The organism is Psychrobacter sp. APC 3279 (genome assembly GCF_030407795.1).
Taxonomy (GTDB): Bacteria; Pseudomonadota; Gammaproteobacteria; order Pseudomonadales; family Moraxellaceae; genus Psychrobacter.
In genome coordinates this window covers 1-97,300 of sequence record NZ_JASDCR010000014.1, presented here as the reverse complement: position 1 = coordinate 97,300, position 97,300 = coordinate 1, and the positions used below count along the sequence as shown (strand labels likewise).

Annotated in this window: 81 protein-coding genes; 43 read left to right on the top strand and 38 right to left on the bottom strand. The window is 43.5% G+C overall.

Annotation, left to right across the window (positions count from 1 at the left end):
* A partial coding sequence (locus tag QL898_RS09200; RefSeq protein WP_290176581.1) for a Na+/H+ antiporter NhaC family protein occupies window positions 1-425 on the top strand: 425 nt, incomplete at its 5' end.
* 68 nt (window positions 426-493) lie between these two features.
* Here QL898_RS09200 and QL898_RS09195 read toward each other — a convergent pair.
* Both QL898_RS09195 and QL898_RS09190 read right to left on the bottom strand, forming a co-directional pair.
* On the bottom strand, window positions 494-1,240 hold the full coding sequence (locus QL898_RS09195; RefSeq protein ID WP_201547233.1) for a siderophore-interacting protein: 747 nt from the start codon (window positions 1,238-1,240) through the stop codon (window positions 494-496).
* 66 nt (window positions 1,241-1,306) lie between these two features.
* Window positions 1,307-3,490: a TonB-dependent siderophore receptor gene (locus tag QL898_RS09190; protein ID WP_290176580.1), complete on the bottom strand. Its 2,184-nt coding sequence runs from the start codon at window positions 3,488-3,490 to the stop codon at window positions 1,307-1,309.
* A 432-nt stretch (window positions 3,491-3,922) separates the two neighbouring features.
* Between QL898_RS09190 and QL898_RS09185 the strand changes: the two genes are divergently transcribed.
* The gene (locus tag QL898_RS09185) at window positions 3,923-5,425 is read left to right on the top strand and encodes a PepSY domain-containing protein (protein WP_290176579.1); all 1,503 of its coding nucleotides are present in this window, start codon (window positions 3,923-3,925) and stop codon (window positions 5,423-5,425) included.
* Window positions 5,426-5,594: 169 nt separating this feature from the next.
* On the opposite strand, the gene QL898_RS09180 is transcribed toward QL898_RS09185, so the two are convergent.
* Both QL898_RS09180 and QL898_RS09175 read right to left on the bottom strand, forming a co-directional pair.
* Window positions 5,595-7,382, bottom strand: a complete 1,788-nt coding sequence (locus QL898_RS09180) for a multidrug ABC transporter permease/ATP-binding protein (RefSeq protein WP_290176578.1) — start codon at window positions 7,380-7,382, stop codon at window positions 5,595-5,597.
* Window positions 7,383-7,478: 96 nt separating this feature from the next.
* Window positions 7,479-9,782, bottom strand: a complete 2,304-nt coding sequence (locus tag QL898_RS09175) for a TonB-dependent receptor (protein ID WP_290176577.1) — start codon at window positions 9,780-9,782, stop codon at window positions 7,479-7,481.
* A gap of 395 nt (window positions 9,783-10,177) precedes the next feature.
* Between QL898_RS09175 and QL898_RS09170 the strand changes: the two genes are divergently transcribed.
* Genes QL898_RS09170 through QL898_RS09155 form a run of 4 tightly spaced genes read left to right on the top strand, consistent with a single transcriptional unit; the run spans window position 10,178 to window position 14,172 of the window.
* On the top strand, window positions 10,178-11,494 hold the full coding sequence (locus QL898_RS09170; protein ID WP_290176576.1) for an NAD(P)-binding domain-containing protein: 1,317 nt from the start codon (window positions 10,178-10,180) through the stop codon (window positions 11,492-11,494).
* Window positions 11,491-12,378: a bile acid:sodium symporter family protein gene (locus QL898_RS09165; RefSeq protein WP_290176575.1), complete on the top strand. Its 888-nt coding sequence runs from the start codon at window positions 11,491-11,493 to the stop codon at window positions 12,376-12,378. The genes QL898_RS09170 and QL898_RS09165 overlap by 4 nt, the downstream gene beginning before the upstream one ends.
* Window positions 12,371-13,333 (top strand): SDR family oxidoreductase, encoded by a 963-nt coding sequence (locus QL898_RS09160; protein ID WP_290176573.1) that lies wholly within the window; start codon window positions 12,371-12,373, stop codon window positions 13,331-13,333. Before QL898_RS09165 ends, QL898_RS09160 begins: the two co-directional genes overlap by 8 nt.
* A 17-nt stretch (window positions 13,334-13,350) precedes the next feature.
* Window positions 13,351-14,172 carry an SDR family oxidoreductase gene (locus QL898_RS09155; protein WP_290176572.1) on the top strand — a complete coding sequence of 274 codons (822 nt, stop codon included), beginning with the start codon at window positions 13,351-13,353 and terminating at the stop codon, window positions 14,170-14,172.
* A 280-nt stretch (window positions 14,173-14,452) separates the two neighbouring features.
* Here QL898_RS09155 and QL898_RS09150 read toward each other — a convergent pair whose 3' ends face one another.
* Complete coding sequence (locus QL898_RS09150) at window positions 14,453-15,469, bottom strand: bile acid:sodium symporter family protein (protein WP_290176571.1); 1,017 nt, start codon at window positions 15,467-15,469, stop codon at window positions 14,453-14,455.
* A gap of 176 nt (window positions 15,470-15,645) precedes the next feature.
* Between QL898_RS09150 and QL898_RS09145 the strand changes: the two genes are divergently transcribed.
* A complete protein-coding gene (locus QL898_RS09145) occupies window positions 15,646-17,253 on the top strand; it encodes a phosphatase PAP2 family protein (RefSeq protein WP_290176570.1) in 1,608 nt (535 codons plus the stop codon).
* Between the two features lie 95 nt (window positions 17,254-17,348).
* Window positions 17,349-17,996, top strand: a complete 648-nt coding sequence (locus QL898_RS09140) for a glutathione S-transferase (protein ID WP_290176569.1) — start codon at window positions 17,349-17,351, stop codon at window positions 17,994-17,996.
* Between the two features lie 47 nt (window positions 17,997-18,043).
* On the opposite strand, the gene QL898_RS09135 is transcribed toward QL898_RS09140, so the two are convergent.
* The 4 genes from QL898_RS09135 to QL898_RS09120 all read right to left on the bottom strand — a co-directional run bounded on the left by QL898_RS09135 (window position 18,044) and on the right by QL898_RS09120 (window position 22,548).
* The gene (locus QL898_RS09135; RefSeq protein ID WP_290176568.1) at window positions 18,044-18,307 is read right to left on the bottom strand and encodes a hypothetical protein; all 264 of its coding nucleotides are present in this window, start codon (window positions 18,305-18,307) and stop codon (window positions 18,044-18,046) included.
* A gap of 626 nt (window positions 18,308-18,933) precedes the next feature.
* On the bottom strand, window positions 18,934-19,779 hold the full coding sequence (locus QL898_RS09130; RefSeq protein WP_101204500.1) for an IclR family transcriptional regulator: 846 nt from the start codon (window positions 19,777-19,779) through the stop codon (window positions 18,934-18,936).
* 220 nt (window positions 19,780-19,999) lie between these two features.
* Window positions 20,000-21,250 carry an MFS transporter gene (locus QL898_RS09125; RefSeq protein ID WP_227679212.1) on the bottom strand — a complete coding sequence of 417 codons (1,251 nt, stop codon included), beginning with the start codon at window positions 21,248-21,250 and terminating at the stop codon, window positions 20,000-20,002.
* A gap of 143 nt (window positions 21,251-21,393) precedes the next feature.
* The gene (locus QL898_RS09120; protein ID WP_101204502.1) at window positions 21,394-22,548 is read right to left on the bottom strand and encodes an acyl-CoA dehydrogenase family protein; all 1,155 of its coding nucleotides are present in this window, start codon (window positions 22,546-22,548) and stop codon (window positions 21,394-21,396) included.
* A gap of 329 nt (window positions 22,549-22,877) precedes the next feature.
* Between QL898_RS09120 and QL898_RS09115 the strand changes: the two genes are divergently transcribed.
* The 7 genes from QL898_RS09115 (at window position 22,878) to QL898_RS09085 (ending at window position 31,284) form a co-directional block, all read left to right on the top strand.
* On the top strand, window positions 22,878-23,654 hold the full coding sequence (locus QL898_RS09115; RefSeq protein ID WP_290176566.1) for an enoyl-CoA hydratase: 777 nt from the start codon (window positions 22,878-22,880) through the stop codon (window positions 23,652-23,654).
* 131 nt (window positions 23,655-23,785) lie between these two features.
* Window positions 23,786-25,351 (top strand): 3-hydroxyacyl-CoA dehydrogenase, encoded by a 1,566-nt coding sequence (locus QL898_RS09110; RefSeq protein ID WP_290176565.1) that lies wholly within the window; start codon window positions 23,786-23,788, stop codon window positions 25,349-25,351.
* A gap of 72 nt (window positions 25,352-25,423) precedes the next feature.
* A complete protein-coding gene (locus QL898_RS09105; protein ID WP_290176564.1) occupies window positions 25,424-26,626 on the top strand; it encodes a 3-oxoadipyl-CoA thiolase in 1,203 nt (400 codons plus the stop codon).
* Between the two features lie 168 nt (window positions 26,627-26,794).
* Entirely contained in the window at window positions 26,795-28,468 is a 1,674-nt protein-coding gene (locus tag QL898_RS09100; RefSeq protein ID WP_290176563.1) for a fatty acid--CoA ligase, read from the top strand.
* 167 nt (window positions 28,469-28,635) lie between these two features.
* Complete coding sequence (locus QL898_RS09095) at window positions 28,636-29,115, top strand: thioesterase family protein (RefSeq protein WP_290176562.1); 480 nt, start codon at window positions 28,636-28,638, stop codon at window positions 29,113-29,115.
* A gap of 164 nt (window positions 29,116-29,279) precedes the next feature.
* Window positions 29,280-30,314 carry a hypothetical protein gene (locus QL898_RS09090; protein WP_290176561.1) on the top strand — a complete coding sequence of 345 codons (1,035 nt, stop codon included), beginning with the start codon at window positions 29,280-29,282 and terminating at the stop codon, window positions 30,312-30,314.
* Between the two features lie 142 nt (window positions 30,315-30,456).
* Window positions 30,457-31,284, top strand: a complete 828-nt coding sequence (locus QL898_RS09085) for a hypothetical protein (protein WP_290176560.1) — start codon at window positions 30,457-30,459, stop codon at window positions 31,282-31,284.
* Between the two features lie 37 nt (window positions 31,285-31,321).
* On the opposite strand, the gene QL898_RS09080 is transcribed toward QL898_RS09085, so the two are convergent.
* The 5 genes from QL898_RS09080 to QL898_RS09060 form a co-directional block, all read right to left on the bottom strand.
* Window positions 31,322-32,317, bottom strand: coding sequence for a glycosyltransferase (locus QL898_RS09080; protein WP_201547198.1), 996 nt, complete (start codon window positions 32,315-32,317; stop codon window positions 31,322-31,324).
* A 46-nt stretch (window positions 32,318-32,363) separates the two neighbouring features.
* Entirely contained in the window at window positions 32,364-33,665 is a 1,302-nt protein-coding gene (locus QL898_RS09075; protein WP_201547197.1) for a hypothetical protein, read from the bottom strand.
* Window positions 33,665-34,960 carry a glycosyltransferase gene (locus QL898_RS09070; RefSeq protein WP_290176559.1) on the bottom strand — a complete coding sequence of 432 codons (1,296 nt, stop codon included), beginning with the start codon at window positions 34,958-34,960 and terminating at the stop codon, window positions 33,665-33,667. The genes QL898_RS09075 and QL898_RS09070 overlap by 1 nt, the downstream gene beginning before the upstream one ends.
* 158 nt (window positions 34,961-35,118) lie before the next feature.
* On the bottom strand, window positions 35,119-36,630 hold the full coding sequence (locus QL898_RS09065; protein WP_290176558.1) for a glycosyltransferase family 2 protein: 1,512 nt from the start codon (window positions 36,628-36,630) through the stop codon (window positions 35,119-35,121).
* Window positions 36,631-37,101: 471 nt separating this feature from the next.
* A complete protein-coding gene (locus QL898_RS09060) occupies window positions 37,102-37,977 on the bottom strand; it encodes a LysR substrate-binding domain-containing protein (RefSeq protein ID WP_290176557.1) in 876 nt (291 codons plus the stop codon).
* 112 nt (window positions 37,978-38,089) lie between these two features.
* Between QL898_RS09060 and QL898_RS09055 the strand changes: the two genes are divergently transcribed.
* Window positions 38,090-38,806, top strand: a complete 717-nt coding sequence (locus QL898_RS09055) for an SDR family oxidoreductase (protein ID WP_265089143.1) — start codon at window positions 38,090-38,092, stop codon at window positions 38,804-38,806.
* Between the two features lie 150 nt (window positions 38,807-38,956).
* A complete protein-coding gene (locus tag QL898_RS09050; protein WP_201547193.1) occupies window positions 38,957-39,835 on the top strand; it encodes a DMT family transporter in 879 nt (292 codons plus the stop codon).
* A gap of 225 nt (window positions 39,836-40,060) precedes the next feature.
* Here the strand turns inward: QL898_RS09050 and QL898_RS09045 are convergent, their stop codons facing one another.
* Window positions 40,061-40,981: a homocysteine S-methyltransferase family protein gene (locus QL898_RS09045; RefSeq protein WP_290176556.1), complete on the bottom strand. Its 921-nt coding sequence runs from the start codon at window positions 40,979-40,981 to the stop codon at window positions 40,061-40,063.
* 419 nt (window positions 40,982-41,400) lie between these two features.
* On the opposite strand from QL898_RS09045, the gene QL898_RS09040 reads away from it, so the two are divergent.
* Complete coding sequence (locus QL898_RS09040) at window positions 41,401-42,357, top strand: hypothetical protein (RefSeq protein ID WP_201547189.1); 957 nt, start codon at window positions 41,401-41,403, stop codon at window positions 42,355-42,357.
* A 254-nt stretch (window positions 42,358-42,611) separates the two neighbouring features.
* Here the strand turns inward: QL898_RS09040 and QL898_RS09035 are convergent, their stop codons facing one another.
* Together QL898_RS09035 and QL898_RS09030 are read right to left on the bottom strand one after the other, a co-directional pair.
* The gene (locus QL898_RS09035; protein ID WP_290176555.1) at window positions 42,612-43,739 is read right to left on the bottom strand and encodes a zinc-binding dehydrogenase; all 1,128 of its coding nucleotides are present in this window, start codon (window positions 43,737-43,739) and stop codon (window positions 42,612-42,614) included.
* Between the two features lie 127 nt (window positions 43,740-43,866).
* A complete protein-coding gene (locus tag QL898_RS09030) occupies window positions 43,867-44,544 on the bottom strand; it encodes a glutathione S-transferase family protein (protein WP_290176554.1) in 678 nt (225 codons plus the stop codon).
* Between the two features lie 464 nt (window positions 44,545-45,008).
* Here QL898_RS09030 and QL898_RS09025 point away from each other — a divergent pair, with 464 nt between their 5' ends.
* Both QL898_RS09025 and QL898_RS09020 read left to right on the top strand, forming a co-directional pair.
* A complete protein-coding gene (locus QL898_RS09025; protein WP_290176553.1) occupies window positions 45,009-45,923 on the top strand; it encodes a LysR family transcriptional regulator in 915 nt (304 codons plus the stop codon).
* Window positions 45,924-46,352: 429 nt separating this feature from the next.
* Window positions 46,353-47,441, top strand: a complete 1,089-nt coding sequence (locus QL898_RS09020; protein WP_290176552.1) for a hypothetical protein — start codon at window positions 46,353-46,355, stop codon at window positions 47,439-47,441.
* Between the two features lie 204 nt (window positions 47,442-47,645).
* On the opposite strand, the gene cueR is transcribed toward QL898_RS09020, so the two are convergent.
* Together cueR and QL898_RS09010 are read right to left on the bottom strand one after the other, a co-directional pair.
* Window positions 47,646-48,038 (bottom strand): Cu(I)-responsive transcriptional regulator, encoded by a 393-nt coding sequence (cueR, locus tag QL898_RS09015; protein ID WP_290176551.1) that lies wholly within the window; start codon window positions 48,036-48,038, stop codon window positions 47,646-47,648.
* Between the two features lie 106 nt (window positions 48,039-48,144).
* Window positions 48,145-50,607 (bottom strand): heavy metal translocating P-type ATPase, encoded by a 2,463-nt coding sequence (locus QL898_RS09010; RefSeq protein WP_290176550.1) that lies wholly within the window; start codon window positions 50,605-50,607, stop codon window positions 48,145-48,147.
* 436 nt (window positions 50,608-51,043) lie between these two features.
* Here QL898_RS09010 and QL898_RS09005 point away from each other — a divergent pair, with 436 nt between their 5' ends.
* Window positions 51,044-51,757: a hypothetical protein gene (locus QL898_RS09005; protein WP_290176549.1), complete on the top strand. Its 714-nt coding sequence runs from the start codon at window positions 51,044-51,046 to the stop codon at window positions 51,755-51,757.
* Between the two features lie 87 nt (window positions 51,758-51,844).
* Here the strand turns inward: QL898_RS09005 and QL898_RS09000 are convergent, their stop codons facing one another.
* Window positions 51,845-52,753: a LysR family transcriptional regulator gene (locus QL898_RS09000; protein WP_201566464.1), complete on the bottom strand. Its 909-nt coding sequence runs from the start codon at window positions 52,751-52,753 to the stop codon at window positions 51,845-51,847.
* A gap of 161 nt (window positions 52,754-52,914) precedes the next feature.
* Here QL898_RS09000 and QL898_RS08995 point away from each other — a divergent pair, with 161 nt between their 5' ends.
* The 3 genes from QL898_RS08995 (at window position 52,915) to QL898_RS08985 (ending at window position 56,058) form a co-directional block, all read left to right on the top strand.
* Window positions 52,915-53,361 (top strand): DoxX family protein, encoded by a 447-nt coding sequence (locus QL898_RS08995; protein ID WP_290176548.1) that lies wholly within the window; start codon window positions 52,915-52,917, stop codon window positions 53,359-53,361.
* Between the two features lie 88 nt (window positions 53,362-53,449).
* Window positions 53,450-54,277 carry a class III extradiol ring-cleavage dioxygenase gene (locus QL898_RS08990; RefSeq protein WP_290176547.1) on the top strand — a complete coding sequence of 276 codons (828 nt, stop codon included), beginning with the start codon at window positions 53,450-53,452 and terminating at the stop codon, window positions 54,275-54,277.
* A gap of 272 nt (window positions 54,278-54,549) precedes the next feature.
* Entirely contained in the window at window positions 54,550-56,058 is a 1,509-nt protein-coding gene (locus tag QL898_RS08985; RefSeq protein WP_290176545.1) for a carboxylesterase family protein, read from the top strand.
* A 125-nt stretch (window positions 56,059-56,183) separates the two neighbouring features.
* Here QL898_RS08985 and nirD read toward each other — a convergent pair whose 3' ends face one another.
* The gene (gene nirD / locus QL898_RS08980) at window positions 56,184-56,534 is read right to left on the bottom strand and encodes a nitrite reductase small subunit NirD (protein ID WP_290176544.1); all 351 of its coding nucleotides are present in this window, start codon (window positions 56,532-56,534) and stop codon (window positions 56,184-56,186) included.
* Window positions 56,535-56,698: 164 nt separating this feature from the next.
* The gene (nirB, locus tag QL898_RS08975; protein ID WP_201547160.1) at window positions 56,699-59,299 is read right to left on the bottom strand and encodes a nitrite reductase large subunit NirB; all 2,601 of its coding nucleotides are present in this window, start codon (window positions 59,297-59,299) and stop codon (window positions 56,699-56,701) included.
* A 526-nt stretch (window positions 59,300-59,825) separates the two neighbouring features.
* On the opposite strand from nirB, the gene QL898_RS08970 reads away from it, so the two are divergent.
* The 5 genes from QL898_RS08970 to cobA all read left to right on the top strand — a co-directional run bounded on the left by QL898_RS08970 (window position 59,826) and on the right by cobA (window position 69,727).
* Window positions 59,826-61,448 (top strand): NarK family nitrate/nitrite MFS transporter, encoded by a 1,623-nt coding sequence (locus QL898_RS08970; protein WP_356638904.1) that lies wholly within the window; start codon window positions 59,826-59,828, stop codon window positions 61,446-61,448.
* Between the two features lie 16 nt (window positions 61,449-61,464).
* The gene (locus tag QL898_RS08965) at window positions 61,465-63,621 is read left to right on the top strand and encodes a protein kinase (RefSeq protein ID WP_356638901.1); all 2,157 of its coding nucleotides are present in this window, start codon (window positions 61,465-61,467) and stop codon (window positions 63,619-63,621) included.
* Between the two features lie 52 nt (window positions 63,622-63,673).
* Window positions 63,674-65,152, top strand: a complete 1,479-nt coding sequence (locus QL898_RS08960; protein ID WP_290176542.1) for an FAD-dependent oxidoreductase — start codon at window positions 63,674-63,676, stop codon at window positions 65,150-65,152.
* Entirely contained in the window at window positions 65,149-68,658 is a 3,510-nt protein-coding gene (locus QL898_RS08955; protein ID WP_290176540.1) for a nitrate reductase, read from the top strand. The genes QL898_RS08960 and QL898_RS08955 overlap by 4 nt, the downstream gene beginning before the upstream one ends.
* A 205-nt stretch (window positions 68,659-68,863) precedes the next feature.
* Window positions 68,864-69,727 (top strand): uroporphyrinogen-III C-methyltransferase, encoded by an 864-nt coding sequence (cobA, locus tag QL898_RS08950; RefSeq protein ID WP_290176583.1) that lies wholly within the window; start codon window positions 68,864-68,866, stop codon window positions 69,725-69,727.
* Window positions 69,728-69,891: 164 nt separating this feature from the next.
* Here the strand turns inward: cobA and QL898_RS08945 are convergent, their stop codons facing one another.
* A complete protein-coding gene (locus QL898_RS08945) occupies window positions 69,892-70,767 on the bottom strand; it encodes a LysR family transcriptional regulator (protein WP_290176539.1) in 876 nt (291 codons plus the stop codon).
* A gap of 182 nt (window positions 70,768-70,949) precedes the next feature.
* Here QL898_RS08945 and QL898_RS08940 point away from each other — a divergent pair, with 182 nt between their 5' ends.
* The gene (locus QL898_RS08940) at window positions 70,950-72,089 is read left to right on the top strand and encodes an alkene reductase (RefSeq protein WP_290176538.1); all 1,140 of its coding nucleotides are present in this window, start codon (window positions 70,950-70,952) and stop codon (window positions 72,087-72,089) included.
* Window positions 72,090-72,198: 109 nt separating this feature from the next.
* A complete protein-coding gene (locus QL898_RS08935) occupies window positions 72,199-72,420 on the top strand; it encodes a hypothetical protein (RefSeq protein WP_290176536.1) in 222 nt (73 codons plus the stop codon).
* Between the two features lie 35 nt (window positions 72,421-72,455).
* Here QL898_RS08935 and QL898_RS08930 read toward each other — a convergent pair whose 3' ends face one another.
* The 7 genes from QL898_RS08930 to QL898_RS08900 all read right to left on the bottom strand — a co-directional run bounded on the left by QL898_RS08930 (window position 72,456) and on the right by QL898_RS08900 (window position 78,079).
* A complete protein-coding gene (locus QL898_RS08930) occupies window positions 72,456-72,923 on the bottom strand; it encodes a DUF305 domain-containing protein (protein WP_227679181.1) in 468 nt (155 codons plus the stop codon).
* 43 nt (window positions 72,924-72,966) lie between these two features.
* Window positions 72,967-74,007: a copper resistance protein B gene (locus QL898_RS08925; RefSeq protein WP_290176534.1), complete on the bottom strand. Its 1,041-nt coding sequence runs from the start codon at window positions 74,005-74,007 to the stop codon at window positions 72,967-72,969.
* Window positions 74,008-74,032: 25 nt separating this feature from the next.
* Window positions 74,033-75,733 (bottom strand): copper resistance system multicopper oxidase, encoded by a 1,701-nt coding sequence (locus QL898_RS08920; protein WP_290176533.1) that lies wholly within the window; start codon window positions 75,731-75,733, stop codon window positions 74,033-74,035.
* 120 nt (window positions 75,734-75,853) lie between these two features.
* Window positions 75,854-76,498, bottom strand: a complete 645-nt coding sequence (locus tag QL898_RS08915; RefSeq protein WP_290176532.1) for a DUF411 domain-containing protein — start codon at window positions 76,496-76,498, stop codon at window positions 75,854-75,856.
* Window positions 76,499-76,637: 139 nt separating this feature from the next.
* Complete coding sequence (locus tag QL898_RS08910; protein WP_290176531.1) at window positions 76,638-77,231, bottom strand: cytochrome c; 594 nt, start codon at window positions 77,229-77,231, stop codon at window positions 76,638-76,640.
* Between the two features lie 89 nt (window positions 77,232-77,320).
* Window positions 77,321-77,617: a hypothetical protein gene (locus QL898_RS08905; protein WP_290176530.1), complete on the bottom strand. Its 297-nt coding sequence runs from the start codon at window positions 77,615-77,617 to the stop codon at window positions 77,321-77,323.
* A 177-nt stretch (window positions 77,618-77,794) separates the two neighbouring features.
* Window positions 77,795-78,079: a hypothetical protein gene (locus tag QL898_RS08900; RefSeq protein ID WP_201547142.1), complete on the bottom strand. Its 285-nt coding sequence runs from the start codon at window positions 78,077-78,079 to the stop codon at window positions 77,795-77,797.
* A gap of 219 nt (window positions 78,080-78,298) precedes the next feature.
* On the opposite strand from QL898_RS08900, the gene QL898_RS08895 reads away from it, so the two are divergent.
* From QL898_RS08895 to QL898_RS08885, 3 genes are all read left to right on the top strand, one after another.
* Window positions 78,299-79,021 (top strand): heavy metal response regulator transcription factor, encoded by a 723-nt coding sequence (locus tag QL898_RS08895; protein ID WP_201547140.1) that lies wholly within the window; start codon window positions 78,299-78,301, stop codon window positions 79,019-79,021.
* 1 nt (window position 79,022) lies between these two features.
* On the top strand, window positions 79,023-80,570 hold the full coding sequence (locus tag QL898_RS08890) for an ATP-binding protein (RefSeq protein ID WP_290176528.1): 1,548 nt from the start codon (window positions 79,023-79,025) through the stop codon (window positions 80,568-80,570).
* 235 nt (window positions 80,571-80,805) lie between these two features.
* Window positions 80,806-81,933, top strand: a complete 1,128-nt coding sequence (locus QL898_RS08885; protein ID WP_201547138.1) for a M14-type cytosolic carboxypeptidase — start codon at window positions 80,806-80,808, stop codon at window positions 81,931-81,933.
* A 66-nt stretch (window positions 81,934-81,999) separates the two neighbouring features.
* Here QL898_RS08885 and QL898_RS08880 read toward each other — a convergent pair whose 3' ends face one another.
* Both QL898_RS08880 and QL898_RS08875 read right to left on the bottom strand, forming a co-directional pair.
* On the bottom strand, window positions 82,000-82,983 hold the full coding sequence (locus QL898_RS08880) for an EamA family transporter (protein WP_290176527.1): 984 nt from the start codon (window positions 82,981-82,983) through the stop codon (window positions 82,000-82,002).
* Window positions 82,984-83,183: 200 nt separating this feature from the next.
* Entirely contained in the window at window positions 83,184-84,563 is a 1,380-nt protein-coding gene (locus QL898_RS08875; protein WP_290176526.1) for a PLP-dependent aminotransferase family protein, read from the bottom strand.
* 265 nt (window positions 84,564-84,828) lie between these two features.
* Here QL898_RS08875 and QL898_RS08870 point away from each other — a divergent pair, with 265 nt between their 5' ends.
* Window positions 84,829-86,010, top strand: coding sequence for an MFS transporter (locus QL898_RS08870; protein ID WP_290176525.1), 1,182 nt, complete (start codon window positions 84,829-84,831; stop codon window positions 86,008-86,010).
* A gap of 172 nt (window positions 86,011-86,182) precedes the next feature.
* Here the strand turns inward: QL898_RS08870 and ampC are convergent, their stop codons facing one another.
* Window positions 86,183-87,358: a class C beta-lactamase gene (ampC, locus tag QL898_RS08865; protein WP_290176523.1), complete on the bottom strand. Its 1,176-nt coding sequence runs from the start codon at window positions 87,356-87,358 to the stop codon at window positions 86,183-86,185.
* A gap of 455 nt (window positions 87,359-87,813) precedes the next feature.
* On the opposite strand from ampC, the gene QL898_RS08860 reads away from it, so the two are divergent.
* Together QL898_RS08860 and QL898_RS08855 are read left to right on the top strand one after the other, a co-directional pair.
* Entirely contained in the window at window positions 87,814-90,171 is a 2,358-nt protein-coding gene (locus QL898_RS08860; RefSeq protein WP_290176522.1) for an ATP-binding protein, read from the top strand.
* A gap of 33 nt (window positions 90,172-90,204) precedes the next feature.
* On the top strand, window positions 90,205-91,143 hold the full coding sequence (locus tag QL898_RS08855; RefSeq protein ID WP_290176521.1) for a response regulator: 939 nt from the start codon (window positions 90,205-90,207) through the stop codon (window positions 91,141-91,143).
* Window positions 91,144-91,289: 146 nt separating this feature from the next.
* On the opposite strand, the gene QL898_RS08850 is transcribed toward QL898_RS08855, so the two are convergent.
* A complete protein-coding gene (locus QL898_RS08850) occupies window positions 91,290-91,493 on the bottom strand; it encodes a hypothetical protein (RefSeq protein ID WP_290176520.1) in 204 nt (67 codons plus the stop codon).
* Between the two features lie 25 nt (window positions 91,494-91,518).
* On the bottom strand, window positions 91,519-91,668 hold the full coding sequence (locus tag QL898_RS08845; protein ID WP_290176519.1) for a hypothetical protein: 150 nt from the start codon (window positions 91,666-91,668) through the stop codon (window positions 91,519-91,521).
* A gap of 342 nt (window positions 91,669-92,010) precedes the next feature.
* On the opposite strand from QL898_RS08845, the gene QL898_RS08840 reads away from it, so the two are divergent.
* The 4 genes from QL898_RS08840 (at window position 92,011) to QL898_RS08825 (ending at window position 94,449) form a co-directional block, all read left to right on the top strand.
* On the top strand, window positions 92,011-92,655 hold the full coding sequence (locus tag QL898_RS08840; protein WP_290176517.1) for an SDR family NAD(P)-dependent oxidoreductase: 645 nt from the start codon (window positions 92,011-92,013) through the stop codon (window positions 92,653-92,655).
* 36 nt (window positions 92,656-92,691) lie between these two features.
* Window positions 92,692-92,874, top strand: coding sequence for a hypothetical protein (locus tag QL898_RS08835; RefSeq protein WP_290176516.1), 183 nt, complete (start codon window positions 92,692-92,694; stop codon window positions 92,872-92,874).
* Window positions 92,875-93,000: 126 nt separating this feature from the next.
* A complete protein-coding gene (locus tag QL898_RS08830) occupies window positions 93,001-94,050 on the top strand; it encodes a zinc-binding alcohol dehydrogenase family protein (RefSeq protein WP_290176582.1) in 1,050 nt (349 codons plus the stop codon).
* Between the two features lie 93 nt (window positions 94,051-94,143).
* A complete protein-coding gene (locus tag QL898_RS08825; RefSeq protein ID WP_290176515.1) occupies window positions 94,144-94,449 on the top strand; it encodes a putative quinol monooxygenase in 306 nt (101 codons plus the stop codon).
* Between the two features lie 166 nt (window positions 94,450-94,615).
* Here QL898_RS08825 and QL898_RS13835 read toward each other — a convergent pair whose 3' ends face one another.
* Together QL898_RS13835 and QL898_RS08820 are read right to left on the bottom strand one after the other, a co-directional pair.
* Entirely contained in the window at window positions 94,616-94,828 is a 213-nt protein-coding gene (locus tag QL898_RS13835; RefSeq protein ID WP_356638933.1) for a zinc-binding dehydrogenase, read from the bottom strand.
* A 34-nt stretch (window positions 94,829-94,862) separates the two neighbouring features.
* Window positions 94,863-95,336 (bottom strand): helix-turn-helix domain-containing protein, encoded by a 474-nt coding sequence (locus QL898_RS08820; RefSeq protein ID WP_290176514.1) that lies wholly within the window; start codon window positions 95,334-95,336, stop codon window positions 94,863-94,865.
* A gap of 102 nt (window positions 95,337-95,438) precedes the next feature.
* On the opposite strand from QL898_RS08820, the gene QL898_RS08815 reads away from it, so the two are divergent.
* Both QL898_RS08815 and QL898_RS08810 read left to right on the top strand, forming a co-directional pair.
* Window positions 95,439-96,167, top strand: a complete 729-nt coding sequence (locus tag QL898_RS08815; RefSeq protein ID WP_290176513.1) for an SDR family oxidoreductase — start codon at window positions 95,439-95,441, stop codon at window positions 96,165-96,167.
* A gap of 56 nt (window positions 96,168-96,223) precedes the next feature.
* The gene (locus QL898_RS08810; RefSeq protein ID WP_290176512.1) at window positions 96,224-96,811 is read left to right on the top strand and encodes a 2-hydroxychromene-2-carboxylate isomerase; all 588 of its coding nucleotides are present in this window, start codon (window positions 96,224-96,226) and stop codon (window positions 96,809-96,811) included.
* A gap of 118 nt (window positions 96,812-96,929) precedes the next feature.
* On the opposite strand, the gene QL898_RS08805 is transcribed toward QL898_RS08810, so the two are convergent.
* Window positions 96,930-97,157: a hypothetical protein gene (locus QL898_RS08805; protein ID WP_238052580.1), complete on the bottom strand. Its 228-nt coding sequence runs from the start codon at window positions 97,155-97,157 to the stop codon at window positions 96,930-96,932.
* Between the last annotated feature and the right edge of the window lie 143 nt (window positions 97,158-97,300).

Below are 97,300 nucleotides of genomic sequence, written 5' to 3'. Positions count from 1 at the left end.
TAGGTGGTCTGTTAACGGCATTAGGGATTTTGCCAGCACTGCTATCTGGTATTAAGGACACATTGACGACATCAGGGCGAGCGATATTTGCGGCAGCGATGTCGGCACTAAGCATTAACGTGCTGATTGGTGAGCAGTATTTGAGTATTCTATTATCAGGTACGGCATTCCGGTCGACGTTTGAGCGTTTACACCTACATCCAAAGAATTTGTCGCGGACGATTGAGGATGCGGGAACGGTGATTAATCCATTAGTGCCTTGGAGTGTGTGCGGGGTGTTTATCAGTCAGGCGTTAGGGGTGCCAGTATTAGATTACTTGCCTTATGCATTCTTCTGTTATTTGTCACTGCTATTGACGCTGCTATTCGGGTTCACGGGGCTGACGATTAGTAGAGTAAAAGAAGAAAAGGTGGTCGAAGCGTGATAGATAATGATTGATAAAAAAAGGTGGGGCTAATATTAGCCCCACCTTTTTTGTTTCGAAATACGTAACTACTGATCTTCCGTTTGCGCATCCTGACTTTTGACGATTTTATGCTGATCCTCTGTGCTATCCACTTTCCAGTAGCTAGAAATATATAAATGCGTCTTTGGTATCGCGCACTCAACTTTGAAGTACTGACGCAGTGCACGCATACTATGAAATTCACACGCTGTCCAAACAGCAGGTTGACCATCAAGCCAGTTCAAAGATTTAACACAGTCCAGTAAAGGGCTATCGTCTGCATTTGAATGCGCATTAATCACCCAATGTATCTCGACATTCTCTGGTTTTTTGAGCGTCTGACGATCTGCTTCAGTCGTCACTTCAAGTACTGCGTAACCACGAGCCTCAGTAGGTAACTGGGCTAAGTTAACCGTAATCGCTGGTAGAGCGGTCATATCACCGACTAATAAAAACCAATCTGCTTCATTGTTGATGAGCTTCTTTGGCCCTGGACCACCTATCAGAATTTGATCGCCGACTTGCGCATTTCGTGCCCATGCCGATGCAGGTCCTTCCGTCTCATGTAAAGCAAAATCAACATCTATTGCGTCATCACGTTGCACGCTTACCGTATAAGTGCGCATCAGTGGGCGGCTACCTGCATCTTGAGGGAATATCAGTTTGATATAAGCACTTTCTTGATCGATAGGAAAATCAACCATGCCAGTACCGCCAAGCGTGATGCGGCACATATTTGGCGTAATGTATCTAGTGCCAATAACTTCTAGTACTCTTGGAGTAGGTTTTGCCATATTGTGCTTTCCTTCTAACAACGAGTTGGCTTGCTAATAGAACCAACCCGCTGCGGATAAATTTGATTAAAAGTTGGCTTTTAGACTGACTGTCATTTGACGTTCAGGGCCCATCCAGCAGTTATTGATGTCGTAACAAGCACCAACATAGGTCTTATCGAACAGATTGTTGATACTAGCACCCACAGCCAGCATAGGGTTGATCTGATAGCTGCCGCCGACATCTACCAGCGTCACACTGGGTAAGTCATCAGAGTTTTGCTTGTCAATCTGCATACCGTCTTCGTAGCGAATGCCAGCATTTAGAGTGAGTTTGTCTGTGGCATAGTAGTCTGCCCATAGCGTGGCTTTGTGTTTGGCAGTTTGGGCAGGGGTGTTACCGACTACATCAGGGTTAATCTCTTCTTTTGTAATTTCAGCATCGGTGTAGCTATAGCTTGCGGCCACGTCTACCCAGTCATTTAACATATGACTGCCTGATATCTCAAAGCCTTTAGATGCAATTTCACCAGTTTGGGTTTGATTTCTATAGTTAACGTAATCTGACACCACGACATTTTTTTGTGTGATGTCAAATACAGCAAGTGTTCCTTGAGTGGCACGATCTTTTGACAAGTACTTCACCCCGGCCTCTAGCTGATCGGCAGTGGTTGGCTCAAACGGCTCATCAGTAATAAAGTTACTACCGACTACTGGCTGGAATGACTGCGAGTAGCTAGCAAACGGCGATAAGCCATTATCAAAATCATAGATAGCAGCAAGACGTCCGCTGGTTTCTGATGCATCGTTACCAAATGTTTCGGTACTATAAACAATACCTTGAGATGCTTCGGTTTTTTCAGTAGTGCTCTCAAAATCATCATGACGTAGACCTGCTACGACTGTTAAGTCTTTCCACTTCATTTCGTCTTGCACATAAAAACCAAGCTGACTTTGCTCAATATCTTGTGTCTGGCGATAAGCGTCTAATGGTAACGTGGTGGTATCGATCTGCGAAAAGTCTGGATTAGACAGATCTATGTTTGGCGTACCAGCCGCCCCAGCATTGTAGTAAGTGGCGTCGCTATCCGTCTCTTGATACTCAATACCGAACAGCAAATTATGTGAAGTGTCGACGATATCAAATTGATAAGCCAGTTGGTTGTCCGTGGTCCAGTTGTTCATGCTTTCATCGGTTGTGTAAGCTATACGATCTAGAGTCGTGTCACTACCCGGCACAAATCCTTCTAAAGAGTGATACGTATTACGCTGCTCTGCTTCGGCGTCGGTATAGCGCGTGATATGTTTAAAAGTCAACTTATCATTGATATCCCAGTTTACGGTGACGCTTGGCATAAATACTTCTTTACTAAACTTATTCCATTCATCGCCTGCATAAGCGTCACTATCGAGTTTGCCATAGCTTGCATTATAGACAGTACCGACAGCAGGTAATGGGGTAGATGGTACCATCTCTGGATCGTCTTGATAAAACAGATTAGCAAGTACAGACACATCATCAGTTGCTTGCCACTTAAGCGATGGGTTTACCAATAAACGCTCTTCTTCCGTGGTTTCCATCTGGCCATCTTTTTGACGTTTTAGCGCAACAAATCGATAATCCAAAGTGTCTGTGATAGGCCCCGTGCTATCGACGGCCACTTCTTTTAGGTTTTGATTACCGAGACGTAGCTGTACTTCGTTTTCTTGAGTGCTCTTAGGCGCTTTTGCTATTTGGTTCACCATGCCACCTGGGGCAGCATAGCCATACAGTGAAGATGCTGAGCCTTTCACCACTTCTACTGCTTCAGTCGCATAGATATCTACTTGAGGCATCAGGTTCCACGCACCATCATAAGGCAGTCTTAGACCGTCATAAAAGTTTGAATAGGTCTTAAATCCGCGAATGTTGTATTCGTCAAAGATAGAGACTGTACCGCGGCTCTCAGCGCTTACACCTGGTTCATAACGTAATGCAGCATTGACACTATCTGCCTGACGCTTTTGCAACAGGTCTTGATCGATTCTGGTATAACTCATTGGTGCGTCGTTTGGGTCCAATGCAGTTTTGGTGCCAGTACTACGATAGCCATCTGAGTAGACGGTAATAGCATCTAAGGTAGCTGATGGTGTAGCAGCCTCATCGTTTTCAGTGTTGTTTGTCGTCTCTACAGCGTAAGCGGCGTGACTCATACCCATGATCAGGCCAATTTGTACTGCTGTGGTGAGATATTTTTTGCGAATGACGTTATTGGTTAGATGAGACCGCATCAGCTTTCCTCTTAGACTAAAATGATTAAATATTATTTGTGAAAGTTAAAGCAAAATTATAACGACGCTAATAATAACACTAATGATAATTATTATCATTAAAAAATTACAACGAGCCAGTTTTGAGAAGTATTTGCACGATTTAAGACAGGTAGAGACGCAGTATTACAAATAGAGTCACGCAGATTTACTGTTTTGAACGAGATGTTTTAAATAATGGTTTTTGTCAGATTTTTCTCGTATTATGCAGCAGCATTCTGAATACAATTATTTACATTAGAGTTTTTACATCGCTGTATTGCAGTCATCATACGGCGTCATGCTAGTTCTTTGCGAGACTTTTTAAGATTGGTCTTGCAAGCAGATGTATCATTATTATCGATAGGTTTACATTGTTTATTGAGCAACCAAAGATTGTTTAAGGTCACATTTATGGACACACCCTCCAACCAATCCACCAACAACCAGCGCTATTTCACAGTGTGGCGTTGGCATTTTTATGCAGGCATTTTTGTTGCTCCTTTTTTAGTTGTCTTAGCGATAACGGCGCTCGGTATGCTGTTTATGTCCAACACAGTAGGACGTGATAACGACCGCTTAACGGTTGTCGTGCCAGAGTCTACGGTTCAAGCACCTGTCTCTACTCAAGCAAAAAACGCGCTGAGCACCTTGTCTGATAGCACACTGGTTAAATATATTGCCCCTCGTGATACCGATACGGTGGCTTTATTTCAGATAAAATCAGACGACCAAAGCAATATGGTGGCAGTCAACCCTTATACGGCTGACATCGTCCAAAGTGTGCCTACCAGTAGCGGTCTTTATAGTACGTTTAACGATATTCACAGTGATTTGCTGATTGGTAAAGTTGGTGATTATTTGTTAGAAACGGCGGCATCATTGACTATTTTGATGATTTTGTCTGGTTGGTATCTGTGGTGGCAAAAACGTAAATCAGTCAAAGCCATGTTTATTCCTAATGACACTGCGCCTAATAAGAAAAAACGCTCATTTATCCGTACTATTCATGCCACGCTCGGTAGCTGGATATCTGTGTTACTGCTGTTTTTTTGTATATCAGGAATGGCGTGGGCAGGTGTATGGGGTGAGAGAGTCGTGCAAGCATGGAGTCAGTTTCCTGCAGGGAAATGGGGCGTGGCACCAGTGCCTGTCTCTATCGACCACAGTCAGCATCAGGCTGGTATGGATATGGACAACGCCGATGCTGCGCCCCATGTTCATGGATCGACGCCTGCTGTCGTGCCTACGCATGGCAGTGTCTTGAACTCGGGTACAGCCAAAGAAGTACCTTGGGTGCTTGAGCTGACACCGATGCCCGTATCTGGCACGACCATGGGGAAGGATGGTATTGCGCCTAATATACCCATTATGATTGATACCGTAGATCGATTTGCTCGTGAAATTGGGTTTAACGGGCGTTATCAATTGAACCTACCACAAGGTAGTACAGGTGTCTGGACTATTAGCCAAGACTCAATGAGCTATGATATGAAAAGTCCGACAGCAGATCGTACGGTACATATCGACCGCTATTCGGGCAATATCTTGGCGGATATACACTATGATGATTACAATGCTTTTGGTAAGTTTATGGCGGCAGGTCTCGCACTGCATATGGGCACGCTCGGCTGGTGGAGCTTACTGGCCAATGTGCTGTTTTGTCTATCGGTGATTGCCATGTGTGTGAGTGGCTATGTCATGTGGTGGCAGCGTCGCCCGCGTCATGCTAGTGAGTATCGCGGCCTCAACCCGCCAGCGCGTGGGCAGCGTTTTACCGTTTGGTGGCCGCTCGCTATTCCATTATTAGTTGTGGCTATCATATTCCCGACTGCTATTATTGCAATTATAGCTATCGCGCTATTAGACTTCTTGGTGATTTCTCGAGTTGGGTTTTTGCAGAAATGGTTAAAATAAGCGCATAGCAGAATACAGCTGTTCCTTATATAGTAAAAGAGCGCCTTATAGTAAGGCGCTCCTTTTTTTGCTTAAAAAATGCTTAGATTAACTGCCATTTAGCTTAAAGTTGATCAAACGTTTTATGGGATTGAAATAGCTCGGTCCATGCTAGTAGTTAAAGCATTGCTTACTTAAGCATAGCAATGGCATCTTTGCTAGCACGCTGTCGCTCTTCGGCATTTAACTCAATGAGACGGCCTTCTTTCATCAGTAATAATCGATCAGCATGCTCAAAATAACCGTCATCATGACTAATAATAAACAATGTCTTACCCATGGCTTTTAGCTCAGGGATGAGCGTTTGGTAAAACACGCGGCGAAAGGCAGGGTCTTGGTCGGCTGCCCACTCATCGAGCAGTAATATGTCTTTTTGTTCGGCGACGGCGATTAGCATGGCCAAGCGTTTTCTCTGACCTTGCGACAGCTTATCTGTAGAGAGTTTATGGTCAGACACACTTACTTTTTCTTGTAGATTGAGCTTATGCAGCCAGTCAGACACTAGGTCAGCATCAGGCTCATTGCCCTCATATCCAATCAGTTGCTTAAATAGATGTTGGTCGCTAAAAATCGCGGAAAATAGCTGTCTAAAATCGGCATTGTTCTCTGAATTAACACTTTGTCCATCGACTTGTACCGTTCCTGTAGTAGGAGTAAAGATACCAGTAATGATTTTGGCAAGGGTAGATTTGCCGCTACCATTCGCACCGATTAAGAAAACCACGTCACCTCGTTGCAAGGTTAAATTGACGGACTTTAAGATATTATTGTCAGGGTTCTGATTGTTATCACTGTTATCGCTATTTTGAGCATTATCATTAACCGCTGTGTCTGGTGCATGACTACTATTACTACTGCCTACATAGCGATAATTGATATTATTTAGAGTTATGGACTGCCAGTCCTGTGCAACAGTATCTGTCGCAAAGCTCGGCTGATGCTCGGCCAATTCTAAAGACTGTATCTTTTCTAGCGCAACTTGAGCGGTCTGCAATGTTGGGTAAGCACCAACCGCATGTAGGAGCGGCGACTGCATAAACAAAATCGTCAAAGAAAAAGTAGTGGCAACTCCCATCGGTATATCAAGATAATTAGCTACTGCAAACACGATACCAATCGATGCGAACATCATAATATTGGACCAGTTCACCGCTGATAAATGAAAAGTATCAGACTTGGTTACGGTCTTCTCGTACGATTTGGCATGAGCCAAAAAATCATCTGTATACAGTTTTTCTGCTCGGTGTTGGTTAAGTGCCAGCTCTTTACGACCTTCTATTATCGATTGATAATCCTGATATAACGCGTCATTAATCTCTCTCAACTCGGTCAAATGCGTATAGACATGCTTGACCAATATAGTACTTATCCAAATCGTCATCACAATCCAAAACATCACAATGAACAACAATGGCAACGACAACCAGCCCAGATATAGCCCAACACCAACAGATAAAATAACACCTTGTACCAGCTCTGGCATACGGACAAAAGCAACAGTAATCGATTGAATATCTGAAGATAAGCTGGCAAGTAAGCGTGCGCTACCCAGATGGTCTATCTGAGGCACGGTAGTATCGATGATTTGTTTGACCAATTTGGTTCTAAGCTCATAGACGAATCGATGTCCCAATCGCGTCAATGCATATTGCGACAAAAATGTCGTTACTAGCAGTAACAACACCAGCAGTGAAAACTGCGCCAAACTTAACCAAGATAAGGTATCGAATACTGGCTGACTGATAAAGGTATGATTGATATAGGCAATAATACCCACGCTGACAGCGGCATTGACCAAATTTAGCAAAATGACTTTGAGAAAAGGCAGACGATAATTCGCCCAAATCATATGGTATAAAGAAGCAGTCATGCGAGAGGACGCTGTGGTATGAGAAGACGCTGTGGTACGAGAAGACATAGTAACTCAGTAATAGAATAAATTTTTGATAGCAGAAAAGGGAGTAGGTCGCGCCTAATCCCTTTTATAAAACCTAAGAAAGCCTACTAATAAAGCTTAAAAATCGAACGTTGCCGATACTTTTAAGGCCGTTGGTTCACCTGCATTTAGATAGCCTGCATCTGAATAACCGCCTACTGACTGCCAGTAGTCTTCACCTGTGACATTGGTTACCATGCCTTTTAGAGTAACGTCTTGTCCTGCCAATATAGTGCGATAGCGTGCACCAAGGTCTAAGGTAGTATAACCATCAACCTTTAAGGTATTGGCATTATCCGAATAACGAGAGCCTGTGTGGATGATATCACCCGTTAAAGTTAATCCTTCCACTGCTGCTAAATCATACTCTAGGTTGACATTGCTCTGTAAGGTAGGCACACCAATCACTCGATTGCCATCTAATGCACTATCACCAGTGTCTTTTTGCTTAGCACTTAAGTAAGTAACACCAGCATTGAGGCGCATGTTTTCACTTGGGCTACCAAAGACAGTCAGCTCCACACCTTGATGGCGATTTTCTCCAGCAGCAGTAAACGTATTTGAGTTGTTGATATAAGCACGCGGTTCATCAGTTCGGAAGACAGCGAGACTACTGCCAATCATACCATTGTCGTATTTGACGCCCACTTCCGTTTGCTCACTCACGTACGGATCTAGATTTTGACCACCATTAGTGACAGCCTCATTATCGTTAGTTAGAGGCGCTCTTTTTCCTGGTGCTAGACTTTCGATATAATTACCATATACAGACCAGTCCATCGTTGGCTGATAAATGATACCGACGCTTGGTGTCCATGCGCTTTCATCATAGCTAGCTGTTTTGGCTTGGGTATTATAGTCATAGCTGGTTGTTTTGATATTTTGATGACGTACGCCTACCGTAGTTTTTAGCTTATCGTTGAACAGTGATATGGTGTCTGCTAGCGCAAAGCTTTGGAGTTGCTTTTCATTGGTTAATTTGGGGTCGTCTAAATTTCCACCGAAGATTGCTGTGCTTGTAAAAGGGACTTCAGCGTAGTCGGTTGGGTTGTACAAATTGGTTGCGAGTTGGTTACCAAAATCAAAAGCGTAAGCGCCTTTTTCTTCTTGATCATAGAGGTTTGCGGCCAACACTAAGCTATGAGCCACTTCACCGGTTTGTAATTTACCACGTAGACCAAGCTCGGCGCTTTGTACTTTATCTTCTCGAGTATTGTCAAAGCGATAAACTGTACCCGCACCATCAACGTTGTTGACAGTTAACGTGGCTAGTGAGTTTTCTTCCTCGCCACTTCGCACACCGTATGCACCATAAGCGGTAATATTGTCATTAAAGTCATATTCTCCTCGGATCGTACCAAAGACATCTTTTTCGTTTGAATACGTCCAAGGTTGTACCCAATTTTTTGAGCCGTCTGGTGCTTTTGGTACACTAGACACCCCACCAAGATTGACACTAGGACGAGTCTCTTTGAGTTTGTTGTCTTGCCAGCCCAAATCAGCTGATAGTCGGTACTGATCCGCTCTATAATCCAAACCGAGGGCCGCCAGACCCAATGTCGAAGACTCATCATCGATAGCACTGTCACCATCTTGATAAGCAGCATTAAAACGAACCCCAATAGCATCATCGCTACCAAAGCGATCACTGACATCTACCGCGACCTTACCTTGGTCACCTTGACCATAACCAAGCGTCACTTCACGTAGTGGCTCATTACCAGCACGTTTCGGTAGCAAATTGATTGTACCACCTGCGTTACCGCCACTGGGTGCTGCACCATTTAGCATGGTAGAAGCACCGCGCTGAACCTCGACGCGCTCGAACAACTCAGTTGCAATGTACTGTCTAGGTAAGATGCCGTATAGACCATTGTACATGGTGTCATCTGATGTGGTGATAAAGCCACGCATGAAGTAGGCCTCTTGAAAGTTACCAAAACCTCTTGCCACACGTACAGTAGGATCTTTTTTGAGTAGGTCACCCACACTTTGCGCTTGCTGATTGGCGATATATTCATTGGTATATGAGGTGGTAGAGAACGGCGTGTCCATGATGTCTTGGTTGCCCAAGAGTCCAACGCGGCTGCCTGTTGCTACCTGTCCACCTTCATACGCGCTAGGTAATCCATCTGCTGACGCATCAGCGCTACTAGTGACGACGATAGTATCAAGTACCACGTTAGGAGTGGTTTGAGCATCTACATCATCTACTAGCGCCCATGCCGAGTGACTTGTAGTTAGTATGATGACTGAACATAGTGATTTTAGAGGTAGCGATTTCGTTGATACTAGGCGTGAAGGTATGGATGCTAATCGTAGAGAAGAACCAGATACATTCGAAAGATTAAATAACGCAGCAGATAAGCGAGATAGTTGCATGAATATTTCCAGCATGTAAGTTAAATGCTTATTATAATGATAATCATTTCTATTACAATGAATTACTGAGTCAATTTTAAATATACTAGGTTTGGTAAACTACGGCTGTTGCTCGATAAGGTGCTAATAGCGTCGTCTATAAATAGGGCAGTGCTTTTACATCTGGTGAAGAGTAGGCTTTATAGATCGAGTAAAAAAGAAGTATAAAGCAGATGATTGGTTTACCTATTATAAGTAGTCTATATGGACAATTTATTCATTTGAGCCAGTTCATGTATCAATGTATGCTATTGTTTTATCATGGGCAGGGAGTACGCTGGTATCGTCCACCAGAGGTGCAGTTAAACGGAATTGACTGATTTATATAATTGAAACGGATTTTTAAGGTGGCGCTTATGTACGCAGTAATTGGAGCAGGTCCGATGGGGCTCGCTGCAGCCCGAAATTTGCAAAAACTCAATATTCCTTTTGTCGGCTTTGAGCTACACACAGATGTAGGGGGCCTCTGGGATATCGACAATCCGCACAGTACCATGTATGAAAGTGCCCATTTGATTTCGTCCAAACGTATGACGGAGTTCAAAGAGTTTCCTATGAGTGACTCAGTCGCGGCGTATCCTCATCATACCCAGCTCCGTCAGTACTTCCGCGATTTTTCAGATACGTTCAATCTAAAATCACACTATGAATTCTCCACGCGCGTGATCAGCATGGTGCCTGAAGAGGGTGGTTGGCGCTTAGTTAGCGAGTGCAATGGTCAAAAGCAGTCGCGTCTGTTTGATGGTGTGCTCATGGCAAATGGCACTTTACATACTCCCAATATGCCAAGCTTGCCGGGTACGTTTGCAGGCACGTTGATGCATTCCTCTGAATATCGTAGCCCATCAGTATTTAATGACAAACGTGTGTTGGTCGTTGGTTGTGGTAACTCAGGCGCTGATATCGCTGTTGATGCGGTACATCATGCCAAATCGGTCGATATCAGTCTACGCCGCGGCTATTACTTTCTGCCCAAATTTATCAAGGGTCAGCCGATTGACACACTAGGCGGAAAAATAAAGTTACCGCGTCCAGTTAAGCAGCGCATGGATGCAGCGATGATACGTATGGTCATTGGAAAACCTTCTGATTATGGATTGCCAAACCCAAACTATCGGATGTATGAATCACATCCTGTGGTCAATTCATTGGTATTACATCATTTGGGTCATGGCGATATTAAGGCGCGCCGTGATATTCGCCGCATCGATGGTCATACGGTGACCTTTAGTGATGGAGAAAGTCATGATTATGATTTGATTCTTATGGCGACTGGATACTTGCTTGATTATCCATTTATTGAGCGCGCTCAGCTTAATTGGCCTACCAATCATGATGCTCCGCAGCTTTATATGAATGTCTTTCATCCTGAGCATGATAATTTATTTATGATGGGTATGGTGGAGGCAGCAGGGTTGGGCTGGGAAGGTCGAAATCAACAAGCTAGGCTTGTTGCACTATATATTCAGCAGCGTCAGCAACATACAGCAGCCGTTAAACAGTTTAATAAAGTGAAACGTCAGCGAGCAGGCAAAACACTCGATGGCGGCTATGATTATATTAAGCTTGCACGTATGGCATATTACGTGAATAAAGATGAATACTTAGAGACGCTGTCCAAGCATATCGCTGAGCTCGAAACAGAACAGCCTGTATTGGCATCAGAGGTATGATAGCGGCAGTGGCGTTTGAGCCACGGAGCTTGATTCTGCTCAATCTCATCTTGGCGCTGATGATGTTTGGCGTGTCATTGAGTTTACGTCTCGAAGATTTTAAGCGTATCGTTTTGTCTCCCATTGCGCCGATAGCAGGTCTGTTTGCTCAATTCTTTCTATTGCCCTTAGCTACGTGTCTGTTTACGTGGGCGTTGAATATCGATCCCGAGTTGGCACTAGGAATGATTTTGGTAGCGTCTTGCCCAAGTGGTAGTTTTTCTAACATTATGACTTGGCTGGCACGCGGTAATGTCGCGGTGTCAGTCAGTATGACAGCGGTATCAAGTCTTGCTGCGGCTATATTAACACCAGTCAATTTTGCCTTTTATGGTTGGCTTAACCCACACACACGTGAGTATCTGACAAAGATAACGATTGAGCCTAGTAGTATTCTGATACTGGTTCTATTAGTGTTAGCGTTACCTTTAGTGCTAGGGATGGTAACAGGGCGACGCTTACCAGATCTGGTCGTGCGTATCCAAAAGCCATTACGTATTTTCTCGCTACTCGTGCTGATGGCTTTTGTGGCAATCGCTTTTTCTAGCAATTTTGCGCTATTTTTAGAGCGTTTTCATAGCTTCTTTTGGTTGGTCGTTGGCCATAACTTATTGGCGCTTTCGTTAGGTTATGGCATGGGGCTGGTGCTCAAGTTGCCAGTCGCGGATCGGCGCGCGGTGACTTTAGAAGTAGGAATACAAAACTCAGGGCTAGGACTGGTTATTTTATTTACTTTTTTTCCAGAGGCAGGCGGCATGATGCTGATCACGGCGTTCTGGGGCGTATGGCATTTGGTGTCAGGACTGACACTTTCACAAATTTGGGCACGGATACCCTATGAATAAAAGCGCAATGAATAAACGCATAGTGAACGAGCGTATATTAATCACTGGTGCCGCAGGTTACATCGGCCATCAGTTGGGCAATCGCCTGGCTGCTCATTATCATGTCGTCGGCACAGATATTCGCAAGCGCGATGATCTAGACTTTCCAATTCACGTATTAGATGTGCGCGATGAGGGTTTGGCAACGCTACTAAAAGAAGAGGGCATTACCCATGTCGTGCATCTTGCCTCTATCTTGCAAGCGTCAAAAGATCGTGCTCGTGACTATGATATCGATGTCAATGGCACGCGTAACGTACTTGATTGCTGCATCAAAGCAGGTGTCGCACATATAACGCTCACCAGCTCGGGTGCTGCCTACGGCTATTACGCTGACAATCCTGAATGGATTGATGAGCAAGATGCCCTACGTGGTAACCCTGAGTTTGCTTACTCGGATCACAAAAGGCAGGTCGAGGAAATGCTTGCAGATTTTCGCGAGCAGCATCCGCAACTACAGCAGCTGATCTTTCGACCTGGCACCGTACTAGGCGCTGATACGCGTAATCAAATTACCAGTCTGTTTATGGCGCCGCGTGTGCTTGCGCTCAAAGGCAGTGAGTCGCCCTTTGTGTTTATTTGGGATCAAGACGTGATCGGCGCTATGGAAATAGGTATTCGCGAGGATAAAACTGGCATCTACAACATGGCAGGTGATGGCGCACTGACGATGAAGGATATCGCAAACCGACTGAATAAACCGTTATTGACTCTGCCAGTGGGTTTGGTTAAAGCTGTCTTACAAGTGGCAAAATGGGGTGGCAAACCAACGGGACCAGAACAGGTTAATTTTTTGCGTTATCGCCCAGTACTGAGTAACAGGCGACTCAAAGAAGAGTTTGGTTACTCTTTGGCAAAAACGTCTGCCGAAACCTTCGAGTACTTCATCGAATGCAATGGATTGCGTAAACCTTGATAGGGAGAAAGTCATCGATGCCATCAATGCCATCAATGCCACCAATGTCATCAATAACTGTTACTTTAATCACTGGTGCTGCATCAGGACTTGGTTGGGCAATGACACGGCACTGGTATGCTGCTGGACATCACTTAGTACTCGCTGATATAGATGAGCAAGCGCTGATCGCCCGTGCTCGTGAGTTAGAGGACTCTGCTAGAGTCATGACAGTCGTCACTAATATTACTCAAATTGATGATATTGCTGCCCTTATTGAGCAAGTTAGCGAGCGCTTTGGCCGTCTTGATCTATTGGTGAATAATGCTGGGATTACCCATCGATCACCAGCATATCAGACTGATCCTGCGGTGTTCCGCAAAGTCATGGCAGTAGATTGGCAAGGGGCAGTAGAGCTGACCATGTCTGCGTTACCGATGCTAAGAGAGTCCAAAGGGCAAATTGTCTGTATCGGCTCAATGGCTGGCTGGATGCCAGTTCCTGGACGGGCAGCGTATTGTGCTGCAAAAGGGGCGCTGACACAGTTCTTTGAAGTATTGCGCTTGGAGCTAGAGTCTGAAGGGATACATATTCTTATGGTCTATCCCAGCTTTCTTGATACACCTATCGAGAACCACGCGCTTGGCCGTGATGGTAGTATCGCAAAGCATCCACGCTCAATGATCGGTAATATGCGTAGTGCTGAGTGGATGGCCGAACAGATCGATCAAGGTTTGCAGCGGCGCAAACGTTGGATATTGCCGGACCCTATCTCACGCTTTGGCAGTTTACTGTGGCGTATTGCGCCAGCTTTATACTTGCGTCAGGTGCGTAAACGTTTTGGAAGTGAGTTGCGGTAGACTACGTTAAGTGAGGAACCTAGAAGAGATGCTAGTAGTTCATGCAAATTATCGATAGTGCTATGCTAAAAATACTATGTTGGAGAGCTATATATTTGAAGGTGCTTTATTAGAAAACACTATGTTAAAAGTCTCTACGTTGAAAAACTCTGTATTAGAAGGTGCTTTATTAGAAAATACTATGCTAGAAACAATAATCTAGCATAGTATTTTAACTCATAGCGTTTTAGCTTTACTAACTAGTTCAATATTACCTAGTTCAGTATTACCTTTATTAGTACTAATGATTTCTAATTGGTTTACCAAGCTCCATGGTCTCTTCAGTCTCGATGACGGTAGGATTTTTCGCTTTTTGACGCTTATCCCACCAAGCGAAGATATTGGCCAATATAGAGCCAGAAACAGAGTGCCAAATACAAGCGACGGCGGCAGCGATGGCGGATTCTGCATTACCAGGGAAAAACTTCGTGCTTAAGCCCGTGGCCAACCCTGCGTTTTGTACACCAACCTCAATAGATATGGTGCGTTTTTTAGGTTTGCTCATACCAAATAAGGCACCTGAGTAGTAGCCCAATACATAGCCGACGATATTGTGTACCGCAATGGCCAAGATAACGACTAGCCCTGACTGCAAGAACTGATCACCAAATACAGCGGCAACGCCACCGACGATAGCGGCAAAAGCTAATACAGCCACGCCTGGCATCACCGCACGTACATCATTAAACCAGTGTTTGTTTTGAAATAGTATGTTTAACATAGAGCCGATAGCGACTGGCAACAATGTCACTAATAGCATAAAGCGGAACATACCCCAGCCATCCATTTCTACAGATTGACCAACCAAATAATTTAGCCAAAGTGGCGTCACTAACGGTGCAATGATGGTTGATACGGTGGTCATACCTACCGAAAATGCCACATCACCTTTGGCAAGGTAGCTCATAATGTTTGAAGACACACCACCAGGACAAGTCCCAACCAATACTAGACCCAGTGTCAACCCAGGCGATAAGTCGAACAATCTAGACACGCTAATCGCTAAAATCGGCATAATGGTATATTGGATAATTGAACCGATAAAAATATCAAGCGGGCGCTGGGCCAACACTTTATAGTCTTCTTTACCTAGTGTCATACCCATTGCGAGCATAATGACACCCAGAACGATGACTTGGGTATCACCTGTCACCCAAGAAAAAGTCGCAGGCTCTATAAATGTCACTGCGGCCGCTAAAATAATAACCAATGCCGTAAATCGACTCAACTGCTGACTTATCATCCTCAAAAACTGCATTTCTCAAATCCTTCTAAGTCCGGAAAATAGTCAAGTATAAGTTCAAAACCACTGTATTTCCAATGGGTTTGGGCGGTTTTTAGCCAACAATAAGTTGCTATTATAATAACTTTAGATGTATTTATATTTTTGAAGTTTTTTCTAGATGTTTATTCAATAGTTAAACGAGGTACTAGGTGCTACTAAATCTATCAACACGTTTCAGACACCTAGGTCTTGCGTTAGCGATATTTTATCTACTCTACAACTTGACGACTGTTTATAGTGTCTCCCTGTATAAACTTTATCCATCGAAAGTTCATAACCTAGCCACGCCGTTCGATAGCACCATTCCTTTCATTCCCGCTATGATTGTTCCTTACAGCTGGTCGTTGATTTTATTTGTGGCTAGTTTTTTCTTAGTGCGGACGTCTACGCAATTATTTTTATTGACCTACCGCTTAGTTTTGACGACCATTTTTGCCTGTTTGATTTTCTATCTCTATCCCGCTCGTTTCTCATTCAATCGATCGATACCTGATGATTGGACGCAGTTTGGCTATCAGTTTTTGCAGTTGGTGGACAAGCCATTCAATCAGCTCCCATCATTGCATGTCAGTTATGCCATGTTGCTTGGCGTATCATTATGGGATGTTGTAGCGTCTAAAAAGAGATGGATTTTAGCGGCTTATCGATTGTTGCTGACTGGCATATGTACATTGATTGCCCTGTCGACAGTGTTGACGTATCAACATCATTTGCTAGATATGTTCGGCGGGGTAGTGTTGGCAGTTTCGGTGCTTATGATCTCAAATCGAATCCGTAATGCACTGGTGATTAAGCATCTGACACTGGGGGTAATAGGATTATTATTGATAGCGATAGCAGGATTTTACCTTGCTAATATGAGTATGATAGCGTCTGAAGTTGTAGAAGATTTGGCCATTATTATTGCTTCATATTGGTTGCTCAGTTTTACGATATTGGCTTGTGCCTATCACCAGGTCAAGCCAATACGGGATACACGCTGGTTTCAAAAATCCAGTAGCGGCCGCCTCACCATATATACTTGGATGAAGTTTGCGCCAATCATTATTATTTACAATGGCATGTCATTTTTGGGACAGTGGTATTTCAAAGTTTTCTCGAAAGGCCAAAAATATCTATCCACGCCATATGCTATTAATGACAAGGTCAATGTTGTTGCTTCACCTCGATTGATGCAGACGGATCTAAGTAGTCATTTAACGTATTGGTTGTTTGGCTCCAGCTCATTAGAATGGTTAAGTCCGTTAGAAAGTAATCGGCCTCCAGTTCGCTATCAGATTATCGTTGTTGATTTGGCCGCTGAGATATCTAGCCACGCTCATAATCTTAAAATAGCTGCTAATAGCAGCGTGAGTACGACAGTTCATTACTTGTATTTACCTTTGTTGGATTTGCAGCCATTAAATGATGTATTGCTCCAAGACTACATTGATCTATTTCAACAAATTGAAGCGTTAATACAATCGGCAGAGACACAAGCGATAACTGTTAATAATGAGAGCTGGGTAAAGGGTAGTCAGGTAGAAGACAGTCAGATAAAGGATAGCCTCATCACACTTATCAATTTCCATTGCGTAATGGGGCTGTCGCGTAGCATCGGTGTACAGGTTTTATATTTATTATATTGTGGTACGCTAACTGTCTATAAATATCAATCGTGGATTGAGCAGCATTATCCGCACGCGCACCTGAAAGATGCTTATTTGCCAAAGTCGTTAGTAGAAACTATGGCCAATTATAAGTCTGTCACCTGTTAAACAGCGCCTTAACAACTATTAATGTCAGTAGGTTTGCGTCTGCTAATTTTTCTTTTTACCTATTGTTTAAGTCCTATTCAATTATGGAGGAATCTATGAACACCTCGTTGCCTCGCTTGTACTCTTTTCGTCGCTGTCCTTATGCTATGCGCGCTCGTCTCGGTCTAATATTCGCTGAGTTGCCAGTAGAGTTACGAGAAATCACGTTAAAGAATAAGCCAGAGCAGATGCTAGCGATTAGTCCAAAAGGCACGGTTCCTGTGTTACAGCTTTCAGATCAATCCGTAATTGAAGAGAGTGCGGAGATCATGATGTGGGCGCTTGAGCAAAACGATCCTCAGGGACTGCTCAATGAAAAGGTTTTATCTAAGGCTAATGCACTGATAGCACAAAACGACAATGAGTTTAAGCAGTGGCTCGATCGCTACAAATATGCCGATCGTCACCCTGAGATGACTCAAATAGAATATCGACAAAAAGGTGAAATTTTTCTGCAGGATTTAGAAGTATTATTGACTAAGAATACCTATCTACTAGGCAATAGCGTGACGGTTGCTGATATTGGTATCATGCCGTTTGTTCGCCAGTTTGCCCATGTAGATCGTGATGTCTTTTATAAATTGCATTATCCCAAGCTACAGCTGTGGCTACAACATTGGTTGGAACATCCGTTATTTGTACAAGCCATGACTAAGTTTCAGCCATGGCAGGAAGGCGATGAGGTAGTGGTGTTCCCTGCTTAATATAGCGGGTTCTATATAAGCTGTATAGGGTATCGGTCTTGCTTGGTCTATCTTGATTTCACAACGACCACTTTTTGTGCTGGATGTTTATCTTTAACGACGATTACTTTTTTGGCTTTAGGTTTCGCTTTCGCTACGACAACTTGCTTGGCCTTAGGTTTTGCTTTAACCACGACCGCTTGTTTTGTCTGATGCGTATTTTTGACTACGACAACTTGTTGGGCCGCATTCGCTGGACCGATCATAGCAAAGCAAGTAGATACGGCCAATAGTGAGCTAATAGCGATTTTTTTCATGTTGAAGTTTTTCATAGTAAGGTCCTTTAGGCTGATTATAAGTAAGCGTGTTTATTTAATGGTTAAAGGTATCTGAGTTGAACGTCGCTTTATTGAATAAGTAGATAATAGCGAGTTATAGCGTTACGTACTTTTATGAAAGTTAAAGAAAGGTGACTTTCTCTAGCAGATACTGAACCATTAATACAATCTTAGGAGCTTTTTGCTAAGGGTCGGCAGGCTAGCAACACTCTAGAGACGATACTTACTCAACTTCATCTGAAGTCGTAGTTATGTAGCTATAAAATGAGAGGTATGGTAGTTTTTGCGTGGACTTGAAAGGGTTTAAGCGACTAGGAGTGATGAGACATAAAAAGGGGCGACTTATTTTGAATAGCTGACAATCAGCGTATAAGCAACCTTTTTAAAGCAGTTTGTATAAGTGTGCTCTCAGCAGTGGTATGCATCTTACGAAGATGATCTCCTGTAATAAATAAGGAGTGAGCATCTTAATGCTTACTCCTTATCAAACAAGATTTGTGCTGCAATATGCATTTGACTGGTTTAGTTCGGAGGCTCTGATAATGTAGCATTAAATTTACTGAGCATTATCGAAAGATTTAATGCAACTTTAACTCTACCTTTTTAGTCGTTCAAAAAAACTAGCTAATATACAAATTACTCTCGATCATATTTTTCATATGTAGTAGACGAGGGGCAATATCTTCTTCTAGTTTGGTACGACTAAGGATAAAACTTGGTGCGCCGCAGTTAAACGTAAGCAGACCTTCCGTCGGGTGCATCAGCGCAATGGCTACCGCATTGACATCTTTTTGCCATTCACTAATTGAAAAACAATAACCATAGTCTTCATAGTCTTGAAAGGCTTTGTCTAGCCCTCGTCTGATCTTTAACCAATCATCTTTATACTTACTACGAATTGCATTAAGGATAAACTCTTGCTCAGCAGGTGGCATACTTGCCAAGCAAGCTCTCCCCATCGAACTTAAATGAATAGGTAGATAAGAGCCGACATTGCGCTGCATAGTCGTCGTCCCTTGGCCTTGCACAACGTTTAGATACACCATCATTAGTCGATCACGAGTAGCCATGGCAACGGCACTATTGGCATAGTCTGCTAGCTCTTCCATATAAGGAGTCGCAAGGTTATTGATAGAGATATTAGTCATCATCGTATAACCAAAGCTTAGTACCCCTGTCGAAAGCTGGTACTTACTACTATTGGTCGATTGTTTTAAATATCCCAATTTGACCAAAGTATAGGTCAGGCGAGTAATGGTGCCTTTAGGAAGTCCTGTCAGCTGACTTAGATCTTGGTTGCCTAGATAAGGCCGCTGCGGGGTAAAACAACGCAGCAACTCTAACCCTCGAGCCAACGCGGTGACAAACTGTCTGTCGTTTTTATCTCTCATCTCTGCAATGGGTTCTAACAGTTCAATATGCATCTCATTGTTAGCGTCTTCATCGGTAAGGGTATCATTAGTCATATGTCGTCTATTATCCCCAATCAAATTCATACAAGCGTTATAAAATCACAAAACTTTATTATTCATAGCATTCTGTGAGCTAATATCAGCTCACAGTTACCCACTGTCTCTTTAATTGTATTATATCAATTTACTTTCATATTCTCAGCATAGCATAACGAGAAACTATTGTTTCGCTATGCGGTATGAACGGTAGCGTTATACGTTATAAGAGGTATGGTTAGGCTTGTTGTGGATCGTACTGCTTTTCTTTAATGAACAAAGTAGGGATAAGACCACATAAGAAGTATGCACCTGCCATAAGTAATAAACCTGCGCCGATAGAGTTATGCATGGCCATATAACCAATGGCAACAGGAGCAATCACAGAGCCAAGCCGTCCAATATTAAATGCACCACCGATAGCAGTACCTCGGATAGCAGTAGGGAAACTTTCGGTTAGATATGTGGCATTAATGGCATAGGGGATACCATATAAGAAACCAAAGGTGATCATTAACCAACCGATATTTTCTGGAGTATGCATATACACTAGAATGGGGATAAATAATGCGGTGCCCATCGTACCAAAGGCAAATACTATCTTACGTCCGATTTTATCAGCCATGAATCCAGCCACGACTTTGGCAAACATCATAGTCAGGTACGTTCCCGCCATATACAGTGCCATTTCTTTGAACTTGATACCCAATTCAGTTTCTAGATAAGAAGGTAGCCAGTTACTGACACCAAAATAGCCAAATAACAAAAGTCCTGAACTCATTGACCATAGGATAAACATGATACGGTGTTTCGGATTTTCCATTATCGCTTTGTATGGGTTCTCTGCTTTTTTGAGTGTGTCTAGTGCGCCGCTCAGTTTTAATGCTCGAGCGTCTTTCCAAGACTGGGGTTCAGGGACTAAAAAGTACATTGATACTGCCAAAAGTATCGGCAAAAACGTCAGTAGATATAGTGTGCGCCAACCATAGCTAGGGATAATCCAAGCGGATACACTGGTGATAACCAATGAGCCTAAAGTAAATCCAGTCATTAATGCAGCAAGGACGGTGGTTCGATGTTTGGTAGGTACCATCTCTGACATAAGCGTATTGGTAGCGATATAAAGACTACCAAGCCCCAAGCAGGCAATAACCCGTAGCGTGACAAACTGCTCATAGCTCTGCACCAATCCACTAAAACCAGACAATATAGAGAACATGCCAGTAGCCAGGACGATGACACGTACTCGGCCAAAGCGGTCGCAAGCCCAACCACCAAAGAACCCACCGATTGCCATTCCAAATAAGGACCAACTGCCTAGAGCGCCAGCTTGTACATTGGTCAGTGCAAACTCTAGTTTTAGGCTGGATAAGGTAAAGGCAAGAATACCGATATCAGCCCCATCACATAATAAAACTAAGAAACAAAAAACAAAGGCCAGTTTCCAAGGTTGTTTTTGGGTGGAGCTTATACTTGGATCTGCAGTTATAGCGACACTTTTCACAATTTATATCCTTAACGTTGTGAGAATGAAAAACTAATTTGATGCGTAATGTTAAAAATAGAGGAGAACGGTATCAGCATCCTAGCAAATACCGCCGTGCATTTTGGTGGATGAAAAAGTGGTAGGGATTACTCGCTGGCCTCTTTAATCATATTGCGGGCAATGATGACTTGCTGAATTTGTGTGGTACCTTCATACAAACGATATAGACGTACATCACGATAAAAACGTTCAATACCATAGTCTGCGATATAACCGGCACCGCCATGGATTTGTACCGCTCTATCAGCAACACGGCCACACATCTCAGTGGCAAACATTTTGGCGCATGAGGATTCGGTAACGACGTCTTTGCCTTCGTCACGCAGACGTGCAGCGTCTAATACCATGGATTTGGCGGCATAGATTTCTGCTTTTGAGTCAGCGAGCATACCTTGGATAAGCTGAAAACTGGCAATCGGTTGACCAAATTGCTTACGCTCGACAGCATAGTTGAGTGCATCATTCAGCATGCGAGTGGCGGCTCCAGTACTGGCTGCTGCAATATGCAAGCGCCCTTTATCAAGCACTTTCATGGCCGTTTTAAAGCCAACACCTTCAACACCGCCGATGAGCGCATCCGCCGGTACGACGCAATTATCAAAGATCACATCACAGGTATGCGCGCCTTTTTGACCCATTTTTTTGTCAATTTTGCCCAAAGTAATACCAGGCGTGTCACTCTCCACAATAAATGCTGAAATACCGCCAGAGCGTTTGTTTTGTGGATCAGTACGTGCCATGACAGTGAATACACCAGCCTGCGGGGCATTGGTGATATAACGTTTGGTGCCATTAATGATATAAGTATCACCATCCTTAATAGCGGTCGTTTTCAATGAGGCGGCATCTGATCCTGACTCCGGTTCGGTCAAACAGAATGAACCGATGATTTCCCCACTGGCCAACCGAGGTAGATACTTCTGTTTTTGTGCTTCAGTGCCATCAATCACTAGGCCAGATGAGCCAATACCATTATTTGTCCCTATTAATGAGCGAAACGCAGGGGAGGTACGTCCTAACTCAAATGCCAGCGTGACTTCTTCTTCCATAGTGACACCAAGTCCGCCGTACTCTTCGGGTATGGTCAGTCCAAAAAGCCCTAATTCTCGCATTTGCTCAATGATCTCTTCTGGAAGGCGGTCATTTTCTGCAACCCAATGTTCCATAGGGATAAGTTGATCGTTAACGAAGTTACGAATGGTTTGGGTGATGTGGTCGAGGGTCTCTTTATCTCTAATCATATGAATCTTCCTTGTTTGATTGATGCCTGATATCAGTATCGGCTCTGTGACTGTATTAAATAATGTGACTTCCTTGGATAAACAGCATAATCGATGAATTATTAAATTACAATAGTTTTGGTTTAAAAAACCGCATTGCGGTATTTATATAATTGAATATAGCTTTTTAATTTACATTTATTCTAATTTATCAAATTTTTATGCTTCACAAACCAAAATAAACAGTATATATTGATATTAAATACCGCATAGCGATATTTAATATTCAAAATAAATGCTTTATTACGGTGTTTATACTTTATGCAAGAATGATGTTTAAGGAGTCGATCATGGAAGAGCCGCTCATTATTTGTGAGAAAAAAGGAGAGGGCGTGAGTCTCGTTAGACTTAATCGCCCCAAAGTGCGCAATGCACTAAACAGCGAGCTACGTCAACAAATGGCAGATTTGTTCATTCAACTAAATGATGACCCACAAACCAAAGCGATCGTCCTTACTGGTGGTGACAAGGTGTTTGCCGCTGGTGCGGATATCAACGATTTTTTGACTACTAGTACAGCGGATATGTACCTGCGTCATAGTGAGCGCTATTGGAATGCCATTACTAACTGCCGAAAACCCATTATTGCTGCCGTCAATGGTTATGCGCTAGGCGGTGGCTGTGAGCTAGCGATGCATGCTGACATCATCATCGCAGGCAAGTCTGCCAAATTTGGTCAACCCGAAATCAAGATAGGACTCATGCCAGGTGCTGGCGGAACGCAGCGTTTGTTTCGCGCGATTGGCAAACATAAGGCCATGAAAATGGTACTAACGGGCGATATGATCAGCGCTGATGAGGCGGACACAATGGGGCTGGTATCTGAAGTCGTTGAAGATGAGGCTACTATCACACGCGCCATTGAGATTGCTGAGCAGCTATCACATTACTCTCCCATTGCCTTAGCGCAAATCAAAGAAGTCGCAAATCTAGGCGTTGATATGCCTTTAGAAGGTGCATTGGCTCTAGAGCGCAAGGCTTTCCAGATTTTGTTCAATACTCACGACCAAAAAGAAGGTGCTAAAGCCTTCCTAGAAAAGCGTCCTGCAGAGTACAAAGGGCATTAATTCCTAGCCGCGTTAATTCATTAGCATGTGAATTCATAAGCACGTTAATTCAAAGCCACATTGTGATTGCTTTTGAAGCAAGTTATCACCTTTGAACCGAAATTTCATAGCAAATCATGTAGAGAGTTATTATGACTGTGAACACAATTGCCATTATAGGCACTGGTATTATGGGCATGGGTATTGCTCAAATTGCTGCTCAAGCTGGTATCCAAGTACTGTTATATGACGCCAAATCAGGCGCTGCTGAACAAGGACGACAATCCTTGCAAAGTACCCTTGAAAAACTCACTGCTAAAGGCAAGTTTACCGATGAGCAGCTACAGGATATTTTAAGTAATTTGACGGTGCTACAAGAGCTTAGCCAAATTGCGACTGCTGAGATAGTAGTTGAAGCCATTATCGAAAATCTAGACATCAAAAAACAGCTTTTTGCCCAGTTAGAAGGTGTGGTCACCGCCGATACTATTTTGGCAACCAATACCTCCTCCTTATCAGTGACCGCAATTGCTGCTGACTGTAATTATCCAGAGCGCGTGGCAGGATTTCACTTCTTCAATCCAGTCCCTTTGATGAAAATTGTAGAGGTCATTCCAGGTCTGTCTACTCAGCAATCAGTGGTTGACGTTCTCTCCGATTTGGCCAAACGTATGGGTCATCTAGGTGTGGTAGCAAAAGACACACCGGGGTTTATCGTCAATCATGGCGGTAGAGCATACGGCACAGAAGCGTTAAAAATATTGGGTGAAGGGGTAACAACGTTTGAGAATATTGACCGAATTTTGCGTGAAGGCGCAGGATTTCGCATGGGGCCGTTTGAGCTGTTAGATCTCACTGGTATCGATGTGTCGCACCCCGTGATGGAGTCGATTTACAATCAGTTCTATCACGAAGCGCGCTATCGTCCGCATCCATTGACCCGTCAAATGCTAGTAGGTAAAAAGCTTGGTCGTAAGGTTGGTGCAGGGTTTTATCACTATGAAAACGGTCAGAAGTTGTCAGCAGCTACTGCTCAAGATCAGTCGTTCAAAGCACTCATATCTGATGCCGTTATTACCTCAGTTTGGGTTGGCGCTGATCTGGCAGAAGACAAAAATCAGCTGGTCGATTACCTAAAGTCTCAGGGTATCACTATCGACGACAACGACAAGCCAAACCCTGATAGTTTGGTGCTGCTCGCACCCTATGGCGAAGATACGACTAATGCTGCGATTCGTTATCAGGTCGATCCCAAGCAAGCCGTTGCCATTGATATGCTCACTGGACTAGCAAAGTATCGTACTTTAATGCCAAGTCTCGTCACGCAGGAAACATTTATCGCACAAGCTTATACGTTATTTGGTAAAGGCTTGGATGACAGGGAAGCAACCACACAGCCTATAGTCGGTGCCACGCTGATTGCCGAAAGCATTGGCTTTGTGGCACAACGTGTGGTCGCTATGGTGATCAATCTTGGTTGTGACATTGCTATGCAAGGGATTGCTTCACCTGAGGACATCGATAATGCTGTCAAGCTTGGGCTAGGTTATCCATATGGTCCTATCTCTTGGGGCGATCATCTTGGAGCCTCGCGTGTATTGCTTATTTTAGAGCGTATCTACGGGCTGACAGGTGACCCACGTTACCGTCCAAGCCCTTGGCTGCAGCGCCGTGCAAAGCTTGACATCTCATTGTTTACTCAGCAAATCACTTACTAATTTGAACGACAAAATATGGTTGTCAAACCATAAAACCATTATTCAGAGTTAAAAATACGACAAGGAAACGTTATGTTAGATGCCTATATTTATGATGGATTAAGAAGTCCTTTTGGTCGATATGTTGGCGCATTAGCAACCGTACGTGCTGATGATTTGGTTGCTACCGTGATGAAAGCGTTGGTCGAAAAGCACCAGCTATCTGCTGATATCTTTGATGAAGTGTTGCTAGGCAGTGCCAACCAAGCAGGCGAGGACTCTCGCAATATCGCGCGTAACGCGGCTCTGTTAGCAGGGTTGGATGTAACTACCCCAGGTCAGACAGTCAACCGTCTATGTGCATCAGGTCTGTCTACTGTTGTCGATGCTGCTCGCAGTATTACGTGCAACGAAGGGGATATTATTTTAGCAGGTGGTGTGGAGTCGATGACGCGTGCACCGTTTGTATTTGCCAAGACAGAACAGCCTTTTAGCCGTGACTTCAAAGTATTTGATACGACTATCGGTAGCCGTTTCCCCAACCCGAAGATTATTGAGCAGTTCGGCAGTGATACCATGCCGCAGACGGGCGATAATGTCGCGCAGAAGTATGGTATTACGCGCGAGGAAGCCGACAAGTTTGCAGCCGCATCACAGGCCAAGTACCAAGCTGCCAAGCAAGCAGGGTTTTTTGACGATGAGATAACACCTATCACTGTATCCCAAGGTAAGAAATTGCCTGCAAAAGTAGTCATAGATGATGAGCATCCGCGTGCCAGCTCTAATATTGAAGCACTACAAAAGCTCAAACCGTTAAACAAAGATGGAATCGTCACCGCAGGTAATGCTTCTGGTATCAATGATGGTGCTGCCGCGCTTATCATTGGCTCAAAGCAAGCAGAGGAAAAGCTCGGCTTTAAACCGATTGCCAAGATCCTATCATCAGGTGCAATGGGTGTTGAACCCAATATTATGGGCGTAGGTCCTGTTGAAGCGATTAAGCTGGCACTAAAGCGTGCGGATCTGACCCTTGATGATATGTCTGTTATTGAGATTAATGAAGCATTTGCTTCTCAAGTGCTTGGTTGCCTGAAAGGGTTAGATATTGATTTTGATGATAAGCGTGTCAATCCCAATGGCGGCGCTATCGCGGTCGGTCATCCGCTGGGCGCATCTGGTGCACGGATCGCTTTGAGTGCCGCTCGAGAGCTACAGCGTACGGGCGGTAAATACGCAGTGGTTAGCTTGTGCATTGGCATCGGGCAAGGACTTGCCATGGTGATAGAGCGCGTCTGATATTAAAAGGGCGCACACCGAATTACTGATTATAGTTGATTTAGCTTAAAAGAGAGACCAGGCAACCGAGCGCAGATGTAACTGTGATACTTCAAGTGAGGTTAACGCTGTCACTCTTTTATAGAGGGTTGACTATATTAAGGACAATTTATTATCAAGGAAGATACCATGACAACCATACTCAACGAACACGATAACTACCATCAAGCCGAAGAAGCGTATGGGTTCCCGTTAATTATCAAACAGCTACTAAACCGTGCCAAGATTGCTTCCACCAACCAAACCATTAGCTATGCCGACAAAGTCACTTATACCTATGCTGAGTTTTTTAAACGTATTAATCGCTTGGCCAATGTATTAAAAAATATGGGCTTGCAGGCAGGTGATGTGGTCGCGGTCATGGACTGGGATAGTCATCGTTACCTTGAGGCATACTTTGCAGTACCAATGTCGGGCATGATTTTGCAAACCGTTAATGTCCGTCTGTCTGAAGAAAAAGTACTGTATACCGTCAATCATGCTGCGCCAAAAGCCTTACTGTTGAATGCTGAATTTGCGCCAATGATCAAAGACTACCGTGACGATGCGCCTTCTATTGAGCATGTGATGTGGGCTGATGATGCAGAGGGCGAGAAAGCAGCGCTACCTGACTATGTCGATGGTGAGTACGAGGCGCTGTTGGCAGCCGCTAGTGATGAGTTTGATTTTCCAGATTTCGATGAAAACACCATCGCCACTACGTTCTACACCAGTGGCACCACAGGTGATCCAAAAGGAGTTTTCTTCACTCATCGTCAGATCGTACTACAGACGATGGCAAGCACACTGGCATCAGCGCTCAATGCCGAAGGTCAAGGCGCTCGCTATAACGATGTCTATATGCCGATGACGCCTTTATTCCATGTCCATGCATGGTGCTGGCCGTATGGCGCTACCATGATCGGGCTAAAACAAGTATACCCAGGACGGTATCTGGCACCAAAATTGGTCGATTTGATTGAGGAGCATAAGGTCACGCTGTCACATGGCGTCCCTGCAATACTGCAAATGCTCCTCAAAGAAATGGTAGAACGCGGTCGCAAATTTGAGAATCTAAAACTACTGCTAGGTGGCTCAAAGCTCAACGAAGGCTTGGCCAAAGCTGCTATCGAGTGCGGTATCGAGTTTATGTCAGGGTTTGGGATGTCAGAATCATGCCCTGTGCTGTCTCGAGCGGTATTTGATGACAAGACCGAGTCGATGAGCTTAAAGGACAATCTCAATTATCGCTGTCTGTCAGGTTCACCCATTATGCTAGTTTCGATGGAAATTTGGGATGAGAATGGTAAACCACAACCCATGGATGGCAAATCGACAGGTGAGCTTGTGATACGCGCGCCTTGGTTGACACAAAGTTATTTTAAAAATCCTGACGCAGGTAATGAGTTATGGAAAGGCGGCTGGATGCATACTCAAGACATCGCCTGCATGACCGCTGATGGCACGCTAAGCATCACAGACAGGCTCAAAGATGTCATTAAATCTGGCGGCGAATGGGTATCCTCGCTTGAGGTCGAAACCATTTTGTCCTTTCATCCTAGCGTCGCTGATATCGCGGTGATTGGTGTGCCAGATGAGCGTTGGGGTGAGCGTCCCTTGGCGTTGATCGTGCTAAAACCAGACCATGTCGACACAAAAATGGAAGATATTTTGGCATTGGGTCATCAAGCAGTAGAGAGAGGTCATCTGCCAAAATACGGTGTGCCAAGTGAAGTGAGGTTTTTGCCAGACATGCCAAAAACCAGCGTCGGTAAACTTGATAAAAAACGCATGCGTTCGATGTACTCAGAAAATCTTATCTAGTCAAACAATCCGGTCACCATCAAATCGACTTTGACAAAAACAAAAGCTTGCATACACCCCAGTGTCTGACTAAATGCTAGGGATGGGGGAGGTGTGTGAGTCACGCGCACCCTGAGTCATATTTATCGTCTATATAACAGAGCCTATCTAATAAAAAGAGAGAAACTATGGAAGCTGCGCCTACGTTCCCAGAAATACAAGAGATTGTCACAAGCGATGACAATCACCCATTGCATGGCTTTACAGTTATCTATCCTCAGCAAGTGGAATGGGGTGATATGGACTCCTTTGGTCACGTTAACAACGTTGTCTATTACGAATATGCTCAAAACGCTCGTATTTATTACAACAGGCGGCTTGGTTTATTTAACGAACAAACGTCTTCGGTGATGGCTGCCTCGTCATGTCGATACCTCAAATCGGTTGCTTATCCTGATGAATTATGGATTGGCGTCAAGGTCAAAAAAATAGGTAATTCAAGTCTGATTCATGAATATACCTATTACAGTACGGTGCAGAAAGCAGTCGTTGCAGTCGGTGAGTCGGTGTTGGTCTATCTCGATAAATTGAGTGGGCAAAAAAAGCCTATCAATGAGTCGCAAAAAGACGCAATTGCTGCGTTAGAGAATATTGGCCAAGAAGCGTAACACCCAGTATATCGGTCAAATTCTGATTGGGGTTTTTAATTAGAAAGTACTTATTAAGTAGAAGTTAATTTTCATGTAAAAGGATTATTTATTTTTATGGATTAAAGAAAATGTAATAGCAATTGGATTGATAAGGATATCAACATAAAACAAGGAAGAAATGAATGATGCTTTATATAAAAAGGTTATCTGTAGGTTTTGCTACGGTTGTAACATGCGTATCTGCACAAGCAATCGATCTTGTGACAACAGGTGACACGACTTTGAGTATCGGTGGTTACATCAAAGCAGAAGGTGCTTTTAACTCTCCTGATGAAGGCGAGTCGGAATTTAAGAGTAATTTACGCCAGTCTCGTATCAATGTTAAAACGACCAAATCGGTAGATGATAAAAAACTCACGGGGTTTATCGAAGGTGACTTTTATGGTGATTACGCCAAGGGCGGCTCAAATCTGCGCTTGCGTCATGCTTATGTTCAGGTTGATGATTTGACCGTGGGTAAGACTTGGAACGGTCAATTTTTGGCAGTGGCACCTCTTTCTACGGAGCAGCTTGACTTCTGGGGTACTGGTTTGGGCACCGCCTCTGGTGGTGGCTCTTATATTCGTCCAGATTTGACGCTGCACTATACTCATAATGGGCTGCGTTTTACGGCGCAAGACCCTGTTTATGATAATGCGAGCTTACCTGATATGGTAGTAAGCTACAAAGATAAGGTATCTAACTTTGACTATAACGTGGCTGTCACGGCTCGTGATGCTGAGAACGGAGATGGTTCAGATGTGGGTATCGGTGTTTCTTTAGCGGGCAAGCTGACATTGGGTAAAGATTCACTCCATGCCAGTATATACAATGGTAAAGGCATGGGTGCCTATTCTGCTATCTGTGTTGGCAGGCCACTAATTATGAATGGCGGCGTAGACTGTGATGCCGAGGATGGGAAGCTTGTCTCGCAAACTGGCTATAGCGTAGGATATAAGCATCAATTTACCCAAAAGCTGCGTGGCAACTTGCGTTATGGTGAAGTAAATGTAGACGATGCGGCAGATACTTCTGCCAATGTAAAAAGCGCAAACCTTATCTATGAGTATTTACCAGATCTAGATTTGGGTATTGAGTGGAGAAATCAGGACGTAACGACATTCCCATGGATGCCAGCAGGTCAGCAAATTGAAATAATGGCAAAATATGATTTTTGAGTTGAATAAGTAAGAGGTCGGAGGTCGCAGACTTTTATTAAGATAAGGCTTTATCCTTGCATAATAGGGGTAAAGCTTTGTCTATAAAAATTGCTAATAATGCTAAAGTAGCAATCAAAAGTTCACATTAACTAAGGTTGCTATGTCCAATATAGAGTCCAATACAAAAAAACCAATACTTAAACAGAGTATCTCGCTATCAGAGAAGAGCGAATACATATTTGATGATATAAGCACAGCGAAGTCTGCTTTCTTAACGCTACCAGTCGTTATACAGACTGCACTAGAGCAAGCTAAACGAGTCGTTCTGATTGCAAATAATCCTGCTGTCACCACGGCTCAGCTTGAGATGCTATTACAGCCCGATGATGTCTTGGTGTTATTTAATCACTTTATTCATGATAATTTTTTTGCCTGCCATCAGTTAGCTAGTTCACTACCCAAGCTGTTGTTTTTTCGTCAAATTGGTGACAGTAAGCTGCATTTTGGCCTACCGCCTAGAAGCAATCATATATCAGTGATGGAGCAAATGACAGAGACCGCGCCATTAGGGATATTGACGAGCAACCAGCCTTATCAGTTTCCAACATTAGCGGATGACCCAAGTCCTAATGACGATCCTGTCACTACTCATCGCATCTTAGATATTCCTTCGAGCATGAAAAAACTATTATCAAGCCCTACCTACCACAGTGTGCTATCAGAGCATCATAAAGTTGTTGCTGACTACCCATACTTTACCGATATTCATTCGTCAGCGCCCTCGTCAGGTTTTCTATTATATCGGCTGATGCTTGAAGCTCGAGCATACTTACACCATATTCAAAACACGAAACTACCGTTAGAGATAGTAATGATCGGTTTCAATGACAATGATAAAACTGCTCATTTTTGGCATGGGCATAACTGGGATTTTGAACGTCAGGAAATGAGTCGACCACCTACAGGAGTGACTATTCATCGGTACTAAAATATTGATTAACTAAACTATGTTTAGCTAGAAGTAGTTAAACATAGGGAGCGTCTGGACAATGAGCACGCTCTATCTCGTTATCGCTAGGCTCTCGTCGTACGGCTATCAGTGATGACTGTTCTTCGGTCCAATCAATCAGATCCATATCGGAAAACTGTGACAACCATCCTGCCATGGGCCAACAGTGCCATTTTTGATAGAAGCGATTGGCATTGACAATGATACTGTCTAAATGGTTGAGTGGTGGCCGGTAGACACTATGCTGCTGATGATAAGCGATATCAGCAGTAAGGTGAAAATCGATACCTAATCGACGTGCTGTAAAGGAAAAATCGGTATCCTCTGCACCATAACCTGTATATTGGGTGTCGAAACCGCCAATTTTATCAAAAGTCTGCCGCTTGATAGCGAAGCATAGGCTCCAAAATGCACCATAGTCATCAGTCTGTTTGATAGCTGTTTGCTTCGTTCCTGCTTGGTTTGAATCAGCTTCATCAAAATTATAACGATAAGGGTTATAGACAGACAGCTCGTCTAAAAGAGAAAAAGGCAAATGATTGGTTTTTAATAGTGCATTTTCTTCTACTGATAATGGTCGCGTTAGATAGCGCGGTTGACCCATCAAAAGCGCATTAGGATATTGCAGAAGCTTCTTATACATTTGCTCAATAAACGTAGGCGCTACGATACAATCAACGTCCAAAAAAATCAGCATATCGTGAGTTGCCTGCAACGCTCCAAGATTGCGATTATGTCCGATATCAAACTCTGTAGTTGTAGTATCGTCACCGTCATTCACAGCTGATTTAACCGTAGTCGGCAACTTCACGATATTTAATGAGAATTCAGCTAACCGATTGGGATCGGCATCGTCATTGACGATAATGACTTCGGCTGGCTTTACACTACTATTTTCTAGACTGCTGAGTAGGTTGTAGAGATGACGATTACGACCATAGCAAGTCGTAATGACGGTCATCGATACAGTATCAGAAGTTGTGCTAGCGTTATTCGTTGGCTGAATGGTCATCGCTTGTCTTTACCTCGCTATCAGGTTGCCTGTTATTTTTAATAAGTCAGTATTTAATTGTTGATTCGGGCATTAAGTTGAGTCGAGGAAGCAACCAGTTTTCAAACCAAAGATTAGTAGTAGGATAATCAGTGGTGCTATGCATAAACGCTTGAGCAGCTATTGGCGTAACTGCGTTGGTTTCCTCAATGCTATCTTCCTCACTGTTATTTTTTTCAATGCTATCAACCGAGGTAGTGGGGTGTTGTTTGCTTCGGTAATGAATTGTTTGGGCAATAGATTCAGATTGACCATCATTGACGCTCATTAAGGTTTTAAACTGCTGCCAATTTAGCGCTTTATTTTGAGCGACTAACGCTTCAGCCATGACCGCTTGTTCATTATGAGGTCTGTCATCAGGCACTACTATGAGCGGCGTATCGTAATGATACGCTTGCGCGACAGCATTTAGGCCACAGGCCATCATTAGATAATCGCTATGGCAAATAAATGGTGTGACGTCATCTACCTCAGCTGAGATATCGACATAACATCGTTTGTCATCGTCTATAGGCCCGAGAGAGACAATTAATGCATTGGGTAGCAGTGAGCGCAACTCCGGTAGTTTTTCGTCAATCGCTTTATGTCCACCATAGCCTTTAATAACGGTGATAATAGGTGTTGTAGTTTCGGACTTGTATGCTAATTGAGCTTCGATAGATGGTAGGTTTGTAGATTTAAGATCAGAAGTTTCATTGTTCACGCTTAATTTTGCCAAAATATCTATAAAGCTCTCATAAGTATATGGCTCAGCTTTTTGAGAGTAGATAAAGTCAAGATAGAGCGTTTTATCACAGACCCACTCAGATGTCTGGGTAGACTCTAATGCTTTAGGATAAGGTGCTAGTAAGGCAAGCGCACCAGCAAATGCACCCAAATGTGGCGCATCATCGCGAATACCAGGAAGCCTAACGTAAAGGTAAGGAATACTTGCCGCACGGCAGAGCATTGCCACCTCGACGCTGACATCGATAATCATCAGATCAATCTTACATTGAAAGATAGTGTCTAATATTTGGTGACTGCGTTTTTGAATGTCGCCATTGCCTACGGGCGAGTAATGTAGGCTGGCTGGTTGCCAATATTCTCCTGCACGACCTGCTAGTATGTCATCTGGGCGTTCATCTTCTGCATTTAAACGTACGATTTGTTGTTCATCAATAGCGGTAAAACGATAGCTATCTATATCTAAGCTCGTAAATACCGTTAATTGCGCTCTTGCGTCATTAGGTAGCAATGCAGCCAGTTTGTCTGCCTGTCGGCAATGTCCTGAGCCGTGATGATGAGCATAATATCCAATACGCATCATTACGATCCCTCAGAAAAGCTAACAAGATCATTATCAGTTTCAATTGGTGCTTGAATGGCCTGATTGAAAAACTGCAGGGAGTCTTTTGTTAAATCAGAGAGCTCATAGCTGTTGATATAACTTACTGAATTGTCTTCTATTAACGCAGTTCTATTTTTTAACGCTGCTCGGTAAAGTTCCAGATAGCCGTCTACCATGGCTGACACTGAACAAAACTCTAAGGCACGGTCACGGCAGGCTTGGCGTGATATGTTTTTAATCGTAGCAAAGCCATTGATAAAGGCGGCTTTGTCTTTTTTAGGTACGATGACTCCTGTCTCTGGAGTAATAATTTCTGCACTGGCTCCAGCATCGAAACCAATCACTGGTGTGCCACATGCCAAACTTTCAGCCAAGGTCAATCCATATGGCTCGTCCCAAGTACTGGTGAATAGCATGGCAGTTGCTTGGCATAAGTAATTGTTAATCTCGTCCTTGGTGACATGACCTACGTAACTGAATAGTTTGTCATCGCCACTCTTACTGTCTTTAAATAATAAAGGGGCTACTTTTTGATTAAAGTAGTCTTCGTTGCTTTTAGGTCCTGCTATGATAAGTTTCTTCCCAGCTTCCATACAGTACCGCATGGCTAAATGAGTGCCTTTTTCAGGGCAGATGCGTCCATACCACAAATACACCTCGTCATCGCTACCATTAGTATTGCCAAGCGATTCTGTATTGGCAGTAAAGGATTCGACATCGATGCCGTTATACACCACTTGTGAGGGAACAAACTCAGCGAATAACTGCTGTTGATGTTTACTAATCGCTGTAAACTGAGTGGTTGTACCAGAGCGTAGCGTCAAAAGTGCCAAACGTAACTGTGGAAAAATAGGCGTATGAAAAGTGGTAAAAAACCTTTCGCCAAATGCTTGGCCTGTCATCATCGGAATATGATGCAGACTGTGGTTATGTACGATATCAATCTCACCGCGCTCATCACGTTCGATAATATCTCGTAGGGCTATCTGATAGGTGAGATATTGGTACATCTCTTCACGGCCCATGGCGACCGTTTCATGCTCATTATCATAGACCATCTTGTTAAACTCATGACGAGTCAATAATGGCACCAGCGTTGCTTTCGTCTCGCTATCTTTATGAGCGTAAAGCAATACCTCATGACCTTGCGCCACTAGCTCATCACAAATCAATTGGGTAATCATTTCTAGACCACCCGCGTAAGGCTGGGCAATGGGATACAGTGAATGCGCAATAATGGCAATACGTAGCGGTGAATTCGAAGACCTAATCATGTTTTTAAGACCTTTATAGTTATAAGCATCATGGCTATAAGCGTTTTGGTTAGTAGAGTGGCGTATAGGGAACTTAGTATAGAAACAATAAAAGACAATAGAATGACCTTGTTTCAAAATTGGCTTATATAAACCGCTATCTTTATAAGTACTGATTCTTACGAGTCGATGGTCTTTTTATCTTTAAATAAAGACGTCGCATAAGATGTCGTGATAGTCGTCTTCTTTTCATGGGCTACTTTTAGAGTCTGTCTCAGAACCTTACTCATACTTAATATATCTGCTCGAGCATCAGAGAAATTATCCATTGCGACCTTGGCGGCGCTTAGTTTAAGAATACAAACTGCCGCTGCACATATAAATAGTACTGGCGAATAGAGCGGTGAAAATGGCGCTACAACTATGGCTGTAATGATATTTAGCACCAACAGCAGTTTTGGTAACGCCGCTATATTCTTAAGGAATAAGGAATGACGATTTTGGATATAATTTTGTTTTGGCGTACAGACAAAAGGTTTCTCTCGTCCCCATAGCACCGGAAGCCATGACAGTGCGCCAATCTCCCAAAAATTCAAGTGAATCAACCATGCACGTATTTTTCTGCCAAAATGTGACTGATGGCTGTCATCTATTTGTTTGTTAAGAGGCGATTGATCACGGAAATATGCCCACAACCGTCTAAGGATGAAAAAGGCATAACCTGCATAAACCACATATAGAGGGATAAGCATCGACACGTTAGCGTTATTTATTAAAAGCATATCAACCATCACCAGTAATGCGCAGATATGCAAAAAGATAAAGAACCCTGTAAAGTTTACCCAAGCACTCAGCTGAGACAGATGAGCGCGTATATAGGCTAGACGTTCTCTCATACTTTTGGACTGTGAAACATATTGACTTGGAGCGTTGTAGGGGACTGACAAGTAATCCGTGAGGACTTGCATATTGCCGTAGATCCAGCGTCGGCGTTGACATATTAGGTCATCTAGTGTGTTAGGTAATAAGCCTGTGGCAATGACTTCTGGCACAAACTGACTACGAAAACCTTGTCGATGCATAAGCACGCCCATCTGAGCATCTTCAGTGATAGAAGCACCTGACCAGCCTCCTATGCTCAAAAGGTCTGAGCGTCGAATGACTGCGTAAGTACCCGTTGATAAGGCGCGATTGCGATTAAAAGGACGATACAGATGATGATTGAAATAGTGATTCAACTCGCTATGAGCATCCGGCTGTCCTTCATTACGATAAAACTGCGGAAACTGAAGTAGGGTATGCTCAGGATATTGGGCGATAGCCTGCATAATAGAGGCTCTAGCATGTGGTAACGCTTGGTAATCACTATCGACCACTACAATGTGACTACAGTCTGGACTCATTAACCCAAGTGCCAAGTTCAAAGCACCCGCTTTAAATCCTTCGACACGATCAATGTGATAAAAATGAACATTCAACTCAGCGTCTAAACTTTGGCAAAATGCTGCTAACGGCTCATATAACGACGTCTCTTTATTATTATTATCGATAATTAATATCTCGTCACACGCTTTTTTTACTGCTAATAACGACTTTATTGTGGCAATAACTAACTCTGGAGGCTCAGCTCGCGTCATCAATTGAAAACTGAGTGCTGCGCTAGTTAGAGCTTCTTGTGTGTTAGCAGTCATGTCTGGTCCTTATGCAGGTACAACAAGTAAAATCGTGTAAGGGGCTGGCGTGCTTGTAAGAAAAGACGGCTCTCTTAATCAGCTGGTTGATACCAATGAATACTAATACAAAATTGAGTAATAATTTAGTCGATAATTGTTTGTGATAAATTAACTGTGTAAGTTGTACGTAATGTGACATAAAAACTTAGTATTTTAATCGCGTAAAAATAGGGCGTTTTTTGATTGAGAAGGGGGTAGGTAACTGTTTTTTATTTTTGAGTTAGGGCAATTAGTGAAAAGATAAAACGAGGATAAAAAAGAAAGAAGGTCTGCATCATTATGCTGAAGCACGACTGTAGTAGGATAGAAAAACACGACTGAAATCGTAGTTAGTTTCAGAAGCTAAAAACGTTAATAAGTTTGAGATTAGATTATTTATATTGACGTTTAACTTAATGCTTAGCTAGCCCTGACTAAATCAAGTCAGTGCTAAGCCAGTGCTAAATGAGTGACACACCAGTTCCAGACAGCGTCGACAGTTGGTGATGATGACGAACTCTTTTTGCGAACAAGATAATAATCTGGATCGACTGTTAGCGTTGACTCGCTTACCTGCACTAGTCTCCCTGCATTCAAATCCGCTTGTACAAACGCCTGACAAGCAATCGCAACGCCCTGACCCGCTAGCGCTGCATCTAAAGCCAATGCGGTCTGGTTAAATACAGCACCGGCTAGCTTACCTGTAGTACCAAAAAATCGTGGCCAATGATGATGTGAGTCATGGAGCAATGGCATCTCTTGTAGCGCTTCGAGTGATATAGGTAGTTCTCTATTGGCCATTAAGTGAGGGCTAGCCACGGCTACGAGCGTTTGTTTGAACAGCAGCTGAGTATCAAATGCCGAAGGGAATGGTGGACGCGTTAGGCGTACCGCGATATCTACCTGATCACGGTCAAAGTCTGCAATGGATTCGGTCGCCACAGTACGCAGTTCGACATCAAGAATCGCGGCGGTCAACGCGGGCAGGCGAGGCAGTAATAGCTTAGTGGCAAAAGTTGGCGTGACGCTAATCGTAACCGTCTTAGGCTCTTTTAGTAGCTGAGCTGTTGCTTTATCCAAAATCTTAAAAGCGCGAGTGACGTCTGCAAAGTAAATAGAGCCTTGGCTAGTGAGTGCCACACCTCTTGGTAGTCGTTGAAACAAAGGAAAGCCGATATGCTCCTCTAGCATTCTCACTTGCTGAGCCACGGCACCTTGGGTCACAAACAGCTCATCCGCCGCCACCCGAAAGTTAAGATGACGCCCTGCAGCTTCAAATGCGCGTAAAGCATTGAGCGGTGGCAACGTACGATGGTTATCTGACACTTTATTTTCCTAGACGATAGATTTTCTACAGTCTAGCATCTTTTATTATGATGTTAGGAATCTGATTTTATTGGTTATGATAAGTGAAACGATAACTAATGGAGAAAAACAGATGAATAATATTATAACGACAAAAAAAGTGGCGCTTATCACCGCAGGCGGGTCAGGCATGGGTGCTGCCGCTGCTCGTAAACTTGCAGCAGATGATTATCATGTCGCTATTTTATCTTCCTCCGGGAAAGGTGAGGCTTTAGCAAAAGAGTTGGGCGGCATTGGTGTTACTGGCTCCAACCTTGTTAATGAAGATGTGCAGCGCTTGGTTGATTCGGCGATGCAACAGTGGGGACGTATTGATGCGCTTGTAAACTCTGCTGGTCATGGCCCGCGCGCACCTATTTTAGACATCACTGATGAGGATTGGCATAAATGGCTAGAGGTTTACTTTCTTAGTGCGGTACGTGCAATTCGTTTGGTCGCGCCAATCATGGTGGCACAGGGTAGCGGGGCTATCGTCAATATATCTACCTCTTGGGTAACGCAGCCGACTGCGCTTTTTCTTACGTCAACGGCTTTTCGTGCCAGCCTTGGCGCTTTCACCAAGATTTTTTCAGATGATTATGCAGCAAAAGGTGTGCGTATTAATAATGTCTTGCCTGGCTGGATTGATAGCTTGCCTGAAGTTGATGAACGCCGTGAGAGCGTGCCGATGGGACGTTATGGTACCTCTGAAGAAGTCGCCTCAACGATTGCTTTTTTATTATCTGAAGCTGCTGGATACATCACTGGTCAAAGCATACGGGTTGATGGTGGCGTCATTCGCTCTGTTTAACGAGTCAGTCAATACAAGCCTATTGATACAAGATAGTTAATACCAGACTGTTAATACAAGCAATAAAACACTATCGACGCTAACTGTTTGAAAAAAGCAGCTCATCTGTTCATCTGTTCATCTGTTCATCTGTTTATTAAGGCCAATGTTATGTTTCGAGCATATGCTGCACTGGTACTACTTGGTATCATCTGGGGGTCGAATTTTATTTTTATGAAATGGGCGACGGCTCTAATCAGTCCCTCACAAACCGTATTTTTACGCTTGTTATTTGGGTTCTTGCCATTGGTTGCCGTTGCTTGGCACAGCAAAGTAATTACTCGGGCGCAGTTACAGCATTTGCCACACTTTATAGTGATGTCAGTACTCGCCACGTCTTTTTACTATTATGGATTTGTCGCAGGTACGGCGCTATTGCCCAGTAGCATCGCAGGTCTATTAAGTGGTTCAATCCCTATATTTACCTTTTTGGGGGCGGCGCTGTTCTTACCTGAGGAGCGTCCGACCAAGCAAATGGCGATTGGACTTGCGCTAGGATTTGCTGGTATCGCATTAAGTGCGCGACCATGGCAAGGTGCCACTGGTGTCTCTCTCGTTGGCGTTTTGTGGATGTTGGCAGGGTCTTTGAGTGTGGGTGCATCTTTTGTATATGCGCGGCGTTATCTGTCTCCTCTGAGATTGCCACCACTGGCGTTAGCCACTTGGCAAGTGGGATTGGCTGTCATAACGCTTTCGATACTCATCGATTTCGATGGTATAACCCAGCTGTCGACAGATACTAGGGCAATGTGGGGAACGATACTTGGTCTGGGTGCTTTGGGTACTGGCGCTGCTTTTTTGATTTATTATTTTATTATTGAGACGTTAGGGTCAGTGCGGGCTGCTGGTGCTACTTATATTGCCCCAGTCGTTGCTGTCATCATTGGCGCTGTAATTGGAGAGGACATCACCAGCTTAGAAATTATAGCGTTGGTACTGATTTTAAGTGGTGTCCTACTGATACAAACGGGTAGACAGACTTCAAGTTAGCGGGAGAAAGGGTAGGCTGTTAAGAATACAATGCGCATACTTATGACAAGCTAGTCGATAATTTCATTCAGGCCTGTAGCTGCTACTAGAATTTTCGATACGCTTACAGCACTAGCACCATGACCAGAAACATGCCGACCATCAAATAACATTCGATGGTCATCAGCATGATGAACTTAACGATCTAATTATCTTACATTTTTCTATATTCAGATCAGCCTATGTCTAAGCAGTAGCAGTGAAATGTTGGCTTAATTCCTGAATATGCTCAGGACCAATACCGCAGCAGCCGCCGATTAGTGAAGCGCCTTGTGCTTGCCACTTTTGTGCCCAGAGCAAATAGGCAGGCGGGGTCAAATCATCACGCACTTCATTAAGCGTATCATTTGCGGCGGCATTTTTTGGTTGTGGCGGGAAGGCATTGGCATAAGCGCCAAGTTTGATATGCTGCGCTTGTTTTGCTTGTAGGATAGTTTGTGCGACATCTAATGCTTGTTCGATGACATCAGGTTGGCAGCAGTTAAAGAGTATCGCCTCGACATTGAGATCAGCCATCGTTGCCACAGCTTCCTCGACGGTTTCTCCTGAACGCAGACGTGGTACATCGATATCCATACTGTCTTCTAAAGTAAAAGCTACCCATAGCGGTTTATTGTCTGTATCTAGCGTATTAAGTAGCTCACGAACAGCGATAGACTCGGCGATTAGACTCTGAGTCTCAGCGAGCCAAAAATCGACATACGGATTTAGACCTTTGATCAGTGGGGTAGCGATATCCTCTACGTGGTCAGCATCAAACAAGTCTGCACGGTAGGAGCCAAACAGTGGCGGTATGGAGCCAGCTACTTTGGTTGCTGCGCCTTCTAGCGTCACTGCTGCACGTGCCATTTCACCTGACGCTGCTGCCAAATCTTGTGCTTGCGCTGCAAAACGTTCCTCGCCGATATGAAAGGGTACTAGGGCGTAACTGTTGGTCGTAATGACTGCCACGCCGCTCTTAATATAAGCACGGTGTACATCACGAACGATCTCTGGCGCTTCTATCATTGCCAGTGCTGACCATTCAGGTTGACGAAACGGTGCACCGCGCTTCGCCAATTCTCGTCCCATGCCACCATCAATAATTGTGGTTGTATTTATTGGCATAACGAATCCTTCTTTATTGTGAGTAGACAAACCTGTAGAGGCGCTATTGTTAAAAATAGAGTTATCTAAAGGAGCGAAATACTAGGCGTAATAAACGTCAGATGCAACCACAGGTTTGTTAGTAACATTAATTTATAGCTCTTGGTATTTGATTCCATTATTTGAGTGTAAATATTTCAGGAATACTTAATAACGTATATACAAATTTCTGGTAAACACTAAAAGGCAGGTAGCTATATTTTTATATAGTGTAAATCTATACGAGGCTAGTACTAAATCTCTAGTAATTTACAATCAATTGTTTACAATCGAGTGGTTTAGTGGAACTATTGTACAGTTTCATGCAAGGCATTTTAAGTTGCTGTAAATCATAGCAATAACAAAGAATAAAAATTTAAATATTAATTTGGGAATAACGCATGGATAGAATAATCCGCATACTTCTTAAAGATAAAGGTACATTATTATTATCTTTTATGGTTTTAATAATGACCATGTCTTTTGTGCCTTTACTAATTCCAGGATTGAAAGGAGAGTCATCTGACTTTGTAAGCAATAAGGAGAGTATCTTACTTGCTATAATTGCAATGGTAACTGTTATGGCCCTTGCCATGGTTAAGTTCTTGAGTGGTTCAAGTTTATCTTCTAGTAAAGACATAATATATAAATATGAAATTGAGCATTTACAGGATGTATTAAGGTTGAAGCGGCAAAAGCAAGCTTCCCCCGTAACAGAGGAAGATGAAAAGAAGTTAACTGATAAAATACTTAGTCGTATAAACTCTGAAGCAAATAACGCTTATTTGGAAAAGCTAAAAAGCGAGATAAAAGACTCAGAGTATAGGTTTGATATATTTAAACGCGGGCAGTCTACTTTAGATCGTATTTATAAAGAAATTGATGCGTTAGGACGCCGCGGTACTATTAACTTAGTGTTAGGAGTTATTACAGCTTTATCGGGAGTCATAGCTCTATCCTTTTTCGTATTAGCGAAAGAAGGAACGCATAATTCTTTGGGGGATTTTGTAATGGAGTTTTTACCACGTTTATCAATTGTCTTAATTATTGAAGTTTTTTCATATTTCTTCTTAAGACTGTATAAATCGAGTCTAGCTGAGATAAAATATTTCCAAAATGAAGCCACAAATATCGAACATAACTTTGTAGCTTTGGAAGTAGCAATTTCAATTGACGATAAAACATTGCTTGAAAAATGTATCTACACATTCCTAGAAGTAGAAAGAAACCCTGTTATAAGTAGGGATCAAACTACTCGAGAGATTATTCAAGAAACTGCTGATATTCAAAATATGCCCGTATCTCCTGATTATTTAATCAAAATCATTGAAGCGGTAAAAGCAGGTAAAAATGAATAAAAATCTATTACAAAACATAAGAATCAGTTGGCCGTTAATTACTCCTTGCAAGTTATAGCCGACAAATTCACTGCCTCTTAATAAATATTAAACCATACAGAGAAATGACATGCTCTTAAATGTATTTCTTAGTGGAGTAACTTAAGAATTCGTGGAACCTTTCTCTATAATCAGTATGTATTCTAAGGATAGAAAAAAGCAGACATCCTAGAATATCTGCTTTTTTTATTTCTATATTATGCTTCAAACAATTATTAAGCTTGAGGCTTGATCAAGTACTTTTCACCAGTCGCCTGTTTGCCATAAGCGGCGATTGATTTTAACTGTAGCGCTTCTTCTAGGGTCACTTCATGCGTATAGCTGCTCGCAAAGGTGGTGGTGATTTCTTCTGCCACGCGCTTACGCATTGCTTTAACCGTTTCGCCACCTAGCTTGCCAAGGGCATTAAATAACAAGAAGCCATTTACGCCCCACGCAAAACCAAAGTTACGGTTTAAGGTGATCGGACCACGGTCTAAGGCGCCATAAATATAAGCTTGTTTAAAGGTATTTGAGCCATAGACGCTGTATTCTTCTACGTCACGAGTGATAGCTGCTTCCATACAGTTTAGAATATCGCTGGTGAGCTTACCGCCACCGATAGGGTCAAACGAAATCGTAGCGCCTGTTTCAGTAATCGCGGCGGTCAAATCAGCAAGGAACGTCTCGCTGCTTGAGTTCACCACATATTTTGCACCCATATCGCGCAATAGCTTTTCTTGCGAATCTTTACGGACGATATTCACCAAATCAACACCGTCTGCCATACAGATACGGTTTAGCATTTGACCAAGGCTAGAAGCAGCTGCTGCATGTACGATGGCTTTGTGGCCTTCAGCGCGCATGGTTTCGACCATTGCCAGTGAGGTGAGCGGGTTTACAAAAGACGATGCGGCCTCGGTAGCTGTCGTGCCGTCTTGCATTTCTATGCAGCTCCTTACATTGACACAGTGGTATTGACGATATGTACCGCCACCAATCACCGCAACCATTTTGCCCATGAGTGCTTGTGCGGCTTCTGATGAGCCTGCTGCGACGACTGTACCAGCGCCTTCATTGCCGACAGGCGTGTCTTTATTTACCCGCGTTTTGAGTGATGGCATGAATTTTGAAGGCACATCAGCAGTAATGATAGGGCTGTCATCAGTACCTGATAGTACAGCGGTTGACATATCAGCGGCGCTGAACATCACACCAAAATCAGAGGGGTTCAATGGCATGGCTTCCATGCGAACGACAACTTCGTCAGCACCGGGTTGCGGCATCTCGATGTCTTTTAAAGACAGGGTTAATTTGTTGTCATCACTGATGGTTGAAACCAGTTGTTTATTTTTATCGCTCATAAGGTTTGCTCCTGCAAATAGTTGGATTTTTAGACCAATCCCTTTACGGTATTGGCCGTTCTTTAGGTTATTGAATTTTAGTAATTTTCTTAATGTGGCTAATTTTTAGTGGCCACACTGTCATATGTTATTTAGCGTTTGCAGCTTGAATTTGAGCTTTAACGTGCTGCATAAACTCAGGCATGTTTGCTTGACTGTCTGCCTGAACGCTTTTTGCAATGTCGGTTTCACTCATAGCTTTGTTCCATTCTTTCATGCTGTCCACTTCTGCCAGTACATCCCACTCAAGCTGAGTCGCGCCAAAAGCGTTGACAATAGTGTTGACGTGATGCACATAGATGTCGGCCATGGTGAATTGCTCGCCTGCAATCCAAGGCGAAAACTTGCATAAACGATTCATGGCAATAATACCGCGGCCTAATACTTGACGAACTTCCTCTTTGATTGCGTTAGGTGCTTGAGTACCAGAAAATACATACGGAATCAGTCGACGGCTTGGTAGTTCAAAGTAAAGCTCTGCTATTTTCATAATCTGACGTACAGTCGCGCGTTCTGCTGCATCGGCAGGATATAGTGGCTTTTCAGGATATGTTTCTTCCAAAAAATCACAAATCACATTGGATTCCGACAGATTAAAACCGTCAGGCATGGTGATTGCAGGTACTTTACCCACTGGGCTGACGGTCAGTAGATCATCACTACCAGCGTACAAAAGGTCCTCTTGGAACGGAATGCCCTTATATAAAAGAGCGTGTTTTACTATGTTGTAATAGTTGCTTGCAGCAAAGCCGTGCAAAGTAATCATAAGTCATTCTTCCATTGTTGACGTAAAAGTTATTTTTAATCGTGTTTTCATTGCAACGTTTAGGGCGTGTTTGATATTCACAAATAGGCACTGCTGATTGCTAAAACGGTTCTAGACAAGGCGTAAAACGACGGTAATGCTCGTGCCTTAACTAGATTTACAACACAGTATGGGGCAGTTTTAGCATCAGCTCCAATATAAACAGAAGGAGACAGGACTATTTTTTGCCACTTCATTGTTAAAACATAGACGCTTAGAATGACTAAACTTACTATTTTTAACGTCGAACTGTCTAAAAAATAGTCTCTGTCAGTGCCATGGTCGAATATCAAGCACGCCCTAAGTTAAACACATTATTACTGGTTTTAATGTGGTTATATATAAGGAATAACGTGAATCACTATTGCTTTTAAGACAATAATAAAGCGAAAATGCTCACATATTCATCTAAATGGAGAGGTCAGTTGGATCAATTACGTGCCATCAAGTATTTCAGCAAAGTCGTAGAAACGGGCAGTTTTACTAAGGCGGCAAATGCATTCAAAGTGCCGCCATCCTCACTATCAAGACGAGTATCTGATTTAGAAAAGAGCTTGGGCGCGACACTGTTAAAGCGCTCGACTCGAATCGTTAAATTGACCGAAGTAGGGCAGGTTTATTATGACGATATGCAGCAAGTACTAGATCAGCTCGAGCAAAGCAAGGAAACAGTACGCAGTTATCAAACGACGCCAATGGGACGGTTACGTATCAGCTCTATGGTGGGTTTTGGTGAAAAGATACTGCTACCACTGCTGGATGAATTTGGTGAGTTGTATCCAGAGATTGTGCTAGATGTCAGTCTCAGTGATGAGCTATCAGCATTAGGACGTGACGACGTCGATATTGCGATTCGCGGTGGCTATGCACCAAATGAGCGAGTGCTTGCCATTAGGCTCATGGATAATGGGTTTATTCCGGTTGCGTCGCCCAGTTATTTAGAGATGCATGGTGTACCTAACCATGTAATGGAATTAAAGGAACATAAAGGCCTGTATTTTAAGGCGCCAAACGGTCCAACGCCTTGGCTCTGCTATGTGGATGATCAGTGGCATGATGTCTCAGGGCCAGCAGTCGCAATTTCAAACAATGGACCATGGCTTGCCAAGAAGGCTAGTGATGGTGAAGGGATTTTGATGTCAACTCGCTGGGCGCTATCCTCATATCTTGAGTCAGGGGCATTGCAAGAGATTAAATTTGAGCATCCGTTAGCAATTACGCAACATGATGATATGGCTGTATATTTGCTGTATCAAAAGCAGCGCTATCTAGTACCAAAAGTGAAAGCCGCAGTCGATTTCTTGGTTGAGAAAATAAAAGTAGGAAGTGTAGGTAAATAGCCTAAGCAATATTTTGTGATTGACTTATAATAACTAAATATTCTGCTAATCTGATTTGTGTAGGCTAGCGTTAGAATGATCATGTGCTTAAAGAGGAAGATAGTAGTTTTGAAATACTTAGTATTCATCGTCTCTTTTCAATAATTGACATTGCAATATAAGCTGTGTCTCGCATAAATACAAAAATATTAATCTATTGTTAATGTTGATCTTTCTGCAAGAAAATGACGCTTATTTTGGTAAAAATAAAGAAACTATTTGGAACTTTGACGAAATTTAGCAGTAAGCGAAATAGGTATTGGAGTTGTGATTGTTATAGGTCTTTATTTCCAATGTTAAGTCTCAATAAGGATGTTATTCTGAGTTAAAAGCTGTCTAGTAAAAGCTGGGAAGCTCACAAATTTCGGCTAATTATAAGGTTAGTAACAAATGAGAAATGTCATCAGTGATGATAAGATAGAAGACTTCCGGAATTTAGTAAATTCTAATTCAAGCTTTGTATATCAAATCTATAAAAATAAAGGTGGCAAGAACCTTTTTAACCTAGTCTGTTCTTGTCTGGACTGGATTACAGTATCAGTTCGACATTTGGAGAACATAACTAATTTTGATAAAAATATAGATACAAAATCTATGCAGGTCTATTCTTTAATATCTTCGATTGACCTTATATACGAATCGATTAAGCAACTGCACAGAGTATTTGTAAATGAAAGAAACATACCATTTTCAGGTGAGAAAAAGTGTTTTAATGAGCGCTTGTTTCCTAGTGAGGATGATAACGACTATTTTAAGACCATAAGAGCTTGCTTTGGTGCTCACCCTGTGAATTTACAGCAATCGAAATCAAAACGCTTTGCTAGTTGGCCTTTTGAGAGTCATGTCAATAGTGGCGATTTAAGTGTCCATTTGTACAGTAGAGATGTAAATGCAGAAGATCTATTGTTAAACCTCAACATAAATGAGTTATTGGAATTTCTCATTACTCGATATGACTATCTAGATGTTATTGCAGACAGGATAGAAAGTTTATTCAGCGAGTATCAGAAAAATCTTTCAAACCAAACGATTGAAACGAAACCTGATCCGCTTGAACAGCTCTATATTCTTAGGGATGAGTCTAAAAAACGCTTAGACAACGATTATTATGATGGTGAAATTAATGATCTAATTATGATTTTCGAGGCAGAAGTTACTGAACCCAAACTTGTGCAAATGGCCGATAATTACAAAGATTCTCTCTTACCTCTAATTGAAGAGATTAAGACTAATCTTCAAGTGGTGAACCTCGTTGATTTAGAAAATGACTCTATGGTTAGAGTTCGCTCAGGCCTTGGTGTGCAGTTAAGTTATGAACTGTCCAAGTTCTATAATTGGGTGTACGGTGATAGATATGATCCACTATTGAACTACTACTTTGAACGATTCAATGAAGTTACAAAAGGTAAGTTTAACTTCACTAGTTGTGATGAAATTAACCTGACATTTCTTAAAGTAAAGTTGATGTTAGCCGAATAAAATACAGGTTCAGAAGGGTTTCTTCTTATAACCGCAAACAGATCAAATTCATTAGTGAATCTATTGATTCTCTAAACCATAGATTGACTTGTTCTAGAGGTGTATTGGCATAGTAAGTTTGGTCAAACATTGATACTCAAGATTATTACGAGCAATGACTCCAAATAAGAACGCGCTATAAATGAGCTAATGCTAGCGTCCGCTTCATTTAGCTTGCCTAAGATCATCCAGAATAGCGCAATCTGCATTATCATCGCCTGCGCAATGATCAAAAGAGTTCTGTAGCGAGTCGACCATCTCCTGCAATTGAGTGATTTTTTGGTTTAACGTTTCGATATGCTCTTGTGTCAATTGCTTAACATCCGCACTCTGACGGTTGGCATTTTTGCGCAGATACAGTAACTCTTTCATTTGCTTGGATGAGAATCCCAAGTCACGAGAATGCCTCAAAAAGCATAAGTCGTCTATATCGTCTTTAGAATACAAGCGATAACCTGAGTTCGACCGATTGACTGTTTCTAGCAAGCCAATCTGCTCATAGTAGCGAATCATTTTGGTAGAGATACCTGATTGCTTTGATGCTTGACCAATATTCATATTTCTCCTCCTAACCTAGAAAGGGCTTAAGCATTAATGTTTAAACCCTATATGGATATGCTTTACGATTCTATATTTACTCTGTAGCGGTTTAGTAGTTCGCTGACTATACTTTAAAGTACTTGAGGCGTAACGCATTACCCAATACGAAAACAGAAGAGAGTGCCATGGCACCTGCCGCAAAAATGGGTGAGAGCAGAATACCAAATGCGGGATACAAGACACCTGCGGCAATCGGAATCAAAGCAACATTATAAATAAACGCCCAAGCCAGATTTTGTCTTATATTACTGATGGTGGCTTTACTCAAGGCAATCGCGGTAGGCACGCCTTGCAGACTACCTGACATTAGCACCACTTCAGCCGCCTCAATCGCAACGTCTGTGCCTGTACCAATGGCCAAACCAACATCGGATTGAGCCAATGCAGGGGCATCATTGATACCATCACCAACAAATGCCACTCGGCCATATTGCTCTTGCAACTGGCGTATTGCATCCACTTTGCCTTCGGGCAATACTTCTGCCACTACCTGATCAATATTTAATTTTGCGGCAATCGCTTGGGCGGTATGGCGATTATCACCTGTAATCATAGCCACTTTTAAGCCCAACTGATGTAGTGCGGCGATGGCGGCATGAGTCGTCTCTTTAATAGGATCTGCAACGGCGATGATAGCAGCCAACTGCTGGTCAATAGAGACATAGAGTGGGGTTTTACCTTCTTGCCCCAAACGTAGCGCATCTTGTTTAAAAGGCGCGACATCAAGCCCTAATTGTTGCATATAACGATCTGCGCCAATATGAATCACTTGGCCTGCCACGTTTGCTTGAATACCCAAACCTGTCATCGCCTCAAAGTCAGTGATAGGAAGCAGTTGAATATTCTGTTGCTCTGCTGCTTGTACAATGGCTAAGGCAATGGGATGCTCAGATTTTGCTTCAACCGATGCCACCACACGTAAGACTTGTTCTTTCTCAAATCCTTGTTGGACTTGAAAATCCGTTAAGGTAGGTTTGCCTTCAGTCAATGTGCCTGTTTTATCAACGGCAACCACGCTCACGTCCTGAAGCACTTGTAGCGCTTCGCCTTTACGGAATAGCACACCCAATTCTGCACCGCGACCCGTACCGACCATAATAGAGGTGGGAGTGGCCAATCCCATTGCACAAGGGCAAGCTACAATGAGTACGGCAACCGCATTGATTAAACCAAAGGTTAAGGCAGGGTTAGGGCCAAAAATCAACCAGACAATAAAGGTTAATGCTGATAGAAACATCACCGCTGGTACAAACCACATAGTGACTTTATCCACCAATGCTTGAATCGGTAATTTAGAGCCTTGGGCTTGTTCTACCATACGAATGATTTGTGCCAAAACAGAATCTTCACCGATGGCCGTTGCCCGAATATTCACGGTACCGTTTTGATTGATAGTACCGCCGACCACTTGATCGCCTGCTTGTTTTTTCACAGGGACAGGTTCACCAGTAATCATAGATTCGTCAATATAACTGTGACCGTCAACGACTTCGCCATCGATGGGCACACGCTCGCCTGGACGAATCTCAACTATCATTTTTGCAGTGACGTCTTCTACAGGGACGTCAATGACTTTGCCATCTTGCTGTACACGGGCGGTCTTTGCCTGCATGCCTACTAAATGCTGAATGGCCCCAGAAGTACGTCCTTTAGCCTTTGCTTCAAAATAACGTCCTAATAATATCAAGCTCACAATCATGGCAGCAGCTTCGTAATAGACGTGCACCGTGCCTTCAGGTAGCGCTTGCGGGATAAAGGTCGCTATGAGGGAAAAGCCATACGCTGCGATAGTACCAATCGCCACTAGCGAATTCATATCTGGCGCAAAACGCAATAAGGCTGGCACGCCTTTTTGATAAAAGCGTCGTCCTGGAAAGAGTAGTACCAATGTGGTCAAAACAAACTGTATCAGCCAACTTTGCTGAGTGCCGAGGTTATTCACTACCCACATATGAAAGGCGGGAATCATATGCGAGCCCATTGCTAGAATGAATACGGGCAGTGACAACAGCGCAGAAAGTCCTAAATCTCGTTTTAGCTGATTTTGCTCTGCTGCTTTCTTATCTTGTCGATCACTTTGGTCTTGTTCTACCAGTTTGGCCTCGTAGCCCGCTTTTTTAACGGCCTCAATCAATTCACTCGTTTGTATTTGCGCATCGCCTTTAATCCAAGCGCGTTCAGTCGCAAGGTTTACTGTGGCTTGTTGCACGCCAGCGACTTTGGCCAAAGATTTTTCTACCCGCCCAACGCAAGAGGCACAGCTCATGCCTTCAATGGATAGCTCGATAGGCTTGGTTTCAGTCACCTTATAGCCTGCGCGCTCTACTGCTTTGTTTAACTGTGCAACGTCTAAAGGCTGCGATGAATAAACAGTCGCCTGTTCAGTGGCAAGATTTACCTCAGCTTTTTCAACGTGCTCAATATTTTTTAACTGCTTTTCGATACGCCCGACACACGAGGCACAACTCATGCCTTCAATGCTCAGCACTTCTTGATAAGTAGGGGCTTTAGTATTTTTTGTTTTCATAACAACCTCTGTCGTTTTTAACTATATTTTTAATCTTATTTTCAAATCTATAGTGACAGCATATAGGTTGACATCATGGTAAGGTCAAGCAGATTTCTTTAAATACTTTTAAACCCGTTTATAGTAGCGTCTTATATTTATCGTTGAATACAAAATAGCTCGATTATGGTTTATTGTTGAAGGTATGGCGGCATTAATTCTAAAATAGGGCAGGATAAATGACTGATAATAAGATAAACTGCCCAGCGAGCGCTGATAGGGTTCGATAACTCTCGATAGCTCTAGATCAATTCACTGTATTTGACTGCTAGCGAAGAAAATACCAATAATAAGAAATGCTGCTAGCAATGACAGAGTACAACGTCAATAGCAGGTGATATCAGCACCGTTAACATAAAACATTTATACAAGACCATTGATATTAAGGCACATCACTATGGAAGAAGTACCAAATACGATAGAACAAAGACCTGTATTCATGCCCAAAGTCAACAGTGACAATTTGGTAAAAACGGATATGGTTATGTTTGAGCGGCATGTGGGATTTGCGACCAGACAAAAGAAAAAATCCATCAATGACTTACAACAAGTCATTCGTAAAAAGTATGGGTTTAAGCATGTGTTAGAGCTGTCTAGCAAATCTGGTAATAAGCTGAGTTTTCCATTAAGCCCGTTTAGCTTAAAAATTACTGATGAGCGTGATGACAATCCATATAGTGTCGAAAATGCTTTTCAAGCCAGTATGGTTTTTGAAGATGGTGGTCCTTACACGGATTTGCTGACTGCGCCGCCAAGACAAGCCCGAAAGGATGAGCGATTGATGACTTCGGGCGAGCTCATTGGCTACAATTACTTTGGAATGGAATGGGGCGTAGAGCCCTTAACGACATTTTATGATTGGCTGTACGTGAATGCGCTCAAGCAAAATCCTCAGCTGCATGAAGAAGTGATTCAATATCAGGGCTTCACTGATATTACCTTTAATCCTAAAAAATCTATTCATAGCGCGGCGTATGCGTTAGCGTTATTTGTGGCGCTGCATAAACGAGAATTGCTCGATAATGTTGAAGACCCAATGGCATTCTATGACTTATGCAATAATTTTAAAATCAGCAATACTGAGCACCTATTAGAAGAAGGTTGGATCTAATCGTCAAATTAGATCGCTTAAGTTTGCTTGAACCGAAAGCTACGATACATAATGTGTCGTGGCTTTTTTATTTCTCTATATTTAGAGCTATATATTCTCATCCCAATACGGCGGCGTGCCATAGTAGTTGGTCATAAAGTCGATAAAGCATCTGACTTTGTGAGGTAGTAGTTTTCTATGGGCATAGACTGCATACAACCCCAAAGGGCTAGGTTCATATTCTGGCAACACTACAACCAACTTACCAGTACTTAATGCTTCGCTAGCAATAAAAGTTGGCTGTAATATCAATCCTCCGCCTGCAATAGCTGCTTCAACGAGTACGTCGCCATTATTGCTATGGAAAACGCTACGTTCTTTGAATTGTTTGGTCTTTAGGTATTTGTAGATTTGACCCTTAGTTTCTACATTCATATAGCTATAATGCAAATAGCGATGCGACTCTAAATCCTCAAGCTGCTTAGGTGTGCCATGAGCTTTGAGGTACTCGGGCGAGGCGCATAATACCACGCGAATCGGAGCAATCTGCTTGGCGATAAGCGATGAGCTTTGGAGCTGTCCGATACGCAGGGCAATATCAAACCCTTCTTCAACGATATCTACTTTTCGATCACTCAACTGCAGATCAACGGTAACTGAGGGGTAGCGCGCCTGAAAATCAGTGATGAGTTTTGCCATATGCTTTAGGGCAAAGGAGACGGGCGCACTGATACGCAAGACGCCTTTAGGATGCTGCTGTAAGCCGCCTAACTGCGATGCCATCTCATCAATACTTAATAAAATCTGCTGCGCATGCGTAAAATATTGACTGCCAGCTTCTGTCAGGCTGACTTTGCGCGTAGTGCGGTTGAGCAGGCGAGTATGCAGTTCCTCCTCTAGCTTTGCTACATACTTGCTTACTAGCTGCGGCGAGAGCTGCATCGTAATAGCCGCTTTACTAAAGCTGCCTTCCGTGACTACCGCGACAAAAGCGCGCATGGCATCGATTCTATCCATATCTGTCCCTATAATTCTCTCGATATCAAATCCATTGTAAACAGTATGTTGATAATTATTCAATATAACTGAGCTTACTCTTTTATAGTGTTGATAGTAAAGTGTGCCTATATCATTTTCGACACTATTTATTCTAATCATACTTTATGGAGTAAGCATCAATGAAATCATCACTATTAAATACTGTTTTGACATCAAAAGCTGGAGTGGCGGCCTTAGTGCTTCGTGTACCCGTTGGCTTAATTTTAGCAGCCCATGGTGCCCAAAAACTGTTTGGTTGGTTCGGTGGCAACGGTCTGGCAGGCACTGCCCAGTGGTTAAGCAGTATGGGTATAGAACCTGGCTACCTGATGGCAATACTCGCAGGCGGTGCTGAGTTCTTCGGTGGTCTGGCTCTGGTATTAGGTATGCTAACCAGACCGGCTGCTTTAGCGGCAGCCTTTACCATGTTGGTGGCTATTTTTTCTGTCCATATTAGCAATGGGCTATTTGCTGATAATGGTGGTTATGAATACGCATTAACATTGATGGTAGCTACGCTTGCCCTAGCTATTCAAGGTGGCGGTACCCTGAGTATGGATAAAGTATTATCAGAAAAATTAGGCTAGGCTTCATCATTGTAAATGGGGTCATTCAATTTTACTGAATAAAGCAATTTGAAAGTAGCCATTTAAGACAAGCAACAAGGGGAAAGCCATGACAACACTTTTATCTAATGAGCCAGTCAGCCAGCCTGTACTGTTTATACCGCATGGTGCAGGGCCTTGTTTTTTTATGGATTGGCAACCAGCGGATATGTGGTATGAGATGGCAATGTTTTTAAAAAGTATTTCTGCTTGTTTGCCTGAGCGACCAAAGGCTATCTTAATCATTAGTGCGCATTGGCAGACGGCTGAATTTAGTATCACCGCTAGTAAGCAACCTGATCTCATTTATGATTATTATGGCTTTCCTGAGCATACTTATAATTTGACTTATCCAGCCTCAGGCGCGCCAGCATTAGCGGAGCAAGTCAGCCGGCTACTGACAGAGGCAAGGGTAGGTAATAAACAAGATGCGGAGCGCGGTTTTGATCATGGGGTATTTATACCGCTTAAGCTAATGTTCCCTGAGGCGGATATTCCAGTGGTCCAACTATCTTTGCGTCATGATTTAGATCCACAAGCGCATTTGGCTGCTGGTCAGGCATTGGCGTCACTGCGTACAGAGGGTGTGCTAATCGTCGGTAGCGGCATGAGCTTTCATAATATGCGCGGTTATGGCGATACCAGTTTTACTGAACCGTCAGAGCGTTTTGATGAATGGCTAACGAATACTGTAGAATCAGTAGACTCGAATAAGCGACTTGCGGCATTGACCAATTGGAAAAATGCTCCTCACGCGCTTGACTCACATCCATTAGGGGCAGAGGAGCATTTGTTACCGCTTATGATAGCGGTGGGTGCAGCAGGATGTGACAAAGGGCACAAGATTTACTCCCAGCAAGTGCTAAAAACGCAATTGTCTGCTTTTCAGTTTGGTTAGATATTACTTTTTAATTTCATCTCAAATCGTTAGTCTGAATTTTCTAGTCGTATATAAGCTCACCATAACGTTATAAAACCCTTACGTTTATCTTATAAAAACTTTGGTCAGAGCACGGTATTATTCTAAGAAACAGTAAGCTTCAGGTTGGGTATCCACTTTTCCACTCTAATAAGAAAGACAAGTAAACAAAAAAAGGAATCATAATGATGGCTTTGAACCATATGGTAAAAAGGTTTTGCAAAGCGACAGTCATAATTTTAAGCTTTAATATGGCGTCTTCATTTGCAGCGAATAACGATATAGAAGGACAACAGATGACGGTTTCTATTCATCAAGGCGACGTTCAAGGTAAAGTGGATGCCGACGTTACGTCATTTTACGGTATTCCTTATGCTCATGATCCTTTTACAAAAGCGCGTAGGTTTAAAGCTCCTCAGGCGTATGAAAAGTGGGAAGGAGTCTTGGACGCCACAAAAAAAACAGCGCCAGTTCCGCAGCCAGGCAGAGAGCAGACGGTTGAGCTTGTCGGTGCTGCAGGCGACCTTACCTTAAACATATGGGCGCCAACGGCTGCTCTACAATCAAATAAGCAGCTACCTGTAATGGTTTGGATACCAGGCGGCGCTTTTATTCGGGCAGATGCAGGAGAAGAGGCGTACAACGGTACTAGCTTTGCAAAAAACGACGCGATTGTCGTCACTGTGAATTATCGCGTTGGTGTGGATGGGTTCATGCATTTAGATGGTGCGCCAGATAATAGAGGTATTCTCGATCAAATTGCGGCATTACAATGGGTACAGAAAAACATTGCCAATTTTGGCGGTAATCCAGAGAACGTTACTTTGTTCGGTCAATCAGCAGGTGCTGAAAGCGTCGCCATACTTTTGGGCACAGATAAGGCAAAAGGTCTCTTTCAACAAGCAATCATGCAAAGCCCACCGATGCAATTTATGACCATGGAGCAAGCAGATCGAGTTAGCCAAACTTTTGCCAAAGAGCTAGGTGTGTCAGCAACGATAAGCGATATCTCTCAAATTCCGCTTGAAACGTTAGTCACTGAAGTTATTGATATCGGCAACACTATAAAGAATCGAGACCGGTGGGGCATGATGTCTTGGGGCGGAACAGCATTTTTACCTGTCGCTGATGGAGATGTCATCAAAGAGTCACCTATGAGAGATTTGGCAAACAATACAGATCCAGCCATTCCCGTTATCGTGGGTAGTACGGATCAAGAAGCTAGACTGTATTATGTTCCAGGCGGTGCTATCGACCAAATTCCTGCAACACAAAGATCTCAGTTGTTGAGTGATTTATCTTTGAATGGTGCATCGCGTAATGTTTACGCACCCATTAAGGATAAAAAATCTATTGGCGATAGCTTTGCTGACATTCAGTCTGATTATACCTTTCGGATGCCTGCAGTCCACATTGCTGAGCACTTGGTTAACAACGGCAATAAAGTCTGGCATTATAACTTTTCGTGGTTTTCACCAGCCTTTGATGGAAAGTTAGGCGCCGCGCATTTTGTAGATGTGCCTTTTACCTTTAACGCTCTTGATAGTGAGCAAGCCAAAAGCTTTGTTGGCGATCAACCATTGCAAAAGCTTGCCGATACCATGCATCAAAACTGGATCGAGTTTGCTCGTTCTGGACAAGCACCATGGGATAACTATCGACTAGCAGATCGAGCAACGATGGTATTTGATACTGATTCTGAAGTTGTTAAAGACCCTGAGCGAGACGTTAGAGTGTTGTGGAAAGATTATTCGTTCTAAAGCATCGATCATGGTGTTTCAGCGTAGTTGTCAAAAATAAAACATCCTTTGAATCCGAGGTTCAAAGGATGTTTTAGGTTAGTAGAGCAATTATTAACGACCTATCAAATTAGAGATAACGTCTGTTATTCATATTTTGCCACCACATTATTTCCGTCAAGTTCGAATTTATAGGTGTTAAGCACGATACTGTCATCATCTAAACACTGACCAGTAGCAAGATTAAAGCGCTGCTTATAGATAGGTGAGGCCACATAAAGCACTTCTTTTGCTATTCCTGCATCATCTGTAATCGTGGTGCCACCAATCAACCCCCGAGACAATACATTGGCCTGACTAAATGGGTCGTAGTTATCAAGAGCAAATAAATCGTTCTGTTTGGTACGAAAAATAGCAATTTGTTTGCCATCTATCAGGGCGCAGACACCGGTTTCAGGGATGATATCGTCAAGTGTGCAAATGGTCTGTTGGTTCATGAGGCGGTATCCTTAATGATGATAATATTGCTCTGTATGAGTGGTAAATCATGAGTGACAAGCTGCAAGTTATAAAACGTGATTTGAGAAAAATGAGTCTAGGAACATGAGTCAAAAAATAGCGCCTTGCTTTTTGTGATAACTAACAAGGCACTTATCATTGGCTAGGCCAATTCAACCAGGTTGATGGTTGCTTTTTCCGCATCAGTCGCTGGGCGAATCTGCTCACGATCAGTCACGAAAACGACATTATCATCGCCTTTCTCACTGTTTACAAAATGACGGAAACGTTTGAGTTTTTCGGTGTCATTAATCGTCGCTGCCCACTCACACACGTAATTGTCGACCAATAATTGCATTTGTGCTTCGAGCTCATCTGCTATGCCTAAACTGTCTTCAATAATGACGGCTTTTAGATAGTCAAGCCCGCCATCTAAGCTTTCACGCCACTTTGAGGTGCGCTGTAGCTTATCCGCTGTTTTGATATAAAACATGATGATGCGGTCGATATATTTGACCATGGTTTCGGTATCTAGATCCGTGGCAAACAGCTCGCCATGACGCGGGGTAATACCGCCATTACCGCAGACAAATAGATTCCAGCCATTTTCAGTCGCAATCATGCCAAAGTCTTTACTTTGCGCTTCCGCACATTCGCGCATACAGCCTGACACACCCATCTTGATTTTGTGCGGTGATCGCACGCCTTTATAACGATCCTCTAATCGCAAGGCGAGGCCAATACTGTCATCGACGCCGTAGCGACACCAGGTATTACCGATACAAGATTTCACAGTACGTAAAGATTTACCATAGGCATGGCCAGTCTCAAAGCCGGCTTGTACCAGTTGCGTCCAAATATCAGGCAATTGCTCCATGCGTGCGCCAAACAGATCGACCCGCATCCCACCAGTGATTTTGGTGTACAAATTAAACTGTTTTGCCACTTGACCCAGTACGATGAGCTTGTCTGCAGTAATTTCACCGCCCGGCACACGAGGTACGACGGAATAAGTGCCGTCTTTTTGGATATTACCTAAGTAGTAATCGTTACTGTCCTGTAGTGGTGTTAGCTCGGTTTTGAGTACGTAGTCGTTCCAGCACGATGCCAGAATAGAGGCGACTGTTGGTTTACATATCTCACAGCCATGACCGCTACCATGTTCAGTTAGTAACTCATCAAAGGTTTTGATACCGTGCACGCGAATCAGACTATATAGATCTTGACGAGAGTACGCAAAGTGCTCACATAAGTCATTATTCACTTCAAAGCCCATGGCGGTGAGTTGATAGCTGACCGTATCTTTGACCATAGGTGCGCAGCCGCCACAGCCACTCCCAGCACTGGTTACGGTTTTTACATCGCTGACAGAGTATGCGCCGTTTTCGACGGCCGAGCAGATAGCGCCTTTGGTCACGTTATAACAAGAGCAAATCGTGGCGGTATCTGGCAAATTGTCGATGCCCATCACGGGTTTTTCGACATTGGGTAATATCAGGCTTTCAGGATGTGCAGGTAGGTCAATGTCATTTAAATACAATTGCAATAGGTTGTTATAGTCTTCGGTGTCGCCGACCAATACAGCACCAAGCAAGCGTTTGTTATCCGGTGTGGTGACCAGTTTTTTATAAATGCCCTCAGCAGGATTTTGATACAGGTAGCTTAAGCTGCCCTCGCTTGAGCCATGTGCGTCGCCAATACTACCCACATCAACACCCATCAGTTTTAACTTAGTGCTCATGTCAGCACCCGTAAACGTCTGCTTGCTGTCACCAGCGATTTGCGCGGCACAGATACTGGCCATGTTGTAACCGGGAGCCACCAGACCAAATACTTTGTTGTCCCATACTGCGCATTCGCCCACGGCATAAACATGGTCTACATTGGTGCGGCACTGCTCATTGATCAAGATGCCACCACGCCCGCCCATTTCAATACCACATTCGGGGTTGTTTTTAATGAGACTATCTTGGGGCCTGATACCGGCGCTAAACACAATCATATCGGTTGTTAGAGAGGTGCCATCTGTAAACTCCATGGTTAAATGTTGATCATCACTGCTGAAGTCATCAGGGTTAAATGCGGTATTAGATAGAATCTCTTTGGTGTTTTTGCCTGTCAGTACTTTGACACCCAGTGCTTCTATTTTACGCTTTAAGATCTCACCGCCAGCGGCATCGAGCTGAACGCCCATTAATTGCGGCGCGAACTCGACCACATAAGTATCAAGCCCTAGCGTCACGAGCGCTTTTGCGGCCTCAAGCCCCAGTAAGCCACCACCAACCACCACGCCTTTTTTAACAGTGGGCAGATCGGCAATTGCTAAAATATCATCTAAATCTGCAATGGTACGGTATACGTGGCAGTGCGGATGCTCGCGGCCTGGGATGGGCGGTACAAAAGGATATGAGCCCGTCGCTAGTACCAACTCAGAGTATTCAATAATATCGCCTGCCTCAGTAGTAATACGCTGACTGGCCGAATCAATATCTACAATACACTGATTCAAATGCAAATTAACTTTTGATAATTCATAAGCCGTTAAATCTACTAGGTTCAGCTTACTGGCATCTTTATGTTCAAAGTAGCTCGACAAATAAACACGGTCATAAGCAGGGCGGTCTTCTTCAGCAAATACATGAATGTCAAATTGCTGGTGTAGCCCTTGCTCAATTGCTCGTTCAATAAAATGATGACCGACCATACCGTTGCCAATCACCACCAAATTGCCTTTGTTTTCTGTGTTCAATGAAGTGCTACTCATGCGTCTGTCCTTAGTAATGGGGCTGGTTGAACGCGGCCATCGTTTATTTTTTTATCACGCTATAAACGGCTCCGTCTCTCAACAACAGCTGATAAACAGCATTTAATACCTACTATTACAGAGCATTCAATAATCATGCCATAGCACTTTTATTAGCTGGGTTTTGGCGTGTTGCCATTAGACATAAAGGTATGTGGTATCAGGACCAGTCGCTTATGTACAAAGGTTTCTACGTCAGCATGATCAGCGCTATGACTTACCAAAAACAGGATGGTCGCCGTTGTCATCGACTGAGATATCAGAAGTTAATGCACCAAAATAGTTACTACTGTGCCCCAAATTGGATGTTATTGCTATTTATAAGGGAGGCTGATGAAGTATTTTAAGTCTGCTGTGTTAATGCTTTATTAGCATAAGCGTCAGGTGTGGCAATGGTTATAGACCCACCAGTAAAGGCGCTTAGAGCTTCAATAAGCATTGGTCTTTATATGGATTTGGCAGCGTACACAAATAACTGGCATAACCATTGCACTGCTTGAAACATTGCTCCTTATCATATTTGAATACTGCACTTTTTGAACACTTAGTACCTTTAGTACGTTGTCAGAACCCTGAAGTTAATCATTTGAGGAAGTTGCCTATGTCATCATCAGCCCCCGTTGCATCTAGTAAAGACAAGCTCAACGTTTTGTCGTTTACGGGTAAAAATAAAATCCTTCATTTAGGTTGGGTGGCATTTTTCCTTACCTTTTTTGTATGGTTTAACCATGCACCATTTTTATCAGCGATTGGAGAAACACTCAATCTGAGTAAAGACCAAGTCAAAACGTTACTCATTTTAAACGTGGCACTAACTATTCCTGCCCGCGTGATTATCGGGATGCTGACAGACCGTTTTGGCCCTCGTATTGTTTATACCGCCATTTTGGCTATTGGTGCCATTCCTTGTTTTACCTTTGCGTTCGCGCAGGATTACAACACCTTGGCACTGTCTCGGTTTTTACTGGGTTTTGTGGGTGCAGGTTTTGTGGTGGGTATTCGTTTGATGAGTGATTGGTTTCCCACCAATGAATTGGGGACGGCTGAGGGTATTTATGGAGGGTGGGGTAATTTTGGCTCGGCAGCAGCGGCACTGTTATTGCCGACTATCGCGATTGGTGCCGCAGCAGTTTTTGGTGGTGATGAAGGTTGGCGCTATGCAACAGCCACATCAGGGGTAGTGATGGCGATATATAGCATCATTTTTTATAAGATGGCACGTAATACACCTAAAGGGGCCACTTATTTTAAACCCAAAAAATCAGGTGCCATGATGGTGACGTCATCAGGTGATTTTTGGTTAATGATGGTTTTTAAACTGCCTATGTATTTGGCGTTGGCGCTATTGGCATGGAAATTATCACCTGATGGTGTGAGCTTGTTGAGCCAGTCTAGTGTCACTATGGTCTATATTGGCCTTGCGATACTGTATGTTTACGAGTTCATTAGTAGCTACCGTTTTAATAAAGAGGTTTTCACCACGCCTGTACCAGTGGCGCATCGTTATGATTTTAAGCAAGTAGGTATCTTAAATATTTTGTATTTTGCCACGTTCGGCTCAGAGCTTGCCGTCGTGTCGATGCTCCCTCTGTTTTACCAAGAAACTTTTAGTTTATCGATTGTGATGGCGGGGGTGTTGGCATCGAGCTATGCCTTTATGAATCTCATGTCACGTCCAGGTGGCGGTTGGCTCAGTGATAAGTTTGGTCGCAAAATAACTTTGTTGATTTTGACAGCTGGTTTGGCCATCGGGTATCTGTTGATGGGCTTCCTTGACTCAACGTGGCCACTTGCATTGGCGCTATTAATTACGATGTTTTGCTCATTCTTTGTACAGGCAGGTGAGGGGGCTGTTTTTGCGGTAGTTCCTTTGATCAAACGCAGTATGACAGGACAGTTTGCAGGGATGACAGGCGCGTATGGCAATGTTGGATCAGTCGTGTATTTAACGGTGCTGAGTTTGGTGTCTTATCAAGTATTTTTCTTTGTAATTGCCGCGACAGCAGTGGTTGGATTCTTTGCATTGTTTCTCTTAAAAGAGCCAGAAGGCATCATTATTGAAGAGATGCCAGATGGTACATTTGCCGAAATACAAGTGAGTCATAGATAGTACGGGGTGAAGACAGATGACGATAGCACACGCCAATAGAAACAATAGTCAAAATGCGGATGGTGATATGTACCAGAACGCTGATGAGACGGCTGTTCATTTCAATAAAGGCAATCCGTCATCTTTGATAGAGTCAAATCAGTTTGTTGCTATTGATGAGACTAATGAAAGTAAGGATGTTGATGATGCTAGCACTGCATTATGGTGGCTTGATTTTTTTACTATGGCAGGTCGCAAGACGGAAAACCAAGACAGTTTGCTTATCACTACCTGTCTACCATATCAATGTTCAGATGCAGAAACATCTAGTGCCAATCGCCCAATGCCTCATGCAGTATCTCACCCACCCTCATCAGCACCGTTACTGGTGCTGATGGCAGATGGGGTCAGCGCTTGTCAGTTTCCAAAACAGGCAAGTAGGCTGGTGGTGAATACTATTGCTCACAAAATAACCTTGGGGTTGACCGAGTTGGCACACTCACAAGATGAGACGTTATCCATCAGTTTTGATGATGATCAAGTCGCCACTATCATCAAAACAGCAGTCAACAAGGCCAACGACATCTTATACTTTCCTCAAGCGTATCAACGGGTGCCGCCGCTGTTGTCTACGTTATCAGGCTTGCTCTGTATCGGTGACCGTATTCACCTGTTTCATACAGGCGATTCTCGAATATACCGCGTTGGGGTAGATTGTCTGACAGTATTGAGCAAAGACCATCGTGTGCCTCGCGGCCAAGACAAAGGAGCGCTTGCTGCAGCTATCGGCGCAGATAGCCAGTTAGAGCTACAACAATCGGTATTTACCCTCCATCAAAACGAGTGTTTGGCCATCATGACGGATGGGGTGTATGAGCATATAGAGTCCACAGAGTTGCAATTTGAGCTGTGCAGCAGTGCGACTGATGTATTTCAGTTGATGACAACCACACACAAATTACCGCTAGGTTTGAATACCAGTCAAGCTGTGTGCGAGCAAGCCTTTACTGCAGGCAGTCATGACAATCTAAGCATGGTCATGCTGAGTATGAACACACGCTCAGCCCATTTTACTTCTATCAATGGCGCTAAGGGTGCTGGTCATTTTGATGGCATTGACTTTGATAATCTGGATACAGTCATACATGATGTGAATCGCTACCAGCTGCCAACTGGTTTAGAGATAGGCGATCATATTGATGGCTTTACTGTGATTGGTATCATTGCTCGCACGGCTCGCAGTCACGTGTACTGGGTACAAGATGAAGACAATCATGACTTTGTTCTAAAATCACCCAGTTTAGACTCTGTTGCCGATGGTCACTATCTGCGTGATTTTCTAAAAGAACGTAAAATCGGTTTGAGCCTATCAAAACATCGCCGCGCAGGAGAGTCGGCTTACAATCAAGCTGATCCCAATCGATTGTCTGTCAATCCTGCATCCAACAATAGTGGTCATAACGTGGGTTCTGGGCTCAGTGAGTCGGGGCTGCTGCGTTACTATCCAGTACCAGCAAGTACCACATACTTATATCATCTGACTGAATATATCGCCGGTGAGAGTTTACGGGACTTTATGGATCGTCATGCGCCTTGTGATGTGTGGCAAACCTTTGATTTACTCACCAAAATTGGCATGGCGGTTCGAGTCATGCATCGCAACTATCTGCTGCATCAAGACATCAAACCTGAAAACATTCTTTTAACCAAATCAGGCGCGGTCAAACTGATTGATTTTGGTTCCACCAGCTCCTCTATCTTAAAAGACAGTACCCGACCACCAAATGGTGATTTGCACTATGCTGCACCAGAATATTACACCGATGCACCAAAAGGTGTGCATTCTGACTTGTTCTCGATTGCAGTGATTGGCTATGAATTGCTGACGGGACAATTGCCATTTAATACCCAGACACTAATGATGCCAAACCAAATACTAATGATGCCCGTGCAGCCGCTACGGCAGCAGAATGTACCTGAGGCCAGCCAACAGGCACTCATGCGTGCGCTGCATATCAATACTAACGCGCGCTATCAAGCCATTGGCGAGTTTTTACAAGACTTTAACCCCGATAATAAGGCGCACAGCCGCGAGCCAGAACCCCTCATTAAGCGTAACCCTCTACTGGTATGGCATGGCATTTGCTTCATAGAGTTTGTCATCATTTTATTGTTGTTGGCGTACTTTTCATGACACGCTGTTTTGCATTCAATGCTGCTCCGCGCGGCTAAGGAATTTTCTGTTTATGTCGCTATCTATGTCGCAAGCCTCCACTAGGGTAGATACTCATACCAACACTCACGCCTTAGCATCAGACCATCAAAAAAACGCTGGCATCGTTATTATCGGGGCGGGCATGGCAGGCAGTCGTTTTGCCATTGAGCTTGCTCGCACGCAATCAAATAATGACACCGCCCGTTTGCCAATTACATTAATCAGTAAAGAGCCGCACGTGGGCTATAACCGAATTATGTTGTCACCCGTATTGGCTGGCGACACAGCGTTTGAAGATACTTATTTATATGATGACTCAGAGTATGAGCAGCTGGGTATTACTGTGTTGGCTGGGGTTGCAGTAGAAGCAATAGATACCAAGTACCAGTGTATTGAGCTAGATAATGGGCAAACACTCAATTATGCCAAGTTAGTGATGGCCACAGGGTCAACTGCCCGAGTCATTCCGTTCCCCAACCACACGGCTAAAGGCGTGCATGTGTTTCGAGACCTTGCTGATGTGACCGCTTTGATGGGTTATGCTAGTCAAGGAAAAACGGGTTTAGTGATTGGCGGTGGCGTACTGGGATTGGAGGCTGCCTGCGCGTTAGCGGCACAGGGCGCGAGCATGACGGTCATTCATATGGATGGTTATGTCCTCAATCGTCAACTAGACCTGCCAGCCGCCGAGCTTTTGCAAGCCGAGCTCAGCCGCCGAGGGGTTGGTCTCGCGGTTTCTGCACACACTGAAGCTATTGAGATGAATGATGCAGGAGAAGTATGCGGATTATCTTTAAAAGACGGGCGCACGCTAACGGCTGATTTTATCGTGATGGCAGTGGGTGTGATACCCAATACAGCGCTTGCCAAGCAAAGCGGACTCGAGGTTAATCGCGGTATTGTGGTCGATGATTTTATGCACACCAGTTGTCCCAATGTTTATGCCATTGGTGAGTGTATAGAGCGAGAGGGCGAGCTATTTGGAATGGTGGCGCCGGTCAATCAGCAGGTAGATACACTGGTCACAGTTTTAAAAGATGCTTTGATAGAAAACGATACAAATGGGGCAAACGGCAAATCCACCGTGCCAGATCACTGGGTTCCTTTCGTGAGTAAACCGCTGTCATTAAAATTGAAAGTATCTGGTATGTCGGCATTTTCTGCAGGGCAAATCGCTTTTGATGACGAAGCCGCTGATACTGTTGAAACCCTCGTATATCGTCAGCCTGCCTTAAACCATTATCATTGTCTGTACCTCAAAGAAAACAAACTCATTGGCGCTGTGCTTTATGGCGACACAAGCGATGGCAGCTTTTATAGTCAGTTGATTATAGATAATGTTGACATTACGCCTATCAAAGACACACTCATATTTGGCGAAGCATATTGTCACTTGGACGAAGTCACGCTTAACAATTCGCCAACTACGCAAGTAGATGTAGAGCTTGATGATACAGACAAAAACATCAATCATCATAAAGCGGCTGAACTGTTAGAGGATGCATTATGAATGACGCTATTGCCAATCAATCTGCTGCTAGTAAAGTAGTGTCAGCTAATAAATCGAACAGCCTGCCTAATAGCGTGCAAAAAGCAACAGGCCGAGTCATTGAAATATATGATATAAGTGCTGCCAAGCATATCAAAAAAGCACCGTTGTCATCTGATAGTGATTTGATTAATAGCTCGAACACTACTATCCGCACGACTTGCCCTTATTGCGGAGTGGGGTGTGGTGTTTTGGCGAGCGTGAATGAGACAGGGGTGGTGAGTGTCAAAGGAGATCCTGAGCATCCGGCTAACTTTGGTAAATTGTGCTCAAAAGGGAGTGCGCTGGCACAAACATTGGGCATCGCGCGCCGCTTGACCGAGCCATATTATCAAAACAAGCAAGCAGTCATGAAACAGCATCAGCCTATGCAATTGGGTAGTGATTTTAATGCTAAAGACCTATCTGAGAAGCCATTTATAAAGCAGACAGACTGGGATACCGTACTAGAGGACGTTGCCAGTCGTTTAAATGACACTATCGCCAAACACGGGCGAGACAGCATTATGTTTTATGTCTCAGGTCAATTGCTGACTGAAGACTATTACGTGGCCAATAAGTTTATAAAAGGATTTATCGGTAATAATAACATCGACTCCAACTCTCGGCTGTGTATGTCATCCGCAGTAGCTGGGCACAAACGCGCGTTTGGCGCAGACCTTGTGCCGGGTAATTACGAAGATTTGGAAGCTTGTGATTTATTGGTACTGGTAGGCTCCAATATGGCGTGGTGCCATCCTATTTTGTTTGGTCGATTTTTAGCAGCCAAAAAAGCCAATCCTAATAAAAAACTGATTGTGATAGACCCGCGCCGTACGGACTCTTGTGAATTTGCCGATTTGCATTTACCAATTGCTGCGGGCACGGATACACATTTATATAATGGGTTGCTGCATTACCTAGATCAGCAGGGTTGCCAAAATGATGAGTATGTTAGCCAAAGCTTGGGCGTTGACGAGGCGGTGAATGCGGCCAAAGCATGGAGCATCGATGAAGTCGCCAGCGCCTGCCAAGTGTCTGCTGATAGTATCCGCCAGTTCTATGAATGCGTTGCCGCCACTGATAAAACAGTCACAGCCTTTAGTATGGGCGTCAATCAATCACAAAGCGGAACCGATAAGGTCAATGCCATCATCAATACCCATTTGTTCACAGGACGTGTGGGCAAAGTAGGTGCCAGCCCGTTTTCACTCACTGGACAGCCTAATGCAATGGGTGGACGAGAAGTCGGCGCCCTTGCTAATCTGTTGGCGGCGCATTTAGAACTAGACAATGTCGATCACCGGCAGCTCGTGGCAGACTTTTGGCAGTCGCCTCAACCTATATCGCCAAACGTGGGTGTCAAAGCCTGCGATGCGGTCTCTGCTATATTGGATGGTCGTATCAAGGCCATTTGGATTATGGCCACCAACCCTGTGGTCAGCTTGCCAGATGCGGATAATTTTCGCCAAGCGCTTGCTGAATGTGATTTGGTGATTGTTTCTGACTGCTCGGTAGACAGTGATACGGTGAAGTGTGCCGATATTGTATTGCCTGCTCAGGGGTGGGGTGAAAAATCTGGAACGGTCACCAATTCTGAACGGCGCATCTCTCGTCAGCGGAAATTAATGCCTGCACCAGGGCTTGCCAAACCAGATTGGTGGATACTGTCTCAAGTTGCCATACGCATGGGATTAACGGGGTTTGATTACCAACATCCTAGCGAGATATTTAACGAACATGTGGCATTGACTGCTTATGGTAATACACATAATCAAAGCGTATCTCATTCCAATAAGACCTATCCTCGCTACCTGAATCTTAGCAAAGACTTGTCTGCTCTAATAACAGATGAGATGCCAACCGATAAATCTGCTCACCAATATATTAGCCAACATGTTAATCATAAAGGCAATCAAACATATCAGCCCATCGTACTCAGTCAGCAAGCATACGAAGAGATGTTACCGTTTCAATGGGGTGGTACGCGTATCTCCATGATTGATAAGATAAAACCTTTAGAAAATGAGATTATTAATTCCGCTGCTACTGTTACCAAGTCACAGTTAATCGCTATTACGCCCTCTGATGAAGCGAGTACGGCCAATGGGCATCGACGTCAAAGAAGGCAGAAACCCCAACTGATTGGTGAGCATCGACCACTCTCTAAACGTGAGTTTGAGCATAATAATCAATCTGAAAGCCAGGTGGTTCATGTACGCCTGATTACGGGCAGACTGCGTGATCAATGGCATACCATGACTCGCACTGGCCTTGCACCGCAGTTAAATCAACATCAGCCAATACCGACACTGACCATACATCCTAATGATGCACGGCAACTGGGTATTCAAGACAACGACTTTGTACAACTGCATCGTAGGTATGAAAACTACAAAAAGTATGAAAAGTATGAAAAGTATGAAAGCTATGAGAATGGCATGGCGAGTAATGGCATAGTCAATGATACCGTGATGAGTACGGCTAGGGATGGCAACGAGTCAGAGAGTACCGTGATGGCGCAAGTTGCCATTAGCGATACGTTGCGCGTTGGTGATGCATTTATGCCCATGCATTGGAGCAATGCTTTTGCTAGCTTCGCCCGAGTAGGCCCTCTTATTCCAACAGTCGTCGATCCGCATTCAGGGCAGCCAGAGCTCAAAAATACGGCGATTAGTGTCACGCCCGTTCCTATGCAATCATTTGGTAAGATTTTGGTGCATCCTGAATGGCAAGATGCCGTTATAGTGCAACTACGTACTATTTTGGCCAATTTTTCTGCCAAAGCGTCAGAGAAAGAATTGTCTAAAATAAAATACGAGGCACGTTCAAAGAATATTTTACCAGAGGAGCTACCTGCACTTACTTGGAGTTTGAGTCATCAGAATAACAGTATATTGATCAATCTCGCTAGCCCAATGGATGAGGCTAGCAGTACCTTAGCGTGCCCCGAGTTTTGGCAGCAGTTTATAGCGTCTATACAATCATTATCAGAGTCAAATTGTCAAAAGCGTGTCATGCATACGGCGTTTACGGTCGATAATGTACAGAATCAATTACGTTTTATTGTGACGCATGCTGCGCCTGAGATAGACTCAAATAACACTGCTATAGTTAGTCAAGTATCAGATGATGAAAGGCCTAGTACACAACTGATCATGGCTGTTTATGTTGCTCCAACGCAAACGCAATTACCGAGTGTACATTGGCTCGATAGCTGCTTTACGGATACCAGCCAAATACCTGTCAAACAACGATATAAGTGGTTGCTCGCGGGACGGCCTGCCAGTGGGTATGTTGATCCAGGACCCTTGGTATGCTCATGTATGTCGGTTGGAAAAAACACTATTCTCAACGCTATCACACAGCAGGGTTGTACTAGTGCGACGGCAGTGGGCAAGCAGTGCCGGGCAGGTACCAATTGTGGATCTTGTGTGGGGCAAATCAACGCATTAATCGCAGAATGCGCCGCATTGGCGCAAGCTTAAATGATGGTATGGCACGTCGCTTGCAACCGTTTATATGCAACTACCGGTTGAGTGTTGTGTTATGAACAATAAGCCATTGTAGAGTAGGGATTTATTGACAACTTTGCTTTTGGTTGCCCATTTTGCTGTATTCACGCTGTTATTAGGAGTCACCATCATGACCAATATATCTGCCGCTATCTCAACGCATGAGGCCTATCCACTAATGGGTCAATACGGCACAGAAAACGTGCAAACTGGCAACAAAAGAGGCACTGTGCATCTGATTGGTGCAGGATCTGGTGACCCTGAGCTATTAACCTTAAAAGCGTGGCGGGTGATGCAGCGTGCAGAGGTAGTGTTGTATGACAGCCTGGTGTCTGAGGATGTTTTGGATATGTGCGCGAGCACGGCTGAAAAAATATTCGTTGGTAAGCGCCGCGCCAACCATGCATTGCCACAAGAGAGCATTAATGAGCTACTGGTCAAACACGCGCTGGCAGGTAAAATGGTGGTTCGTCTAAAAGGTGGCGATCCTTTTATTTTTGGGCGCGGCGGCGAAGAGCTACAGGAAGTGGTGCGTCATGGCATTCATTTTGAGTCTATTCCAGGTATCACTGCCGCAAGTGCCGCTGCTAGCCGTGCAGGAATTCCACTAACGCACCGTGACCACGCTCAGTCGGTCAAGTTTGTCACTGCTTGCAAAAAAAATGGCGCGCCTAATAACGATTATAGTGAGCTAATGGACAGCAGCCAGACTGTTGTCTTTTACATGGGTTTGCACCGTTTGCATGAGATGACACAAGGGTTGATAGCAGCGGGGCGCGACAGCGAAACGCCTTTTGCTATCATTAGTCATGCCAGTATGCCAACGCAGCAAGTACTTATCGGCACATTAAGTGATATCGCTGATCAGCAAGCTGAAGCAAAACTGCCAACCCCTGCACTATTGATTATGGGTGATGTGGTCACTTTATATCATGAGTTTGCAGACTATAATCTTGGCGCTATGGGTAAAGGTGAGTTTATTGATGTTGATAAAGTGATAAGCAGTAATGAGTTAATACCCGATTTGGAGAGTATTGGGTAGGATAACTATGTTTAAAAGACTGTTATTTTAAGAAACTGTTACTAAGGTGATTATGTGCACCCGTCTAGAATCTTGTGTAGGACCATGTTTAGTCTAGATAATACTTACATCAAGTTTAAGAATGTTCGATGTCGTTTCAAAGTTGGCTATAGCTAAGTTACTTATTATAGATTTCGTAATTGCTCGATTAACCAACGATGTATGCCACTGTCAGCAGTACGTGGATGCCATGCTGCGATGACCTTAAAAGTAGGCGGCAATGCTTCCACCTTAAGCTCTTTGACCTTACTGCTCGGCAATAATCGCGAAGGATAAAACGCAATCATGTCAGTCGTGTGCAAAATATCTGGTACGGCTGAAAAGCTAGGAACCGACATCACAATGTTTCGTTTTAGACCTTTTTCTGCAAACCATTGATCATGAGAGCCACGTAAATTAGCACGTGAAGGTGACACGACTAGCTGCGCGTGTGCAGCCACTTGCGCCAGCGTTAATGGCTCTGTGGCAAAGGTATTCTCACAACCTGTAACGCATAAATGTTGCTCTTCAAATAAAGTCACATACGATAAGTTATCAGGGATAAACTCTGGAAAAGTAATCAACAAATCAAGCTCGCCTGCTGCAATCAGCTGATTGATATTGTCCGAGGCAAAGTCGCGCACGATCAACTTCAAATCCGGTGCGTCGCGTCGCGTAATATTAAACAATTGCGGTAATAATGCCTGCGTCGCATAGTCAGTCGCACTAATCGTAAATATGCCTTTGTATGTGTGCGGCATAAAAACCTCTGGCTCTAACAAATCTTCCAACTGCTTTAATATCTGGTCAATAGGTCGCTGCATCGATAGCGCTTTTGGCGTTGCCACCATGCTATTGCCTTGACGAATAAACAAGCGATCATCAAACACCTCACGTAACTTGCGTAACTGCTCACTGATGGCTTGTTGGGTCAGCCCCATTTTACGTGCAACTTGTGAGAGGTTTTTCAGATCAAGTAACGCTTGTAATACTCTAAGTTGCTTAATATCGAGTCGATTCATACCATTCATCATGCATACCATTAATAGTTGTGTCTTGAACAATAAGTAGTTGTTTCTAATTGTACCCTCAAAACGCTATGCTGACCAACATTGCTTAAGTAGCCACTAAATGAGCTATTAAGCATCAAAACAGGCTCAATACATTCAATAATAAGCCATCAGCTGCTTTAAAAGAGACACTTATGACACAAACTATTCTAAACACAAATACACTATTTTCCTCTGTAGAACTAGGGCCTTATACACTCAAAAACCGTATCGTCATGCCACCATTGACACGCTCTCGTAGCACGCAACCTGACAATATCCCTAATGACTTAATGGCCAGCTATTATGCACAGCGTGCGTCAGCAGGCTTTATGGTGACGGAAGGTACGCAGGTTGAGCCAAGAGGTCAAGGTTATGCTTGGACGCCAGGTATCCATTCATTAGCCCAAGTTGAAGGTTGGAAAAAAGTCACGCAAGCAGTACATGACAAAGGCGGTATTATTTTTGCTCAGCTTTGGCATGTAGGCCGTGTGTCGCATACCAGTTTGCAGCCGCAAGGTGCTCAGCCTGTGGGCCCATCAGCGATTTCTGCTGACAATGTAAAAGTCTTTATTGAAACAGGCCCAGGTGAAGGCGCATTGGCTGATCCAAGTGAGCCACGAGCTCTTAGCACTGATGAAGTTGGTGAGTTGGTAACGATGTATGCGGCAGCCGCACGCAATGCATTGGAGGCAGGCTTTGATGGGGTAGAGCTGCATTGTGCTAATGGCTATTTGGTCAATCAGTTTATCTCTGAACATAGCAACACACGTGATGACCAATATGGTGGTTCATTGACCAATCGTTTGCGCTTCTTAAAAGAAATCGTGGCTGCTGTCAGTGATGTGGTCGGTGCTGATCGTTTAGGCGTGCGTTTTGCGCCTTTGTTTGCGAGTACGGATGAGACACGCGTGTATTTAGGATTGGTAGAGTCAGATCCCCATCATACGTATATTGAAGCGATTAAAGTCCTTGAACAAGCGGGCATCGCCTATTTGTCAATTGCAGAAGCTGATTGGGATAATGCGCCTGATTTACCAGACACTTTTTATCAAGCGGTGAGGGAAGAATTTTCAGGACGTATTATTTATGCTGGCAAGTACACGGTACAAAAAGCCGTAAACATTTTAGAAAAAGGCTACGGTGATTTATTCGCGTTTGGTCGCCCCTTTATTGCCAATCCCGATCTGCCTGAGCGTATTGCTAATAACTGGCCATTGAATGAAGTAGATTCTGCCACGATGTATGGCGGCACTGACGTTGGTTATAGTGATTATCCTCGCTATCAAGAGTAGCGAAGCACTTAAACAATGAATAAGATAAGGCCATTAATAGCCTTATTTCTATTTACAAATTTAACGCTTTTATATAAGCAGAGGCTTAATTATCAGTCGGTATCATACAATGAGTAAAAATTCTAAAGATAGACTTATACGCATATTGATAGGATATGTCGGACTTTATCCAACGCTCCTAATCGTATTGACGTTATTGAAGCCTATAACTCAGGGTTTAAGCCTACCGGTGGTGGTGTTAATTGAAACCATCATACTCGTTCCATTGACACAGCTAGTGTCATTCCCGCTAGCAGGCAAGCTGCTGGATCGCCTAAGAAAAGAGAAATAATCGCTCCTTACACCGTCCGCCTGCAAACCTTCCTCTTATTCAAGCTCATCAATCAACTGCTTCATCTCAGCGATTTCACGCTTTTGTGCTTTTATAATATCATCAGCAAGCTGTTGCACACGCGGATCTTCAATATCAGCGCGGCTACTGGTGAGAATGGCAATCGAGTGATGCGGTATCATCGCCTGCATCCAATCGACTTGGTCGACAGTTGCTTGAGATCTAACGCCCCAGATACCAACTGCAAACATCAATACACTTAGACCATAGATCATCAAATTGACCTTGGTCTTTTTATACATATTGGTCATAAATGCCAACATGACGACTGCCATACCGGCACCCATGTAGAGTGCCATATAAGCTCGGGTTTCACTAAAGTAAATGTGATCCCACTGGTAGGTATTGAAGTACATCATGATATACATGATGACAGTCGATGTCAGAATCATTAAGGTAAATTTTACATAAGGGTTCATATTTTTTTGCTTAGCAGCTTCCATGATATGACCTCCATTGTTTTGTTGAATTAAAATGGGTAGACAGTTAAAACCAGAATTTAACTCCCGCAGTCAAACTACTGCTATCAACCGATTCATCTTCTTGACGTCGTTGACCACGAGCTTTGCCAAGCGCTGTCTCATAACTAACACCCACATAAGGTGCTAGCTGGCGACTGAACGTCTCGTAAGTCAGCCTAACCTCAGCTTCCATCTCATTAAAGCCTTTGGTAATACCATTATCATGGTCATCTTTACTAAAGGCAGTCAATCCAACCTCCGGTATGACAACCCAATGCTGATCCAAACGCCATTCGTACTCTGCGCCCAAATCAAGACGAAGTTGACCATCGGTATATAAGTAGGCTCTCGCATCTGTTTCGATGAAATACGGCGCGGTGCCTACAATGCCTGCCATAAGGGCAGCGTTGTCATTTTCAGTATCATAAGCGACACCAGCTTCACCATTCCAAAAAATGCTCAGTGGTTTCCAATAAGCAAGCGAGCTCAAGCTATCGATTTCTTTATCATCTTTAGTCTGAGCACTACCTTCAGTGCGTAGTCTTATACGGTTACTGTCAGTACCGTACCAACCCGTCGCCTCGAAGTTGATTTGATCCTCATCAAACTGATAGCCCAAGTCGTCTACTGAGACTCCCCATAACGGCATGCTGCCCATCATCATTGGCTTACCATACTGCCCGTAAGGAACCCCATTTGAATAGTCTGGACTGCGAGCATTAGCTGGTGGCTGCCCACCTTGCATACCAGACATATCCATGCCACTGTGATCCATACCAGACATATCGCCTGACATATCCATGCCACTGTGATCCATATCAGATATATCGCCCGACATATCCATACCACTATGATCCATATCAGACATATCGCCTGACATGTCCATGCCGCTGTGATCCATACCAGACATATCGCCTGACATATCCATGCCGCTGTGATCCATACCAGACATATCCATGCCACTATGATCCATACTCGACATCTCAGCAGCTGTTGCAAAAGGTGATGTGAGCAAGACTAGCGATGACAAACCAATGAATGGCAGATTTTTCTTAGATATTTTCATAATAAGCCTCATATTCGAAGGTTTGTTAAACGACGGCAACTTCTCTGAACATACCGGCTTCCATGTGATACAGCAGATGACAGTGCCATGCCCATCGTCCAACTTCTCCCGTCACATCGAAGCTAATCTTTTGCGCTGGCTGCACCACAATCGTATGTTTACGTACTTGAAAGTCTCCAGATGGCGTGCGCAAGTCACTCCACATACCATGCAGATGCATCGGATGGTTCATCATCGTGTCATTGACTAAGGTGATACGCACGCGCTCGTTTGGCTTAATATTGACAGGGGTTGCATCCTTAAACATGACACCATCCAACGCCCAAATATAGCGCTCCATGTTACCCGTTAAATGTAGCTCGATCTCTCGGGTAGGCTTGCGCTGCTCTGCAAATATGGCCTCATCGACAGAGCGCAGCTGACTATAATTCAGCACGTCACGATTGATATTACGCAGGTTGATACCGGGATCATCTAGGTTCATACGTGGACTGTCGACACGCATATCAGATTTGAAGTCATACTCGGTCTTGGCGTGTTTTGCTTTGTAGCCTTTATCACCCATCGCACCCATCATATCGGCCATGGTCAACCATTCGATCTTGTCCATAGCAGGTATGGCAGCTCGCGCACCTTTTTTGGTCGCAAGCGTGGTCGCGACATAGCCTGAACGATCGATGTTTTGGGCAAATATCGTATGTGCGTCTTGAGTAGGCGTGACGATGACATCATAGGTCTCAGCCACGCCAATGCGGAAATCATCAATCGCAACGGGTGCGACATCAATACCATCTGTTGCTACCACCGTCATTTTGAGACCCGGTATACGCATATCAAATATCGTCTGTGCTGAAGCATTGATAAAGCGTAATTTAACGGGCTGTCCTGCTTTTACTAGTTGTGTCCAATTAGCCGCTGTGGTTTTACCATTCATTAGATAGGTAAAGGTCTTTTCGCCAGATAAATCAGTAAAATCCGTCGGCATCATGCGCATCTGATTCCACATTTTGCGCTTGTCGTAAACGGCTTCTAAATCTGTTGCGGCAATATCAGACAATAGTTTTTTGAAGTCTGGCAGATGATAATTATCAAAATCAGCGCGCTGTTTGAGCAGCTTCAAGAGATTGTGCGGATCGCGATGCGTCCAATCACTCAGCACGATCACATGGTCTTCTGCGACTGGATGACGCTCACGGCCTTTTGGTTCAATGACAATAGCACCCAGCATTCCTGTTTGCTCTTGAAAGCCACTGTGTGAGTGATACCAATAGGTGCCTGATTGTTTAAGTTTGAATTTATAGGTAAAGGTACTATTTGCAGGAATACCATCGAAACTGATACCTGGCACCCCATCCATCTCAAATGGGACGAGCAGACCATGCCAATGAATAGAGGTCGACTCATTCATCTGGTTATGGACACGGATGGTCACGGTATCGCCTTCTTGCATCTTTAGCGTTGGCGCTGGCAGCGAGTCATTGATGAGGGTTGCCATACTCGACTTGCCATTGACAGTAACGGGCTTCTTGCTGACATACAGGTCAAACTCATTACCGGTTAGGATAGGTACGATATGGTCAGATTTATCACTGTTGACGGCTACGTTTTGTTGACCTTTACCGAGCGCACTATTGGCAATAGATGGCAGTGTGGATAGCATGGATGCCCCTAATAGAGTAGAGGACCCTGTCAAAAAACGCCTGCGATTAAGCATAGTTTTGTTCATAATTATTCACCTGATTTATGTCCATAAAGTGAGAGTTGAGTCTATATGTTTATCAGCTAAGCCTATGTCTTTGGCAGCTCATTTGCAAAATAGAGTGGGCTATTTTAGACGTCAATCAAACTATATCTGCTGCTGTGGTGAGTCAATAGTTGCATAAATAGCTATTGAGCCATCTTTATTAATCTGCATCACTTTATACGGCATGAATTTATCTTGGTATTCCATACCTGGGCTACCGACTGGCATACTTGGGACAGCAAGACCGATCGCATCACTTGGCGGACTTTTTAGAAACTGCGCCATATACTTAGCAGGGACATGACCTTCAAATACGTAGCCATCAGTAGTGACAGTGGTATGGCAAGAGCGCATCTGCTGCGGTACGCTGTAACGCTCTTTAAACAAGGACACGTCTTCGACATTCTGTGCGGTTGCGTTTAGACCATGGCCTTCGGCATAACCGACCCATTCTTTGCAGCAGCCACAATTGGCATCTTTATAAACGGTGACTGAGATATTTTTTAGGATAGTTGGCTGGGTGTCTGAATGAGCACTGACAGGCATTATTTCCGCTTGTGGTTGCTCTACTAGAGCGGTTTGCGTAGCGGTAGTTGGCTCAGTCGCTGGTTTTGAGTCAGCAGTAGTGGCGTTAGGTTGACTACAAGCGGCAATCGTTAACGATAATGGTAATACCACAATCGCTGAGAGCACACGGCCAGATATCAGATTATGTTCATTAATAAATCTATTGGTATAGCGTCTCATAAAACCACTCCTGAGCGTCTATCTGACGATCACATTTATAAAAATTAAAGCCGTAACACTGACCAAAGTAGTACTGGTAAAGCTTAAAACTCAAATCGCAAAAAGCAGCACTATTGAGCACTGCATCTCTTACGAAACATTAATGTTGCATTCCGGATTCATCACCTGACATATCCATCTCACCATCAAATGAAATATCTAACATACTATCGTCTAACCGAGTCGTTAGCATGGTGTACTGGTTTTCATTTAAGTCAGGTAAGGATCTAATAAAAGCGACCATCGCCCACATCCGATCGTCATCGTGCGTAGCGCCCCAAGCAGGCATGCCAGAAGCCATAATACCGTGTTTGATGGCCCAAAAGCTTTGTCTTGCACCAGCCTCGCTCTGATAACGTTTAACAATATTTGGGTTAGTGAAATTCGGAGGCTTTGGATAAAGACCACTGCTCAGATCGGTACTTGTGACACCAGGAGACAAATGGCAGCCTGCGCACATATCTTTGTAGTCTGCACCGCCTGAGCTAATCATCTCTGCCTTTTTTAAATTAGGAATCAAAATATTCTTGCTGGCATGCTCAATTGAGCGTGTGCGGGCAGTTTCTAAAAAATCGTAAACCAGCGGACTATGAGCTCGATCAGCACCGATATTTATCATGCCACTAGTCACCGTAATAAAAATACCCACAATAGCGACAAAGACAGTAAAAAGTATTCCTAACAAAAACTTCATAGGTTTGTCCTAAAAATCCATTTTCTTTAATATCCCATTACTGCTTGATCAGCTTCTCTGACAATAGTATTGAACTTATGAATTGATACTTACGAATCGCTATCGCTGCTTACACAGTGCTTTTGGTACATCGCTTTCATTTTGCTCATGTTAGCCATCATGGCTTTCATAGCAGGATCATTCATATCCATTTTGCTATGATCCATTTTTTGCATCATCTGCATATGCTTTTGCATTTTCTCACAGTTCATTTGGTCTTTTTCAGCATGCATTTTTGGGTCGTGTGCCAAGGCTGACGTTGAAATGACTAAGGCTATAGCAGCTGCTACGATTGATTTAGACAGTGGCATTGATTTGAGCAGTGGCATTGGTTTGAATAGTGACATAGTAAATCCTTATTTGATTTGGTATGTATTCGAAAAGACTTTAAGATATTAAGTTACTTTAAAGCATACTTTAGTGATTCTGACAGAGAGATGACGGTAAGATTACAATTCTGTCATCTTACTATTTATGGTTTTTAATGTTGTCAGTAATCCTTTAGTATGACATCAGAGCTGATGTTACTTATCGCTACCATATTTATTGATAAAGTATTTTTCAGACTGTAGATGTTGATCTTTGTGTTCAATCTCACAAGCCACTCTCGCATCGATATAGCTTTTCATTTGTGAATTTGAGAGCTGAGCATCGTTATGATCCAAGTTTTTTGCAAACTCAGTCACAGCGTCGCAGTTGTTGATGATTGAAGTGCTTAGATCCGTCGTATGCGCATTGGCAGTGGTAGTACCGATAAGTACCGAGACTGATAGCAGTAATACTTTTTTAAATGAACCATGAATTTTCATATAAAACCTCTTTTGTAAGTTGTTTACATTGATTACCGATAAAAATAATTCATCGTAGCTAAGTATTGAAACGAGCACCTATGTACCGTTTATATAGATTAGCAAAATAAAACTGACAGTCTGATTACGAGCACATGACATCTTTGTCAGCTACCAGTCAATGTTGTCACCTGTGCTGGTTAGAACGTTAAACAATCATGACCGTATTGAGGAATTACAATGAAAGTACTGCTGGTAGAAGATGAATTGAAGCTTGGCGAGTATATAAAAAAGGGCTTAACCGAGGCTGGGTTTATCGTGGATCATCAGTTAACAGGATTAGATGGCTACCATGCATTGATGACGGAAGAATTTAGCGTGATATTGATGGATGTGATGCTACCTGATGTTAGTGGTTTTGAGCTAGTGCGTAATTACCGAGCGGCTGGCAAACATACGCCCGTGTTATTTCTAACCGCAAAAGATGATTTGAGTGACAAGATAAAGGGGATTGAGATTGGTGGTGATGATTATTTGACCAAACCTTTCGCCTTTGCAGAATTGATCGTCAGGATGAAAAGCTTATTACGACGTGCCAATCAAGCCGACTATCAAAGTACGATTATGCAAATAGCGGATCTCAAGATGGACATTGCCAAGCGTACGGTGCATAGAGGAGATAAGCCTATTAAGCTCACGGCAAAAGAGTTTTCCTTACTACAGTTTTTATTAGAGCGCCGCGGTGAAGTGCTTCCACGCTCAATCATCGCCTCTCAAGTATGGGACATGAACTTTGAAAATGATACCAATGTGATTGATGTGGCGATAAGGCGTCTTCGTATAAAAATAGACGATGATCATGAAGAAAAGCTGATTCATACAGTGCGCGGGATGGGCTATCGGTTAGAAGCTGTCGATACAGCGCTTGATAGCAAACCATCTCACGAAGCTGGCAATGTCTAATATGAAATATAGGGTTGATAATCGGCGCTTGCCACTCTTATGGCGTACTGTGTTGCTGCTCACGATATTTGTTGTTATATCGCAGGTTATTATTTATATATGGATACAACGTTCTGTTAAAGGCCATTTCGAGCAAATGGACGCTGAGATTATGACCCATGCGGCTTTTAACCTACGTAAGCGAGTGATAGAACCTAGTAGCCCTATAACTTCTCAAACCCTACCTAGCTCTCAAAATCCATTGAATAGTCAACAGCCGCTAAGAGCGGCACCTGACATAAAGCTTGATGGAAATACTTCTACCGCAGCGATATCAGATGAAGCTGATCATCAGCATTCTTCTTGGCTAGATTACGATCTAAAAACCATTATCGCTAATAAAGAAGGGCGGATACTGTCTAGTACACCCAATAACTTTGCTCAAGAGCTAGGGGAGGGGTTTAATCTGTCATCATTGAAACAAGATAATGATAAGCAACAGTTTGTGATGAATATCAACAGCCGATACTATCGAGCAATGGTCATTGAAGACGACAAAATACTCGCGCTTATCGCATTGCCTATAGATGTGCATCATCAGTATTTATTACAGTTCAATCGTCAGCTTAGTATGATTTTGTTCGCGATTACCTTGTTGCTCGTCTCAGTAGCGGCGTTGGGTGTGTACTGGGGTTTTGCACCTTTGGCGACCATCGTTCAAAAAATGAAAAGAATGAATCCTGACAGATTGGATGATAGAGTCACAGTCAGTGATATGCCGTTAGAGCTGCGACCATTAGCAGAATCTTACAACTCAATGATGGCCAAGCTTGAAAGTAATTTTGAATCATTGTCACGGTTTTCAGACAATATCGCCCATGAGCTGCGCACTCCAATAGCGACACTCAGCACGCAAACGCAAGTCATGTTAAACAAACCAAGAGCGGGCGATGAATACATTGAGCAGCTACATCATCAGCATGACACGTTAGAGCAGCTGTCGGCCATGATAAATAATATGCTGCTGCTGGCAAAAACCCAAAAAGGATTGAGTGACTCGCAAATCAGTCACGTGGATACGGACAATTTAATCACCAAGCTCGTTGATTACTACGAAATGATTGCAGAAGACCGAGGTATCGCTATTGAAACCAAAGGTGAGTTTAGCGCTGTCTTAGGAGACAAAAGTTTATTACAAAGGCTCTTTGCTAACTTGATATCGAATGCGATTTATTATGCTGCTAAAGGTAGCGTTATAACCATTACTGCAGATAGAATAAACTCAGATGAGATAGTGGACACAACGATAACCAGTCTTCAACAATCAAAACAAGCCATTCTACGAATGACCATCACTAACCAATTAGAAGAGCCATTGGCACAAAGTGAGGCGGATAAACTGTTTGAGCGTTTTTATCGACATGATAAGACCAGTAGTAAGCACTCAGGTACAGGGTTGGGGTTATCCATTGTTCAGGCTATCGTTGGGGCACATAACGGACATGTCAGTATTACTATAAAAGACGATTATCACTTTCAAGTGGCTGTCGAGTTATTGGCGGAAGTTTAATCTTTAGTCGTCAATGATAGATATTCAATCTAAATAAATTTGGTAGATGATTGCCTTGAAAACGAGCTTGTGACGACCAAGTAAATGTATGTCTAGCGTGCTAAATAGAAGTAGATATTATCAAAGAGCAATCGATAGAAAAGGGTAAGTCTATAACGAACATAGCGTTTAAAACAGTATCATAACAATCAATCATAAAAATTAATCAACCATAAAAGACAATTAGGAAGCGACTATGCATATCACGGCCAATTTTGACGCAGGTAATATTGAAGTACTTAACATAGAAGATAAAAAGAATATTCAACTGGCGATTCGTCCCGATGTTGGCGGCGAGTTTTTTCAGTGGTTTAACTTTCGCCTATCAGGACAGGTAGGGGAGCAGTATGTTCTCAACATTATGAATGCAGGCGAAGCGTCTTATTTAGAAGGGTGGGAGGACTACCAAGCGATTGCTTCTTACGATCGTCAGCATTGGTTCCGTTTGCCAACGTCTTATACAGATGGCAAATTGACCATCGAGGCAGAGTTAGAATGTGACACCATCCAAATTGCTTATTTTGCCCCTTATAGCTATGAGCGTCATCAAGATTTACTAGCCGCTGTGCAAGTGCATCCATTAGTGACGTTAGAGCATTTAGGGGAAACGCTCGATAAGCGCGACTTAACCTTGGTCAAAATCGGTGATGGTGCTGCCCACAAACGCAACATATGGATTACTGCCCGTCAGCATCCAGGTGAAACGATGGCTGAATGGCTAATCGAGGGATTATTATATAGCTTGTTAGACAGTGATAATGCGACTGGCAAACAGTTGTTAGACAAGGCAAACTTTCATATTGTTCCTAACATGAACCCTGATGGTAGTGTACGTGGACACTTGCGTACTAACGCTGTTGGGACCAACCTAAACCGTGAATGGCAAAGTCCAAGTTTAGATAAAAGTCCTGAAGTGTTCCATGTGATTAATAAGATGGAGGCGACAGGCGTAGACCTGTTTTATGATGTACATGGCGATGAAGCATTGCCGTATGTATTCCTTGCTGGCTCTCAAGGGACGCCAAGCTATAGTGACCGTCTCGCTGGTCTACGCGATCGATTTTCAGAGGTATTAAAGTTAGCCAGTGCTGATTTTCAGTCTGAAGTTGGCTATGAGATTGATGCCCCAAGTACCGCCAATATGACCGTTGCCACCAATTGGGTAGCAGAGCGTTTTGATTGCCTCGCCAATACGTTAGAGATGCCATTTAAAGACAATGATAATCTGCCTGATGCGGAGATGGGCTGGTCACCAGAGCGTTCTATCAAATTAGGAGAGGCATCACTGATAGCCATGCTAGCTGTCGTGGATGATTTACGATAACTATAGAAAGAAAGCTGCAGAAAATAAAAAGCTGCTAATGATGGCCGAGTGTTTTAGTGGTCATCGTTAGCAGCTTTTTTGCATTTTAATTTTCACATTCGCCAATAACAGTCCTGACAAAATCAACATCATGGCCAGCATTTTCCACCAAGTCACTATTTCTCCTGTAAACAGTACTGAGGTTGCCATGCCAAATACGGGCACCAATAGCGCAAATGGCATGACTTTAGAGGCGGTGTTTTGACTGAGTAAGTGTGCCCAAAGGCCAAAGCCAATCAGAGTTGAGATATAGACGATAAACCCAAGTGACAGCCAAGATTTTAGCGAGGCATGAGTAAACGTTGCCAGCTGCCATGCCTCAGTCTCAAAGATAAGAGAAGATATCATTAAAATTACGCAAGCAATCAAGCCACCCCAGACGACTAGTGCTAGCGCAGACAAAGCAGATGCTTTGTTTGTACGAGCATTAGGCGAAACGGCAGATAAGTCTGTTTTCTTAGGTGCTAATGCTAAGGCCGCTTGCGCTGTTGTTTGCTTTGAAGACTGTTGTGAGGCCTGCTTTGAGGCTTGCTTGGATGCAATGTTACCAAAGCTCCAACCGATGGCAGCAATCAAGATGCAGACAAACCCTGCTAAAGGCATATCACCACCAAGGTTTAGCGCAATGACGATCAGACCCAATATACCGACCACCATGCCGATGATTTGCATACGGCTGACTGCTTCGCCCAACATAAAATATGCCAGTAATACCGTGATAAAAATCTGAATTTGTAGCAATAGCGCCGTCAATCCTGGCGACGCACCTAGATGCATAGCGGTAAATACAAAAGCGTACTGCATGACAAATGTGCCGATGGCATAAATAAATAACGTACGGTTAAATTTTGGCGGCTTTAGAAACAAGACCAGTGGCACAGCGGTAAAGAAAAAACGTAGCGCAGTCAGCATTAAGGGCGGAAAGCTCTCAAGCCCCCACGCAATAAAGGTGAAATTCACGCCCCAAATAAAGGTAACCAATACAGCCAGTGCAGTATATATAGGGGACATGTCATCTATCCTAGAGGGTTGTCTGATCTTGAAAGTGATTGAGCTTGGAAATGGCTGAGCTTGAGAGAGATTGTACTTGGAAATGGTTATGCTCGGTGGTTGTGTTCGATTTATATCTGAGCGATGAGCCATCGTATAGGGTGACTATACAACGAAATGGCACTGGTAAGTCAATATATCATTGGTCAAAATAACATTGGTCAGACCATTGACTGAGCCAATACCTCAAATATTTTTGAATGACTCATCTGCGCCACATTGAAGCGCATAAAGTTCTCAGCATTGTCCGATTGGCTAAAAACATTGCCCGGCGCCAATACCACACCCTGTGATAAACAGCGATTAGCCAATTCGGTCGCATTAGTATTCTCTGGTAATCGGCACCATAGGAACATACCTGCTTGTGGAAGCAGCCACGGTACGATGCCTAATTTAGCCAGCCGTGGTAACGTGTAAGTACGCGCACTTGCCAGCCGTGTATGGATATCATTCATATGCTTACGATAGCCGCTATCAGTCAACGCTGAGAACACAACAGCCGCTGCTAACTGACTGCCACCAAAGCCAGTCGCTATCTTTAAATCTACCAAACTCTCGACCCATTCTATAGGCGCGGCAATATAACCACAGCGTAGGGATGCGGATAACGTTTTAGAAAAGCTGCCGATATAGAATACTCGTGATAATCCATCTAAAGCAGCCAATCTCGCTGCAGGCTTGACTTCAAAGTCTGCAAAAATATCGTCTTCGATAATGTACAAACCAGCCGCTTGGGCCAACTGTAATACACGGTAGGCCGTAGCAGGTGATAAGGTTGCGCCAGTAGGGTTGTGAATGGCAGCATTGGTGATGTACAGGCGCGGCTTATGCTCATCTAAAATCGCTGCAAAAGCCTCTACATCTGGCCCGTTTGGCGTATAAGGCACACCAACCACTTTAACCCGATGGGCAAGCAGCTGTGCTCGAAAGTTAAAATAACAAGGATCATCTACGATGACCGTATCACCTGGTGTCAGTAAAAATCGAAAAATCAAATCTATCGCTTGAGTGCCCGAATCCGTCAGTATTATCTGTGACGGTTCTGCATTGATACTCAATCCTGCCATACGTCGCGTGAGGAGTTGACGCAATGCTAACAGTCCTAGCGGCGTTGCATACTCACTGATAATGGAGGCGTCAGCTTTTGCCACATTTCGCAGACCACGGCGTATACCAGCCTCAAACAGCCAGTCCGCTGGCAACCAACCGCAGCCTGGTTTTAGCGCTCCCTCAGGTGGCTCCAGTGACTGCCGTGATACCCATAATGGATCTACCACTCGGTCAATTTTTGGCGCTATATCTGTCAATGATAGCGGCGCTGTCGTCTCTGCCACATAGAACCCTGCACCAGGACGAGCGTAGATAATCCCTTCGGTCTGCAAGCGTTCATAGGCTTCAACCACCGTAGATGGTGAAACCCCGTGGCTCTTAGCCGCTGCCCGTATGGATGGCAGCCGCGACTCTGGCATATAGATGACAGTCGCTATTTTTTCTTTTACGTCAGCCATGACAACTTCGATGCGTGTTAGCTTCTGATTCATATTTTTTACAATTTTTGGTAAGGCGGCTTTTATAAAGGTCTTATCTCAAGGTTACAGCTATGACGATATATGGGTAGGATATCCCAACTGTATGGGTTTTATAGACCAAACAGTTCTGTCTAATTGTACTGTAGTGTATATAGATAACCTACTGTACTTTTGTTTTAATCATTGAACGTAAACGATGTAGAGGTAGGTGTGATTCTATTGTGAATCGCACTAACCCCAGCCAATTCAATGATTATTATTCAAAAAGCAGCGATATATGACCACTAAAAAATATAATAAATATCTGGCCTTTGCCTTATGCGTGATAACGACAAGCGTCAATATCCAAGGGCCGCTTTATGCCGTTTACGCACACAATGATGGCTATGGCGTACTAGCAACTACGATAGCGTTTTCCTTTTATGTATTAGGCGTCATACCTGTATTGTTGGCTTTTGGCGGATTGTCTGATCGGATTGGACGGCGCAAGACAATTTTAATAGCTTTAGCGTTATCAATAACAGCGACGGCTCTCATGCTATTTTATCCTTACACACGAGCGTTAGCAGTAGCACGATTCATACTGGGTGTGGGAACTGCTCTGATGGCTGCTACGGCGACTGCCTATATGATTGAGCTGCTTGGCTCATCAGATACGATGCGTGCGACAGCGTGGGTGACGGCCAGTACGACGATAGGTTTTGGTCTTGGTCCTGTATTGACGACAGTTTCTTTGATGTTTTATGAAACCGATCAGCCAGCCAGTTTTTTCTTACTACTAGCGAGCGGGCTGTTCGCTATGTTTCTGTTATATCAATTACCAGAGACAGCACCTAAACGCACTAATTTGCCCACATCTATGCTACGGCTACCTTATTTTAACCGTGAAGTCATTTGGTATGGCAGTGGTATTTTGATTTGTTGGGCAACGACCGGATTGGTGTTGTCAGTTATTCCCTCAGTGCTGGCCACGCATGGACTCGCTAAGTATGCAGGGGTATCCTCTATGTTAGCCATCAGTTGTGGATTGATCGTTCAGCCAATCGCCCGAAAACTTGACCCTCAAGTTTCAAGTAAGCTAGGTCTTTTAATCTTACTACCAGCATATGCTTTATTGGCTTGGGGGACATTGAACGCCAATCTACCAGTCATTCTTTTGGCGGCATTTTTGGCCAGTACTAGTTGCTATGGCTTTGTCTATTTAGGAGGTATGTTAGGAGTCGCAAAATCTGCTGGAAATGAGCAAGCCCGTGCGAGTGCAGGCTATTTTATGATGGCATATATAGGGCTTAGTGTACCCGTCATCTTTACTGGTTTGATTGTGGATCGGTATGGTGCTGCTACTGCGTTCTACGCCTTTGGTGTGTTTTCATTAGTTGGTGTGATTGTCTTATTTGCCAGTCAACCTATATTGAGAATTGGACGTCGTTCGAACGCCCATTTGCATAGCGTGACTTAGAATAAAATTGATAGTACAGTTTTCTATTCATTCAATATCTTTCTATGCAGCATCTTCAATTTTAGAAAAAAAGTCCTTTATACTGATATAAAGGACTTTTTTACATTCATTATATTGGTTTAAAAAAGGTGAATATCACTAGAGTCACAGCAACGTTCTGTTTTCTTCTACTTCAATTAGCCATCGCACTTTGCAGGATGGTGTAAGCCGCTTTGACCCTCTCTGCGTTGGGGTAGTTCTTATTTGCCAAAATGACAATGCCAGATTTTTTTGCGGGAATATAAGCGATATATCCACCGAATCCATTGGTAGCGCCTGTCTTGTTCACCCATACATCGTTTAAAACAGGTGTCGGCTGATTGTTTGCTGTAATAGGCTGTGGCTCGAGCACCACATCCGTTGAATTACCTTCAAGCAATGTGTCTAGCTGAGTGGGGAATGGATACATCTCCCACGCCAATCCCTGTGTAACAGTGCTCGCTTGATAGTATCCCTTTCTAGTGTTTTGCAATGACTGTTGAATATCTTTATCCAAAGGGATTAACCCCATATTAGCCGCCATGTAATGGGTCATATCCGCGCTGGTTGATTTAATACCATAAGCTTCGGCGTCCAAAATCCCAGGGTTAACTCTTATCGGCTCTCCAGCAGCGTTATAACCAAACGCATAATCGTCCATTTTGTCGTTAGGAACATTGATAAAGGTACTAGGCATATTGAGTAAGGGCAGTATTTTATCTTCCATCACCTGTGTGTAATCCGCGCCCATACTCAAGGCTGATATATGGCCGAACAGTCCTATACTGGCGTTAGAGTATAGACGTTTTGAGTTGATAGGGAAGGCAGGTTGCCACGACTTATAGTAGCGGAACAATTCCTTATTGTTTTTGATATCGTTAGGTACTTGAAGTGGTAGACCACCTGCCGAATAGGTGGCTAGGTTGATAAGCTTGGTGTTACCAATGGCGCTGTCTTGTAGATAAGGAATGTATTTATCAGCGGTATCCTCCAAGTCGAGTGTGCCATTGAGCTCTGAGTAACTTGCCAAAGTCGCGGCAAAGGTCTTACTGATAGAGCCCAACTCAAAGATAGTGTTTTCTGAAACAGCCTTGCCAGATTGTTTGTCAGCCAAACCGTAGTTATAAAAAGACGACTTTCCATCGACAATAATGCCAAACGCCATACCTGGAATATCATGTGCTTTCATTAGCGACTTGGCTTGTGCATCTACTGTGCTTTTCAGATGACTGTCGTTGTCTGCTGCTTGCACTTGTCCAGATATCAATGAGGCGGCAATGACAGCAGTCGGACCAACTCGGCTAAAAAGTGTTTGCACTGATTTTTTCATGATTATATTACTTGTCCGTTTTGTTAGAAGTAGCGGAGGTCTATTCCTTTACTATGAATGTTTAAACGTATTTATCTCTCATTTATTGAGGAATTGTCGTGTGCGGGACAAACTTCTAAGCGCTGTTATGAAATTATAGTCTATAGGCAAGGGATGTCGTCAATGATAAACCTTAATTTATCACTAAATGAATTAATCAGGGATGAATGATGAATAGTAATCAAAATGCTTATGGTATTGTCTGCGCTGTTTTTTTTGTTTGACAGCAATTTGGCGCATTTTTTTTGTTGTGTTTAAAATGAGGACAAACCCTAAAAGCACGACTTTTGTCATTATCTTGTCATAACCGCATCGTATTCTTTAGCTCACTATGAATGGTGGCTGCGTATGGCTGATGTCTTGACTTATTACATGGGTCATTGATAACAGTAGGCGCATCAATACAAGGTTTGTTTATGAGTATGACTAATCGGCTTGGTAGTATTTCCACGCGCATGCTGATTATTTTGGCATTGGCTTTTTCATTGATTATTCTGATGGTGTACTGGGTTATTGAAACCCAAGCGAAGCCGCGCCTACTAGAGATGACTTCAGAAACAGTGGTTGAAACGGGTAATGAAGCAATCAATAGCATTATGGCGAGTATCAGCCATGTCGATGGATTGGCAAAGGCGACCAGTACGATGGCTGGTGGCTTGCCAAAAGAAGACGTTCTTTATAAAGAAACCTTTGGAAATCTCATGCAGCAGACGGACCTGCGAATCGTGGGCGGCGGTGTATGGTTTGACCCCAATATGTATGAGCAAGGTCGAGAGCGTCAGTCGTTTGTGTGGGCGCGTGATGAGGCAGGCAACATGCAACCATCAGAACGCTATAATCAAGTGAGCCAAACGCCCAATCCTTATTATCGAGATTGGTGGTACATTCCAGCGATGTATGCGCGTCATGACCACTGTGTCTGGAGCCGTGCGTATGTGGATCCTGTGAGCAATCAGCCGATAATGACGTGTGCCAAGTCATTATATGACAGTCGTAACCAAGCTTTTGATGGCGTGGTGAGTTTTAATTTGTTATTGGATAATCTCGAAGATGCCATGAAAAAATGGCAAGATAAGGTAGGTGGCTACGTCTTTTTGGTAGACTTGGATAATCGGTTTTTGACCTTTCCTGATCAGTCGATGGTCACTCAAGTGACGGAAGATAATCCTCAGGGCGAAATGGTAACCGCACATCAATTGGCCAAGAAAAACCCTAGCTTTGCACCTATTGCTGATCGCCTAGATAGTATCAATCGCACACTGATCGATGAAGCGACTGCCAAAGATGAAGGCCGTTTCACGCTCGCCGCCCGTAGTATTTTGAGCACGACCAATTTGGACAAAATCAGCGAACAAGAATCCCAATTACTCTCCGCATTATTGCTGTTGAACATCGACCAGACGTTTAACTTGGTCGGCAGTCATTTGGTCGACACCATCGCTGTGCCCAATGATTTTGTGCTGCAGCAGTCTGCCACCGCTTTTGTGTTTCGTATGCCATTTACGTATTGGAAGATGGTCATCGTCAAGCCTGATAATGACATGATGAGCGTGGCAAATGCATTGTCAAACCAGCTGATTCAAGCCATGCTATTGGGTTTCATTCCGATTCTATTACTGACTGCATGGGTGTTTCGTCGCTACTTTACGCGTCCGTTGAAGCACATGGCACTGGCCGTGGCTGATATGGGCACATTGATTGAGCAAAAACAATATCAAAAATTAAGCGTGCATAAATTGCCACACTCAAATGTCAGTGAAATCCAAGTCATCAGCGAGCAGACCAATCAACTGATTGATCGTGTCGTCGAAAACGAAGGCGCGCTTGCTGAAATAAATGTCCATTTAGAGAGCCAAGTGATTGCCCGTACGAAAGATTTGCAGCAAGCCATGGACGAATTAAAAGCCTCACAAGTGCATCTGGTGCGCTCCGAAAAAATGGCCACACTCGGTCAGATGGTGGCAGGCGTGGCGCATGAGGTCAACACGCCTCTGGGCTATGTGCGTAGTAATATGGAGCTGGTCGGTGATAACCTCATGCGTTTTGATGAGCTGATACAGCACACCGATCAATTATTGCATGCGTTAAAAGAACCAGAGGCTGACCAAGCACAAGTGACTCAATTAATAGAGGAGACCTTGCAGTGTTGCGAGGCAATTAAAGAAGATGAAGTCAGTGAGGATTTGGCGGATTTGATCAAAGACGGCCTGTATGGCGTCGATCAGATTGCGGAGTTGGTCGTGAGTTTGCGTGATTTCTCTCGAATTGACGAATCCAAGGTAAAAGAGGTCGATATCAATGACTGTATCAACACGTCTTTGGTGATGGCACGTAACAATCTAAAAACTCTAGATGTCAGCACCAGTCTGGCTGAGCTACCATTGATTCAATGCAATCCTTCGCAAATCAACCAAGTATTACTCAATCTATTTAATAATGCCGCCCAAGCCATGCCAATGGATCATAAAGGGACATTACAGATCCTCTCATCTGTTGATGAGTCGCAACAATACGTGGCAATCAGCATTACCGATAATGGTGCTGGTATCAAAGAGAGTATTTTAACGCAGATCTTTGAGCCCTTTTTTACCACCAAAAAAGCCGGTGATGGCACAGGATTGGGATTGGCTATCTCAGCACAAATTATCGAACAACATAGCGGTCGCATTGAGGTTAGCTCAATCGTTGGCGTGGGCACGACGTTTACCATCCTGCTACCGATACAGTCTATCGCTCATAAAACCAAACCTTCGCAGGCCTTATTTGGAAGTTGAGAGACTTCTAACTACTCATTTAAAGAGAGCCTCATGCAAAAACCAAAAATTGCTTTTATTGATGATGAACCACGCATTTTACGCAGTTTAAAAATGCATTTCCGACAGTCACACGATGTGTTTACCACCACCGATGCTACTGAGCTGATGGAGTATATCAGCGCGAATGAGGTACAAGTGGTCGTCAGCGATCAACGCATGCCAGATAAGCAAGGTACGGAAGTGTTGCGTGATATCAAGTCGGCATCCCCGAACACTATTCGTATCTTATTGACGGGGTATGCAGATCTGAATGCGGTAATTGATTCTGTGAATGAAGGCGAGATTTATCGCTATATCACAAAGCCTTGGCAAAATGACGAACTCAAAAAAACCGTTAATAAAGCCACAGAGATTGCTCAGAAAACCCAAGAAATCATCCAAAATGCCACTGAAAATCAGGATATTCAAAACCGTATTCATGCCAGAACTGATAGCAAGCGTAGTATATTGGTGTTAGATGATGATGAGAGTGTCTATCAGCAAATAAAAAGTCATTTTAAGAGTGCTTATACCGTGAGCTGGGCAAGCAATATTGAGCAGGCTGCAAGCTTATTACAAAAGAAACGCTTTGGCGTCACTATTACGGATTCGACGCTCAATAAAGAAAATATCACTCCCATTGTTTATGCGCTAAAAAATATCCAGCCTGATCTGATGGTGCTCATGTTGACCGAGTTCAAAGATGCACATATGGTGATTGATTTGATTAATAAAGGTCAGGTATATCGCTGCCTACCACGACCGACCAATTTTTCTATGATGAGTATCAGTCTTGATCGCGCGTTTGATCATCACGAAAGGTTGGTACAGCAGCCGATATTGGCAGCCCGCCATCATGTTGAAGCAGTGCCGGAATCAGAGACGTTGAACTTTTCTGACAAAATAAACCGTTTTTTTGCCAAGTTTAGAGGTTGGCGTATTGGAATGTGACGTCAATCCAACATAAAAGTGACACATGCGATGATCAGCTTGCTGTTGGTTATAAGTTTTCTCATTAGCTGCACAATATTTACCCCAGTAGAACCGTATGCACTTTAAGAGGGGGCGACTGTATTGTGTTTAAGGTCGAACGCTATTTAAGCCAAAACATTTTGCATACAGTCGATTAAATATTTCTTTACAGTATTGAACAGTGGGGCAGTCAATCGTCGTTCAGGACAGATCAAATATAGTGGATAGGGGGCAACTTGCCAACCCCCTAGTTTGGCTTCAATATGGCGTTCTTCTTTTATATCAGAACTAATGTCCAAACGAGATTTTAGTGCAACACCATGTCCCATTATTGTCCAACGCCTGACCACGTCACTATCTTTTGCCCGATACAGCGACGCTCGCTTGTTTGCCCGAGCCTTCAAACGTCCATTGGCTAAAATATTTGTTATTGTGTCCCAGACATAGCCAATTCTGTTCAGCCAATGCTGGCGGTGTCTTAGGTTGACCAAACTTCCATAACACAGAGCCAATCAATCAGCTGCCCATATAAATCTACATGACCATCAGAGACGTGTAGATGCAAATCGCCTGTAGGGTGCATTTGTCTAAAGTCATCAAGCCAAAGCAAGACGCAGTTGCGGCTTAAGTCCGAGGGCGCTGACATCCTTATAACAAACAATTGCTTAGATAATTATCTAAATAACCCCTTAAACCTAAAACACTTTCAAAATTATATTGAAAGTGTTTTAGGTGATGGCTACTGTTTGACCCACAACACTTTCATTACAATGGGTGCTATCACGATGGATAAAATAGAACAGGTATCCAAAACTGAAACAATAATTCAAACAATAAGGGCAGTTTATGACTCTGAATACAACTAAAACAATTTTAATCACTGGCAGCACAGATGGCATTGGCAAATTGGCAGCGCTAAAACTGGCAGAAGCTGGGCATCAGGTGTACTTACATGGCCGCGATGCTGACAAACTTGCTAGCGTCATTGCAGAAGTTCAAGCAGTCGCGACAGGCGCAGCAGTAGATAATATTGATGGGTTTGTGGCTGATTTTTCTGATCTAACGGATGTGCTAAAGATGGTAGCAGACGTCAATGAAAAACTGCCCAAGCTTGATGTGCTTATAAATAACGCAGGAATTTATACTACGGCATCAGCATTGACTAAAGACGGTTTGGATGTACGCTTTGTGGTCAATTACCTAGCGCCTTATGAGCTGACCAATGCTTTATTACCTTTGCTCAAGCAGTCTGATAAAGCGCGTATCGTGAACTTAAGCTCAGCTGCGCAAGCATCAATATCTTATCAAGCACTTGCAGGCCAGACCCGCCTCGATGATAAGGAGGCTTATGCCCAAAGTAAGCTAGCACTCACGATGTGGAGTATGGCATTAGCTGACACCGTCGCTAGCAACGATATCAATGTCATCGCCGTCAACCCAGGTTCGCTACTGAACACAAAAATGGCTAACGAAGCGTATGGTCAGTATTAGTCATCAGCAGACAAGGGCGCAAATATCCTAACTGCATTGGCCATCTCGGATGAGTTCGCTGATGATACTGGTAAATACTTTGATAACGATATAACAGATGGCGCACATGGCGATGCAAGAGGGGCGTTTGGTCGACCACATGCTGATGCTCTAAACAAAGCAGCCATGGCAGAGTTTGAGCAGCAGACTCAGACAGTATTGCAGTCAATTTTTGCATAAGATGCATAAGATTTATATTTTGCGGCATCAATAAATTTCGAACAATTAAACCATTACTAACTATATTTTCAAATTTTATTATTAAAAACTTTCCCATTAAAAACAGGACACAATATTATGCAAACTATCAAAGCCATTGGTTATCAAAACAATCTACCTATCGATAACGAACAATCGCTACAAGACATAACCCTTGATAAGCCAATTGCTTCAGGCCGCGATATTCTCGTAGAAGTAAAAGCCATATCAGTCAATCCTGTAGATTATAAAATCCGTGAAGGGCGACCTGCCGCAGAGGGTGAGTATGCTGTTATTGGTTGGGATGCTGCTGGTACTGTGACGGCTGTCGGTGAAGACGTCAGTTTATTCTCAGTAGGTGACAACGTCTATTATGCTGGAGATTTGACCCGTTCAGGCAGCAATGCTGAATATCAGTTGGTCGATGAGCGTATCGTTGGACACATACCAGCCTCTTTGTCTTTCGCTGAGGCAGCGGCATTACCACTCACGACGATTACAGCTTGGGAGATGTTATTTGACCGTTTACAAGTGCCTGTCTCTGATAGCGCAGCGAATGACAGCGATAGTAGCGAGGATGCTAATAACGTCTCAGTATTGGTCATTGGCGCAGCGGGCGGTGTTGGATCTATCTTAACTCAGTTATTAAAGACAAGAACGTCTGCCACGATTATTGGTACGGCTTCGAGAGATGAGAGCGTGCAGTGGCTCAAAGATTTGGGTGCTGATCATGTTATCAATCACCGCAACCCATTGTCTGATGAACTACAAAAAACAGGTATTGCTGAAGTAGATTACGTGGTGAGTCTCAATAACACTGAAGATCATTATGAAGAAATCATTAAATGCTTAAAGCCGCAGGGTAAGCTTGGACTGATTGATGATCCAAAATCACTAGATGCCAACCCTCTTAAAACCAAAAGCTTAAGCCTGCATTGGGAGTTTATGTTTGCACGCTCAATGTTCAATACGCCAGACATGATTGAACAGCATCATTTATTAAATGCAGTGGCAAAATTGATTGATGCAGGCGAGATCAAAACCACGGTCGCTCACAATCTTGGGGCTATCACCGCTGAACATCTACGTAGTGCGCACCAAATGCTAGAAAAACAGCAAGCGCATGGCAAGATTGTATTAGAAGGCTGGTCTGTATAACGCAATTTAGATTAATAGGTCCAATGTGACGCTTTTTAGCAGACACGTTGGACCTATTTAAATCAATGATAATAATAAACATAGGATAAATAGATGAGCACGCAAGCAAACAAACCACTTACCATCGTCGCCACTATCAAAGCCAAACCTGAGCACATTGAACAAGCTAAAACTGAGCTGCTTAAACTGACAGCAGCATCACAAGATGATCAAGGTTGTATCCAATATGACTTACATCAAGAAAATGCAAATAGTAACGGTTTCGTGGTTTATGAGATTTGGGAAAACAACGAGTGTCTTCAGCAACATGTACAAAGCCCGCATTTCCAAAACTATGTACAAGTAACAGATGGGATGGTCGATGAATTTGTCGTTACTGAAATGACAGTTATCTCATAGATTTGATTTATATTCTGCTGCTGACGATAAAATAAATGGTTGAAAGTCATGACTGATAAGATTGACTTTTATACTTCAAAATAGTAGCTATTGATTTAGATATGAATGGCTTTGAATAAAATATTCAAAGCCATTCATACGTTATTTATTTGCTATTGATCGATAATTATTCTTGAGCAACGTTCAAAACGATTTTACCGACATGTTTCTTTTCTAAGAAAACCGCTTGAGCAGTATGTATCTCTTTTAATGGGAAGGTACACGCCACGATTGGATTTATTTTACGTTGTTCGATACAGTTAACGAGGTTTTGGAATACTTCAGGCTGAAGTACGGTACAGCCGCAAAAGGTTAAGTCTTTTAAATAAAGTGTTCTGATATCTAGCTCTAATGGCTTATAAACCGCTACTATATTAAATACTCACTCCATCATTACCGATCCATTTGGGTCCTATCTCCACCTCAATATCACGTGCGGTAACGGCCTCAACGCACTCGGAGCATACTGTCACAGGATGCATAATGTGACCACATGCTTTGTGTCTATGCAACAGCGGCGCCCCGCGTTCATCAGCCATGTATTTATCACCCCAACTGACCAATGCTAGTACGACAGAGTGCAAATCTAATCCACACTCTGTCAGTCTATATTCCTCACGTAGCGGCCGCTGCTGATAGGCGACTTTTTTTAAAATATCGTATTCAACCAGTTTGCGAAGACGGTTAGATAGGACATGACGTGTAATGCCCAAGCGTTGCTCAAATACGTCGAATCGCCTGACTCCCAAAAAACAATCACGTAAAATCATGAGCGTCCAACGATCACCAATGACTGCTAAAGTGCGAGCCACTGAGCAAGACTGTTTGTCCAGTTCATCCCAGCGCATAGGTTATCTCCTTTGTCTTTAAGCTATAGGTTAGCTTGACAGGGTCCAAAAATAAAGCTATGTTTTTGTTAGTTCTAAAAAGGAACCTATAAGGAAATAGACATGGATAGAGCACCCGTAGCAGTTGTAATCGGCGCAGGCGATGCCACTGGCAGTGCTGTTGCCAAGCGTTTTGCGCGAGAAGGTTTTACTTTGTGCGTGACCAGAAGGACTGTTGAGAAGCTAGAGACATTAGTCAGTGATATCGAAGCGGCTGGAGGAGTAGTCAAGCCATTTGGTTGTGATGCGCGTATCGAGCAAGAGATGGTTGAGCTGTTTGCTCATATTGAAAAAGACATTGGGCCGATTGAAGTAGTAGTGTTTAACATCGGGGCAAACGTTCATTTCTCTATCTTAGATACGACAGAGAGGGTCTATCGAAAAGTGTGGGAGATGGGTGCCTTGGCTGGGTTTTTGACAGGTAGAGAAGCGGCAAAAGTCATGATTCCACGTGAGAGGGGGACAATTATTTTTACGGGTGCAACAGCGTCTTTACGCGGTAGTAAAGGTTTTTCAGCTTTTGCTAGTGCTAAGTTTGCTCTGCGGGCACTGGCACAAAGCATGGCGCGCGAGTTGGGGCCAAAGGGCATTCATGTCGCGCATCCTATCATTGACGGTGCTATTGATACTGACTTTATTCGTGACAATTTTCCCGAGCGCTATGAGCTCAAAGACCAAGACGGTATTTTAAATCCAGAACATATCGCTGAGCAGTATTGGCAGTTGCACTGTCAGCCAAGAGATAGCTGGACACATGAGCTGGATTTGCGCCCATGGATGGAAACTTTTTAATCTTATCTAGTTAGTAATCTTTAAGATTCTTAATATATATTGCAAGGAATGCCAGGATGAGTAAGCAAGTAGAGTTTTTCTTTGATGTGGGTAGCCCAGCCAGTTACTTGGCATGGACACAGTTAGCGAGTATCGCGCAGCGTCACAATGCCGAGATTGTTTGGCGACCTATGTTACTTGGCGCAGTGTTTCAAGCCGTTGGTAACACCTCACCAGCTGCCGTACCTGCTAAAGGCGCTTATATGCTCAAAGACCTTAAGCGTTTTTCAGCCATCTATGACGTGCCTTTTCGCTTCAATCCATTTTTCCCAGTCAATACGATGCAGCTTATGCGCGGTGTTACCGCTTATTTGGGGACACCCAAATTTGAGAGTTATTTATCCGCTGTCTTTAATGCGCTATGGGCTGAAAAGTTAAATATGGAATCACCAGAAGTCGTGGCTGAAGTTCTGTCGAAAGTGGGCATTGAGGCGACTGATTTTATGGCGCGTATTAGTGAGCCTGAGGTCAAGGCGCGTTTAAAATCTAGCACCGAAGAAGCAGTAGCACGAGGGGTGTTTGGGGCACCAAGCTTCTTTGTAAATGGTGAAATGTTCTTTGGTCAGGACCGTTTGAGCTTTGTTGAAGATGCTTTGAGAGACTGAGATCATTAAAAGTACTGGCGTATGCTGATTGACCAAGCATTCATACGCCAGCACTTTGACACCTGTATTTTGCTAACAGACTTATCAAATAATGATATTTCTATCTAATAGTCCGTATTTACCACTTCATTTCACCTGTATTTACTTTACTGCCTATTTGTAAATTAGTATCCCCAGATAACGCGGGATAAGCTGCTTCCATAGTAGAAATCACTTTTTCTGACTGTTTAGAGTCTTGCTTTTTTGCCTCATCCAGTGCTTGCTCAAAGGTTTTTAGATAACTGAGAGTGAAATCAACAGCATAGTCTTTTTTGAGTAGGTTGCCCGAATAGTGACCTGGTATCACAAGGTTTGGCTCTAATTGACCTATGCTGTCAAATCTGTAGACATTGACTTGGGAGATTTTAGTTACGCAGCCTGACGATAAAAGTCAAACCATACCTGTCTTGGCGTTTTATAGCCTAAACCCTTTTGGATTCTAGTCTGGTT

What these genes read in the sequence shown, in the direction of transcription:
- QL898_RS09195 (WP_201547233.1), bottom strand. Translation starts at nt 1,240, where the DNA reads ATGGCAAAACCTACTCCAAGAGTACTAGAAGTTATTGGCACTAGATAC.
- QL898_RS09190 (WP_290176580.1), bottom strand. Translation starts at nt 3,490, where the DNA reads ATGCGGTCTCATCTAACCAATAACGTCATTCGCAAAAAATATCTCACC.
- QL898_RS09185 (WP_290176579.1), top strand. Translation starts at nt 3,923, where the DNA reads ATGGACACACCCTCCAACCAATCCACCAACAACCAGCGCTATTTCACA.
- QL898_RS09180 (WP_290176578.1), bottom strand. Translation starts at nt 7,382, where the DNA reads ATGTCTTCTCGTACCACAGCGTCTTCTCATACCACAGCGTCCTCTCGC.
- QL898_RS09175 (WP_290176577.1), bottom strand. Translation starts at nt 9,782, where the DNA reads ATGCAACTATCTCGCTTATCTGCTGCGTTATTTAATCTTTCGAATGTA.
- QL898_RS09170 (WP_290176576.1), top strand. Translation starts at nt 10,178, where the DNA reads ATGTACGCAGTAATTGGAGCAGGTCCGATGGGGCTCGCTGCAGCCCGA.
- QL898_RS09165 (WP_290176575.1), top strand. Translation starts at nt 11,491, where the DNA reads ATGATAGCGGCAGTGGCGTTTGAGCCACGGAGCTTGATTCTGCTCAAT.
- QL898_RS09160 (WP_290176573.1), top strand. Translation starts at nt 12,371, where the DNA reads ATGAATAAAAGCGCAATGAATAAACGCATAGTGAACGAGCGTATATTA.
- QL898_RS09155 (WP_290176572.1), top strand. Translation starts at nt 13,351, where the DNA reads ATGCCATCAATGCCATCAATGCCACCAATGTCATCAATAACTGTTACT.
- QL898_RS09150 (WP_290176571.1), bottom strand. Translation starts at nt 15,469, where the DNA reads ATGCAGTTTTTGAGGATGATAAGTCAGCAGTTGAGTCGATTTACGGCA.
- QL898_RS09140 (WP_290176569.1), top strand. Translation starts at nt 17,349, where the DNA reads ATGAACACCTCGTTGCCTCGCTTGTACTCTTTTCGTCGCTGTCCTTAT.
- QL898_RS09135 (WP_290176568.1), bottom strand. Translation starts at nt 18,307, where the DNA reads ATGAAAAACTTCAACATGAAAAAAATCGCTATTAGCTCACTATTGGCC.
- QL898_RS09130 (WP_101204500.1), bottom strand. Translation starts at nt 19,779, where the DNA reads ATGACTAATGATACCCTTACCGATGAAGACGCTAACAATGAGATGCAT.
- QL898_RS09120 (WP_101204502.1), bottom strand. Translation starts at nt 22,548, where the DNA reads ATGATTAGAGATAAAGAGACCCTCGACCACATCACCCAAACCATTCGT.
- QL898_RS09115 (WP_290176566.1), top strand. Translation starts at nt 22,878, where the DNA reads ATGGAAGAGCCGCTCATTATTTGTGAGAAAAAAGGAGAGGGCGTGAGT.
- QL898_RS09110 (WP_290176565.1), top strand. Translation starts at nt 23,786, where the DNA reads ATGACTGTGAACACAATTGCCATTATAGGCACTGGTATTATGGGCATG.
- QL898_RS09105 (WP_290176564.1), top strand. Translation starts at nt 25,424, where the DNA reads ATGTTAGATGCCTATATTTATGATGGATTAAGAAGTCCTTTTGGTCGA.
- QL898_RS09100 (WP_290176563.1), top strand. Translation starts at nt 26,795, where the DNA reads ATGACAACCATACTCAACGAACACGATAACTACCATCAAGCCGAAGAA.
- QL898_RS09095 (WP_290176562.1), top strand. Translation starts at nt 28,636, where the DNA reads ATGGAAGCTGCGCCTACGTTCCCAGAAATACAAGAGATTGTCACAAGC.
- QL898_RS09090 (WP_290176561.1), top strand. Translation starts at nt 29,280, where the DNA reads ATGATGCTTTATATAAAAAGGTTATCTGTAGGTTTTGCTACGGTTGTA.
- QL898_RS09085 (WP_290176560.1), top strand. Translation starts at nt 30,457, where the DNA reads ATGTCCAATATAGAGTCCAATACAAAAAAACCAATACTTAAACAGAGT.
- QL898_RS09080 (WP_201547198.1), bottom strand. Translation starts at nt 32,317, where the DNA reads ATGACCATTCAGCCAACGAATAACGCTAGCACAACTTCTGATACTGTA.
- QL898_RS09075 (WP_201547197.1), bottom strand. Translation starts at nt 33,665, where the DNA reads ATGATGCGTATTGGATATTATGCTCATCATCACGGCTCAGGACATTGC.
- QL898_RS09070 (WP_290176559.1), bottom strand. Translation starts at nt 34,960, where the DNA reads ATGATTAGGTCTTCGAATTCACCGCTACGTATTGCCATTATTGCGCAT.
- QL898_RS09065 (WP_290176558.1), bottom strand. Translation starts at nt 36,630, where the DNA reads ATGACTGCTAACACACAAGAAGCTCTAACTAGCGCAGCACTCAGTTTT.
- QL898_RS09055 (WP_265089143.1), top strand. Translation starts at nt 38,090, where the DNA reads ATGAATAATATTATAACGACAAAAAAAGTGGCGCTTATCACCGCAGGC.
- QL898_RS09050 (WP_201547193.1), top strand. Translation starts at nt 38,957, where the DNA reads ATGTTTCGAGCATATGCTGCACTGGTACTACTTGGTATCATCTGGGGG.
- QL898_RS09045 (WP_290176556.1), bottom strand. Translation starts at nt 40,981, where the DNA reads ATGCCAATAAATACAACCACAATTATTGATGGTGGCATGGGACGAGAA.
- QL898_RS09040 (WP_201547189.1), top strand. Translation starts at nt 41,401, where the DNA reads ATGGATAGAATAATCCGCATACTTCTTAAAGATAAAGGTACATTATTA.
- QL898_RS09035 (WP_290176555.1), bottom strand. Translation starts at nt 43,739, where the DNA reads ATGAGCGATAAAAATAAACAACTGGTTTCAACCATCAGTGATGACAAC.
- QL898_RS09030 (WP_290176554.1), bottom strand. Translation starts at nt 44,544, where the DNA reads ATGATTACTTTGCACGGCTTTGCTGCAAGCAACTATTACAACATAGTA.
- QL898_RS09020 (WP_290176552.1), top strand. Translation starts at nt 46,353, where the DNA reads ATGAGAAATGTCATCAGTGATGATAAGATAGAAGACTTCCGGAATTTA.
- cueR (WP_290176551.1), bottom strand. Translation starts at nt 48,038, where the DNA reads ATGAATATTGGTCAAGCATCAAAGCAATCAGGTATCTCTACCAAAATG.
- QL898_RS09010 (WP_290176550.1), bottom strand. Translation starts at nt 50,607, where the DNA reads ATGAAAACAAAAAATACTAAAGCCCCTACTTATCAAGAAGTGCTGAGC.
- QL898_RS09005 (WP_290176549.1), top strand. Translation starts at nt 51,044, where the DNA reads ATGGAAGAAGTACCAAATACGATAGAACAAAGACCTGTATTCATGCCC.
- QL898_RS09000 (WP_201566464.1), bottom strand. Translation starts at nt 52,753, where the DNA reads ATGGATAGAATCGATGCCATGCGCGCTTTTGTCGCGGTAGTCACGGAA.
- QL898_RS08995 (WP_290176548.1), top strand. Translation starts at nt 52,915, where the DNA reads ATGAAATCATCACTATTAAATACTGTTTTGACATCAAAAGCTGGAGTG.
- QL898_RS08990 (WP_290176547.1), top strand. Translation starts at nt 53,450, where the DNA reads ATGACAACACTTTTATCTAATGAGCCAGTCAGCCAGCCTGTACTGTTT.
- QL898_RS08985 (WP_290176545.1), top strand. Translation starts at nt 54,550, where the DNA reads ATGGCGTCTTCATTTGCAGCGAATAACGATATAGAAGGACAACAGATG.
- nirD (WP_290176544.1), bottom strand. Translation starts at nt 56,534, where the DNA reads ATGAACCAACAGACCATTTGCACACTTGACGATATCATCCCTGAAACC.
- nirB (WP_201547160.1), bottom strand. Translation starts at nt 59,299, where the DNA reads ATGAGTAGCACTTCATTGAACACAGAAAACAAAGGCAATTTGGTGGTG.
- QL898_RS08965 (WP_356638901.1), top strand. Translation starts at nt 61,465, where the DNA reads ATGACGATAGCACACGCCAATAGAAACAATAGTCAAAATGCGGATGGT.
- QL898_RS08960 (WP_290176542.1), top strand. Translation starts at nt 63,674, where the DNA reads ATGTCGCTATCTATGTCGCAAGCCTCCACTAGGGTAGATACTCATACC.
- QL898_RS08955 (WP_290176540.1), top strand. Translation starts at nt 65,149, where the DNA reads ATGAATGACGCTATTGCCAATCAATCTGCTGCTAGTAAAGTAGTGTCA.
- cobA (WP_290176583.1), top strand. Translation starts at nt 68,864, where the DNA reads ATGGGTCAATACGGCACAGAAAACGTGCAAACTGGCAACAAAAGAGGC.
- QL898_RS08945 (WP_290176539.1), bottom strand. Translation starts at nt 70,767, where the DNA reads ATGAATCGACTCGATATTAAGCAACTTAGAGTATTACAAGCGTTACTT.
- QL898_RS08940 (WP_290176538.1), top strand. Translation starts at nt 70,950, where the DNA reads ATGACACAAACTATTCTAAACACAAATACACTATTTTCCTCTGTAGAA.
- QL898_RS08935 (WP_290176536.1), top strand. Translation starts at nt 72,199, where the DNA reads ATGAGTAAAAATTCTAAAGATAGACTTATACGCATATTGATAGGATAT.
- QL898_RS08930 (WP_227679181.1), bottom strand. Translation starts at nt 72,923, where the DNA reads ATGGAAGCTGCTAAGCAAAAAAATATGAACCCTTATGTAAAATTTACC.
- QL898_RS08925 (WP_290176534.1), bottom strand. Translation starts at nt 74,007, where the DNA reads ATGAAAATATCTAAGAAAAATCTGCCATTCATTGGTTTGTCATCGCTA.
- QL898_RS08920 (WP_290176533.1), bottom strand. Translation starts at nt 75,733, where the DNA reads ATGAACAAAACTATGCTTAATCGCAGGCGTTTTTTGACAGGGTCCTCT.
- QL898_RS08915 (WP_290176532.1), bottom strand. Translation starts at nt 76,498, where the DNA reads ATGAGACGCTATACCAATAGATTTATTAATGAACATAATCTGATATCT.
- QL898_RS08910 (WP_290176531.1), bottom strand. Translation starts at nt 77,231, where the DNA reads ATGAAGTTTTTGTTAGGAATACTTTTTACTGTCTTTGTCGCTATTGTG.
- QL898_RS08905 (WP_290176530.1), bottom strand. Translation starts at nt 77,617, where the DNA reads ATGTCACTATTCAAACCAATGCCACTGCTCAAATCAATGCCACTGTCT.
- QL898_RS08900 (WP_201547142.1), bottom strand. Translation starts at nt 78,079, where the DNA reads ATGAAAATTCATGGTTCATTTAAAAAAGTATTACTGCTATCAGTCTCG.
- QL898_RS08895 (WP_201547140.1), top strand. Translation starts at nt 78,299, where the DNA reads ATGAAAGTACTGCTGGTAGAAGATGAATTGAAGCTTGGCGAGTATATA.
- QL898_RS08890 (WP_290176528.1), top strand. Translation starts at nt 79,023, where the DNA reads ATGAAATATAGGGTTGATAATCGGCGCTTGCCACTCTTATGGCGTACT.
- QL898_RS08885 (WP_201547138.1), top strand. Translation starts at nt 80,806, where the DNA reads ATGCATATCACGGCCAATTTTGACGCAGGTAATATTGAAGTACTTAAC.
- QL898_RS08880 (WP_290176527.1), bottom strand. Translation starts at nt 82,983, where the DNA reads ATGTCCCCTATATATACTGCACTGGCTGTATTGGTTACCTTTATTTGG.
- QL898_RS08875 (WP_290176526.1), bottom strand. Translation starts at nt 84,563, where the DNA reads ATGAATCAGAAGCTAACACGCATCGAAGTTGTCATGGCTGACGTAAAA.
- QL898_RS08870 (WP_290176525.1), top strand. Translation starts at nt 84,829, where the DNA reads ATGACCACTAAAAAATATAATAAATATCTGGCCTTTGCCTTATGCGTG.
- ampC (WP_290176523.1), bottom strand. Translation starts at nt 87,358, where the DNA reads ATGAAAAAATCAGTGCAAACACTTTTTAGCCGAGTTGGTCCGACTGCT.
- QL898_RS08860 (WP_290176522.1), top strand. Translation starts at nt 87,814, where the DNA reads ATGAGTATGACTAATCGGCTTGGTAGTATTTCCACGCGCATGCTGATT.
- QL898_RS08855 (WP_290176521.1), top strand. Translation starts at nt 90,205, where the DNA reads ATGCAAAAACCAAAAATTGCTTTTATTGATGATGAACCACGCATTTTA.
- QL898_RS08850 (WP_290176520.1), bottom strand. Translation starts at nt 91,493, where the DNA reads ATGGGACATGGTGTTGCACTAAAATCTCGTTTGGACATTAGTTCTGAT.
- QL898_RS08840 (WP_290176517.1), top strand. Translation starts at nt 92,011, where the DNA reads ATGACTCTGAATACAACTAAAACAATTTTAATCACTGGCAGCACAGAT.
- QL898_RS08825 (WP_290176515.1), top strand. Translation starts at nt 94,144, where the DNA reads ATGAGCACGCAAGCAAACAAACCACTTACCATCGTCGCCACTATCAAA.
- QL898_RS08820 (WP_290176514.1), bottom strand. Translation starts at nt 95,336, where the DNA reads ATGCGCTGGGATGAACTGGACAAACAGTCTTGCTCAGTGGCTCGCACT.
- QL898_RS08815 (WP_290176513.1), top strand. Translation starts at nt 95,439, where the DNA reads ATGGATAGAGCACCCGTAGCAGTTGTAATCGGCGCAGGCGATGCCACT.
- QL898_RS08810 (WP_290176512.1), top strand. Translation starts at nt 96,224, where the DNA reads ATGAGTAAGCAAGTAGAGTTTTTCTTTGATGTGGGTAGCCCAGCCAGT.